We start from the raw sequence: 115,343 nt of genomic DNA, 5'->3' as shown, positions 1-115,343 counted from the left end.
TTCCTGTGGCGGTGAATTTGTCGTCCCAGCAGTTCCACCAGTACAATTTGCTTGGGGAGATTATGGGGATTCTGGAGGAGAGCGGGCTTGCTCCGCAGTATCTTGAACTGGAGATTACGGAAAGTATGATGATGAACGCTTCTGCATCTGCCGGAATTCTGAACAATCTGACCCGGAACGGAATTCGTATCAGCCTTGACGACTTTGGAACAGGCTACAGCTCCTTCAGTTATTTGAAATTATATCCCATTCATAAAGTGAAGATTGACCGTTCCTTCATCAAGGATATTGTCGCAAGCAGCGATGACCGGGCCATAGTGTCCACCATCATTACTATGGCAAGGCATCTGAATATGCAGGTCATTGCCGAAGGTATAGAAACCAAAGAGCAGCTGGATATTGTGGTGGAGTGCGGCTGCAGAAAGGTGCAGGGCTATTATTACAGCCGCCCGCTGCCGCCGGAGGAGCTGGAGGCGAAATTTCTGCTGGCGACGCAAAGCTTGTAAATACAGTTTTAAGCAAACATGGACCTTCCGGGGTTCATGTTTTTTTGTTGTGGTCAATTTTTCCAGTAAAAGGATGTCGCTAACAGCTTTTATCGTTTATGCTCAGAAAATGAACCTTTTGATGAGCCGGATTGTTAAATAGACAGATCACACAAGAAAGGAGGGGGACATGTGCAGAGCAATCGGGAGTTATTTGAAACCTACAATAAGGATGTGTACCGGACCTGCTACTACATGGTGCATGATGCCGCCGATGCCGAGGACCTGTGCCAGGAGGTGTTCATCACCGTATTCCGCAGCAAATGGGAGGATGTTAAATATCCCCGGGCATGGATTATGAAAATTGCGGTCAATACCTGCCTGAATTACTTGAAACGCCGGCGCAGTCTGCAGCAGAAGGTAGCTGAGCATATGCTTCTGCTGAAAGGCCGTGCCGAAACTCCGGTAGAGCTCTTAATTGAAGAAAAAGAAACGGCGCTGGAATGGAGCAGTTACATGACCAGGCTTCCTGTGAAGATTCGCGTGGTGCTTACGTTAAGGTATATGCATGATTTCAGTCTGGCTGAAATAGCGGAGGCGTTGTCCATCCCGGTCGGGACGGCCAAATCCAGACAGCATAAAGGATTGAAAATGATGAAAAAGATGCTGCAGGAAGCAGGAGAGCATGCAGAGGCAGGGGAGGAGGTTTTGTATGAAATCGGTGGAAGATGCGCTGAAACTGCGCTTAAATAATGATCACGGAATGGAGTATCCCGATTTTGCAAGCATGTGGGAACGGATGGAGCAAGCTGGACATACTGGTGATTCGGACAGCAAACGGGCACGGGGGAGATCGGTCCAGCGCCAGGGACGGAACTTACGGAAATCAGTTGTCGCGCTCTCTCTTGCAGCCCTTCTGGCTGCAGCTCCCGTATATGCAGCGATTCAGGTGGACTGGAACGGGCTGCTTCATGGCAAAAGCGGGATTCAAGCCGCACTCTCCGAGCACCTCGGCCAGGAGCTTGAACAGTCGGTGACAAGAGATGGGGTCACGCTGACCTTGCATACGGCGGTTGTGGATGAGAACCGCACGGTGATTCTGTACAGCCTGAACCCCGGTGAACATAACCGGGCTGAATTCATGAAGTTCAAAGGAATCTCTCTGAGGGATGAACAGGGAAACCTTAGCGAAGGGATTCTTAGAGATATGGTGTGGGATGCCGGCAGCGGCAGATACACCGGCTATGTAGAGAGCAACTGGACACCGGAGGGGGATACGGCAAAGGTAGAATTTATAGCAAGGGATCTGCAAAGCTTCACCCGGCAGGAGCAGGAGCTGGAGGTGGACAATACGACAGGGGAAACGCAGAGCTTCAATATTGCGCAGGACGATCTGCAGGCGCTTCATGTGCAGATGTTTCCCCGGGAGGATAATAGGCTGCTGGTCTACAGTGAGATTACCTTTGAACAAGAGGAGGCTGCAGCATGGGCCAAGCCGCAGGTTGTTGCTTACCGGGATGGAGCTGTCGTAAAGGAACTTACTGGCAGCCTGCAAGTGCGGAGGGGTGATAACGGTGAATATATCAGCCAGCAATTCTATCGACATAGCGACGTTTCGGATGAGAGCACAGCCTATCGGCTGCAATATATGAAAGAAGAAGAGCGACTGGACGGGAAATGGTCATTCGATCTGAACCTGAGCAAGAAGCAGATGAACACAGGGACAGCGAAATATGCTTTGAATAAGCCGCTGGAGACTGGCAGCGACGATATTACCCTGGAACAAATGGTAGTTACTCCGACCCAGATCCGGATCAGCTACCGGACCAGAGAAGCCTATGCTCATCTGCCTTATGAGAAGCTAACTCTTGAAGTACAAGGTATGAGCCTGCAGGGTGAATTATGGTCGACAGCTGAACGGGATCCGAATAAGGGAGCGATTCGCTTCGAACGGCCTTCGGGTCTCGTAATGAACGGGAAAACCCCTGTAACTCTAACAGGCAAATACAAGATTACCAATCATAAGGGGGAGCGGACTCCCATCCGTTTGACAGCTATCAGCGGGAAGCGGCAATCGGTAACATCGCAGGTAGGCGGTTATCCGGTAGTATGGATATACTACACTCTCGATGGGGATTTATATGTGGAGACCGGGAGCCAGACCCCAGGCTTTGGCGGAATCGTTTCGTTCGAAACGACCCGGAACAACTCCTATTTTGCAGGCGAAACGCTGATAGCCAATTACTCCGGGGATGATGACAACACGGCTATAAAGAGGTATGAGGGGGTTGAGCAGACGAAAGCATCCATGTATGTCAGCCGTTATATTACAGTTGAACCGGATCAGATGATACAGGTGCAGCTGCTGCCTTAACCGGCAGGGTGATGAAGCGGAAACAATAGATTGAAAGAGAAACCTTTAATATAAGAGGTTGTCCGGCCCTTGTGGGAAACGGAGGCCTCTTTTATTTGTGTATACAGGGTAATGGCGCTTAGAATATAAAGAGACGCTATATAATTTGAACTGAAGAACTACCTAGAGGCAAAAGCAGCGGAGGGGAATTTTGGAACTGTAGGAGCGATAGCGATCGCCTTTGTCTCCGGATTTCAACCGCAATAGCGGTATAAATCAAGAAATCGGGAGACAACAGCGGCCGGAAGTCCAAACATTCACTGCAGTTGCGTTCTATGCCGGCTCGGTAAATCTAAAGTTCAACTTATTATAGAAACAGCCTATGAATAATGTTCTTCGGACATAAAAAGGAGAGAAGGAGACAGGTGAACGAGATCCGCTGTGACTGGGTGAATGAAGATCCACTATATATTGCTTATCATGATGAAGAATGGGGCAAACCGCTGTACGATGACCGGAAGCTGTTCGAGCTGTTGATGCTGGAGGGGATGCAGGCCGGACTAAGCTGGTACACCGTCTTGAAGAAGCGGGAGCATTTCCGCAAAGTATTCGACGAATTTGATCCGGTGAAAATCGCGGAATATGATGAAGTCAAAATAACCGCACTGCTGGGCGATCCGGGCATTATCCGCAACCGCCTCAAGATTAACGCGATCATCCGGAATGCGGCCGTGTATTTGCAGATCGTCCAGGAGGAGGGCGGCTTTGCAGACTATCTCTGGAGCTTTACCGGGGGTGTGCCGGTAATCAATAACTGGAAGAGCAGAGCGGAAGTGCCGATTACAACCTCCCAGTCAGACCAAATGAGCAAAGCGCTGCGTAAAAAAGGCATGAAGTTTGTCGGCTCAACCATTTGCTACGCGTTTATGCAAGCTTCCGGAATGGTGGACGATCATACACAGGAATGCTTTTGCCGCAGCAAAAGTCAGCTTTCCGGAAGCTGATCCGCAGTTTGGCGCTACCCGGGGAAGAAATGGTATACTGTTAAGCAGCGCTCACAAAACCTTTAGGAGGATCCACAAAGATGTTATGGCATGAACTGACAGTACATACAACAGAAGAGGCGCAGGAGATGATTTCCAATCTGCTGTATGAGGCCGGGGCAGGCGGTGTTTCCATCGAGGAATCCGGAACCCTGAATAAGGTACGGGATACACGTTATGGTGAATTATACGACGAGCCGCTGAATGATATCCCTGAAGGGGAAGCGGTGATTAAAGGGTATTATGCCGAAACCGTCCCGATGGATGCCATTATCGAAGAGCTGGCTCCACGGATCGAAGAGCTGAGAGAGTTCGGGATTGATCCCGGCAAAGCACTGATTTCGTGGAAAACTGTGGATGAAAATGATTGGGCGCATGCCTGGAAGCAGTATTTCAAGCCGCTTCGCGTATCGGACCGGCTGACGATTAAGCCCACCTGGGAGGAATATACCCCTGCCGGCCCGGAAGAAAAAATTATTGAGCTTGATCCCGGCATGGCATTTGGAACCGGAACGCATCCAACGACAGCACTGTGCCTGCGGGCACTGGAGAAACATATCAGCGGCGATGAGGAAGTGATTGACGTTGGAACGGGCTCCGGCATTCTTGCTGTAGGCGCGGTGCTGTTAGGTGCCAAGTCTGTGCTGGCGCTGGATCTGGATCCGGTGGCTGTGGAAAGTGCCCGCGAGAATGTGGCGCTGAACCGGCTGCAGGAATCCATTACGGTAAAAGAAAGCGACCTGCTGTCACTGCTCGGCGGCGAAGGCGCGGCAGATACGGCGGCGGGAGATATGTGGCCATCGGCAAGATCCGGCCATACGGACACGCAGCAGGCTGTTCCAGCGAAGCCAAAAGCTGAAGACAGTCTTGGTGTCACACTGCCGGTGAAGGTTGTGGTCGCCAATATTTTGGCAGAGATCATCGTGTTGTTCACCGATGATGTCTACCGTGCCCTGCAGCCGGGTGGCCTCTATATCACCTCCGGTATTTATAAAGATAAGGAAGGGCTCGTGGTGCAGGCGCTGGAGTCGTCCGGGTTTGAGATTAAGGAAGTATCCCGTGAAGAAGATTGGGTGGCCTTTACAGCCGGAAAGAGGTAGAAATGGATTTTTTGGATGAAATTTTAGTAGTACCCCTGCAGCAACTTCCGTTTTTCCTGATTACACTGGTGATTGCATTTACCGTGCATGAATTCGCCCACGCCTATTTTGCCAACAAATTTGGTGACCCAACCGCAAGGCTGCTGGGCCGCATGACGCTGAATCCCGCAGTGCATTTCGATTTATTCGGTATCATCCTGCTGCTCATTGCCGGCTTCGGCTGGGCACGTCCGGTTCCGGTGAACCGCGACAACTTCAGACGCCCCCGCCTGATGGGGGTTATCGTGTCTGCAGCCGGTCCGATCAGCAATCTGCTGCTCGGTATTCTCGGTACTCTAGTATATGCCGCCCTGCATGCCAGCGGCGCCATTGAGTCCATTACGAATGAACAGCTGCTGCGGGCGGTGTACTGGTTCTTTGGCATGTTCATTCAATTTAATTTCTTCCTATTCCTGTTTAACTTAATTCCGCTGCCTCCGCTGGACGGCTACCGGATCGTAGAGGATGTGGCACCGCGCCCGATCCGTGCAAAATTACAGCAGTATGAGCAGTGGACGGTCTTTATCTTTTTGCTTATCATCTTTATCCCCGGCCTGCGTGCCTACACGATCGAACCGCTGAACAGCTGGGCACTGCAAATCGGGAACGACTTTTTCCGGTTGTTCTTCAATCTGTTTGGAGGGTAAAGCCTGAACAGGGGCTGTTCACAGGCAGGCAAACGTTGTATGATGTAATGTGAATTTTTAGACGGTTTACAAGTGAGTAGAGCGGCGGCTGGAGACCTGAACAGCAGGATCGCCGCCGCTTTTACGCTGAATAATGGATAGGATGAGGATGAAGATGCAGCGTTATTTCGTAGCACCGGAGCAGTTCGGCCCGGAACAGGTAACCATTGACGGCGAGGATGCCCGCCATATTGCCAAAGTGATGCGCGGCAAAGCCGGAGACAAGCTAATAGTCAGCGACGGCGTTTCCCGCGAGGCGTTGGCGGAGATCTCTTCGATTGAGATCGGCGAGATTATAGTAGACATACTGGAATCTCTGGAGATGGCGCATGAGCCGCGGATCAAGATTACGGTGGCCCAGAGTCTGCCGAAGGGAGACAAGCTGGAAACCGTCATTCAGAAGTGCACCGAAATCGGTGCGGTGGCTTTTGCCCCGTTCCTCTCAGAGCGCACGATAGTGCAGTATGACGAGCGCAAGGAGAATAAGAGGCTGGAACGCTGGCGCAAGATTTGCAAGGAGGCAGCGGAGCAGGCACACCGTAATATAGTGCCGGCCGTGCATGCGCCTTTGAGCTGGAAACTGCTGCTGCAAAGCTTCCGCGACTATGATGCCGTTTACTTTTGTTATGAGAAGGAAGAAGGACTGCAGCTGCGGAGCGCCGCCGCACCATGGTTGTCTGCGTTGGCGCCGGAATCGCCGGGCCGGGTAATGATCGTTGTCGGTCCTGAAGGCGGCTTCAGCCCGGAGGAATGCCATGCGGCCGAAGAGGCCGGAGCGGTACCGGTAGGCCTTGGGCGGCGTATTCTGCGCTGCGAGACGGCCGGCATGGTCGCTGCAGCCTGCATCCTGTATGAATCCGGAGAAATGGGGGGAGCTTGAACAATGCCATCCGTAGCATTTTATACTTTAGGTTGTAAAGTGAATTTCTATGACACTGAAGCCATCTGGCAGCTATTCAAAAATGAAGGTTACGAGCAGGTTGATTTCGAAGGGCCCGCCGACGTATATCTAATCAACACCTGTACGGTAACCAATACCGGCGACAAGAAAAGCCGCCAAATGATCCGCCGCGCCGTGCGCCGCAACCCGGAGGCTATCGTTGCCGTAACGGGCTGCTATGCGCAGACCTCACCCGGCGAGATCCTTGATATTCCCGGGGTCGATCTCGTGATCGGCAACCAGGACCGTGAACAGATTATGACTCACGTTAAAAATATCCAGGGGTCCCGCCAGCCGGTGAATGCTGTCCGCAACATTATGAAGACGCGTGAATTCGAAGAGCTGGATGTGCCGGGTTTTGCCGACCGGACGCGGGCGTTTATGAAAATCCAGGATGGCTGCAACAACTTCTGCACCTTCTGTATCATTCCGTGGTCGCGCGGGCTGTCGCGCAGCCGCGATCCGAAATCGATTGTCGCCCAGGCGCATCAGCTGGTGGAGGCCGGCTATAAGGAGTTTGTTCTTACCGGAATTCATACCGGAGGTTATGGCGACGATCTGGAGAATTACCGTCTCGCCGATTTGCTGTGGGAGCTGGATAAGGTGGACGGGCTGGAGCGGGTACGTATCAGTTCGATTGAAGCCAGCCAGATTGACGATAAATTGCTTGAGGTGCTGAACCGCAGCTCCAAGATGTGCCGTCATCTGCATATTCCGCTGCAAGCCGGACATAACGAGGTGCTCAAAGCGATGCGCCGCAAATACACCACCGAAGAGTATTATGCCAAGATGGAGCTGATCCGCCAGGCGATGCCGGATGTCGGGATCACCACCGACGTTATTGTCGGATTCCCCGGCGAGACCGAGGAAATGTTCCGCGCCGGCTATGATTTCATGAAGGCCGTGAACTACTCCGAGATGCATGTCTTCCCGTATTCGAAGCGCACAGGCACTCCGGCGGCACGAATGCTGAACCAGGTTGACGAGGAAATTAAGAACGTCCGCGTACAGGAACTGATCGACCTATCCGAGGAGATGCAGCTTGCCTATGCGCGCAGGTTCGTCGGCAAGACATTGTCTGTTATTCCTGAACGGTCGGCCAAAGGGGCCCCGGGCCGCAGCACACAGCACGGCTTCAGCGACAATTACCTGCAGGTTTTCTTCAGCGGCGATGATTCGCTGCAGGGACAGCTGTGTGAGGTGAAGATTACGGAAGCTGGCGTCAACGAGTGCAGAGGCGAACTGGTCCGAGTAAGCCAAAGTGAACGGCGTGAGTCCGTTCTTGTAGTTGATTAGTTAAAGGAACAGAGAAGAAACGATGGCTGCCTTTATTTAAAGGAAAGCTTGCCGTTTCTTCTTTTTTTATGCATGGTCGTTTATATCAGCCCGGCCCTTGAGATTCTATAGTCGAAAAGTCCTGAATTCAGTGGAAACTGAAAATAAATAGGAAATAGGGTAAACAGTGAGGGTGTAATTGTCGATATAGTGGAAGAGTGTGGAAATATCCACCGATAAACTTAATGCCTAAGGAGAGAACAGATGACTGTGTACAGGAAAATGACAAAGATGCTACTAGTTATGATATTGCTCGCTGCCGTGGCTTTTCCGGTAAACGTCTTTGCAGCTACAGGTGATATCAACTCGATTGATTTCGAAAGTTCGGCAAAAGTGGAACTGACCGTCGGGCAGACGCCCAGGCAGCTCAAAGTATATGCAAGCGTAGAAGGTTCTTCCTCCAAGAGAGATGTTACCGGTGCAACCGTATGGAGCTCCTCCAAGACCGATGTAGTCAAAGTAATTAACGGATTGTTGACGCCGGTCAACACCGGTTCGGCAATGATCACGGCTACATACAATAATGCGATAGCTACCCTTGAGGTATCTGTTACCCATCCCTTTAAGGAATTAACATTGGAGCGCAGCTCAGATGGAAACTATAAATTGGGCGACAGCGAGGAAACGCTGCTCGTTAAAGCAAAAGCCGTTGGCGGAGAGTCGGCAACATCTGTTAAAGATGTGACAACCGATGCCGATTGGAGCAGCTCGAATACAAGCGTAATCACTATTACTGGCGGAAAGATCACGCTGGTTGGCGAAGGCAAGACAACAATTACAGCTAAATATAAAGGCTTGACCGCCACCTTCAAAGCAGTAGTGCAGCTGCCTTATTCGGCAATCGTGCTGAAAGAGAAGGACGTAGCCCTCCAGGAGCTTGAAATGCTGGTTGGAGACGCTGCGGTTAAGTTAACAGCGGCAACTAAGGCGACTGAAACCAGCCCCGAAAAAAATGTTGCCGATCTGGCAACATGGACAAGCTCCAATGAGAGCGTTGCAACGGTAAAAGCCGGGGAAATCACAGTGCTGGCCACCGGTAAGGCTGTTATTACAGCAAGTTACCTCGGTGTTTCCAAATCGTTAGATGTGTATGTGCGCTCGCCTTACGAGGCGCTGCTGCTGGACCCTTCAGGCGATCAGTCCCTGTTCATGGGAGAGAGTTTGAAGGTTAAGGCTGAAATGAGAAATGCTGTGAATTCGACTAGAAATGAATCTGCAAACGCAGTATGGACCTCTGACAATCAGCTGACCGCAACGGTAACTAAAGACACTTCGACCGCGGAGAATGCGGCTGCGATCGTTTCGGCCAAAGCGGTTGGAAGTACGGTCATCAAAGCGGAAAACCTCGGAGTCAGCAAATCGTTCAAATTGACTGTATATCCGACACTCACCGAACTCAGCATCGATAAGGCCGAGCAGGAGATCTACACAGCGGATTCCGTAAGCCTGCCAAAGGTGAACGGAACGAAGCTTGACGGCACAAAGATGGATTTCAGTGATGAGATCGAGTGGACCTCGGCCGATGAAGAGATCGCCTTAATTAAGGATGGCAAGCTTGTAGCAGGCAAGGCGGGCACTGTAACCATCACTGGTAAGATCAAAGAAGGTAACATAATTTCATCTGCTGCTGCTGTGCGGGGCAAAACCGTTGTACAAAAAGTAACAGTTCAGAATAAAGTGCTTGTTCTAATTGGACCTGAAGGTGCATTGGGTCTGGTCATCGGCGAAGAGAAGCCGTTGCCTGAGATTCAGGCCGTGCTGGAAAATGGCGACGAGCTCGATGTCTCCAAGACGATTGAATGGGAAGTTAGCGGAACCAACGCCATCATTAAGCAGACGGCAAACGGCAAGACTGCTAAAGGATTGGTCAAGGGCAATGCCACTCTCAAAGGAACTTATGCTAACAAGAGCATCAGCATTCCGGTAACGATTGAGCAAAAGGTTGTGAAGCTGGTTGTGGAGCCAAGCACACTTGATATGAACATCAAAGGCTCCAAAACAATTAAAGTAACCGGATATTACTCCAACGGGAAAACGGCGAATTTCTCCAGCGGAATGGATTGGGAGTCCTCTAATCCGGCGGTAGCTACAGTGAAAGGGACATCCGTCAAGGCTGTTACTGAAGGATCAACAACGCTGACAGGCTCCTATCAAGGAATTGCCGCCACTGTCAAAATCACCGTCATTCCCAAACTCACGAAGTTGTTTGTTAATGAGAAAAAACTAGCTCTGGCAGCAGGAGTAACTCAGAGCGTAGTGGTGACGGCAGAGTATGATACCGGCAAAACGGCAATTGTTACTGGAAACGTGGTATGGACAAGCTCTAAGCCAGCCGTGGCTAAAGTGAATGCTAACGGCGTCATTACAGCATTAAGCAAAGGAACGACATCAATTAAGGGCAAGCTGAACAATAAAACCATAACGGTGTCCGTTACGGTGAAATAGATTGCCCCTGCAACCCATATGAAATGAAAAAGATCTGCAGGACCGCCATAACAGCGGTTCTGCAGATCTTTTTGTATAGGCTGAATGGAGATTGCATTAGTACTGCGGGGCCGATTGAAGTATAATAATACAGCGATTGAATACGTCCTGAAGCCATAGCTGAAGCTGATCCCCATGAGGCGCTTTATGTTTGGAGCCGCTGCTCCAGCCTGGACCATAGCGGCAGGTAGCATAGCGGCAATGCCCCAAGCGAGCAGGCCACATTGAAGATCGTCTGGGCATGGGCGAGCTGTGCGGCGGGACCGCCGCCGATCCAGGCGGCGAGGCTCTGCAGCGGCCCTATAAAGGGCAGGAACAGCAGTGCGCCGCCGACGTTGAGCGCCACATGCGACCAGGCGACGAATACCCCGGAAGGCGAGCCGCCGATTGCGGCAATTACGGCGGTGACACAGGTGCCGACATTTGCGCCAAGCACGATGGCGATGCCCAGCTCCGGCGGCATCACGCCGGTGGAAGCCAGGCCCATCGCCATCCCGATGACCGCCGCGCTGCTGTGCAGCATTGCGGTCAGACAGGCTCCGGCGGCAAGCCCCCAGAGAGCGCTTGTGGCAGCATGGCCAAGGAACCAGCGGAACAGTCCGCTGGCTTGCAGCGCGGGGCTGATCGACTGCATGACGGCGATGCCCCACAGGACAAGCGCGAAGCCGGCCACCGCGAGGCTGATGAACTGGAGCGGCCCGGAGAATTTACGGCAGGCTCCCGCTGCCCGCCATGAGTAGGGCGGCAGTTCGCCGATCATGACTGCCGCGGCCCAGACGCAGAGCGAGGCAGCCAGCAGCGGCGTGGCCATCGTGCTGATCTGCAGTCCAATCAGCTCGGTGGTTAAGCAGGTGCCAATGTTGCTGCCGAGAATGATGCCCAGGGTCCGGGCATACGTAAGCAGGCCGGCATTAACCATGCCGATGGTCAGCACCGTGACGGCAGTACTGCTCTGCAGCAGTGCCGACAGCAGGCTGCTGGCTATGAGGCCTTTTACTGGCGTAGATGTGGCCTTATGCAGGCCTCGGGATAGCAGGGGTCCAGCAAGCCGCGACAGCGCGGCTTCCATAAGCTTCATGCCGGCAAGAAAGATAACTAGACCATATATAATAGGGAACAGCAGGTCACGGATCATAAGGACAGGCTCCTTTGAACGGGGGTTGTACACCAATATATGAAAGCATTGCAGTGGACATGTATGAAATCATTAACACGAACAGGGAGTTGAAGTCATTGGCATCGGTTATTCTGGAACGAAACCGCAAGAAAAGACTGGAGCAGGGTCATCCGTGGGTCTACGCCAGCGAGGTGGCCTCGGTGGATGGAGATCCGCAGGCAGGCGGATTGGTGGATGTGCTTAATCACCAGGGGCGTTTTTTGGGTGCAGGTTATTATAATCCGGCTTCGCAAATCCGGGTGAGAATTCTCTCCCAGAGTTTTCTGGCCGTCATGGATACGGCCTTTTTCGCAGAGCGGTTCTCAAGCTGCCTGCAGCATCGGGAACGTTTTCTGCCGGAAGCAGACGCGTACCGGCTTGTGTACGGCGAAGCTGATTTTCTGCCCGGCCTGATTGTTGACCGTTTCGGCGAGATTCTTGTCGTTCAGCTCTTGACGCTGGGCATGGATCTGCGCCGCGCCGAGATCGTGGAAGCACTAGTACAGGTGATGAATCCACGCGGGATTTATGAGCGGAGTGATGTTAGTGTACGGGAGCTGGAAGGCTTGGAGCAAAGAACCGGAGTGCTCTACGGGGAATGTCCGCGCCACATTACTGTAAGCGAGAACGGTCTGAAGGTAATCGTGGATATCGAGGAAGGCCAGAAGACGGGCTATTTCTTCGACCAGCGGGAGAATAGAGCTTCCATCGCTCCGCTGATTAAAGGCTGGGGCGGCCGCAGCGGAATTACGCTGCAGGAGATCGAGACGGAAGAAGGTCTGGTCCAGACCCTGCCGGTGAACAAAAGCGGCAAGCCGGTCACCTTCCCGTATTGGGACGGTGCGACAGTGCTGGAATGCTTCGCGCATACGGGCAGCTTCACACTGCATGCCTGTAAATACGGAGCCAAAAAGGTTACCTGCCTCGACGTATCCGCCCACGCGATCGAAAGCGCCAAGGCCAATGTGGAACTGAACGGATTCACGGACCGTGTGGAATTTGTGGTGGATGATGCTTTTGCTTTTCTGCGCAATCAGGTCAAAGGGCTGGAAGAGCGGACGGAGCGGGCAACAGGTGCAGGAGAAGCTAAGTCGGTAGCCAAGCCGGCGGCTAAGGCCGATACGGCGAAGCCGATGACTGCTGGCGGCGGACGCACATGGGATGTCGTCATTCTGGATCCTCCGGCGTTTGCCAAAACCAAAAGTGCTGTTGCCGGTGCCTGCCGTGGTTACAAGGATATTAACCTGCACGGCATGAAGCTGGTCAATGAGGGCGGTTATTTGGTGACGGCAAGCTGCTCCTATCACATGCAGCCGCAACTGTTTCTGGATACCATTGCCGAAGCGGCGAAGGATGCTGGGAAGGTCCTGAGACTGATTGAATGGCGGGCCGCAGGGAAAGACCATCCGCAAATTCTCGGTGTCGACGAAGGGCATTATCTGAAATTTGCCATATTCGAAGTGCGCAGCAAGAAATAACGACCCCGGCCCCTAGGCCAGCTCTGCGGGAGTCTCTGTAAAGAGGCTCTTTTTTTCTTTTTTTTCATTGATAATCATTCTCAATAAAAGCTATAATAACTATAGCAGGGGGCGAGGATCATAATGGGAAATAACATTTCGAATAAAGATGCAGAAAGAATTGATGCCTGCAAAACGCTGGAATGTGACGGGTATCAATATACATATCAACTGGATGGAAGCCATTTCGAGATCAGGCCGCCGGAAGAGCTTGGCAAGGGCAGCTGCCGGAGCCTGCTGTCACAGGGCCGGATTCAGATGACCGACTTCAACCTCACCTTCCACCGGAACATTGAAGCCAGTGGAGAATTCAGAGTTCCGCGGACAGAGCTGATTTTTTGCCTTGGCGAAGGGATTGAATGGGGGACCTCGCTTAAAGGCAGTACCTTTGGAATTGAAACGGGTGAGATCGCGCTGTTGCATGGGGGTGGAAGAGCGGAGAACTGCCGGTATATCGAGAACGCCGCTTACCGCTTCCTGAGCATAGATATGAGCCCTGAACAATTCGGGCGGATGACCGAAGGGATGAGCGGGGCTGACCGGCAGCGGTGCGGAATAGGAGTAGAGGCATTTTTTACTAAGCATAAGCTTACCGCATCGATACGAATGATCCTTGCGCAAATTTCCGAATGCTCGTACGGGCAGGGAATGCGGGAGCTTTATTTGGAAGGGAAAATGCTGGAGCTGTTCGCGGTCTATCTCAACGAGGTATTTTATGAAGCCGATAAGGTGCCGTTAACAGTAAAGCTGTCCAAGGATGATATGCGGAGTCTCCATCTGGCAAAAGAAATGTTGCAGCGGGATTATGCGTATCCGCCAACACTGGCCGGACTGTCACGCAGTATCTGTCTCAATGAATTCAAACTGAAAAAGGGCTTTAAAGATATGTTCGGGACCACGGTTCATGCCTATGTGATTGAGCAGCGGCTGCAGCGGGCGTATCATTTGCTGTGCCACGACAGGCTAAGTGTCAGTGAAGCGGCTTCGCAGGTGGGCTATGGAAATGTCAGCCATTTTGCAGCAGCCTTCCGCAAGAAATACGGCGTCCGCCCCGGGGAATATGCCATGAACAGCAGGAGAAGCTCAGCGGAGCAGTTGTAGCTGCGTTTGCGGGTGGATCGAAGCACGGTAGCGATACGATCCTTTTTTGAGCATAAATAATCCCGGAAGCAGTAGAGAAGGGCTTGGTTTTTCTTCTACACTTGTGCACAGAGAATCATTCTCAGTGCACTTTTTTTGTGCGTCCATTTATAGAACGGAGGAAAGAGCTATGGGTAAGAGCAAGACGGGTATACCTAGATTACTGGAAATTGCCGGAGAGAAAAAAGGGCTTCTGCTCCTGTCAGGGTTGCTGTCATCCACCAGCGCCGTGCTGATGCTCGTTCCCTTCATTTCGGTTTATTTTATTCTCGCTGAGCTGTTGCGCCATGCAGCTTCCCCCGGAGGGATAGACAGACAGGCTGTTATTTTCTGGGGACTTGCTGCACTTGGCGGGCTGATTCTTGGGTTGATCACTTCCTATTGCGGGATCATGTGCTCGCATGTGGCCGCTTTCCGCATTCAGTATCAGCTGCGGATCACTATGACGGAACATCTCGGCAGGCTTCCGCTGGGTTACTTGAACGGGACATCGACCGGCGCTGTCAAAAAAACGCTGGAGCAAAATGTAGATAAGGTGGAGAACTTCATCGCCCATCAGCTTCCCGATATTGTCAGCGCAATGGCAACTACAATACTGATGCTTGGGGTGATGTTCTGGCTCAGCCCGCCGCTGGCGGCCGCTTGTCTGCTTCCGGTTCTGCTCGGGATCATTCTGCAGGCGGTTCTGATGACCAGCAGCAGGGGGCAGGCCAGTGTGAAGCAGTATCATCAGTCGCTGGAGAACATCAATGCATCTGCTGTGCAATATGTGCGGGGGATGCCTGCTGTCAAGGTGTTCGGCCAGACGGTCCACTCCTTCCGCAAATTTTACCGCGATATGGTCAGCTACCGGGATTACTGCCTGGAGTACACAGACCGTTTCCAGAACGGTTACATCACCTTCAAAACATTGCTGGCTTCCTTGTTTCTCTTCATCCTGCCCGTTGGCGTCTACCTGCTGAGCCGGGAGCCGGACAATAGGTCGACAGCCGCGGTGCTGCTGTTCTTTCTGATTATGGCGCCGGGCATTTCAGCCCCGCTGTACAAGCTGCTCGCGCTGGCCTCCAGCACCCGTGATATCGGCGAAGGCGTGCGGAGAATGGACGAGCTGCTGGCACAGCAGCCGGTACCGGAACCTCTGTCGCCGGAGTCTCCAGGCAGTTTTGAGATCGAGTTTTCCAATGTGAGCTTTACGTATGATGAGAGCGGGGAAGCTGCTGCTGCGCTGAGTCATATTTCCTTTCGGGCAGAGCAGGGGCAGGTAACGGCACTGGTCGGACCATCCGGTTCGGGCAAATCCACGGTGGCGAGTCTGGTGCCGCGGTTCTGGGACCCGCAGGAAGGGAATATTCGCATCGGCGGCGTGGACATCCGGCATATGGCAGTTCGTGAACTGATGGACACAGTGGCTTTTGTGTTCCAGGAATCCTTCCTGTTCTACGACACGCTATACGAGAACATTGCCGTCGGCAAACCGGGAGCTTCAAGGCATGAGGTCGAAGCTGCAGCTAGAGCGGCCCAGTGCGACGATTTTATTACACGCCTGCCGCAGGGCTACGATACGCTGATCGGCGAAGGCGGGGTATACCTCTCAGGTGGAGAAGAACAGCGAATTGCGGTGGCGCGGGCCATTCTTAAAAATTCGCCGGTGCTGGTGCTTGATGAAGCGACTGCTTTTGCCGATCCGGAGAATGAGCATCAGATGCAGCTTGCGCTTACTGAGCTGATGCGCGGCAAGACGGTCATTGTCATTGCCCATAGACTATCCTCGATCCGTGAAGCCGGGCAGATTCTGGTGCTGCGGGACGGACAGATTGCTGAGCAGGGCAAGCATGAGGGGCTGCTCTCGCAGAACGGCCTCTATGCGGACATGTGGCGGGCTTATACCGGTGCAGGAGAATGGGTGATGGAAAAGGGAGGCTTGGAACATGAAGGTACTGCATAATATTACTGCGGGTAATCCGCGCCAGTTGCTAAAACCAGTGCTGTATTCGCTGCTCAGTAATTTGGCTGCCGTTTTTCCGTTTGCGCTTATTATTGAAGCGGTCCGGCTTATTTTCGAGCCGTACATTTCTCCCGGGATGGTGCTGCAGACAGAGCGGCTATGGTGGATTTGCGGCGGACTTGCGGCCACGGCAGTGCTGATGTTCCTCAGTGAGATTCCCGCTTACCGCTCGGCATACCGGGGAGCCTACAACGTGGCTGCACAGGGCCGGGCAGAACTGGCCGAACATCTGCGCAAGCTTCCGCTTGGCTATCTGACACGCCGGGACCCCGGCGATCTCGCCAATATGATCATGGGCGACTTTACGCTGGTGGAGACCGGCATCTCCCATCTGCTGCCGCAGCTCGCCGGTGCCTTTGTACTGCCGCTATTCGCCCTGTCCGGCATGCTTATGCTGGACTTTCGCATGGCTCTGGCCATGTTCGCCGCACTTCCGTTCGCCCTTCTGATGATGATTCTGTCTTCTCGCCTAAGACGCAGGCTTGGAGCCTCGCATATGCGGGCCAAGCTGAACGCCGCCAACCGGCTGCAGGAATATTTGAACGGCATCCGCGTGATGAAGGCTTATAATCTGACAGGCCAGCGTTTTGTCCGTCTGGAGCACTCCTTCAAGACTCTAATGAAAGAAAGCATCAGGCTTGAGGGAATCTTCGGGCCGGTGATCTTGACTGCCATGGGCCTTCTAAGAGCCGGACTGCCGCTGATGGTCTATATCGGTGTACATCTGCTGCTCGGCGGCGAGCTTGGCGTGCTGCAATTTGCCGTGTTCCTGGTCGTCGGCACCCGAATCTATGATCCGTTGACGAACGCACTGGCGAACTATGCGGAATTCCGCTACAACGAACAGGCAGGCGGCCGTATCGTTGATCTGCTGAACGAACCGTTCATGACTGGAGAATCCGCACCGCTGCCGCAGAACGGCGACATAACCTTCCGGAATGTAACCTTTGGCTATGGCGGTGAACCGGTGCTGAAGGATTTGAGCATTGTGCTGCCCCAGGGATCGCTGACAGCTATTGTCGGGCCCTCAGGCAGCGGCAAAAGCACTGTGCTTCGCCTAATCTCGCGGTTCTATGATCCGAATGAGGGCCATATCACGCTTGGAGGACGAAAGCTCAGTGAGATAGAGCCGGAGCATTTACTGAAGGCGGTATCTGTGGTCTTCCAGGATGTGTATCTGTTCCAGGATACGATTGGCAATAACATTGCCTTCGGCCGGCCAGAGGCTTCTCATGAAGAGATCCGGCGGGCGGCGGAAACGGCGCGCTGCCATGATTTCATCATGAAGCTGCCCATGGGTTATGACACCCCGGTAGGTGAAGGCGGGAGTACGCTGTCCGGTGGGGAGAAGCAGCGGATCTCGATTGCCCGCGCCATTCTCAAGGATGCTCCGCTTGTACTGCTGGATGAAGCGACTGCCTCACTGGACCCGCAGAACGAAGCCGAAATCCAGCAGGCCATTGATGCCTTGATCCAGGGGCGGACGGTCGTCGTTATTGCCCACCGGCTCAAAACGGTCCGCGGCGCGGATAACATTATCGTACTTGAAGAAGGAAGACTGGCTGAGCAGGGACGCCATGAGGCATTGCTGGCCTCGGAGGGGCTGTATGCCCGTCTATGGAAGCTGCAGCAGCAATCAGGCGGGTTCCGCATATCATCGTAACAGGGGGAAGGGAAATGAGCCTATCGATAGATGAGTCTGGTTGGCCGCTTGTAAGCATTAATCTTGGGAGTGATTTTGGCCGGGAGACGGTGGAGGAGTATATCCTTTATTGGGAGAAGCTGCTGGAGCGAAAAGTGCCTTTCGGGCTGCTGATGCAGCAGCAGGGAGAACGCAGTGAACGTCCTCCGCGTGACTCGGCGAAGCTGTACATGGACTGGTGCAAGGCCCATAAGGACGAAATCTCCCGCCTGTGCGTAGGTATTGCCATAGTAATGGGAAATGCCATGCTGCTTGCCTTGTATAAGCCGGTGACCGCATTGTCCACCAAAAGAATGTATGGCTGTCCGGGAGGGGCGTTCTCCTCCCAAGAAGAGGCGGCCCGGTGGCTGGAACCGCTGCTGATGAAGAAAGGGGAGGGCAGCAGGAAGTGAAGCTGGACCATGCTTATTTGTGAATATTACTGTGAATGATCAAGAGACTGCCGCAGCTTAAAAACGCGGCAGTCTCTTTGTGCTGTACATGCGGATATCCATCCGCTGAAACTTGAAAACAATGGCAAACGTATGTTCCGTTTGGAAGAGATATGCTATAATGTTGGGACGGATTCATCAACTGGGTTTAGAAAATTGATACCGGTTGTATTCATAGATTTGGCCACGGAAGGAGTCTACTGCAATGACGGTAAACTTTTTGATAGGCCGCTCGGGCAGCGGCAAGACAACAAGAATATGGGAAACGGTATCCTCAAAGCTGGAGTCTGAGCCGCTGGGCGCACCGATCATTGTACTTGTTCCGGAGCAGGGCTCGTTCGGGGCGGAGAGAGGCCTGCTGGCAGCAGGCAGCGTGAAGGGCAGCATCCGGGCCCAGACCTTGAGCTTCTCGCGGCTTGCATTCCGGGTGAAGCAGGAGACCGGGGGCAGCGCCAGTCTGCCCATCAGCGAAGAAGGCAAAAAAATGCTGATATACAAGATCGTCAACCGCCGCAAGGAAGAACTGAAGCTGTTCGGCGCTTCAAGCGAGAGACCGGGCTTTGTGGAACGGCTCAGTGCACTGCATACCGAGCTGAAGCGCTGCTGCCTGGGTGCTTCCGATCTGGAAGAACAGCTGGCAAGAATGCGTGAGGCCATAGGAAGCAGTCCGATTCTGGCCGGCAAGCTGGATGATCTGCATATCGTATTCAGCGAGTTGGAGCAGGAAATGTCACAGCTGTATATAGATCAGGAAGACCGGCTGGCTGAACTGGCGGAGCATATTGCGGATTCCTCTTACATAAGAGAAGCCGAGATCTGGGTAGACGGGTTCCATGGTTTTACCCCGCAGGAATTTATGGTGCTGCGCGAACTGATGCAGCATGCATCAAGGGTGACAGTGGCCCTTACGCTTGACCGGATTTATCCAACGGGGCTGCAGCCGCATGAACTGGAGTTGTTTCACCCCTCCGCAGTTACGTATATCAAGCTGCGCGGGATGGCCGAAGAGCTGGGCCTTGCGGTCTGGGACGAGCTGCTGGCGCCGCCTGTGCTTCCGCGTTTCGCCGGAAGTCCGGCCTTGGCCCACCTGGAGCGCGGATTTCACCGCCGCAGCCGCTGGAGCGGCGATACCGGGCAGGCTGCGGAAGCCATCACGATCAGCGCTGCAGTTTCGCATAGAACAGAGGTCGAGGGCGCGCTGCGTGAAATGATCAGGCTGGCCCGGGATGAAGGGGCGGAGTACGGCGAGATGGCTGTATTCATGCGCAACATTTCAGATTATGAGCAGCTGATTACCCCGTTGTTTCAAGACTATGGCGTCCCGTTCTTCCTGGACCAGAAGGTGAATGAGCTGCATCATCCGCTGGTGGAATTTGTACGGTCCGCACTTGATGTGGTGCGTCGCCGCTGGCGGTATGAGGATGTGTTCCGCTGTGTGAAGACCGAGCTTCTGCTTCCGCTTGACGGCAGTATTACCCGCGAGGATATGGACGCGCTGGAGAATTATGTGCTGGCCTGCGGCATCCATGGATACCGCTGGACCGACGGACGTTCCTGGAAAGGAATCCCCAGTCTTTCGCTGGAAGGCAGCCGGATTGTGGATGAGGAGCTGCTTCTGAAAATGGAGCGGTGCCGGGAGTGCATTACCGGTCCGCTGTATGCTTTTGAGAAAAGAGTCAAGAAGAGCCGCAGTGGTCTGGAGCTATGTACAGCGGTGTACCTGCTGCTCCGGGAGTCGGATACCGCCCGGAAGCTGGAGAAGCTGAGCAGAGAGGCACTTGAGCTGGGACAGCCGGAACGTGCGCGGGAACACAGCCAGCTATGGGATGCAGTGCTCGATTTGCTGGATCAGATCGCGGAAATGATGGGATCGGAGAGAATGGAATTTGAGCTGTTTGCCGGGGTGCTGGAGACCGGACTCAGCGAGCTTAAGATGGGTTTGGTTCCGCCTGCCCTGGATCAGGTGCTGGTCGGAAGCATGGACCGGACGAGGGTTTCAGGTGTAAAATATGCTTTCCTGCTGGGATTCAACGAAGGGGTTGTCCCTGCACAGTTCAAAGAGGATGGCATCCTGTCCGAGGGAGAACGGCTGCTGCTGGAGAACAGCGGAATGGAGCTGGCTCCGGGATCCTCGCGCAAGCTGCTCGATGAGCGCTTCCTGATCTATGGCGCGCTGACAACGGCAAGCACCAGACTGTGGATCAGCTATGCCACAGCCGATGATGAGGGCAAAGCGCTGCTGCCTTCGGAAATCATCCGCCAGCTGCATGGCATGTTCCCGGATGCTTTGCAAGAACGGTCCCTTTCCGGGTTCCCCGCAGCGGTATCTCCTGACGAAGCCGATGCAGGTGAAGCTTTGCATCTGGGCTTTGTGGGGCATCCCGGACAAAGCCTGCGCATGCTGATCATGCAGCTGCGCCAGTGGCGGCAGGGAGTGGAAATCCCCGGACTGTGGTGGGATGTCTATAACTGGTTCGCGGAGGATGAGCATTGGAGTCCGAAGCTGCAGCAGCTGCTGGGTTCGCTGTTCTACCGCAATGACGGCATTCCGCTTAAGCGGGAGACCAGCCTCCGTCTATACGGAGGCAGAACACTGCGCGGCAGCGTGTCGCGTATGGAGAAATTCGTTGCCTGCTCCTTCTCCCATTTTGCTTCATACGGCTTAAGGCTGAAAGAACGCCAGCTCTATAAGCTGCAGGCGCCGGACATTGGACAGCTCTTCCATGCCGCGCTAAGCGATATGGCCAAGCGGCTGCAGGAGCAGGGCCGCGGCTGGGGGAGCTTGACGGCTGAGGAATGCCGCCGGGAAGCCGGAGAGACAGTAGACAAGCTGTCACCGCTCCTGCAGGGCGAAATTCTGATGAGCAGCAAACGCTACGGATACATTTCCCGCAAACTGAAGAATATTGTCGGCCGCGCTTCCGTGATCCTCGGCGAGCATGCCCGCCGGGGCAGCTTCGAGCCGGTGGGGCTGGAGCTGGACTTTGGCCCGGGTAAAGATCTCCCGCCGCTGAGAATTACATTGCCTAACGGCTGTGTAATGGAGGTGGTGGGCCGGATTGACCGTGTCGATATGGCCGAAGGAGAGCATGGAGTTCTGTTGCGGGTTATTGACTATAAATCAAGCCAGAAGGATCTTAAGCTGCATGAGGTGTACTATGGGCTGTCGCTGCAGATGCTGACTTATCTCGATGTGCTGCTCACCTATTCCGAGCAGTGGCTGGGCAAGGCTGCGCTTCCGGCAGGAACCCTGTATTTCCATGTGCATGATCCGCTGCTTTCGTCGCCAAACGGGTTGAACCGTGAGCAGGCGGAGCAGGAGCTTCTGAAACGGTTCAAAATGAAGGGTCTGCTGACTGCGGACCGTGAGGTCGTTTCACTAATGGATACTACGCTCGATAAAGGGCATTCCTCAATTGTGCCGGTAGCGCTGAAGAGCGACGGCAGCTTTTACAGCAGCGCCTCTGTAGCCACGCCTGAGCAGTGGGGGCATTTGCTGTCCTCGGTGCGGAGCAATATTTCCGATATCGGGACGCGGATTACGGAAGGCGATGTGGCGATCCAGCCATACCGGATTCAGCAGGAAACAGCCTGCACGTTCTGTTCCTTCCGGCCGGTATGCCAGTTTGACGAGGCTGTGGAGGGCAATGGCTATAACAATCTTGCAAAGCCGGGCAAAGACGTGATTTGGGATCTGCTGTCCCATAAAGGAGGAGAGAAGCCGTGAGTATTAGAGCTGAAATAGAGGCCAAGCCGGAAGGCAGCCTGTGGAGCGATGATCAATGGCGCGCTATTGCCGAGAGCGGCGATGATATTCTGGTTGCGGCAGCGGCAGGCTCCGGCAAAACAGCCGTACTGGTCGAGCGGATTATCCGCAAGATCAGTAATGAGGAGAACGGCTTCAGCGTGGACCGGCTGCTGGTGGCCACCTTCACGAAGGCAGCAGCCTCTGAGATGCGGCAGCGGATCCGCGAGGCACTGGAGCGGAAGCTAGAGGAGCAAGAGGGGGCGGAAGAGGGCGGTGCAGCGGACAATGACTACTTGCGCCGCCAGCTTGCCTTGCTGGGGAGAGCGTCGATCACGACCCTGCATTCCTTTTGTCTGGAAGTCATCCGGCGTTATTATCAGCAGATCCCCATTGACCCCGGATTTCGGATTCTGAATGAGCACGAGGCGGAGATGATGCGCCAAGAGCTGCTGGAGGAGCTGCTGGAAGAGAAATACGGCGAGGTCTCTGAAGACGGAGAAGATGGCATTTTCGTAAAGCTTGCAGACTGGTTCAGCGGCGAGCGTACCGATGATGCGGTGCATGCGCTGGTCCAGCGGCTGCATGATTTTGCCCGCAGCCATCCCTGGCCGGCACAGTGGCTGAGGGATACTGCGGCTGATTTCTCGCTGCCGGACACGGAAGCTCTGAGCCGTACGGCTTGGGTGCAGAGCATTCTTGCCGAGGCGAAGCTTACGCTGGACGGCGCGGCCAGCCAGCTTATTCAGGGGCATGAAATCGCCTTGCAGCCCGGCGGACCGGCTCCCTATGCGGAGAATCTGACTGCGGATCTGGAAATGGTCCGGGCGCTGCAGGATGATCTGTTAAATAAACCCTGGGCAGAGCTCTATAATATATTCATAGAGATTTCCTTTGGCAAGCTTAAGGCTTGCAAGAAGGATGCAACTGACCCAGGACTCCAGGAGACGGTCAAGGAGCTGCGGGACAATGTGAAGAAGAGCCTGCTGGAGCTGCAAAAATCACTGTTTGGGCGTCCAGCCGAGGTTTTTCTGGCGGAGCTGCATGAGGCGGCTCCGCTGATGCAGGAGCTCGCTGAGACGGTCATCGAGTTCGGTGAACGTTACCGGATTGAGAAAGCAGGCCGCGGTCTGGTCGATTTCAGCGATCTGGAGCATTACTGCCTGCAGATTCTGCGCCATCCTGATTCTGCACCGGGCCATTCGCTGCCATCGGATGCGGCAATGGAATACCGCGGGCAGTTCGATGAGGTACTGCTGGATGAATACCAGGATACGAACAGCGTACAGGAAGAGATCGTGCGGCTTATCTCCCGCGAATCGCCGGGCAACCGGTTTATGGTCGGCGACATGAAGCAGAGTATTTACCGCTTCCGCCTGGCGGAGCCGGGGTTGTTTCTGGACAAGTATCTCAGCTTTGGTGCGTCAAATAACGGGGCTGGCCGAGAGGGGATTCTCGGAGATGAGAAAGAGCAGGGCGGAGCAGCTGCTGCCCGGGGCTCGGTGATCGATCTGGCGCGTAATTTCCGCAGCCGGATGGAAGTTGTGAATGCCGTCAATATGATTTTCCGCCAGATCATGAACAGGACCGTTGCAGAGATCAGCTACGATGAGCGTGCCGAACTGGTCTACGGGGCGAATTTCCCGGGAGCGGAGGAGAACCGGCCGGATACTTATTTCGCGCCGGAGCTGCTGCTGATTGACCGGGGGACTGCACCGGCGGGCCGCATGGAGGAAGCCGCTGAAGACGGGGAGCTTCCTCCCCAGGAGAGCGAAGCCATCGAGAGCGAGACGGCGCAGCTGGAAGCGCGGGCCATTGCCCGGCGCATCTCGCAGATGACCGGGATGACCGGTGGCGCGCCGCTGCTTATCTATGACAAGTCCTTGCGTAGCATGCGTCCTGTAGTGTACGGCGACATCGTTATTTTGCTGCGTTCTGCGCGGATATGGACACCGCTGATGATTGAGGAGCTCCGCCTGGAAGGCATTCCGGCCTACGGCGATCAGAACAAGGGGTATTTCCAGGCAACGGAAGTGGAAATTGCCTTGTCGCTGCTGCAAGTAGTGGATAATCCCCGTCAGGATATTCCGCTGGCGGGGGTGCTGCGCTCACCTGTAGTCAATTTAAGTGAGGAAGAGCTGGCAATGGTTCGTCTATGCAGCCAGGGTTCTTTCTATGATGCCCTGATGGCGGCTGCAGGTGACTCGGCTGCGGGCAGTACCGGTGAAGTCATTATGGCCGAACAGGAGCTTACTGCTGCGGCTGAGGTTGCTGCGGCTGTATCCCCCCTTAATAACGTTTCTGCAGCTTCCGCAGAAGAATTTGAATCCGGTGGTGCAACCGGTGCGCTGCAATTAGGCGGCGCCGGATGGGGAGCCGATGAAGCAGCGGTATCACAGATTCCGCCTGCACTGCGGAAGAAGCTGCAAGCTTTCACAGCATTATTGGAGGGTTGGAGAAATGCAGCCCGTCAGGGCAGTCTCAGTGCGTTGATCTGGCGCATCTACGGCGAGAGCGGCTATCTGGAATGGGTGGGCGGACTACCCGGTGGATTTCAACGCCAGAACAATCTCAAAGCACTGTACGACCGGGCGGTGCAGTTCGAGAAGGATACCTCCGCGCGCGGATTGTTCCGCTTCCTGGTGTTTATCTCCCGGCTGAGGGAGAACGGCGGCGATCTGGGTGTTGCCGGGGGAAGCGGCGAGGAAGCCGGTGGCGTCAGAATCATGACAATTCATAAATCCAAGGGCCTGGAATTCCCGGTTGTCTTTCTGGCCGGGATGGCTAAGCCCTTCAACCGGCAGGATCTGTATTCCCCGTTTCTGATGCACAAGGAGCTGGGCTTCGGCCCGCGGTTTGTGGAGCGGGAGACGCGTGTCAGCTATCCGACTCTCCCCTATCTGGCTATTAACCGCCGCTCGCGGCTGGAACTGCTGGCGGAGGAAATGCGGGTGCTCTACGTCGGGTTAACCCGCCCGAGAGACAAAATGATCCTCGTCGGCACTGTAAGAGATTTGCCGCGTGCCGTTTCAGGCTGGACGGGTATGCAGGGGCGCGAGGAACTGCTGCTGGCCGACCATCTGCTGGCCCGGGGCCGCAGTTATCTGGATTGGGTAGGTCCCGCTTTGATCCGTCATCCCGGCGCAGCTATTCTGCGCAAGCTGGCGGGAGCGGAAGGCACAGTCTCATCGGTGCTGCATGGCGATGCATCCAATTGGAGCATCTCTGTGCTGGCTGCTTCCGGACTTGGGTCAGGTTCTTTTGCCGGCACGGCGGATGCTGCAAAAGGTGAAGAACGGCAGCTTATTCAGGATGCGCTTCGCACGGGCAGTGCACTGCGTTCACTAGGAACACCGGATGAAACAGAAATCTCCGGAAGACTGAAATGGGAGTATCCATACGCGGCAGCATCCGGCATTCCGGCCAAAACATCGGTGACGGAGCTGAAGGCCATGTTGTCTATGGAGGAACAGCCTTCCTATGACCTGCTCGAAGAAGGGTATTCAGCAAGCCGGGGTAACGGGTCTGGCCGCAGTACTGCACTGGCGGAGAGTCTCCATTTGCGGCGTCCAAAGTTTATGGAGAAGCGGGGCTTATCAAAGGCAGAGCGTGGAACGGTGTACCATACGGTGATGCAGCATGTCCCGCTGGACGGGCCTGTGGACCGTGCTGTTCTGGAAGCTGTGATGGCGCACCTGACCCGGGTCGCTATTCTGAACGGGGAGCAGGCGGAGGCGGTTGACCTTGCCGAAGTGGAGGCTTTTTACGCCGGTGAGCTTGGGCAAAGACTGCTGGGAGCATCATGGAAGCGCAGAGAGCAGCCGTTCAGTTATATGGTTCCGGCAGGCGAAGCCTACCGGGGACTTGATTATTTTGATAGAGAGCTGTCTAATCTTTCGATGGAAAACGGCCGCCGGACGCTTGACGAAGCAGTGCTGATTCAAGGGGTGGTCGACTGTCTGTTCCGCGAGGAGGGACGGCTGATTCTGCTGGATTATAAAAGTGATGCCGTGCTGGAGCATGAAGGCGGACTGGACGGGCTGAAGGAAAAGTACCGGTTTCAGCTGGAGCTGTACAGCAAGGCGCTGAATGATATTTTAGGCGAACCGGTCAGCGAGATTTGGCTGTACTTTTTTGACGGCGGACATGCTGTGAAACTATAAATCTACTATAGAAGATAAACTGAAAAAACTAACCCAAAAGGTGAGATTGACGGAAGTTGATCTTATATCACCTATATGATGGCCGCGTGAGGGCGGGGAAAAGAGGGCGAAAATGCGCATATTGCATACGGGCGACTGGCATCTGGGCCGTACGCTGGAAGGACGGAGCCGGCAGAAGGAGCAGGAGCAGTTCATGGATGAGCTGGTGGAGATTGCCGATGACTCCAAGGCCGATCTTATTCTAATGGCGGGGGATGTTTATGATTCAGTCAACCCTCCGGCTGCTGCGGAGCAGTTGTTCTATGATGCAGCAGCCAGACTGACGGCGAACGGCAGGCCGCTTGTTGTCATCTCCGGCAATCATGACCAGCCGGAGCGGGTAGCTTCCGTGTCTCCGCTTGTGCGCAGACAGGGTATCACCCTGGTGGGGCTGCCTACCTCGGAGCCGGTGACGGTACATGCCGTCCGGACCGGTGAAATTGCCAAAATCGCTGCACTTCCCTATCCCTCCGAAGCCCGCCTCGGGGAGCTGCTCGCCGGGGACAGCGGTGAGGATGAACTCCGGCTGGCCTACAGTGCGCGGGTAGGTAAGCTGATGAAGCTGCTCGGCCGGGAGTTTACACCGCAGACGGTGAATCTGGCCATGAGCCATATCTATGTGCTCGGAGGCGTGGAAAGCGATTCGGAGCGGCCCATTCAGGTAGGTGGAGCGTATACCGTAGATCCTTCGGCTCTGTCCTGCGGTGCGCAGTATACGGCGCTCGGACATCTTCACCGCGCCCAGCGGGTCAAAGGTGAGGGCATGATCCGTTACAGCGGCTCACCGCTTGCCTACAGCTTCTCCGAAGCGGGCCAGGCCAAATCGGTGACGATGATTGATGTGGCACCGGGCGGGGAGCCATCCCTTGAGGAAATCTATCTCCGCTGCGGCCGTCCGCTGGTGAACTGGAAATCTTCCGGCGGACTGCAGGAGGTGTATGGCTGGCTTGATGAAGGCAGGGATGCCTCCGCCTTTATCGATCTGGAGCTGCGCCTGAGCGAAGCGATGTCGATGAATGATATTCAGCGGCTCCGCAAATCACGGGAAGGGATTATACATATCCGCCCGATCTATCCGCAGATGGAGCTTGAGCTGGAGGAAATCTCCCGTTCGCGGATGCCGGTCCAGGAGCTGTTCCGCAAGTTCTACCAGCGGCAGACCGGCGGTGCGGAGCCGGAGGACAGCCTGATCGAGCTGTTCCTTGAACTGACGGAAGAAGAACGGCGCCAGCCGGAGGAAGGGGAGGAAAACTAGGTGAAGCCGATTCTATTAAAAGTATCCGGGCTGCAAAGCTATCGGGAGCAGCAGGAGATTGATTTTGCGAGTCTGACGGAAACCGGGCTGTTCGGGATCTTCGGACCGACCGGCAGCGGGAAATCCAGTCTGCTGGATGCTATTACATTAGCGATGTACGGCAAGGTGGAACGGGCAGTGAACGGAACGCAGGGAATTATGAACCATTCCGAGGATCAGCTCAGTGTGGCTTTCACCTTCGAGCTCACTTCCTCCGCCGGTGCCCGGCGTTACCGGGTGGAGCGGAAATTCAAACGGACCGGGGAGCAGTCCATCAGCAATACAATCAGCCGGTTCATCGAGGTCACGGAAGACGGAGACCAGGTTATGGCTGACAAGCTGGCGGATGTTACCCGCTGTGTAGAAGAGCATATCGGGCTGAAAATGGATGATTTCACCCGTGCGGTGGTTCTGCCGCAAGGCAAATTTGCCGAGTTCCTGTCGCTGCGGGGTGTGGACCGCAGGCAAATGCTTCAGCGGCTCTTTCACCTGGAGCAGTATGGCGACCAGCTTGCCCTCAAGCTTAGCCGCCGGGTCAAGGAGAACGAGGCGGCGCTGCGGGCGCTTGAAGCGGAGCAGCAGGGCCTTGGCAGTGCAGGGAAGGCGGATGTAGAGGCCGCAGCGGAGCGGCTGCAGGAAGCGGTCCGCCATGCGGAGGAATGCCGCAAGAAGCTGGAGGCGGCTATGCAGCTTGCCGAGCGCTTCGCGAAGATCCGCGAGCTGCAGGAGGACCGTACCCGCCGTGAGCGGCGGCGGCAGGAATTGCTGTCGCAGGAGGAGAACGTCCTCCTGCTGGAGCAGAAGCTCGTCAAGGCTGACGAAGCCGAGAAGCGGCTGCCTGTGCTGAAGGCGTGGCGAAGCGCCGAGGACGCCTGGCGGAGCCGGCTCGCTGTTGCCGAGAGCCGGGAGACCTTGGCAACCGCCGCCGAGCATGAGGCGGCGGGGCTTGCAGCGGCCGAGGCTGCGGCGCAGGCTGCGCTGGCCGCCGAGGAGCCGGCCCTCCGGCAGGGGGCCGATACCTACCGCCGCGCGCTGGAGCTCGAAGCCGAGCTCAGCGAACTGCGGCGTGAGCGCGCTGCGGTGCAGGCGCGCCAAGGCGAAGCCTCCCGCGGGCTGGCTGCCCGGCGGGAGAGCATGGCCCGGGAGCGTGAGCTTTTGGCCAAGGGCCAAAAGCGCCAGCAGGAGCTGCAGCAAAGCCTGCAGCCGCTTGCGGTCCGCTCCCAGGAACGGCAGTCTCTGCAGGAAGCGATGCAGAGACTGCAGGAACTGCGCTCCGCCGAGTCCCAGTGGGAGACGGCGGAGCGGGAGCGCCGCGAGCGCGCGGCGGTGCTCGCGGCGGCAGAGGCGCGGCTGGCCGCCGCCGAGGCCCGGCGGCAGTCGCTGGCCGCAGCCCGCGGGGAGCACATTGCTGCGGCTGCGCTGCACCAGGAGGAGCTGCGGGCTGCGGAAGCCGCTGCAAGAAATGCCGCCGAGCGCCTGGAGCTGCACGGCAGCTCGCTGGAGGCTGCGCTGAAGGAGCAGGAGCTGCACAGGCTCTCGCTTACCCTAGCCCGTGAGCTGCAGGACGGGCAGCCTTGCCCGGTCTGCGGCAGCGGGCATCATCCCTCGCCTGCGTTGTCCCAGGACAGCGGCGGGGGGGAAGGGCTGGAAACCCAGCTCCAGCATATCCGTGCGCTTGAGCGGCGCGCGCTGGAAATCCGCCATCTGTTCCGCAGCCTGCTGGAGCAGGATGGCGCATGGCTGGAACAGATTTATGGTGAAGGGGTTATAGGCGACGCTCTGAAAACACCTGCGGCTGCAGGACTGGAGCAGGACGGCACGGATGCCTCAATGCATTCAGCTTCCACCGGGACCATCCCGGATGAAAGGTCCTTATCCGGGGTGGAGGCACAGCACGTGGCCCTGAAAGCCCGCTCCGGCGAGCTGCGCCGGGAAGCGGCGGAATGGCAGCGGGGGATGCAGGAACAGCAGCAGCTGTGCCACCAGGAAGCGGCTGCGGCCACTGCCGAGACGGCCTGGGTGGAAGGGCTTGCCGCCAAGGCTGGCGATCTGGCCGCCCGGTTGGGCACCTTGCGCCAGGAATGGGCGCGGCTGTTCCCTGAACTGGCCGCGGGTGAGGCCGAGAACGCCTATCGCGGAATGCTGGCAAAGGACGAACAGGCCGAGGAAATCAGAGGCCGGCTCGACATCAGCGTGAAGTTTCTTGAGGAGAAGGGCAATGCTGTACAAGTTCTGCAGGAAGAGATTGCCGTGCTGGATAAGGAGCTGGCCCAGTGGAATGCCCAACTGGAAGGCAAAGAAGCGCTCGAACGCGAGAAGGAGCAGCGTCTGCTCCAGTGGACAGGCGGCCGTTCTGCCGCCGCCTTGCTGGAGGAATGCGAGCGGCGTCTTCAGGAGCTGCAGGCGGCGCTGGACAATAATAAGCAAAGGCACCGGCAGGCAGCGGACAAGGCGCAGCATGAGGTGAAGGAGGCGGCCATTGCCCGCCAGGCGGCGGAATCAGCGCGTGAGCATAGTGCTGCGGCCGCGGCCCACTGGGAAGAGAGCCTGAACTCTTCTCCGTTTGCTTCCGCCTCTGAGGTTGAAGGGGCGGCGCTCATGCCGGAAGAACGCAGCGGAGCCGCTGCCCGTATTCGGGCTCACCGGGAGGAAGAAGCGGAAGTGACGCTGCAGCTGCGGAGCATTGAGGAGAAGCTGTCCGGAGCCTCCTTAAGCACTGAGGAATGGCAGGAGAGCCAGTCTGCCCTGCAGACATGCAAGGAAGACGATGAACGCTCGCTGCAGAGCCGTGCGCGCGCAGAGCGTGATCTTGAGGATCTGCAGCACCGCCATATCCGCTGGATGGTGCTCGAAGGTCAGCGTAAGGAGCATGCGGCGCAGCAGGAACGGCTGTCCAAGCTGCAGGCTGTGCTGCGCGGCAATGCCTTTGTGGAATATATCGCCGAAGAACAGCTGATGCAGGTATGCCAGGCCGCTTCACAGCGGCTGCGGTTCCTGAGCAAGCAGCGTTACGCACTGGAAGTTGACTCCGGAGGCGGCTTTGTTATCCGCGATGATGGCAATGGAGGAGTCAGACGTCCGGTCTCGACGCTGTCTGGCGGAGAAACCTTCCTGACCTCCCTCTCACTGGCGTTGGCCTTATCGGCACAGATTCAGCTGCGGGGTCAGTATCCGCTGCAATTCTTTTTCCTTGATGAAGGCTTTGGTACTCTTGATCCGGATTTGCTGGACACCGTCATTACTTCACTCGAAAGATTGCATAATGACCAGCTGTCCGTCGGGATCATCAGCCACGTTCCTGAACTCCGGGCGCGATTGCCGCGCAAGCTGATAGTCGTGCCTGCAGAGCAGGGCGGGGGCGGTTCGCGTATTCTTTTGGAAAAAATGTGAAAGCGGGTTGAAGGTGTGATGACAATCACAGATACACCTTCAACCCCCTGTTATAATACAGCTAAGCCGACATCATTTTGAAACACCTCGGCGGACGTATGACCGGGAAACGCTCCTTTTCATACGTCCGCCGCCGAATCAGCTTTTTAAGCTGGTAGGGTGTTTCTTTTTTTTTGCTTTTTTTTATGAGTCTAATGGGTCCCGAAGTTCGAGATCCCTGTCAGATATGGGATTAGATTAAGCTATCATTACCTTGTTCCCCTGTACCGAACCCGCAACTACACATAGAGAAGCGCCTCAGCAGTGCCTTTTTGACAACGATTACTTTGTATGACGATCACCCTGAATGTTGGATGCGGATGATGTGGGACAAACAGAATACACTTTTCCTGTATCTGATACAGATAAGCGGGATATAAAGCTCCACATAAATATATATGGGCTGATAGAACACAGTCCGTGCGTAAAAAGTCCGAAGTCTGAAGTGCGTCGTGGGTAACAAAGGAACCGGGCAGATAGATGCCTCCGGGAGTCAGGCCACAAGGGAAATAAATAAAACAATGCCATCCCGTTTGCCAGCAGCTAACACTGTCTATAATACAGCCATGGTGATAAGCAGAGTTCTGTATTATCCCTAGTACACATTTTCACTAAGCAATGTCCCAATACATGTTTGACCTATCCTCCTGCTTGCGTGTGTATTCATTTCATTTGACTCATGATATGATCTTTCCGGCTTCCCTGCGTTGTATTATTCTTGTGCCGCTTTCGTAATCCATGATTATCCTGTATGATTAGAGAACATAAAAACTAATTGTGGCGAAGAAGGCCGGTCTGAAGAATTACTACGGAAGTATCGCTCCACAAACTTTTAGGAGGAAGCGTTGTATGGAAACTGTCTTTAGCAAGATTATTGAAGGCTCAATCCCTTCCAAAAAAGTGTTCGAGAACGAGCGGATACTGGCATTCTACGATATTGAGCCTGCCGCACCGGTGCATGTGCTGATTATCCCTAAGAAGTTCATCGCTTCGATGAATGATGTCACGGCTGAAGATCTGCCGCTGATCGGTGAGATTCACGCTGTAGCGCAGCAAATTGCTATTCAGTTGGGAATTGCGGAGACAGGCTACCGTCTGATCAACAATTGCGGTCCGGACAGCGGACAAGCCGTGCCTCACCTTCATTATCATTTGCTTGGCGGTGCCAAACTGGGCGCACTTGTCGGCAATTCCGCATCACATGCTTAGCAGATATTTCAAATTCTGATAACCTGCCTAAAAAAAGAATAACACGAAGGTTGACACCTTATTTCGGTTTGACCTATAATGAAATATGATGAACCGTGTTATGCTCTTGGACGGTCTGGTCGGAGGGAGGGAAAACTGGTGTCTGAAACGAAAGTTCGTAAAAACGAGACAATTGATGCTGCACTTCGTCGCTTTAAACGTTCCATCGCTAAAGATGGTGTCTTGGCTGAGGTGAAGAAACGTAAGCATTATGAGAAGCCAAGCGTAAAGCGCAAGAAGAAGTCTGAGGCTGCTCGTAAGAGAAAGTTTTAGGAGGATTACCCACGCATGAATCTTAGCGAACGATTAAACGAAGATATGAAGCAAGCGATGAAGAGTAAGGACAAGTTCACACTCTCCACCATTCGAATGGTTCGTTCTACAATAAAGTATCTTGAAATAGATTTGAAGAGAACATTAGACGACAACGAAGTGCTTGATATCCTTAGTCGTGAAATCAAACAGCGCAAAGATGCCCTCCAAGAATTTGAATCAGCGGGTCGCGACGAGCTTGCCGCGAGTACGAAGGCAGAAATCGAGATTATCATTAAGTATCTTCCCGAGCAGCTTTCCGAAGAAGAAATTAAAGTAATTGTACAGCAGACCATCCAGGAAACCGGTGCTTCTTCGAAAAGTGAAATGGGTAAGGTCATGAGCGCACTGATGCCTAAGGTCAAAGGTCGCGCCGATGGTAAACTCGTGAACCAGGCGGTTCTGCAATTTCTGCAATAATATAACGCTAGCACCCCTTGAATAAAGGGGTGTTTTTCATTATCGGTGGATAAAATGAAGGGAGAAAGTAAAGCGCAGCTTACTTCCTCCCTTTTTTTGTTGCTCCGCCCTGTTTCCGGTAATGTGTTCCTGAACAGACCGAACGATTGTTTGAAACATATTTCCGGGAATGGCGTACTAAGGATTATGTGCTGGAGTTATTTTTAGAGAAAGGAGGTTTACAAGTGAAAAAAATCCGTAAAATTGCCTTTTCGGGCATAGTCACCGTCCTGCTGCTGATGCTCTTGACGCCGTTTGCAGCTTACACGCAAGCAAAGGGGACCTCTTCGGCTGCAGGAGGAACGGCTGCGGAAAAGCTGAAGGGCGGGCCGGTGTTCATTATCCCGGTTGACCAAGAGATTGAACGCGGACTGCAAAGCTTTTTGGAGCGGGGATTTGAGGAGGCGGCAAAATACGGGGCGGTTCTGATTGTACTGGAGATTGATACACCAGGGGGACTTGTCGACTCTGCGGAACAAATCGGGCAGATGGTCAGGGACAGTGAAATTCCTACAGCTGCTTATGTTAAGGGAGATGCTGCGTCTGCCGGCAGTTATATTGCCCTGAACGCCAACTCAATTATTATGAAGCCCGGAAGTATGATCGGCGCTGCATCGCTGGTGGATATGAACGGAAAAAGCGTGGACGACGCAAAGATGGTATCCTACTGGAAATCCAAGATGGTTGGCGCCGCTTCACTGAATGGACGTGATCCGGAGATTGCTGCAGGAATGATGGATGTGAACCTTGTCGTGAACAAGCCTGAACTCGGGGTGAACAAAGCGCAAGGCCAAATTATTGCTTTGACCAGCGATGAAGCGCTGAAAGCCGGATATGCCGATCATCTTGCCGATACGCCGGAAGAGGCCATTACTTTGCTTGGTTATTCCACGGACGACATTTTTCGAGTGGAACATACCGGAGCAGAAAAAATGTCGCATTTTCTGACAAATCCGATTATTATGACGATATTGCTCTTCATCGGCATCGCCGGAATTGTCATTGAGCTGCTGGTGCCGGGCTTTGGCGCTCCGGGAATTATCGGCACTCTCGCATTTGCCCTTTATTTCTTCGGCAACTATGTGGCGGGCTTCGCTGGAGCGGAGACCTGGCTGTTGTTCATTCTGGGACTTGTCATGCTTGTGCTGGAGCTGTTTGTCCCAAGCTTCGGGATTCTGGGTTTGCTGGGCTCTGTAAGCCTTGTGGCAGGCGTTGTTCGGGCTGCGTTCAGCTTAGAGCATGCATTCTTGAATCTGGGAATAGCCTTTGCGGCAGCCACGGTAGTTATCGCCATCGTAGCTGTGGTCTTCAAGGAACGGGGCATCTGGAACCGGTTTATTCTGCGTGACAGTCTAACCAAAGAGCAAGGATTTGTTCCGGTGCTGGAGAAACTGAGTCTGATTGGTGCCTCGGGCGTCAGCATTACACCGCTTCGTCCGGCCGGAACGGCCTTGGTCGGCAATGAACGTGTGGATGTGGTAACCGAAGGGAGCTTCATCAGTTCGGGGGTTCCAGTTTCCGTGGTGAAGGTCGAGGGAGGCCGTGTGGTTGTGAAGGAATCCGAGAAATAAGCGGAGCCTGCAGCCAGTATGTTTATGAATTTTAAAAATGTAACGGAGGTTGACAAAAAGTATGGGCGAAGCGTCTTTAATTCCGATTTTGCTGATCGCGGTTGTTGTGATCATTGTACTGAGCGTGTTCTTCAGTTTCTTCCCGGTGATGCTGTGGGTTTCCGCATGGGCATCCGGAGTAAGAATCAGCATTATTACCCTGGTGGCTATGAGACTCCGCCGGGTTACTCCGAGCCGGATTGTTAATCCGCTCATTAAAGCCACCAAAGCAGGGCTTGGCCTGAATATCAATCAACTGGAAAGCCATTACTTGGCAGGCGGTAACGTCGACCGGGTTGTCAATGCCTTGATTGCCGCCCAGCGGGCGGATATTCCGCTTGAATTCACACGCGCCGCTGCCATTGATCTTGCCGGACGCGACGTGCTGCTGGCCGTACAGATGAGCGTTAATCCACGGGTGATTGAGACCCCGATTGTCGCTGCTGTTGCCAAGAACGGGATTGAAGTCAAGGTTAAAGCGCGGGTTACAGTCCGGGCGAATATCGACCGGCTCGTCGGCGGTGCGGGGGAAGAAACAATCATTGCCCGCGTCGGCGAGGGGATTGTTACGACAGTAGGTTCCAGTAATTCGCATAAAGACGTATTGGAGAACCCGGATTCGATCTCGCGGACTGTTCTGTCCAAGGGTCTGGACTCCGGCACGGCCTTTGAGATTCTCTCGATCGATATTGCGGACGTGGATGTCGGCAAGAATATCGGAGCCTATCTGCAAACCGAGCAGGCTGAAGCGGATAAACGCATTGCACAGGCCAAAGCGGAGGAACGCAGAGCGATGGCCGTTGCCCATGAGCAGGAAATGAAAGCCCGTGTCGTTGAAATGAAGGCGCTGGTCGTCGAAGCTGAATCCCAGGTACCGCTGGCTATGGCTGAAGCGCTGCGTGCCGGTCAACTCGGGGTGATGGATTACATGAACCTCAAAAACATTGAAGCCGACACGCAAATGCGCGGCTCGCTCGGCAAATTAAATGATGGCGATGATTCGAGCCGTCCGACCAATAAATAAGGGGATGTGAGATCCCATGAGCAGTTTGATTTATATCGCCGTAGTCATTGTGATTGCGATCTTTTCCAACATGAACAAAGCGGGGAAGAATAAACAGAAAAATGCTCCGCGCGGCGGTATGCCGACTTTTGGCGGCGGAGGGGACGCCAGTCCTCTCCGCCGTGCACGGCAGCAGGAACGGAACCCTGAGGAAGAAAGCCCGGCCCGTCAGGGCAGCGGGTTTCCTGTTCCGGGCGAGTCTTCTTATCCGGGCCAGCCTTCCGTGTCCTATGAAGAGCGTGAGTACGATTCTTCTCCTGTCTGGAAGGAGTCTCCTGAGCGGCCTTCTCCCGACTATGATACAGGTGAAGGAATGTCCCTTGAGCAATCGGGAGAAGACAGCGTACAGGCGCGTACAGAACGGATGCAGCGGGAGCTGGAACGCCTGCAGGCGTCGTTTGACGGCATGGCAGGCGCTTCAGAGGCAGGGGACGCAGGGACTGCTAGTAAGAGCGGTGCTGTCTCCGCGCGATCTGCTGCCCGTCATGGTTTGGCAGATAATCGTGAATCGCTACGGAACGGGCTGGTATGGGCTGAAATCCTTGCTCCTCCCCGCTCACGCAAACCGCATTCTTCGCGGCGTTAAGTATAGTTATGAAGTATTAAGCGGCAATCAGCCGCCGGTATTCCACCGGTGCTGATTGCTGCTTTTTTTTATGAAGTCCTTCTTGGGGTTGCGGGGAGGATATGCGTTTACGGAGTCAGAGCGGGAATTGTGGTCAGTTGAGTGTAGGGATACTGCTGGTTGTCAACTATTTTGCCGCCAGCGTCCGCGCATATGGTGGTTACGACTACTTCAATATCAGGGTTAGGCGTAGCTGCCATAGTAAATTTCTCCGTTCCTGTTAGATAGATTATTATATTTTGAGATTTTCATTTTGGATTGTATTTTCAACCAATTTCAAATGGAACGGGGATGCCGGATTCTGTGCTGATATTGAAATTACAGTAGGCAGGGTGAGTTCTTCTCATAAAAAACAGCATTGCCGCATAAGGTGTACAGAAGGCAGGAAGGGGGAGAAGTCTACATATGACCCGTATCGGCCGCAGGCTGCGGGGATGGACAAACGGGGTATTGGATCTTCCGCAGGATGTGCTGCAGGAGATGCCCCGAATCACCCTGATCGGCAATAAGGAGCTGTATATTGAGAACCATCGCGGCGTGCTGCATTTTTCCTCCGGGCAGCTTAAGCTTGCGTTAGTCAATGGTTATCTGGAGATTTCCGGAGAGGGATTAGTGATCCGGAATATTCTTGGCCAGGAACTGGCTGTAGAGGGTTTAATCGGGGAGATCAGATATAAGGGAAGCGAGGAGAAACCATGAAAGAACCGCCTCTGGCATCTCTGCGGGGGTTCGTTACACTGCATGTGACGGGACCGCAGGTGGAAAGGTTTATCAATGCAGTGAACGAACAAGGCATCGTCATATGGGATGTGAGGCCTGCGGGGGATGGCGCTTCCCTGAACCTGCTGCTGAATGACTTTTTTGTCCTTCGGCCGCTGTTAAAAAAGACAGGCTGCCGCATGCATGTGACAGGCAGGAACGGTTTGCCCTTCCGGCTCGCGCGGTTGTGGAAACGGAAGTTTTTTGCTGCCGGTTTATTGCTGTTTGGCATTGGCCTTCTGCTGCTTTCTTCAATGGTGTGGAGCATCAAAGTCGAAGGGAATCAATTCATTGCCTCCGAAGATATTCTGGACGCTGCTCGTCAAGAAGGCATCTATCCATTCCAGTGGATTTGGCGTATGGAGGAGCCGGACAAGCTCTCCAGGCAGATGACCTCGCGGATGCCGGGGCTTTCCTGGGTAGGGGTGCAGCGGACGGGGACGAGCATTACCATCCAGGTTGTCGAGGCTGACAAGCCTGAGAACAAGCCGCTGCTCAGCCAGCGTCATCTGATCAGCAGAACCGATGCGGTGGTTACCGAGATATACGCAGAGCAGGGCAGACCGGTTGTAGCGCGCAATTCGCGGGTCAAAAAAGGGGATATTCTGATCTCCGGCACCCTGGGTGATGAAAACAATATGCAGACGGTGGTTGCCAAAGGCGAGGTAAAGGGTCTAGTATGGCATGAATACAACATCGAGGTGCCGCTCAAAACAACCGGCAGTTCATATACAGGGGACCGGAAAGACCGCACATATCTGGTGATCGGCAATTGGGCGGTTCAACTTTGGGGATACGGGAAATCCGGATTTGAGAAATCACGGACGCTTACGGAGCATGATCTGCTGTCCTGGCGTTCTTTGCAGGTGCCGCTTGGACTGATGACTGAGAAGGAAATGGAGGTCAAATATACTTCCGGCACCAAAACTCCGGAGGCTGCCCGGCAGGAAGGGATTACCCGGGCAACTAATGATATTTTGGCCCGTTACGGCACTGACAGCGTTATTAAAAGTCAAAAAATTTTGCATGAGAAGAAAGAGAATGGTAAAGTTTATATGAAAGTGCTGTTTGAAGTGGAAGAGAGAATCGCGGAAGAACTTCCGATAGTAAACAACCGAGGAGAATGAGGCTACTTGTCAGAACAGACTGCAAGCATTCGTATATCTTTGCAAAATGCGGGAGAAGCGCAATCCCTGTTCGGCCCGCAGGATGGTTTTCTGAAAATTATCGAGAGTGAAATACCGGCGGTTATCGACTCGCGTGAAGCTGAAGTTACAATACGCGGGGCGGAGCGGGAAGTGGACATGCTGGGACAGCTGTTCAATGTGCTGCTGTCTCTGATCCGCAGCGGTTACATACTTAGTGAACGTGATGTGCAGTATGCGGTGGAGCTGGCAAAGGATTTCCGCGCCGACCAACTGCTTGATTTGTTCAAAGGTGAAATTACGACAACCTTCCGCGGCAAGCCGATCCGTGTCAAAACGATTGGCCAGAAGCACTATGTGACTTCGATCAAGAAGCGCGATATCGTCTTTGGCATCGGACCTGCGGGAACAGGGAAAACCTATCTCGCCGTTGTGCTTGCCGTCACCGCACTAAAGGAAGGTTCCGTGAAGCGCATCGTGCTTACGCGTCCTGCAGTTGAAGCAGGAGAAAGCCTGGGCTTCCTTCCCGGCGATTTGCAGGAAAAGGTTGACCCATATCTCCGTCCACTCTACGACGCCTTATACGACGTTATGGGCCCCGATCAGGTTGCCAAGGCACTGGAACGGGGATTGATCGAAATTGCACCGCTCGCTTATATGCGCGGACGTACGCTGGATGATTCCTTTATCATCCTGGATGAAGCCCAGAATACGACTCCTGAACAGATGAAAATGTTCCTTACCCGGCTTGGCTTTGGCTCCAAGATGGTTATTACGGGTGACGTTACCCAGATTGACCTGCCGCGCGGCAAAAAATCCGGGTTGATCGAAGCGAAGGCGATTCTGTCAAGCATCGAGGAGCTTGGGTTTGTTTATTTTGCGGAACAGGATGTCGTACGGCATTCCCTGGTGCAAAAAATTATCGTCGCCTATGACCGCTCTGCCGAAAACCAGGAATAACAAAGGGGACTGTCTCCATGGCCTCAAAGCAACCATCGAAATTAAGCGGATTTGTATATAGCAACAACGGCTGGAAGTATAGCGCGGCGACGCGCTATGCTCTTTTCCTGTTATTGGGGATTGTTTTCTACTTCAGCCTCTCGTCTGATTTGCTGCCTAAACGCTATGACATTAAAGAAAACACCAAAAGCGCCAAGGAAATTACTGCACCGAAGCAAATACTCGACAGCAAGGCTACGCTGAAGGCTCAGGAAGCAGCTGCTGAGACTGTGCAGAACAGGTATGAGATTATTCCGATGAGGCTCGATAATCTGGTAACCTTGCTGCTAGACCGGATAGACCGGCTCAATCAGGATGATCTGATTTCACAAAGTGAGAAGACCGACATTTACAAGGATGTCATTCCGCAGCGGGCCAATGATTTTATCGTGAACTTTGTGAATTCGAGCCGTAACTCCGGCACGTATTCCACTACACTGCTTGATGAGATGCAGTCCGTCATCAAAGAGCAGACCTACGTCATCCCGGAAGAGACTTATATCAAAATTCCGCGGCTGACCTCCCAGGACATCATCGAGATGAAGCCGGTTGCCCGGGATATTGTCACCAAGCTGATGAACGACCAGATTGTGGATGCCCAGACTGCGCGCGCGAAGGTAGCGGAGCAGGTCAGCGTCAGCTCGCTAAGCCAGCGCACAGCCCGTGAGGTGGTGCAGGAGCTGGTGCGGCTGGTGATCACGAGCAATAAGTTTTACGATGAGGAAGCTACCAAGGAAGCTAAGGTGCAGGCCCGCGAGAACACGCCGGATGTGTTCATTGAGCAGGGGGATGTGCTTGTTGCTAAAGGGGATTATATTACACCCGAGCTGTACGCACTGCTGGATGAGAGCGGCCTGCTGAGCAATGAGGTCAATTATTGGCCGCAGTTGGGCCTGTTCCTGCTGTCAGCTATGCTCTCCGCCGGCCTGTTGATGTTCATCCGTTATACCGGGGGGACCTCCGGCTTCAAGTACAATAATTCCCAGCTGCTTATGCTGGTGCTTGTGTTTATTATTACGATCATCTCGATGCGGCTTGCCGCGTTTTTACAGACCGATGTACGGTCTTATGTCGGGTTCCTGGCTCCGGTAGCCATTGGCGCTATGCTGATCGCAATGCTGCTGGATATGACGCTGGCTTATTTCTGTTCCATTCTGTTCAGTATTCTATCCAGTATTATATTGAATGTGCAGCAGAATACGGTATTTGATTTCAACTTCGGCTTTTTTGCGCTTATTGTTTCCTATGTGGCAATTTTCGCCACCCACCGCGCCGGGCAGCGCTCCACGCTGCTGAAAGGCGGGATCATGGTGTCCCTGTTCGGTTGTGTGGCTGTGTTTATGCTGACGCTGCTGAGCGGCGGAGACTGGAATCAGACGCAGACACTGTACGCTATCGGCTTTGCCTTTGCCAGCGGTCTGCTGACCGCGGTGCTGGTAATCGGCCTGATGCCTTTCTTCGAGGCTACCTTTGGCATTCTATCGGCACTCAAGCTGGTAGAGCTGTCGAATCCGAATCATCCTTTGCTGCGCAAGCTGCTTACAGAAACGCCCGGAACCTATCATCACAGTGTAATGGTCGGCAATCTGTCAGAAGCTGCAGCGGAGGCGATCGGGGCGGACGGGCTGCTCTGCCGCGTAGGCTCCTATTATCATGATATCGGCAAGACGAAGCGGCCGTTTTATTTTATCGAGAACCAGAACAACATGGAGAATCCGCATGATTCGATTGAACCGAAGCTGAGTAAATCAATCATCGTGGCCCATGCCCGCGACGGGGTGGAAATGCAGAAGGAGTACAAGCTGCCCAAACCGATCCGCGACATTGCCGAACAGCATCACGGCACGACATTTCTGCACTATTTTTATCATAAAGCATTGAAGCTGGCCGAAGAGAAGGGTGTGGAGCCTGATTTCACGGAAGAGGATTTCCGTTATCCGGGGCCGAAGGCGCAGTCAAAGGAATCTGCAGTTGTCGGAATCGCCGACAGCGTGGAGGCTGCTGTCCGTTCGCTTCGCAAGCCGACGGTTGTGCAGGTGGAGACGATGATCGAGAAGATTATCAAAAGCCGGCTGGATGACCATCAATTCGATGAGTGTGATCTGACGATTAAGGAATTGGATATTATCGCACGGACGCTGAAAGAAACGGTTATGGGGATTTTTCATTCCCGGATCGAATATCCGGAGGAAGTGAAGAAACCTAAAAAAGAGGAAGGAGCCGTAAATACATGAGTCTTGCAATCGTTTGGAACAATGAACAGGAAGAACACGAGATTAATGACGAGCTAATATCCCTGCTGGAGCGTATTCTGCAAAAGGCGGGTGAAGCCGAAGGTATTGAGGGCGGCGAGGTGGATCTTACTTTCGTCAACAATGAACGGATCCATGAGCTCAATCGGGAATACCGGGGAATTGACCGTCCGACGGATGTGCTTTCCTTTGCCATGAACGAAACCGGCGAAGATGAACTGGAAATTATATACGGACAAGATGAGAATGAAGAGCTTGAAGATGTGCCGAATGTGCTTGGAGATATCATTATCTCTGTCACCCGCGCGCAGGAGCAGGCTTTGGAATATGGCCATTCCCTGGAGCGTGAGCTAGGTTTCCTGTTTGTGCACGGATTCTTGCATCTGCTGGGCTACGATCATCAGGATGCTGCTTCTGAGGCTGAAATGATGTCCAAGCAGGAGCATGTGCTGGCTCAGGTCGGGTTAACACGCTAATGGTCAAAAATACGGCGGTAGGCCACAAAAAGTTCTGGCATTCGTTTCGATTTGCGGCGCAGGGCATTGCCGGAGCGTTCAAATCCGAATTGAATATGAAGGTACATAGCGGCTTGGCTGTTCTTGTGCTTGCTGCTGCCGCCGTATTCAGGCTTCCTGCGGCAAGCTGGATGCTGTTGTTGCTGGCAATTACGCTCGTTTTGACCGCTGAACTGCTGAATACGGCTATTGAAGCGACGGTTGATCTGGTCTCCCCGGAGATTCATCCCCTGGCCAAGACTGCCAAAGATACCGCCGCAGGTGCTGTGCTGCTTACGGCGGTGTTTGCTGTGATTACGGGAATCTATGTTTTTTATCATCCGGTGATGGACTGTATCACTGGACTTATGTCATAATCAGTTTACAACTTCAGCTCGGGGAGAGGCGGATCGGCGTTTTGCGCTCCGCCATCTTTGGTTAGATCCATACTTCTCGTAGTAAGAATCCTGCAGGTTGAACAAATTTAATGGTGTGTTGGCGAAACGATTTTGCCCGAATCAACTCAATGAAATCTATGTTCACAAAACTTAGGGTTATGCTTCCGAAGCGAGTTTTGTCCGAAGTTACTCGATGAAGTCTATGCTTACAAAACTTAGGGTTATGCTTTCGAAGCGAGTTTTGTCCGAAGTTACTCGATGAAGTCTATGCTTACAAAACTTTTAGGAGGATCACTATGGATTCTGCGCTACTTCTTCAAGAAGCGATAAAGGCACGAACGAGTGCCTATATACCTTATTCCCGCTTTGGCGTCGGTGCTGCGCTGCTGGATCAGGACGGCCATGTCCATCATGGCTGCAATATTGAGAATGCTGCTTACGGGCCGACCAACTGTGCGGAGCGGACTGCGATGTTCCGCGCCATCGCGGACGGCCATAAAGCCCGCAGCTTCCAGGCCATCGCAGTTGTTGCAGATACTGACGGCCCCGTATCGCCCTGCGGTGTCTGCCGGCAGGTGATGGTGGAACTATGCGGTCCCGACATGAAGGTCATCCTCGGGAACATGAAAGGCGATATCGTGGAGACTACCGTGCGTGACCTGCTCCCGGGTGCTTTCGGTCCAGACGATCTGGAGCAGGGCCAGGCTCCTGAGTAAAAGGGTAAAAGCCTGCATTTAGAAAACAGCGGTTAGCTGTTTCGATGTTAACTGTATTCTACTGCACTATGTGCAGTAGAATTAGCTGATGTTTCTTTGAAATGGAAATCTGTTGCACTATGTGCAGCAGGATGAGGTAGTTCGCCTGTTTTTCACCTGTTCTGAGCAAATCAATTGCACAAAATGCAGCAGATGCAGAAAACAGCCTTATTTATGTGAATTCTGCTGCACTAAATGCAACAGAATATCAAGTGAGACTATTTCAAATTGTTTAACGTAACTATCCGCGCGAAAATGTTCAAAACGTGCTAAGCAACTCCTGATCTTCAGAGTAACTTGGCTAAGGGGAGCGCGAACAAGGTTTTGAGTAATATCCCCTGCGCCAGCGTCCAAGCGTGTTCCCGCAGGGAACGAAAGCGCTCTAAGCACCATCCGTCTCACTCAAGCGCCGAACCTAACTGTGCCATCCCATTCCGGGTGTCCAGAGGGCAGGGGCCCTTGGGGTCCCCCTTGGCTAAGGGGGATTTAGGGGGATCGAAAAAAGCTTTTGAAACAGTTTTTAACGTTTTTGAAAAAGGAAGGAAGATTATATTGAAATTCAAATCAGGGTTTGTCGCCATTATCGGCAGACCGAACGTAGGCAAATCGACACTCATGAACCAGGTGATTGGCCAAAAAATAGCCATCATGTCGGACAAGCCGCAGACAACCAGAAACAAAATCCACGGGGTTTACACTGCCAACAACTCGCAGATCGTATTTCTGGACACGCCGGGTATCCATAAAAGACAATCCAAGCTGGGCGACTACATGAACCAGACGGCGATGAGCACGCTGCATGAAGTGGAGGCTGTGCTGTTTCTGGTGGACGCATCCGAAGGACTCGGCGGCGGAGACCGCTTTATCGCCGAGCAATTACACAGTATCAAGACACCGGTTATTCTGGTGATGAACAAAATTGACAAGATCGAGCCGGAGGCGCTGCTGCCGCTGATTACACAGTACAACAAGCTGCATGAGTTTGCCGAAATCGTGCCGATCTCCGCCAAGCTGGGCAACAATGTGAATACCCTGCTGGATCAGGTGGCGAAATATTTGCCGGAAGGTCCGCAGTATTATCCCGACGATCAGATTACCGATCATCCGGAGCAGTTCGTCTGCGCGGAGCTGATCCGCGAGAAGATTCTCCATATGACCCGCGAAGAGGTGCCGCATTCTATCGCGGTGGCCATCGAGGATATGAGTGTAGAGCCCAATGGAGTTGTGCATATTTCCGCCGTTATTTTTGTGGAGCGCGATTCCCAGAAGGGGATCATTATCGGCAAGCAGGGTGCGCTGCTGAAAGAAGTGGGCCGGCGGGCCCGTACGGATATCGAGAACCTGCTGGGATCGAAGATTTTTCTGGAGCTATGGGTAAAAGTGAAAAAAGACTGGCGCAATCAGGACCGCGTACTGCGGGATTTGGGCTTCCATAAAGACCTTTAATCTTGGGCTCCGCAGCTTCTTGGCAGGAATTGCAAGGATAGAACCTGGCACATCGCACATCCTATTTCTGAAGAGACATCGTGTTTCCGAAGAAAGGATGAATACGAATGCGAGACTTTTCGTGGAAGTATTTTGCAATGACTGGAGATGTCGATGCTTATCTGCTGTACAGGGAAGCCGTAGATCCGCTGGATGAAGGCGGACTGCTGCTTGCAGAGGAAGAGAAGGCCCTTGATGAAGAAGCGCAATAAGGACTGGTTGCTTGCCGAATGGTTGGGGGAAGAGGCATGCTACACAGGGTGGAAGGGATCGTCATCCGCAGCATGGACTACGGCGAGGGGAACGCGATTATTACGCTTTGCACCGAGAACGCCGGCAAAGTAGGCGTTCTGGTGCGCGGCGCCAAGAAGGTCAAAAGCCGCCATGCTGCCCTGATCCAGCTGTTCACTGTAGGGGAATTTGTGTTTTTTCGCAACAATGGGGGACTGGGTACATTAAATGCCGGGGAAATTACACAGTCTCACCATCCGCTGCGCGGGGATTTGTTCAAAGCGGCATATGCTTCATATGCCTGCGAGCTGCTTGATCGTGTGCTGCATGATGAGGAGACGGGAAGCTTTTGGTTCCGCCAGCTTTCAGCCTGCTTGAATGCGCTTGAGGACGGCAAGGAACCCGGCGTCATTATAAATGTTTTTGAGATGAAAATACTGCAGGCGGCAGGATATGGTCCAGAACTGGATGCCTGTGTCGTATGCGGGTTGGACAAACCTGATGAAGAACTCAGAATAAGCCCCCGTCTCGGCGGGGTGCTCTGCCGCAGCTGCAGGCATAATGATCCTCCAGCCATGGAGATTTCTCCGCGGGCGCTGAAGCTGCTGCGTTTATTCGCTGCACTTGATTTAACCCGGCTTGGAAATGTCGACGTGAAGGAAGGCACCCGCGCAGAACTTAAAAAGATCATGCGTGCCTTTATGGACATGCAGCTTGGGCTGAAGCTGAAGTCGCAAGGGTTTCTTGATCAGCTTGATAAATACGATATTTGACGAAATCCAAATTTTCCGGTACTATGGTGACAGTTTCTTTTTGTATATAGCCGTTGTTGCTCTTACATTTGGAGACGTACAGTGATCGGGAAAGTAGTGGACAGATTTGTCGCTTAAGCGAGCCGGGGATAGTGGAAGCCTGGCGGGACAAGGTTCATGAACAGGGCACCCGGGAGTACGGTAACGGCAGAATGAAAAGTGGATTGCGCTCATCGGATTAGGCCCTGCTTTATAGGCCAGATACCGGATTCGTAATCAAGTAGGGTGGAACCGCGGGAGAATAAGTTAAGCTCTCGTCCCTATGTCTGTATATCAGGCATGGGGGCGGGAGCTTTTTTGCCTTGTGGCGAGGATCTTAACCAAGGATCCTGCACCGCCGCAAGTATAAAAGAGTGCCGCCTCCATCGCGCAGGAGCAAGATGCCTCAAGGCACAGTGTGCCAAAAACTTGTAAGCGAAGGAGTCGGTAGTATGAATTTTCAGCAGATGATTTTGACACTGCAGCAGTTCTGGGCAGCAGAGAATTGTATTCTCGTCCAGCCGTATGATACGGAAAAAGGGGCGGGCACGATGAACCCCATGACGTTTTTGCGTTCGCTTGGACCGGAGCCATGGAAAGTAGCTTATGTTGAGCCTTCCCGCCGTCCATCGGATGGACGTTATGGCGAGAACCCGAACCGCCTGTACCAGCATCACCAGTTCCAGGTGATCATCAAGCCTTCACCGGACAATATCCAGGAGCTTTATCTGGAAAGCCTGAAGGCGCTTGGCGTAGACCCGCTGCAGAATGATATCCGGTTTGTCGAAGATAATTGGGAGAATCCGTCGCTGGGCTGCGCAGGCCTTGGCTGGGAAGTATGGCTGAACGGGGAAGAGGTTACTCAGTTTACTTACTTCCAGCAGGTCGGAGGAATTGAGACCAAACCGGTTGCTGTTGAGATCACATACGGATTGGAACGGCTGGCCTCCAACATCATGAAGAAAGAAAATGTGTTTGATCTGGAATGGGTGGACGGCATGACCTATGGTGATGTATTCCATCAGCCGGAGGTTGAGCACTCGACCTATACATTTGAAGTCTCCGATGTCAAAATGCTGTTCACACTCTTTAATACCTACGAAGAGGAAGCACGCAGAGCTATGGAGCACCATCTGGTGTTTCCGGCTTACGATTATGTGCTGAAATGCTCGCATACCTTCAATCTTCTGGATGCACGCGGAGCGATCAGCGTTACCGAACGCACGGGCTTTATTACGCGGGTGCGGAATCTGGCCCGTACCGTTGCGGCGACATATCTTGAGGAACGCGAGAAGCTTGGCTTCCCGCTGCTGAAGAAAGAAGGTGCTGACCTTGTCTAAAGATATATTGTTCGAGATCGGTTTGGAAGAGGTGCCTGCACGCTTCATCCGCGCTGCGATGGAGCAGTTGAAAGACAGAACAATTAAATGGCTGGAAGCTTCGCGTATTTCCCATGGCGGAATCAACGCATATGCTACACCGCGCCGTCTTACGGTTCTGGTGAAGGATGCTGCCGAAAGGCAAGAGGATATCAGCGAAGAGGTGAAGGGCCCTTCTCGCAAAATCGCGTTGGACGCAAGCGGCGAGTGGAGCAAGGCCGCACTCGGCTTTGCCCGCAGCCAAGGGGTGTCGACGGAGCAGTTTACCTTTAAAGAATTGGCCGGAGTGGAGTATATCTACGCCACCAAAAACAGTGAAGGTGTAAATACTTCCTCGCTACTGTCCGAAGGACTCAGCGGCATTGTCAGCTCGATGACCTTTCCGAAAAATATGCGCTGGGGAGCGTATGATTTTAAATTTGTCCGTCCGATCCGCTGGCTGGTTGCCTTGTTCGGGCAAGAGATCATTGATCTGGAAATTACAGGGGTTAAAGCAGGCAATACCAGCCGCGGCCACCGTTTCCTTGGAACGAATGTTGTTATTGCTGAACCTGCGGATTATGTGGAAGCTATGCGTGCGCAGCATGTGCTGGTAGATGTGAAGGAACGCGAAGAGCTGATTCTGAACCAGATCAACAAGCTGGCAGCAGAGAAAAGCTGGACAATTGCCATCAAAGAAGATCTGCTGGAGGAAGTGCTGTTCCTGGTAGAGACACCGACTGTGCTGTTTGGCACTTTCGATCCTTCGTTCCTCAATATCCCGCAAGAGGTTCTGATCACCTCGATGCGGGAGCATCAGCGTTACTTCCCGGTCTTAGATAGCGCAGGCACGCTCCTGCCGTTCTTCGTTACCGTGCGTAACGGAAATGCAGAATCGCTGGACGTCATTGCCAAGGGAAATGAAAAGGTGCTGCGTGCCCGCCTATCGGATGCGAAGTTCTTTTATGGAGAGGATCAGAAACTGCAGATCAGCGATGCGCTGGCTAAGCTGGAATCAATCGTGTATCACGAAGAGCTGGGCAGCGTTGGCGATAAGGTCCGCCGCATCCGTGCCATTTCTGACAAGCTCGCTGCGAAGCTGGGGCTGTCCGCAGATACCGCGGCTGAAGTCAGCCGTACGGCCGATATTTGCAAATTCGATCTGGTGACGCAGATGGTCTATGAGTTCCCTGAGCTTCAGGGCACAATGGGTGAAGATTATGCCCGCAAAGCGGGAGAAGCGGAAAATGTGGCAAAAGGTATTTTTGAGCATTACCAGCCGCGTTTTGCCGGAGATGCAGTTCCTTCTACGCAAGCTGGTCTTGTAGTCAGTCTGGCCGATAAAATCGATACGATTGTGGGCTGCTTCTCCATCGGCATTATTCCGACCGGTTCACAGGACCCTTATGCACTGCGCCGCCAGGCAGCAGGCATCGTGCAGATGGTGCTGGAGCATCAATTGCCGATCTCTTTGCAGGAAATTTTCGCTGCGGCTTTGGAAATTCATGAAAATTTGCGCACAGAGAAACATTTTGCCCCTGAGCTGCGTATAAACCTTTACGAGTTCTTCGGTCTGCGCGTAAAACGACTCTTGTCCGACGACAATATCCGCTACGATGTGGTGGATGCCGTGACTGCCGCTGGTTTTGATGACATTGTCGCTGTTGTAGGCAGAAGCCGTGCGCTTACCGATGCTGTGAATGACGTCGCTGATTTCAAGATTACTGTGGATTCGCTGACTCGTATCAGCAATCTGGCAGCAAAGGCGGCAGAAGGTATTGTGGTTGAGCCTTCATTGCTGAAAGAAGAGGCTGAGCTTAAGCTGTACGAAACATGGCAGGGAATTCACACGCCGTATCATGAAGCGCTCACTGCCCGGAATGCTGCTGAAGCGCTGCGGATTCTTTCCGGCCTTAAGGAGGCCGTTACCGGATTCTTCGATTCTGTAATGGTTATGGCTGAAGATGAGGGAATACGCGCGAACCGTCTTGCACTGCTGGCCGGCATTGATGCCGACTCCAAATCTTTTGCCGATTTCGGTAAGCTGGTTTGGTAAAACCCGGCAGCATTCAAGTAATGTTTGTGATTTTTATGGTATAGATCGATGGTTTAGGGTATAAATATACGGAACGGTGCCAATGCGTAAGTTGACATTCGTTCCGTATTTATGCTTTATCAAAGAAGGATTTTTCGTTTGGCAAAGCGTATATATATTACACGGGAATTTGGTGATGTCATGTTGAGATCCCAAGCAAGAACAATTGTAGTCGACGGGGACGCGTGCCCGGTTAAGAAGGAAATCGTTGCTGTAGCCCGTTCTTTCGGCATTCCGGTATTGATGGTTTCTTCTTTTGACCATGTGCTGCAGGCTGAAGAAGGTGTTACTGTGGTGCAGGTGGACCGCGGTGCTGACAGTGCAGACCTGTATATTGCCAATCATGTTTCTGCTGGAGATGTAGTCATTACCCAGGATTACGGCCTGGCGGCACTTGCGCTCGGCAAACGCTGCAAGGTGCTCTCTAACCGGGGACAGGAATATGACAATTCCAACATGGATTTCATGCTGGAGAGCAGGCATGCCAGTGCGGTGGAACGCAGGCGTGGGCACTATTCCAAGGGTCCAAAAGCCATCACCGCAGAGGAAAAAATGAATTTTCAACATAAACTGACAAAACTTTTAACACTTTTGCAGGAGAATGTGGAGCTATAGCGAATTATATTTATTTGTTAAGAGATGAAGGTGGTTGAACTGGCTAGCGGACACGGTAATATTCCAGAAGAAGTTATCGAGAGCGTGCTGGCGCGGCATGACATTGTCGATACCGTCGGTAAGGTTGTCCATTTGTCCAAGCAGGGGAAATATTTATGGGGCCTCTGCCCGTTCCATTCGGAGAAATCCCCTTCCTTCACCGTAACCCCGGACCGGGGAGTTTTTCATTGCTTTGGCTGTGGTATGGGCGGAAATGCCATCAAATTCAGGATGGAAATCGAAGGGTTATCCTTCCCCGAAGCAGTCAGAATAATGGCGGAAGAAAGCGATATTGCTATTCCCGAAGGCAAAGGAGGCACATTATCTCCTCCCGACCCTGAGCGGGACCGGCTGATACAGGCTTATGAGTTGTCGGCCAAATTTTATCATTTTTTGCTGAAGAACACGGAATACGGCACTGCCGCAATGAATTATTTAAGATCCCGGAACTTCAGTGATAAAATGATCGACCAGTTTCAAATCGGCTATGCTCCAGACCGATGGGACACCCTGCTGCAGTTTCTGGAGAAACGGAATTTTGATCTTGCAGAAATGGAAAAGGGCGGGCTGTTGTCTGCCAGGGGCGAGGGCAAAGGGTATCTCGACCGTTTTCGCGGGCGCGTTATTTTTCCGATTGCGAACCGCACAGGCAAGACCATCGCTTTTGCCGGAAGAATTCTTGGGGAAGGTCAGCCGAAATATTTGAATTCCCCGGAGAGCAGACTATTTAACAAAAGCCGGATTCTGTACAATTTGCACCAGTCCAAAGCATCCATCCGCAAAACGCGGCAAATCGTCCTCTTCGAAGGATACGGCGATGTCATTTCGGCCTGGGAAGCAGGTGTGCATAACGGCGTGGCTACCATGGGAACCTCGCTGACCGAGGGACATGTAGCCCTGATGAAAAGCCTGGCTGACGAGATTGTTCTTGCCTACGACGGCGACCGGGCGGGACAAGCTGCAGCGATGAAGGCGATCCCGATGCTGGAAAGCAATGATCTGCGGGTGAAGGTTGCCGTGCTGCCGAGCGGTCTGGATCCGGATGAATTTATCTCCCGTCACGGCGGGGACAGATTCAAGGAACAGGTGATGGATTCGGTGGTATCATCCATAAAATTTAAGCTTATATATCTGAAAAAAAACCATATACTCCTAGAGGAAGACGGCAAAATCGCCTATGTCAAGGAGGCATTGGAGATTATTGCATCACTGCAATCTTCGACCGAGCGTGAAGTTTATCTGCGGGAAATATCCTCAGAGCTGGAGCTGTCATATGATAGCTTAAAACAGGATTGCAACTTGCTGCGGGCGTCGATGCAAAAAAACATCCCCGAAGGGGATAATAACGATAAAAGGTGGAATAATGGTAGGCATAAAAAAGGGCAAGTGCAGACACCTACTTTACTGCCCGCTTATCATGTTGCGGAACGGCGCCTGCTTTCCTTTATGATTCAGGACCCGGAAGCTGCTACTTATGTAGGCGAACGCCTCGGAGAAGAGTTCAACATCGATGATCATGCGGCAATCGCCGCTTATCTATATGCCTATTATGCGCAAGGCAAGCCACCCGGCATCAGCCGTTTTTTATCATCACTACAGGATGATCGTCTGGAGAAGACTGCAACAGCGATATCCATAATGGACACACCGCCGGATTGGAACACGCAGGTTTTGGACGATTGCATCCGTGAAGTACGGAAGTACCCCCTGCAGCGCAGGATGGAACAAAAACGCGAAGAAATGATTCAAGCGGAGAAATCCGGTGACTTTTTGCGTGCGGCACAAATTGCAAGTGAGATTATAACCCTAGAGAGACAATAAGGAATTGACAGGATGTACCTAGGGAGGAGGGAGTCGAATTATGGCGAACGATCAGCACACTGAACTGGAAGCTGAATTTACTCTGGATCAGGTTAAGGACCAGCTTATTGAGCACGGCAAGAAAAGATCATCATTGAACTACAAAGATATTATGGAGAAATTGTCGCCGTTTGATCAAGACCCCGAGCAGATGGAGGAATTCTACGAGCAGCTCAGCGACCTCGGCATCGAGGTTGTAAATGAGAATGACGAGGAAGGTTCGCCGCTCCGCCAGAGCGAGGACAACGAGAATAGCGACTCTGACGACTTCAGCTTTGACGACGATTTGTCGCTGCCGCCGGGAATCAAAATTAACGACCCCGTCCGGATGTATCTGAAGGAAATCGGACGTGTGCCGTTGCTCTCGGCTGACGATGAAGTCGAACTGGCCATGAGAATCAAAAATGGTGATGAAGAAGCGAAACGCCGGCTGGCCGAAGCGAATCTGCGGCTTGTTGTCAGTATCGCCAAGCGTTATGTTGGACGCGGCATGCTGTTCCTGGATTTGATCCAGGAGGGCAATATGGGTCTGATCAAAGCGGTTGAGAAATTTGACCACAATAAAGGGTTCAAATTCAGTACCTATGCCACTTGGTGGATTCGCCAGGCCATTACGCGGGCTATCGCTGACCAGGCGCGGACAATCCGTATTCCAGTGCATATGGTGGAGACCATCAACAAGCTGATTCGTGTCTCCCGTCAGCTGCTGCAAGAGCTTGGACGCGAGCCTTCGCCGGAAGAAATTGCGGCTGAAATGGAATTGACGGTTGAGAAAGTCAGAGAAATCATGAAGATTGCCCAAGAGCCGGTTTCCCTGGAAACACCAATCGGTGAAGAGGATGATTCGCATCTGGGCGATTTCATTGAGGATCAGGAGGCGCTTGCTCCTGCGGATGCAGCAGCCTATGAACTGCTGAAGGAACAGCTGGAGGATGTGCTGGACACGCTCACCGAGCGTGAAGAGAACGTGCTTCGTCTTCGTTTCGGTCTGGATGACGGACGGACGAGAACGCTTGAGGAAGTGGGTAAAGTATTCGGCGTAACCCGTGAGCGGATCCGCCAGATTGAAGCAAAAGCGCTGCGTAAGCTGCGCCACCCAAGCCGCAGCAAACGGCTTAAAGATTTCCTCGAATAGGTTTTATAAACCGGACCTTCTGCTGCACGGTGGCAGGAGGTCCTTTTATCTTGAGATACACCTAAGTAAAGGTGTGAAAAGAGGGATTAGCCGTTGAATTTGGAAAAACGAGAAATTATATTAAGAGAAATTCATTACTGGAGAAGGAGCAAGCTACTGCCTGAGCAGTATTGCGACTTCTTGACCAACCTTTACGATGATGAGAAGGAGATCAAAGACAGCAATCCGATCTCGCTGAAAAATCTTCAGCAGGGCAGCATCAAAATATGGTTGTTTGGTTTTGGAATTATTTCCTTGATTTTCTTGATTAGTCTTTATTTTAGCGTTTTTCCTTGGCCTTTGCAACTTGCCACAGCTCTATGTGTACTAATTGTTTGTTACGGCTACTCGGCTATTTACCGGGACCGGAACCACATGATCAGTCTTGTTTTGGCAGGGTTTGGCAGTGTACTGACGATAGGATTTGGCCTCTGGCTCATTGCTCTGCATGATCTGAACGCGGACTTTTGGCGGCCGCTGCTGATCGCAGGATGCGGCCTATTGTGGGTGATACTCGGCTTCACATTGCGTATAGGCTTGCTGCACTATTGCGGGTTTGCCTTCTGGGCCCTGCTCTATGCCGGGTTCTCCGGCCAAATGCGCCCTGATGCTTCGGTCCTGGAGCTTGAACTGCTCTGGCTGCCGCTCTGTATACTGATGGTCTGGCTGAGCTGGCTGTTGTACCACAGGATCAAAGGGGTTTCAGGGGTGTATTTGGGTGTCGGAGTGTCGCTGTGGCTGATGCCGGAGATTGATGCGCTGTGGCTCAGACCGGATTATCCGGAATGGGTGTCGCTGGTGTTAATATTCAAGATTGCAGCCGGCCTTGCGCTGCTGTTTATTTTCCGAAAAAAATGGATAACGTGGGTGGCCTCATGAACAACGTAAAATTATCAAACCGGCTCCAGCTTGTGCTGGAGCAGATTCCAACAGGCAGCAAACTTGCCGATATCGGCTCGGATCATGCCCTGCTTCCGGTAGCAGCCTTGAGAAGCGGGAAAGCGGTCTCTGCAATAGCAGGTGAAGTCAATCCAGGACCTTATGAAGCAGCACGTAGAGGTGTGGCGGAGGCGGGCCTGGGCAAACAGATTGAGGTGCGGCGCGGAGACGGTCTCGAAGTGCTGGAGCCGGGTGAAGCTGACTGCATCTCCATCGCCGGAATGGGCGGCGCATTGATTGCCGCTATCCTGGACCGCGGCAAAAGCCTCGGCAAGCTTGCAGGTGTAAAGCTGCTTGCGCTGCAGCCAAATGTGGGCGAGGATATTCTGCGCCGCTGGCTGCTGAACAACCACTGGGTGCTTACAGCAGAGCATATCCTGGAAGAAGACGGGAAAATATATGAAATACTGACGGCGGTCCCTGAGGGTGAAGCTGCAGGGATCACAAATGAGCAGCTTTATCATGAACGGCAGCTTGCTGGTGGCAACCTGGTATGCAGCAAGGAGCTGCTTCTGCAAATGGGGCCTTGGCTGCTGCAAGCGCCAAACGCCGTATTTACTGCCAAATGGCAGAGTGAGATTGCAAAATTGGAAGGGATTCTGGCTTCACTATCCCGCTCGGAGCTTGAATCTGCGGAAGAAAAGCGCAGCAGGATCACGGCACAGATCACAACAATCTCGGAGGTGCTGGAATGTACGCCAAAGGACAAACTGTAATCGGGTATATGGAGCAGCTTGCCCCGAAACATCTGGCTGAGGAATGGGACAACATCGGCCTTCAGCTGGGCAGCCTGCAGAAAGAAATTACCGGCGTGCTGGTTGCACTGGACGTCAACGACAACATTGTGGACGAAGCGATTGCTCAGGGCTGTAACCTGATCATCGCCCATCATGCGATTATCTTTCGTCCGCTTAAGGGGATACAGACCGAAACACCGATGGGCAAGCTCTATGAGAAGCTGATCAAAAATGATATTGCCGTATACATCAGCCATACCAACCTGGATGTTGCCGAAGGCGGGATGAACGACTGGATGGCGGAAGCGCTTGGCATCGAGAACGGTGCGCCGATCAAGGACATTCATACCGAGCAGCTGTCCAAGCTGGTTGTATTCGTGCCGAAGGATCATCACCAGAAGGTGCTGGACGCCATCCTGAATGCCGGTGCAGGCTGGATCGGCAACTACAGCCATTGCAGCTTCAATATCGAAGGTTACGGCACCTTTATTCCGCGTGAAGGCTCGGAACCTTATATTGGAGAAGCGGGTAAAATGGAACGCGCCGAGGAAGTCCGCATCGAAACGATCGTGCCGCTGTCTATCCGCAATAAAGTAGTTCAGGCGATGCTTAAAGCGCATCCTTACGAAGAGGTGGCGTATGATCTTTATTCCATGGACCTTAAAGGCCGCAGCCTTGGACTCGGTAGAGTAGGCAAGCTTAAGGAGCCAACAACGCTTGGCGAATTTATCGAGACAGTCAAAACCGGCCTGAAGGTCGATCACGTTCGTGTTGTGGGCGATTTGAACCGCCCCATCCGCAAAGCGGCTGTGATGGGCGGCTCGGGGGCGAAGTATTATAACAGCGCCATCTTCAAAGGAGCCGATGTACTGGTGACTGGCGATGTCGATTATCATACGGCTCAAGATGCTTACTTGGCCGGCATCTCATTAATTGATCCGGGACATAATGCGGAGAAGATTATGAAGGAGAAAGTGGCCGGGTGGATTCAGGGCAAGCTGGCTGAGCATAAGTACGGCACAGCGGTGTATGCTTCGCAGATTGATACAGAGCCTTTCAAATTCCTGTAGATTCCCTTTATTTACACTTGTGCAGGTTGCGGCAAATCTGTATAATATACAATGTTGATCGGGAAGTTTGACAGACAATCGCCGGTGTGCGTGAAGACGCCGCGGGAGGAAAGTCCGGGCTCCACAAGGCAGGGTGCTGGATAACATCCAGTCGGCGCGAGCCGAAGGATAGTGCCACAGAAATGGACCGCCGATGGCCGCTTTCGGGCGGCACAGGCAAGGATGGAACCGAGGTGTAAGAGACCCCGAGGAACGCTGGTGACTTCGTTCCTGGTAAACCCCATCTGGAGCAAGACCTAATGAGACGCAGCGCTTCCTTAACCGGAAGAGCAGCCTTCGCCTGAGGCGTGTCTAGGTTGGTCGCTGGAGCTGTGCAGTAATGTATGGCCTAGATAGATGATTGTCGCTTATGGTGGGAGGGTAGTTCCCGTTTGAACCACGACGAGCACAGAACCCGGCTTACGGCAAACTTTCCTAACTGACAACTCTTATGAATTGTTATTCTGTGAAGCTTATATACGACAGACAGCGGCTGTCTCAAAAGTAGATTTTCTATGAGCGGAGACAGGCCACCTTCAATTTTAAAAGCATAAAAGTCAATAGAGCAGCGCTCCTCCTGTTATTGGAGGAGCGCTGCTCTATGTTTTTGGTCCATGGCTGCTCGCTTCAGTAGATTGTGGGCAAGCGAAAGCCAACCGACCTCTAGCGTCACTTTTTCTATCCCGCGAAGCAGAAAACGCCGGAAGCCCCGGTTATTTTTTAGTTGTCCAAATACACTTTCTGGCTCCGTCATTCGACGTACAGCTAAGGCGTAGCCCTCTTCACTCCGCAATCATTCCCGCGCTTGGTTCTGGTATCGCAGCCGTTCCAGACTGACGACCACCTCCCGATTTCCTGCCGCTTTCGTGCAACGCTCCTTTAGGGGGCAGCCGTCACAGGAGCTGCTTCGGTAATGACGTCTACGAATTTCATAGCCGTTCTCTAAGGTCTCCTTGCTTTCCCTGTGGAAATGCAGCATTTTCCCGGCTGGGCACGTCCAGTTATCCTCGGCTGCATCGTATGTCCAGTTCTCGATTTTACCAACATTCGTTTTCCAGGCCTTGCTCTTTTCCTTGTGGTAGCTGCCGTACTTCACCACCGCCTGAATCTCTTTCTTTTCCAGATAGGCGTAGTTTTCTTCGCTGCCGTAGCCTGCATCCGCAATGACTGTCTTTGGCAGTTTTCCGAGGATCTGCTGCGCTTTTTCCATATGCGGCTCTAAACAGCGGGTGTCGGTCGGTCTTTGGTGTAAACTGTAGGCTAAAATAAATTGGTTTTCGGTCCCGATTTGCACATTGTATCCCGGTTTCAGCTGGCCATTTCGCATGTGGTCTTCTTTCATCCGCATAAACGTTGCATCTGGATCTGTCTTGCTGAAACTGTTCCGGTCACCAAGCAGCTTTTGGTATTGTTCGTACTTCAGCAGTCGGGGAAGCCAATCCTTGCGCAGCTTCCGAACAGCCTTTTTCAAGGGCTTGTCTTTCGGTTTTTTGGCCAGCTGAGCTTCGAGCTTTTGCACCACCTGTTCAAGTTTCACGCTGCTCACTTCGGAATCTGTGCCGAGTTCAGCCAGATCTTTACCTGGATTCCCTTGTTCTTCCTGCTCTTCTGCCGTTTCAATGTCAGCGAACAGGGCATGTACCTTATCCTGCAGTGTGGCTTTGTGTTTACTGACGGCTTTCCCCCAAACAAACGTGTAGCGATTGGCGTTCGCCTCGATTTTGGTTCCGTCCACAAAGTAATGCTCGAGGGAAACGTATTTTTCGTCAGCCAGAAACTGAAGCACGGCGGTAAATACGGTTTCGAGAACGTTCTTCATCCGCTGGGAACGAAATCGATTCAACGTCCGAAAGTCTGGCCGCTGCCGACCGGCGAGCCACATGAAGGGGATGTTCTCCCGAATGGATTTGGCGATTTGGCGAGAGGAATAGATGCGCTGCGTGTAGGCGTAAATAATGACTTTGGTCAGCATTTTAGGATGGTAGCTGTCACGGCCACCACCCGGGTAGGCCACGTCAAAAATGCCGTCGTCCAGCCGGTTAACGGCGGCGTTGACGATACGAACGAGGTGATGTTCTGGAATATCTTCCTCCAGATCCATTGGCAAGCAAAGTTGGTCCATGGTATATTGAATGTACAAAAGAAACCTCTCCTTTGAAATGGTTGTGTGGTAACTCCATTTTACCAAAGGATGGTTTCTTTTTTTGCGTTTTTTAAAGATTGTAGATCCAATTCCCGCTTAAACAGCGGAGAGGACGGAACGATTGTGGAGAAGCGGCAGCGGTCGCCTTTGTCCCCGGATTTTCACCGCTAAGGAGAATAAATAAAATCTGGGGACAACAGCGATTGGAACAACGGTCCGTTCGCGGAGCGTCCACCCAAAAAGCTTACGTATCTCCTACGTTAAAAAAGGGCTGACACAAGCAGCCATTTCATGGCTTTTGGGTCAGCCCCTTTTTTAACGCCTTAGTTCAAAGATGAAAAAGACCGCATCGCTCCCTGTTTGCACGAGGACGGTACGATCTTTTTGTTGTTTTAGATGATCACTCTGGCGGACCTCAGTGACGTTATTTACGCGATAATACTCTTTTTGTCGTAGAAGCGGACTCAGGCGGCGTTATTTACTAAAATAGTGAGGTTAATAGCGGTTCTATTGCTAAATAACTGCACTGGAGTCCGCACCAGGCATTATTGAGCTGATTTTTGACAAATTAGGTCTCTGGAGTCCGTGCCAAAAGCAGACCATGTAGAGTCTTAGGGCAAGAGCAGTGTTTTTTGCGAAATTCTACCTTCAGACTAAGCATGAACGTGCCGGAGTATTCCTGGCTGGCTGGTCAAGCAGAAGCAACAATATCTGACAGGCAACGCAGCGGGGGCTCTGTTATTCCAGCGTCGGCATGAGCGTTGTCTCCAGGCTCTGGGAGTACTGGCTGATGGCCTGTTCCAGCCGCCCTACAGCGAGCGGAACCAGCTCCGGCGGAGTATGGGTGAAGTTAAGCCGCATTGCATTTTTCACCGGCTTGGCGGAATAGAACACTTCACCGGGTACAAAGGCTACACCTTGCTCCACGGCGAATGGAAGCAGCCCGGTAGTGTTAATAGCGGTGGATAGCTTCAGCCACAGGAACATACCGCCCCGGGGTTCTTCGAACTTTGCGTCTTCCCAGCCGCGCGACGACAGCTCGGCTGAGAGCTGCTTCATCCGTGAATGGTATTCCCGGGAGATAAGACGGATATGTCCCTCAAGGTCAAAGACCCGAAGCAGTTCATAGAGGGCACGCTGGTCTATGGTGCTGGAATGCAGGTCGGCTGCCTGCTTCGCTTTGGCAACTACCCGGATCAGCTCAGCCGGGCCGATAATCCAGCCGGTACGCAGGGCAGGTGCGACTATCTTGGAGAATGTTCCCGTGTAGACGACACAGGAATCCTCTCCGCAGCTTCTGTCGATCGCTGCCAGTGATGGAGGATAAGCATCAGCGGAGTCGTCGAACTTAATTTCACCGTAAGGGTTGTCTTCAAGAATCAGCACGCCATATCGTCGGCACAGGGAGACCACTTGTTCACGGCGTTCCTTGCTCCAGGTTGCCCCGGAGGGGTTGTTGAAGGTAGGAACGGCATAGAGCAGCTTGGGGCGGTGTGTGCGAAGCTGCTCCTCCAGATGGTCCGGCAGCATGCCGGATTCATCGCTCTGAACAATGTGAATGTCCGCCCGGTAGGAGTTCATCACCTGCAAGGCTGCCATATAAGTTGGAGCTTCCACGAGGACAGCATCTCCGGGATCAAGCAATATTTTGCACAGCAGGTCGATGGCTTGCTGGGAGCCTGTGGTGAGGAGCATTTCCGAGATATCGGTGGGGATACCCTGACGGGTCAGCCTGGCCGCAACCTGCTCACGCAGCGGAATATAGCCTTCGGTCAGACCATATTGCAGTGCCGATGTCTCGCCGGCAAGAGCGCGGCTGTAAGCCTCACGAACAGCCTCCACCGGGAAGAAGTCTTCGGCGGGCAGCCCGCCTGCCAGCGAAATGATGTCTTTGCCTTGGGTAATCTTCAGAATCTCGCGCACTGCCGAGGATCCCAGATGTTCCGTCATCGTAGAGTAATTGATCTTCATAAAAATGCTCCCCGCTTTACAATTTTGTTGTATCATAACGGCATAGCGGTATAACAGTAAAGCGTTGAATATAACAGTGGGGGGAAGCGCAGATGCATATTGATTTACTCCGCAGCGGCAGTAAATCTCTGCCGCAGCAAATCAGCGAAACGATGGCCCAGCGGATCACTTCGGGATTGCTGCAGCCGGGAGCCCGCCTGCCTTCCGTGAGAAATCTGGCATCTTCCCTGAAGGTAAGCCAGGTAACGGTAAGCAAAGCTTATGCTGAACTGGAAAGTCACGGGCATATCAGCTGCAGCCAGGGAAAGGGCTGCTTTGTAGCCGAGAGAGCGCGAATGTCCCTGGATGCTGGAACGGGGTGGCAGGACGGGTATGACGACTTTTTGCCGCGGGCCCAGCTATGGCGTAATTTTGATTATTCGAAGGTGGAATATCCTTTCCATATGGCGGCGATTCATGGCGATCTGCTTCCGCTGGATTCTATCGGCGCGACTATGTCAACGCTTGTGACCGAACAGCCGGAGCTAATGGCTTCGTACGGCAATTTCCAGGGGGATCTGGAGCTGCGGGAAGTGATGTGCAGACATCTGCAAGGTCATGGAATCCATCTGCGCTCATCTGATTTAATGATCACGAGCGGAACCCAGCAGGGTATTGATCTGGTGGCCCGGACGTTTGTCGGACCCGGGGATACCGTGTATCTGGAAGCGCCCAGCTATACGGGGGCTATAGATGTTTTTGCCGGCCGGGGGGCGGAGATGATCTTTGTGCCCATGGACAACGAAGGGATGAAAGTGGATGTGCTCACTAAACTATGCGACCGGAGACCGCCGAAGCTAATCTATACCAATCCTACGTTCCAGAATCCGAGCGGCGTCACGATGAGCATCTCAAGAAGACAGCGGCTGCTGGAACTCGCCAGAAGCTACCGCTGTCTCATTGTGGAGGATGATCCCTTCAGTGATCTGTATTTCCGCAAGCCGCCTCCGCCTTCGATCAAATCGATGGATGCAGAAGGGCATGTTGTGTACATGAAAAGCTTCAGCAAAGTCATTGCCCCAGGCTGCAGAATTGCCTGCGTTGCCGCCGGAGGCAACATTCTCTCCCGGCTGATTGCCGCCAAATCGGCGAGTGACCTCGGCAGTCCGCTGCTGAACCAGAAGGCGGTGCTTCCGTTGATCGCGCGTAAATATGAGGCTTATGCTGAGCAGCTACGGACCGCGCTGCGGGGACGCATGGAGAAAGCGGCAAAACTGCTGAAACAGCATGCCCCTCAGGGAGTGTCCTGGAATCTGCCTGAGGGCGGGCTGAATTTGTGGCTGCAGCTGCCCACGGCCAGCGGCATCAGCAGGCTGCATGAGCTGGCAGAGCAGGAGGGCATCTCTTTCCTTCCTGGAGATGTCTGCTACTCCGGAGAGGTCCCGTCCCGGCATATCCGGCTATGTTACTCGCAGATGAAGGAAGCGGATATGGAACGCGGGCTGCGGCTGTTCCTGAGGCTCTTGGACAAGCATCTCAGCTCTGTCCGTTAATTGCTGCTCTCCAGACTGTGCTGCATGGATTTCAATTGACGATCGACATGCTGCGGGAATAGCTGCAGCGGAACTACACTTCCTCCGGCTGCCCGGAGTGTTCTATAGATATCGACCTGCCCCCAGCCATAATATTTATCATGGCCGGTATCGCCGAGGTCGACGGCATTCGAAATCATCAGCTCCATGACCTCCTTATTGGTCAGCGCCGGGTTCAGCGAACGTACAAGTCCCGCGAGCGCAGCAACATGGGGGCTGGCCATGGAGGTGCCGGACAAAGCTGCATACTGGTTGTCGGGATAGGTGCTGGCGATGCTTTCCCCGGGTGCGGTGACATCGATGTAATCCCCGTAGTTGGAGAAAGAAGCTTTTTCTCCATTAGCGTTAGTCGCGGCAACCGCCAGAACTTCCTCATAAGCAGCGGGAAATCCCGGACGTTCAGTGTTATCGTTGCCCGCTGCGGAAACGATAACGACATCGCGGTCATAGGCATACTTAATCGCATCATGCAGAAACTGCGAATCGGCATAGTTGCCGAGGCTGAGATTGATCACCTTGGCTCCGTTGTCGGCTGCCCAAATAATACCCTCAGCGACGGAATACGTGGTGCCCGCACCGGAGTTGTCCAGCGCTTTGACTGGAAGGATTTTATTGTACCAGCTGATGCCGGCCACTCCCTCCTCGTTGTTGATCACCGCGCCGATAATGCCGGCTACATGGGTTCCATGCCCCACATCGTCATCCGGTGTCGAACCTTTTGCGATCGCGTTATATCCAGCCAGGAGCTGGCCCTGGAGGTCTGGATGGCTTGCCTGTACGCCGGTATCGACCACAGCCACAACCACTTCCTTGCTGCCTTTGGACAAATTCCAGCCTTGCTCTGTTTCAATAGCCGGCAAATTCCATTGGTAGGTAGAGAACAACAGATCATTGGGTGTAATTACACTTGCTCCTGTATTTTCGACTGCGGTCTCATTGGTTAAATACATATAGTGAGGCTCTGTATATTCAGGCTGCCATTTAGAGGTGAAGTAGGTTTTAAGCTCGGCATAGTTCATTTTATCCGAACGGAAAATATAGGCATATCCCAATTTGCGCGGCTCCTTGCAGCGGATGTCCGCAGTTATAGTCTGGATCTGTCCTGCAGTGAGATGACCGTTCTTAAAGCGTACGACGATTTCATTCTCGTAGAAATGGCTGGCGTTCTCGTTATCATGGCCGGTCTTGACGGTGATATCCTTCAAAGTATCAGCATGAACCGATTCCACCCGGTATTTACCTTCCTTCGGATAAGGAATCAGGCGCAGATTTTTGAGCTGATGATCGGCGACACGGTCAAGGATCTTCTGATTAATCAGGGCAATGACACCAATTTTTCTATCCTGATCACGCTGAGCCATGAAATAATATTTCTTCTGACCGATGATGAAGGAAGGGGATTCATAAGATTGATGGCCTCTGATCGCTGATTTTGCCGTGTTCAGGTACTTTAGCAGCTGTTTATTCTCCTGATCGCTGCCCTCCGGCAGTGAGGATTTGAAGGTATGTGTTTGCTGGGTAACGAAATCGATCCAGATGAGCATGGTGATATGCCCGTGTCCTTGCTGCAGACGTTTGGCATATGCTGAAATATCTCGGGGCGCTGCGCCATGCGTATCAGCAAGCATTGTTCTTAGGTGTTTGCCGACGTCGGTCCGGTTCAGCTGGTCTGTTGCCTTAACATCCTGAACCAGGGAAGTTTTCTTGACTGTTTTTTCCTGTGAGGGATTAGGCACGGCTGCTTGTTTCAGCTTTCCGTCTCCTTCAGGCCGCAACGCAAACGTCAGTAGAACTACCGTGAACGCAGCGGTGACTAAACCGGCGACGGTTAAATTTTTACGGGACATATTTTCCGCTCCTTCATGGCATCGTAATAGCTATAGGTTTAGAAGAGAGCGCCCGTTTTATGCATCACAGAAAAGGATACCGCGTCCCAAGGTTTTATGTTAATATCAAAAAGTAATAGGACAATTAAGTTGCAAGGAAATAAGCAATACCTATTGAGAATGACTACAAGAAGTTGAAAATGACTACAAGAAGCAAGGACTAATAAGGGGGAGCACTCGCCATGTCAGCAGCCAATGTGCAGAAATTGTGTGAAACGACGAGAGAAAAACTTAAATCCGTGATCGGTAAAATGGAATTATTCCTCAACAACCATGCCCTGCCTCAGCTAGTAACCGAAGAAGATGAAGAAACGGTAACTTTCTATCAAGGTTTCCTGTCCGATCTCCGCCACCTGCTGGTATTCTCGGAAATGTCTTATGAGAAGCTGGGAGTTGCCCTGCGCCGCGCCACATTTGACGAAGCTTTCGCGCAAAAAGCGCTATATAATGTATATCATTATGGAGTCAACAATTTCTTTTATCCAAAGAATGAGAGTTACTCCGAGGACGGCCGTTACGCTTATACAGGCCAGGATGCCATCCGTTTCCGCAAAAAGCCTGTTCGTCCGGCCCGTGATATTATTATGGAGATTACCAAAGTCTATGAAGAGCTGCGTGATGACCTCAATTATTATGAGAATGATTATTTAACTGAAAAGCGTATGCAAAACCAGGTTTAACATCTTATGTCATATTTCACGAAATTCAAAGGATCGTTTCAGTCATGTACACATGGCGGAACGGTCTTTTTTTGTAAATATAAGCATTTATATGTTTGACACGATAACTTATCCTTCTATTTCTCGCTGAAACGGTACCGTCCTTTTGAGGACGGCAAAGCCGTTTCCACTTGATTGATTAAGTTTTCTGCAAAGCGTTGGGATACAGTGTTTTTTGTGGGTTTTGTGGAGGGGACTGGCACCTTATCAACCGCATAGAGAGGAAATTCCACGGACATAATGAACCTGAGGTGATCACATGACAACCGCAAAACCGCTTGTAAGATGCAGTGTGAGCAACTGTCATTATTGGGGTGAACAGAACTTATGCCGGGCCGAGGAGATCGTTATTGAAATCGACAAGCATGCAGGCAGCGGGTTCAAGGAAGAATATGCCGAAGAGCTGATGGCTAACAATCATCATGATCTTGCCGGAACTTCGTCCGCGACCTGCTGTCTGACCTTCAAGCCTAACAACTAGGAGGCCTGAAAATGGACAAACACAGTGATAAATCCAAACTTGATCCGTCCGAAAGGAAAAAAATTATCCTGCGTCCGCGGAGAGTAGATTATCCCCGGCGGGACCGGGCCCACAATGAAGAGTATGCCGCGGAGCTAAGCCCGCTTCCGGCACATATTCACAGCACAGGCGGCAAAACAGCCGAGACCAAAGAGCAGGGTGAGACAGAGACCGGCAGCAAGGGTATGGGGAGGGTCGGTCTGGGCTTTGGGATTGCCTCCTTGTTCATCTGGTCGGTCATTCTTGGTCCCGTAGCTGCCATACTTGGGTACTATGCTTACGCCAAAGGGCAAAAAACTACGGGTGCATGGGCAATGGGACTGGGGATTGTATCCACACTCAGCTATTTTGTCATGATACCATTTGCCCGCTAACGTAAGAAGAAACCAGAAGCAATAAATTCAAAACAGGCTTTTAGACCTAACTATGAGGGTCTGAAGTCTGTTTTTTCATGTCAGCATATAGCAATTATTATGATTCGACTGTAAAATAAAGTCGTATTTTAAATTTAAATTGAGTTTCTTTAAGGCTAGGAATTTTATATAGAGGATCAGCAGAAGGAAAGGAAAGTGCAATATGGCGATCAATCCGGCTTCAGGGAGCGGAGTTGGGCAACTAAGATGGGTGAACTTAAGAAGTTCAAGCCTCAAAAGTGAAACAGGAAAAAATTCCAGTGAAGTATCGGGTTCAACGTCAGCGGAGTTTTCCGCTTTGCTGCAGGAGCGGACGTTGCAGTCGGGGGATAAGGACAGCGCCACTGCACTGAATCCCCTTGGAGACAGCTCCTCCCTAAGCGTTCTGCTGTGGCAGCAGCTTGGAGGGACAAGCGATTCCTATAACGCAATTTCCGGGGAAATAACGGAAACCAAGCCCACCGATTATGAAGAGCTGATTCAGACGGCCAGTACGAAGTATGGTGTTCCGGTTGACTTGATCAAGGCAGTAATCGATACGGAATCCTCGTTCAACCCCAATGTCGTTTCTTCGGCAGGAGCGAAGGGATTGATGCAGCTGATGGATGGCACGGCGAATGGCCTCGGCGTTTCCGACCCCTTTGATCCGGCTCAGAGCATTGACGGCGGGGTACGTTATTTATCGTATCAGCTGAAGCGTTTTGACGGGCAGGAGAAGATGGCACTGGCCGCTTATAATGCCGGTCCCGGACGGGTAAACAAGCTCGGAGTCAACAGTGACCAGGAGCTGATGGAGAAGCTTTCCCAGCTTCCGGAGGAAACCCAGGCCTATATTCTCAAAATAGAACGCGCCCGAGCTGAGTACGGGGTATAATAAAAAGGATCAAATGGTGTCGTCTGGACCACTCTGGTGGCGGGACCCGTTTGATCCTTTTTTCCGGATATAAGAAAGTACAGGCACCAAGACTTTATAAGTTCAGCCGGATCAGTTATTCTATATTCTCGCGCATGAGCTTATCAGCACAGAAGCAAGCAAAGGAGAGACCGATATATGCTGTACTGGGATTATGCCGCTGCCGCACCCCCATATGAAGAAGTAGTGCAGACGATGGAGCAGATTATGAAGCAGCATTATGCCAATCCCTCGTCGCTGCACCGTGCAGGTACGGAAGCCGACCGGCTTATCAAACGTTCACGCGAAGTCTGCGCAGCCGCGCTCGGAGTGAATCCGCAGGAGATTCTGTTCACCTCTGGCGCTACCGAAAGCAACAACCTTGCGGTAAAAGGCGCAGCTCTGCAGTATCAGAGCAGAGGACGCCATATCGTGACTACGGAAATAGAGCATCCTTCGGTCTATGAGAGCTGCCTGCAGCTGCAAAACATGGGCTGGGAGGTCACCTTTGTAGCACCGGATAGCTCAGGAATGGTTGAGCCCTCCCGTATTGCCGCTGCGGTGCGCCGGGATACTGTACTTGTCAGCGTGATGCATGTCAATAATGAGGTTGGAACAGTGCAGCCGCTGCTGGAGATTGGACGGCTGGTGAAGGCTGCCAACCACCGGACACTGTTTCATGTGGACGGAGTGCAGGGCTATAGCGGGTTTGAGCCAAGACTGGGTGAGTGGCAGGCTGACCTGTACAGCTTGTCCCCCCACAAAATCCGCGGGCCGCGCGGGGTAGGGCTGCTGTATGTAAGAGAAGGGGTTACACTATTCCCGTTGCTGACTGGCGGCTCCCAGGAGAACGGACTCCGCGCCGGTACGGAAAATGTGCCGGCGGTTGTGGCTTCTGCCAAAGCCGTCCGCATGAGCGGCGAGCGGAGGGAACAGTTTAACAACGTGATGATTCCGCTGCGCAACCGGCTGTTGAAGTTTGTGGCCGGCATCCCGGAATTGAAGGTCAACAGCAGGGAGGACGGAGCTCCGCATATTGTCCATTTCTCTTATCCCGGCATGAAGGGGGAGGTGCTGGCCCGTAAGCTGGAGGAACTGGGGATGGTCGTATCTACCCGTTCGGCCTGCTCCTCGCGGCTGGCCGAGCCGAGCCGGATTCTGCTGTCCATGGGCAGGGATGTTTCCACGGCACTCGGCGGAATCCGCATTAGCCTTGGCGACAGCCATACGGAAGCTGATATTGCCCTGCTGGAGCAGGCGCTGCTTAAGGCTGTACAGGCTTTGAAGATTGTTGAAGGAGGCATGAGATAACCGATGAAAGAGCAGGAAACTGGAACTGCCATAAGCGGCGGAAGCAGTATTGAATATGCAGATATGCTTATACTGAGGTTTGGGGAATTTACACTGAAGGGCAAGAACCGGGCCCGGTTCGAGAAGACGGTGCTGCGCCATGTGAAGGAGATGGTCAAGCCTTATCCCAATGTGGTGCTGAGCAAGGAATTCGGACGGATTTATGTGCAGTTGAACGGTGCGCCGGCCGGCGAGCTGGCGGCGTCGCTGAAGAATGTCTTCGGCATCGCCTCTATTAGTCCGGTCAAGGTCGCTTTATCGGAGTTTGACGATATCCTGTCCGCCAGCCGGACATTCCTGGAGATTATCGCCCCAGCTCCGGGTACTACCTTTAAGGTCAACGCGCGCCGGGTATGGAAGGAGTTCCCGCATGGCTCCATCGAGATGAATAAGCTGATCTCGACTCCTCTGCTGCAAGGCTATCCCGGCCTGATCGTGGATGTGAAATCACCACAGATGGAGCTCAAGATCGAAATCCGCGAGGGGCACACTTATATTTTCTGTGAGAATATCCCCGGGGTCGGAGGGTTTCCGCTGGGAACCAACGGAAAGGCTATGCTCCTCCTGTCCGGCGGTATTGATAGTCCTGTGGCAGGCTGGTCTTCGATGCGCCGCGGTTTGGAAGTGGAGTGTGTCCACTTCTACAGTTATCCTTATACGAGTGAGCTTGCCCGCCAGAAGGTTGTGGATCTTGCGCGGGTGCTGTCGCGTTATGCCGGGGTGATTAAGCTGCATCTCGTTCCGTTTACGGAGGTGCAGACCGCTTTTACGGGGATTGGCCAGGATAACCTGATTATTACGCTGATGAGGCGGGCGATGCTGAAGATTACCACCCGGCTGGCTGAACGGGAAGGGGCGCTTGCGCTTGTTACCGGGGAGAGTCTAGGGCAGGTGGCCAGCCAGACGTTATCCAGCATGAATGTCATCGGACGCGCTACAACGCTGCCACTGCTGCGGCCGCTGGTCATGATGGACAAAAGCGAGATTGTCGAGCTTTCCCAAATGATCGGCACGTATGATCTATCTATCCTGCCTTACGAGGATTGCTGCACGCTATTTGTGCCTAAATCGCCTACGACCAACCCGAATCTGCGGATTGTGGACAAGATTGAAGCGACATTGCCCGGATATGCCGCACGGCTGGATGCAGCTGTCGCGGGGACAGAGACGATTTCCATTACGCCTTACGGGGATGAGAAACCAAGCGATGTAGTTCCGGTGCAAGCCGGGCTGCAGGAAGAGTGGTTCTAACACAATAACAGGGGGCCCGAAACCGTTGACGGATTTTGGGACCCCCGTTTTTGTTGATGAAACGGTATGTCTTAGCCCGAGGTTCCGCTATGCGGGATCTTTTTGTGCTCCAGCCGCCGTTTCCAGTGCCCTGCAGCAAGTATGCCTGCAATCACAAGGATGATGAAGAGTACATGCAGCAGAGGGTGCTGCTCAAAAAAAGGCTGGAGCTTCTGTTCACCGGTAATCATGGTGGAGGCGGTGTACCCCAGCACTGCGGAACCAATGTAAATAATCCAGGGATACCGGTTAATCAGCTTAATAAAAAGCGTACTGCCCCAGACTACAATGGGTACACTGATAAGCAGTCCTACCACAACCAGCGTGATATTGTGATTGGCTGCTCCGGCAATGGCGATGACATTGTCCAGACCCATGGCCGCGTCGGCAACAATAATTGTCCGCACAGCCGCCCACAGTGTGCCTCCGGCCTTGATATCCGCATCGTTATTTTCCCCGCTGAGCAGCTTGTATGCAATCAGGATCAGCAGCAGCCCGCCGAACAGCAGCAGCCAAGGGACTTTCAGCAGCCAGACAACCAGTATGGTAGCGATGATCCGCAGCACAACGGCTCCGCCCGTTCCAAGCAAAATGGCTTTTTTCTGGGTGTCTGCTGGTAAATTCCGTGCAGCTAGCCCGATGACAATAGCGTTGTCCCCCGCCAGAATCAAATCAAGAAAGACGATATTCAGCAATGGCAATATAAAATCGGTAACGGTTGTATTCAAGCCGGGTCACTCCCATAGTTTGTTGGTCAGAGCATTAGATAGGTATAGTTTTGTATACGCAAAAAAGGGGCCGGACATGCATCAGCCGGTAAAAAAGCTGGACAGGAAGCATAGCTTGTCGCCAATCCACATACATGTAATTACATGTAGTCCGGGGAGGTAAAAGCTAATGGATTCCTTGTTGCTGCTTGGGGAAATATTGATGATCAATCTTGTGCTGAGCGGAGATAACGCGATGGTCATAGCGATGGCCAGCAAAAATCTCCCGGAGAAGAACCGCAAAACTGCTGTCTGGTGGGGGGCTGCGGGCGCTGTCATTCTTCGGTGTGTGCTGACGTTTGCGGCAGTGCTGCTGCTGAAAATCCCTTATATTGAAGCGGGCGGAGGCATTCTGCTGCTATGGATTGCCTTCAAGCTGCTGCTGGAGGAGGAAGAGGAGGTTAGGGTGGAGGAAAGCTCTACCGTGTGGAGGTCCATCCGCACCATTCTGTTGGCTGACTTTATCATGAGTCTCGACAATGTGCTGGCGATTGCGGGAGTAGCCAAGGGTGATTTGGCCCTGATCGTCATCGGGATCGCGTTAAGCATTCCGATCGTCGTCTGGGGAAGCGGTATTATCGTCGGCTGGCTGCACCGGTTTCCTGTGCTTGTCTTCATCGGCGCCTACATACTCGCCCATACTGCTGGAGAAATGCTGCTGCAGGATGCCAAGTTTGGTGCGGTGCTCTCCTTTATGCTGCCGTCTTTACACTCGGTTTTGCCGCTTGCACTTGGTGTTCTCGTTGTCCTGTCCGGTTTGATTAAGCGGAGGACCGTATCCGCAGGTTAAGAAGCGGCAATACTAGAGGCTGTGCCAAAAGCTGGATAAGCTGGGGCGCAGCCTCTTTAGACTGAGCAGCTTTTTCAAAATATAAAAATTTATATGCTTCACGTTATAAATTATCCTTTTATTTCTCGCTGAAACGGATACCGTCCTTTTGAGGACCGTGAAGCCGTTTCCACTTGTCATCTCCTAAAATATGAAGAATGATGGTGTTTTATTTATTTTTCAGATAAAATATAAAGGGAATCCTGTCGCAGGAAATTGAACTTTCGAAGTGACGAGGCAAGGAATAGACGTGAATTTGAAGGGATGGGTGATTGATGTCTTCCAAAAACGACATGAAACTGGGTATTTTTATTGCCGCCGCCGGCATTGTGATTCTATTCGGAAAGCTGGGGGTGTTCGGGTTTCTCGGGCGGGCCTTATGGCCACTCGTGATACTGGTTCCAGGCCTGTTCCTGCATGTGCTCTTCTTCAGCCGCCGCGCTTCGGCAACCGTGTTGATTCCGGCCGGAATATTGACTGTGTATGGATTGCTGCTCGGGTTATGCAATACCTGGGGCTGGGGGCTTATGACTCATCTGTGGCCGTTGCTGCTGTTCGGCATCGCTGTCGGGCTGTATGAATATTCGCTGTATTCTTCGGCGCGGACCGGTGGTCTGATGACTACGTCTGTCATACTTGGAGCACTGAGTCTGGTGCTGTTTATCTTCAGTCTGCTGGGCACAGGAGCGTTGTATTTGTTAGGTGCGGTACTGATTGCTGCCGGGATTTGGCTGATGGCCGGGCGCGGAAAACCGGGAAGCCGCAAGAAGTGGAACGGGGGCTGGTGAGTGAACCGGCTGCTGTGAAATTTGCGGATCTTCTCAAGGAAAAAATGGCCTGACGCGGAATTAGAAAAATTAAACGAAGTTGGAAATCGTTTTTTCAGAAAAAGACTTGCTTTTCATAGTGCTTTCACTATAATATTAAGGAATGTTGGAGCGTCGGCTTTCTGCCAGGCGCTTCTTTTGTGAGACTGCCGTGACATGCTATAAATTTAAACATTTTTAATTTGATAAATGAGAGGATTTGGATACAAATCATGCATTCAAGAAAAGATATTCGCAACATTGCGATCATTGCCCACGTTGACCATGGTAAAACAACACTTGTCGATCAGCTTTTGCAGCAATCAGGAATTTTTAGCGCGCATGAGCACCTGCAAGAACGTGCTATGGACTCGAACGACCTGGAGCGGGAACGCGGAATCACCATCCTAGCCAAAAATACAGCAATTACCTATAAAGAGTTCTTGATCAACATTGTAGATACCCCGGGCCATGCTGACTTCGGCGGCGAAGTGGAACGGATCATGAAGATGGTTGATGGTGTACTGCTTGTTGTTGACGCCTATGAAGGCTGCATGCCGCAAACGAAGTTCGTTCTGCGCAAAGCGCTGGAACAGCACCTGACACCAATCGTTGTAGTGAACAAGATTGACCGTCCGGCTGCACGTCCGAAGGAAGTTATTGATGAAGTGCTGGATCTGTTCATTGAGCTTGAAGCCAGTGACGATCAGCTGGAATTCCCAGTAGTTTATGCATCCGCACTAAACGGCACATCGAGCATGGATACTGAGAAACAGGATGACAACATGCTTGCTCTGTATGAAACCATTGTTGAGCATATCCCGGCTCCGACTGAAAAAGTTGAAGAACCTCTGCAGTTCCTTGTTACGCTGATGGATTACAATGAATACCTTGGCCGTATTGCCATCGGACGTGTAAACCGCGGTGTTATCAAGCAAGGCCAATCCGTAACTGTTATTATGCGTGACGGTAAGAGCAAGACGGCACGGATCGAGAAGCTGTTCGGCTTCCAGGGCCTCAAGCGCGTAGAAACCGAAGAAGCGGGCGCAGGTGACATCGTTGCTATCGCCGGCATCAAGGATATCAACATCGGTGAGACGATTGCCGATCCGCAGCATCCTGAAGCTCTTCCGGTTCTGAAGATCGATGAGCCTACGATGCAAATGACGTTCCTCGTGAACAACAGTCCGTTTGCCGGTAAAGAAGGCAAATGGGTAACTTCTCGTAAGCTGCGCGAGCGTCTGTTCAAAGAGCTCGAAACAGATGTCAGCTTGCGTGTGGATGAAACGGATTCTCCTGACGCCTTTATCGTATCCGGACGCGGTGAGCTTCACCTCGGTATCCTGATCGAGAATATGCGCCGTGAAGGTTATGAAATGCAGGTTTCTAAGCCTGAGGTTATCGTCAAAGAAATCGACGGAGCCAAGATGGAGCCGCTTGAACGTCTGATGATTGACGTTCCGGAAGAAAGCATGGGCGCCGTAATGGAGAGCCTGGGCAGCCGCAAAGCCGAAATGGTCAACATGATCAACCACGGTACTGGTCAAGTTCGTCTGGAATTCCTGATTCCTGCACGCGGCCTGATTGGCTACAATACACACTTCCTGACGCTGACACGCGGCTATGGTGTAATGAACCATGCCTTTGACAGCTATGCTCCACTGATCGGCGGCCAGGTTGGCGGACGTCATCAGGGCGTGCTGGTGTCCAGTGAGACCGGAAGTACAACGTTCTACGGTATGATGGGCGTAGAAGACCGCGGTATTCTGTTCCTGGAGCCAGGAACAGAAATCTACGAAGGTATGATCGTCGGTGAGCATACCCGTGATAACGATATTATCGTTAACATTTGTAAGGAAAAAGCACTGACCAACGTGCGTTCTGCTACGAAGGATGAAACGGTAAAAATGAAGACCCCACGGATGTTCTCTCTGGAAGGTGCGCTTGAGTATCTGAACGATGACGAATATTGTGAAATCACCCCGAAATCTGTTCGTCTTCGTAAGAAGATCCTGAACAAGGGCGAGCGTGAACGTGTAGAAAAGCAGCGTAAGTCAGCACAAGCCAGCCAGGCCTAAGCTGATATAGAACAAGCCGCCGGATGTTGAATCCGGCGGCTTGTATTTGTTTAAATATAAAAATTTATATGCTTCACACTATAAATTATCTTTCTATTTCTCGCTGAAACGGATACCGCCCTTTTGAGGACGGCGAAGCCGTTTCCACTTGTGAGGCGATCTTTTAAATTGCAGGGATTATTTGCGGATTAAAGCTCCCGGGGATGATATAATGTAAGCGATACATACCTTGGGAGGAGTGGTGAGCTGTGCAGAGATGGTTTGCGGAGCATCCTATTGTGGCCTATATTGTCATTTTTATATTGCTGACTTATGTGTATAACCGTGTATTCCGCGTGAATCAGAAGCTCCCCATTGGTAAAGAAATCGTGCTCTATCTGATGATGGCACTCGGCTCAGGCATGCTGCTGATTTTTCAGCATGACAAACTGCCGATCATTCAGTGCCTGCTGGTGGCTGTAGGACTTATGCTGCTCGTGCGGGTCCGTTATTTTGTGGAGGCCCGGCAGAAGCGCAAGGCTGCTGCAGCAGCCAAAAGACAATAACCGCAACTTTTACCGTTTGAAATCGTCTATAGTAAGTATAAATCAACCTAATCTATGCGAAATGAAAAGGACCTTATTCTATTATGAGTACAAGCAAGGGAAGTTTACCTCCAAGAAGACCCGCTGGACCCCAACAAACGGGCAGAGGGCAGCAGGTTAAGGCTGCTCCTGGAAAACAGGGCAAGAAAAAAGCAAAGAAACGGGGATTTGCAGCCCGTTTGGGAAAAATGCTATTAATTATCCTTCTGGTTGCGATCCTGGCTGTGCTGGGTTACGTAGGGTTTCTGTACTATAAGTTCGAGCAGGGAGGATTTGGAGTGGACCAGCCCGTCCAGGACAGCCAGCTTGCTTCGTCTAAGCCGCTGACTATGCTGCTGCTGGGAACCGACAACCGCCCGAAGCATCCGTCCAATCTCACGGATGTTATTATGGTTGCTGCACTGAATCCTAAGACGCATTCGGCGACGATTGTCTCGCTTCCGCGGGATACTTACGTCGAGCTGAGCGGTTATAAGAAGACCAAGATCAATGCGTTTTACCCCCGCTTCAAGAGCAAGGAGAAAACCTCAGGCATTCTAGCTGAGGATGAGATGAAGACGATGATGAGCAAATATCTGGACATTGATGTCGATTATGTCACCGTGCTCGATTTTCAAGGCTTCCGTGATATTGTGGACGAATTTGATGGAGTAGATGTCAACATCAGCGCCGACATGTGCTATACGGACAGTGTGGACGGAACAGATATTAATCTGAAGAAGGGTCCGGCCAAGCTGGATGGGGATGAGGCGCTCGATTATGTGCGTTACCGCAAGTCCAACTGTAGTCCAAGGACCCAGGCTTCCGATGACTTTGACCGCAATAAACGCCAGAACGAGGTATTGAACGGACTGGTTGGACAAATGCAGTCCCTTGGAGGGGTGCTCAAAATAGGCAAGGTTTTTGACGCTGTGGGCGACAACATGCAAAGTGATATTGAGAATGCACAGATCAAAAGCTTGATTTCTACTTATTGGAAAATATCTAAAGAGAATATTGAATTTGTGCCGGTGACCGGAACCTGGCGCAGCCCGTATGTATATATTAACGATAAAGAGCTTGAAGCGGCAAAGAAAAGCCTGCAGGACCGGATTTCCGGGGTTTCCTCCGCTGCCTCAGAGTCTACTGCTCCTTAACGAAGGTCTGGAAGCAACTCTAAATTGAATGCAAGTTTGGGCGTGTGCTATAATATAATAAAGTGAACGCACATTTGCCGCATAGGGGGCCTGTACTTATGTCCGAAGCCGTTGCTCAGCTCAATGAAACCTTGCTATCGATGCTGCAGTCGGAAACGTTTGTCCTACTTAACACTGTTGATGCGGAATCCGGAGGCCCTACGTCTACGGCAATTTCCTGGATTTATGCAGTGAGCCCTTCTATCGTGCGTCTGGCGGTAGACCACCGCTCCAGACTTGTGAACAACATGAAGGTGAATCCAATGGTAACCGTAACAGTTTTTGGCGAGGGCACCGTTCATGCCATTAATGGGCGTGCTGTTGTGAGGCAGGATCCGCTGCAGGATGTTCCCTTCAAGATGTGCTGTTTTGATGTAGAAATTGAAGCGGTACGCAACGCGCTGTTCTATGGCGCGCAGCTGGAGTCCGCTCCAAAATATGCTAAGGTATACGATGCGCGTGCGGCTGAGAAGCTGGACGGCCAAGTATTTGCCGCCATGCAAAAAGCCCAGTGAGGATCTCACTAGGCTTTTTTTGTCCAAAGAATCAAGTTATTGATTGTTGCCTTTCGGCTTGGTATCCTCTGGCAGCTGCGGTATGATGCGGCCGATGATATCCGCCATTTCTGCAGCGAAGCCGGACACCGGATTTCCCTTAGAGATATGACGGCCCATTTCGTTCAGTCTGTTGGAGATATCCATATCGGCAGTGACGAAGGCATTGACGCCACGCGGATCTTTACGGATGGCTTCAGCCACTGAATATTTGATGCTTCCGACACGCGAACGTTCCAGCTTCCCGTCAACATCAATGCCAACCACGGCGACATTGTTCATTACGACACAGTGGGCACCGTTGACGCCTGGAACTCTTTGGGCCAGCTGTTCAAAATGATCCTTGAGTGCAACATCGCTTTCCCCCTTGCCGTCAGAAGCTTGTCCGGCTTCCGCGTAAGGGGCCATATTATCGTCATTAGACAATGACCGTACCTCGCGGTTTCCCTGGCTGCTTAAAGCCTTGGCCGATTGTTTATCCTGAGGAGAGGGTGATGTCTCTTTATTAGCGATACCGCAGCTTGTCAGCAGCAGCAGTACCAGCAACAGACACATTGATTTTCTCATATGTGCTTACTCCTTTCAGTCAGAAATCAGTTCTTTACTTTATCTTGCCCTTGCTGAAAAGAGTTATGTATGATCAATCAAACCAGGCGCTGTGGAGGGGATAGCATGAAAAAGATATTTGTACTAGACACCAACGTGCTTTTGCACGACCCCAATTCGATCTTTGCTTTCAAGGAGCATGAAGTAGTCATTCCGGCCGTGGTTCTGGAAGAGATCGACTCCAAGAAGCGTAATGCCGATGAAATCGGCCGCAACGCCCGCACCGTGTCACGATTGTTAGACGGACTCCGGGAACTGGGCCACCTGCATAGCGGTGTGGTTCTGGAACATGGAGGCATGCTGAAGGTGGAGCTTAACCACCGCAGCTTCGTAAAGGTACAGGAAATGTTCGGTGAGGTATCCAACGACAACCGGATATTGGCTGTAGCGCTCAATTATTTTCATGAGGAGAACGAGAAAGCTGAACCACGCCCTGTGGTACTCGTAAGTAAAGATGTACTTGTCCGCATCAAAGCGGATGTGCTTGGCATTACACCGGAGGATTATTTATCTGACCGTACAGGTGATCTGAACGAGCTGTATACCGGCTACCAGTCACTGATGGTCCATCCTTCGCTGATTGATGAATATTACAGCCACCGTTTCCTGTCCGTCAAACAACTGCCCCTGTCCTATGCGCTCTACCCGCATGAATTTGTAATTCTGAAGGATGAGATCGGCAGCGGCAAATCTGCTCTGCTCAAAGTGAACAGCGACGCCACACGCCTTGAACCGCTCTATTTGGGCAATGATGCGGTGTGGGGTATCAGTGCCCGTAATGCCCAGCAGCGGATGGCGCTGGAGCTGCTGTTGAACGATGACATCCCGCTGGTAACTATTACCGGCAAGGCAGGAACGGGCAAAACGCTGCTGGCGCTTGCTGCCGGATTGTTCAAGGTGGAGGATGAGCACCGCTACAAGAAGCTGCTCATCGCCCGGCCGGTTGTGCCGATGGGTAAAGATATCGGATATTTGCCCGGGGAGAAGGATGAGAAGCTGCGTCCGTGGATGCAGCCGATTTATGATAATTTGGAATTTCTGTTTGATACGAAGAAGTCCGGGGATATTGATAAAATACTTATGGGCCTCGGCAGCATCCAGGTGGAGGCACTCACCTATATCCGCGGACGTTCCATTCCTTCGCAGTTTATCATTATTGATGAAGCCCAGAACCTTTCCCGCCACGAGGTGAAGACCATCGTCTCCAGAGCCGGGGAAGGCAGCAAGGTTATTCTTATGGGCGACCCAGAGCAGATCGACCATCCGTATCTCGACGCAGCGAGCAACGGGCTCAGCTATATTGTCGAGAAGTTTAAGCAGGAAGGGATCAGCGGTCATATCACACTGGAAAAAGGTGAGCGTTCCCGCCTGGCCCAGCTGGCCGCCGATTTACTGTAATCGCCGGCATTTGTCAGCCGGCTGCTGTAGTGACAAAATAAAGTAGCTGCGAGACATACCGGCACCGCGCAGCCAAATCATGATAAGCAACGCCGCAAAGCCGGGAGATCAATGTCTCCCGGCTTTTTGCCTGCCCCCTGAACGGCGGAGGTTTCAGAGCTTATACGCGATAATGGAATGGAGAGAAAGTTTGGAACTGGAGAAGCGCTAGCGTTCGCCTTTATCCTCGGATTTCTTCCGCTGCAGGCGGAATTATATAAGTTAAAGAACTACCTAGAGGCAAAAGCAGCGGAGGGGAAGTTTGGAACTGTAGGAGCGATAGCGACCGCCTTTGTCTACGGATTTCAACCGCTAAGAGCGGTATAAATCAAGAAATCTGTAGACAACAGCGGCCGGAAGTCCAAACATTCACCGCAGTTGCGTTCTATGCCGGATCGGTAAATTTAATGTTCAACTTATATAGAATCAGGAAATCTGAGGATAACAGCGATCGGAAGTCCAAATCTTTCTTGTAATGCAACATTATATCGCAAGTGTCTTGAGGCCTCCACCGTTCACACCTATATAATAGAAAGAGAACGTTTTCAGCTAACACAGACAATCAAAGAATCATCTGGTAAAATAGGGGGACAAGTGTTTAGACCGGAGGGGAAAAGAAATGCTGAGACGCAAAAACTATTGGCTGCTGTTTGCGATACTGCTGCTTGCGCTGACAAGCTTGTCACCCAGCATGGAGCTGGACACCAGTGAACGCACCCGTCCGCAGAAGTTGCCGCTCGATCAATCAGAGCGCCCGGATTCGGGAGAGACAGGAAATGTGCAAAGCCTGCGGATTCGCGTTTCGCTGAGCAGCGAAGAGCTGCGTGAGCTGGAACGGATCAGCAGGAACTATACGTTGTCGAGCGGGATTGAAGTCGTACTGAGCAATGTGGACAGCGAGGAATCGGCTGAAGTGCTGAAGCAGGACCTGACTACAGGCGACAGTCCGGATATTGTGATGACCGATGGCCGCAATATTTCCGATCTGGCTACCCGGGGATATTTACTACCGGTGGATGTCTACCAGAGCGTTCCCGGCAGCGCCCCGCTGACCCTGCTGATTCCGCAAATGCAGTGGAATGGATATGATTGGGGAGTTCCGCTCGATATTGATCCTTACGTACTGGTGTATTCTCCGGCGCGCCTTGCCGAATTGGGCCTTTCGGAAGCGCCGAAAAGTCTGGAGCAGTGGAGCGGGCTGCTGAAGCATCTCCGAGAAAAACAGGATCAGGAACAATATATCCTGGCTATGGATACCCGTAATCCCTATGGTTACTCTGCGGTCCTGGAAAGTATGGGGGCCAGCCTGACTTCAGAGAATGCGGCAATGTTGGAGTGGACCCAGAACGCCCGCAGCTCCTTCTACCTGACTAGCCGGTATAATAAAGAGATCTGGAATATGCTACAGGAGGGAAAGGTCGCCGTTGCTGCGCTTCCGCTCTCTGAATTCCAGAAGCACGGGAACTCATCGCTGGCTGTGGAAGTGCTGCTGCCTGGCGGGAGCAGTAAAGGCTATGAGGCAATGTACAGCCGTTTCTTCGCTCTTCCTGCAGAGTCGAGCAACCCGGAGGCGGCGGTGAAATGGCTCGCCTATATTACCTCAAGCTCCGCGCAGCTGGAATGGCTGGAGAACACGGGGCGTCTGCCTGCGCTGGATGAGCTTTACCGTTCGGGACTTCCGGAGATGGATAGGCTTCCTTTTGACTCCGGGGTGCTGCTGACAGACGAAGCCATCACCGAGGAAAGACCGGTTGGCAGCTGGAGTGAGCTCTCCACGGCGGTGGCAATGCTGCTCACCGGTAAGCTGGATGCCGCAGGATACCAGGAAGCGCTGGCAGCAACCTCAAAATGAGATGGAGAGCTTTACATAAAGCACGCCTTCTTTGCTCTCTACTTCAGTCGCATGCAAAAGTGAGACGATTTTCTCCGGATAAAACCCTAGATCGAATTCTTCCTCCAGTGACTGGCGGGTGGAATCAGGCAGCTCCAGGCCATTAAATACTACATTGTCGACATGGAACATGAGCCCGTTAACCGGCTCGTTTTCAATCGTGTAATGACCGGTCAGGGTAAGCGTCAAGCCGCCGCTGGTTCCCGAAGCAGTCACCTGCCCCTTGTTGAAATGAAAAGCGAAATCCTTAAACAGCTCATTTTGTGAGATCAGAAAGGTATTAAGATCCTCTTCCTTCAGCGCAAGGGTATAGGTCATTCCTTTACGGGTCAGCATCCCGCTTTTGCTCTGGACAAATTGCGGCAGATGATTCATAGCCGATGACAAAGCCTTGAAATAGGTTTTCACTTCATGGATACCAATGTTCTCCCAATACCTCGTAAATTCGTTCAGCAGCGCGCTCATGCTCTCCGGATCGCTGCTGGCACTGATTCCTCCTTCAATCTCCTCATTTAACGCGGCAACCCGCGTTTTTTGTTCGGTAAGAGCCGTTTTAAGCTCCTCAAGCTCCTTGCTGCTGCGCAGCGAAGCTGTTATCGTGGATTTCATATCTTTGTACTGCTCTTCATACTGATCAAGGATATCGCGGTCCTGCCCAATAATAATCTCGTAATAATCGTACAGGGCAAGCATCCGGCTGATACTTTTAGCGGAGAGCAGAGCAGCCAGCAGACTATCTCTGTCCCCCATATAATAAGAACGAATGACAGCTCCGGCACGTTCTTGTTGATCCGCGATAGCTGCTTCTTTTTCTGCTGCTTGTTTACTGAGGAGCGAAACCTTCTTCTCGAGAACCTTTTGCTCCGCGGTAATTCTAAGGATCTCACGTTCGATTTCAGCAGAGGACAACGTCTGCTCCAGCAGCCTGCGGGTCTCTTCGTTATCGGGAAAATCAGGAGGAGAGGAGACGGCGGCAGCACTAGAGCCCATGGAAAGCGAGGCCGCGGAGGTCAGCGGCAGCATCGTGCAGAGAAGCAGAATGAGCAGGAAGGCGAACCTTCGGCTTAAAATATTGCGGGAAAGCACTACACCACCACCTTTGGCAAAATAGAATAGGTATGTACTATTAATATGTTTTGTCCTGCTAAAATATCATACCCTGTTTTCCACCTCCCGGCCTACAAAAAGACAAACAAAAAACGGAAGTCGTCCTTATTTCTAAGGATTTGACTTCCGTTTGATTGGCCAATAGCCATTATAGCGGCAACCCCATCTGAAAGATCGTCCAGTAGCTGAAGCCGGTAAATGTAACAATCATGTATCCCCAGAACAACATGATGTAGGTCTTTTCTGTAAACTTCAGATAGCCAAGTATTACAAAAAAGGCGGTTTGCAAGAAGAAGAGTAAGGCCATCTCGGTGAAATCCCCGGCAAAAGCCATCAGCCCGATTACGAGCGTGAAAAACCCCAATACGCGAAACATGCGGTCCAAGAGAGTGTCCCCCTTCTTAGAATGATTCCCGAATATGACTTCTTTGGATTAATTATACCTCCTGGACAAAAGACTGTAAACGAATTCATTGAAAAAAACCTTTGTTTTTTAAATTAATATAATTTTTGACATTGACATATGTGTTTAGCAAGAGAAATTAGAAATTATAGCAATGTGCGTATGATGTTTAAGCAAAATGGAAATACAATTTAGTATCAAATAGATTCTATGAACTCTATCAGAGGCATAGAAATGGAGTAAGCAGCTTTTATCCTATTCACTACCCGGCGGAGCTGCCGGTTATGAAGATGGTTATTTCATGATGTTGTTAGGAGGGTTAGGCTTTATGACAGCCGTTAGACAAGATGCTTGGAGTGCTGAAGATGATTTGATTTTGGCAGAAATAACGCTGCGTCATATCCGGGAAGGCAGTACGCAACTCGCTGCTTTTGAAGAGGTGGGAGAAAAAATCGGCAGGACCTCGGCGGCATGCGGATTTCGCTGGAACAGTTGTGTCCGCAAAAGCTATGAGGATGCAATTGGCATCGCCAAAGGCCAGCGCCAGAAGCGGAGCTATTTGAAAAAACAGCCGATGAACAGGGGAGCACAGGTAGCAGGATTGATTCTCGGGGACATTGAAGAAGAATATGGACGAAGCGAAGGCTTGAACGAAAATTCGTTATCCATTGATGCGGTTATCCGTTTCCTCAGACAGTGGAAAGGAACCTTTCAGGAGGCGGGACGCCAGCTGAAGATGCTGGAAAGAGATCTGCGGGAGAAGGAAGATGAATTATCCGAGCTCAGGGTGGAAAATGAGCGGTTATCAAAGGAAGTTAACCTCGCCCAAAGTGATTACCGTGTGGTAAACGATGATTACAAGGCACTGATTCAGATTATGGACCGTGCCCGCAGACTTGCCTTCCTTAATGAAGAAGAAGAGGAAATGAAGACTCGGTTCAAAATGGATGCCAATGGCAATCTCGAACGTATGGAATAAAGGTTAAGCAACGGTATGACCCGCAAACAAAGCTGCCTTCGGGCACAGTGTTTGCGGTTTTTTGTTTTTTGCATTTGCGGGAGCCTGCGGATATAATGAGGGAAATTATTGGAAGGGTGCGGAGGCGCGGCGTGAAAATTGATATTATTGGCGCGGGATCACTTGGTTTGCTGCTGGCAGGAAAACTTATCGGCGCCGGAGCCGAGGTCAGACTCTGGTGCCGAAGTGAAGAACAGAGCAGGGCGCTGGAGGAGAGCGGTATTACAATAAGCTATGAGGATGGCCAACCCCCGGTTTTTCTTCCGCCCGACAAGTTTAAGTCAGCATCTGTGAACACATTTGCCGAAGTTTATCTGCACGATCCGGGGGATTGGATGGCAATCATGGTCAAACAGAACGCACTCCATAATGAATTCCCGCAGATACTGCTTCCACTTAAGCAGAGCAAGATTCAGGCGGTGTGTTTTCAGAATGGTTATGGCCATTTGGAGCTGCTGCAGGAGCTGCTGCCACAAGCAGCAGTTTGGGCAGCGGTAACCACTGAGGCAGCCAAAAGAAAAACATTAACCGAGGTTGTTCATGCAGGGAGAGGAGAAATATGTATAGGGAAGGTTGGCGACAGCAATACTACTCATGGTCCATCCTCGCTAATTAGTTTCATTGAAACGCTCACAGCAGCAGGATTCTCCGCCTCTATGTCGAAAGAAGTGGATACCATGATTTACCGGAAGCTTCTAATCAATGCTGTGATCAATCCTCTTACAGCGATCTGGCGCGTACCGAACGGTGAATTGCTCGCTGCCGAGCAGCGCATACATTTGATGAAGGAGCTGTATGAGGAAGCGATTGCCGTATATGAAGCCTGCGGTATTGCTCTTGAGAGTAACGCCTGGGAAGGCATAATGGAGGTTTGCCGGGCAACAGCCGGCAATATTTCATCGATGCTTGCCGATGTGTTGTCCTCAAGAGCAACGGAAATACGCTGGATTAATGGGAGCATTGTGGATATGGCGGAGCGGAGTGGCATCGATGCTCCACAACACCGCTGGATTTGCCGGATGGTAGAAGGCATGCTTGTGAGGGAGAGGTGAGGCTGTTTGGAATTTCTGCGGAATTCGTTCATTACTATAAGCGTTATTCCGATTGTTCCTTTTTTAATCGTCTATTTTGCGGGAATAGGCCTCAAAAAAGAAAAGAAAAGCACTTTTTTGCTGGCAATGGACGTGACTACATTATTTTTATTACTTTCCGTATCGGCCTTATTTAATATTATATTTGATTCGGGTTGGGGCTTCTATCTTATACTACTTATTGTATTAATATCCACCGGATTGATTGGAGGGGCTCAAAATCGCTTAAAAGGAAAAGTGGATGGAAAACGGTTACTTCGGGCAGTATGGCGGCTTACTTTCTTTTTTATGACCGTTAGTTACATTCTGTTTTTGGTCGTAGGCCTCATTCAATACATATCACAAGCGATGTAACGTTCCACTGCTTCGGTGAAGCGTCAATGTCACAAATCTTTTAAGTTTTAAAAAAAAACGGTTTTTCAGAAAACATTGCTCTAGATTTTTTTGACCACTGGTTGTATAATCATAAACCATATACCACATTCTATTTAGGGGGAACTGCTAGATGAAGAAGAGTAAAAGTCTATTGCTCATGATTGCATTAGTTTTAGTCATCGGCACAGTGCTTGCTGGCTGCGGCGGAAACAATGCAAACAATGGCAAAAATGCCAGCCCGACCAATGCGCCGGCTGACAACGCAGGTAACAAGAACACAGGAAACGCAACTGGCGATGAGAAGTTAGCTGCTGACCAAACGCTTAAGATCAACCTGAGCTCCGAGCCTCCTACATTTGACCCGCAACAAGCTCAAGACAGCACATCCAATGCTATCCTGAAATTGTTGTATGAAGGACTTACCCGTCAAAATGCAGAAACTGGGCAAGCTGAAGAAGGTATTGCTGAGTCCTGGGAAATCTCCCCTGACGGCCTGGTGTATACTTTCAAACTTCGTGATGCAAAATGGAGCAACGGCGACCCTGTAACAGCTAAAGACTTCGCCTTTGCTTGGCAGCGCGTCCTGGATCCAAATGCTACAGACGCTGCTCCATATGCATACCAATTGTTCTACATCAAAGGTGCTGAAGATTATTTCGGTGGCAAAATCACTGACTTCAGTCAAGTTGGCATTAAAGTAGTTGACGATAAAACACTTGAAGTGACATTGAACAACCCTACACCATATTTCTTGGGTCTGTTGTCTTTCTATACGTACTACCCAGTGCATAGTTCCGTTGCAAATGATCCAAAATGGGCAACTAAGGTTGAAAGCCAAATTACTAACGGACCTTTCACTTTGACTGAGTGGACAACTGGCCAATCTTTGGCTGTAACTAAGAACCCATCGTACTATGCTGCAGATCAAATTAAAGCAGCAGGCATCAACTTCTCCATCGTAAACAGTGGTGCAACTGAACTCTTGAGTTACAAAAACGGCGAACTTGACCGTGCTGGCGGTCCAATTGGTGAAATTCCAACCGAGCAACTGCCAATCGTTGAAAAAGAATTCCCTAAAGAATTTGCAAGAAAAGGTATTTCCAGCGTTTACTACTACCAGTTCAATGTAACTGAAAAACCTTTCACAAATGCTAAAATCCGTAAAGCCTTGGCTATGAGTATCAACCGTCAGCCAATCATCGATAACATCACACTGGGTGGACAACTGCCAGCATTTGGTTTCGTACCTCCTGGTATCCAAAGCAATGAGCAAGAATTCCGTACACAAGTAGCTGATTCCCAGTATTTCGGCGAAGATATTGAAGGCGCAAAAGCATTGCTTGCTGAAGGTCTGAAAGAAGAAGGCTTGGATAAACTGAGCTTCACTCTTACTTACAACACAAGTGAAGGCCACCAAAAGATCGCTGTAGCCGTAGCTGATATGTGGAAAAAGAACCTCGGCGTTGATGTTAAGCTTGCAAACAAAGAGTGGGGCGTCTTCATCGAAGACAAACACAACCTGAACTATCAAGTAGCACGTGCCGGCTGGTCCGCGGACTTCAATGATCCAATGACTTACCTTGATATGTGGGTAACTGGCGGCGGTAACAATGATACTGGTTACTCCAACCCAGCGTATGACAAACTGATCAACGAAGCTAAAAAATCTTCAGACAATGCTGTTCGTCAAGAGAAGTTTGCTGCTGCAGAAAAAATGATTATGGATGATATGATTCTGATTCCGATCTATTACTACACAAACAACTCGTTGACTAAAGAGTACCTTAAAGGTGTAACTCTTGACTTCAGCGGTGCAGTCGACCTGAGCCGCGCTTACTTGCTCGAACACTAAGAGTAATGCTTGCAACAAAATATAGTAATATAATATCTGAAGGTTTTTATATTACTTCGGGATATATATGTGGAACTCCATATATATCCCTTTTTTTTGTATGGGATAGTAAATGAGATTATTTGGAAAAAATAACAATTTGATTAAATGGACAAATGAGTATTTTTTCCTTAGAATAGGTAAGTAAAAATATTGTCGAAGGAGGTGATGGCGGGCATGGTTCGTTATATTTTCAACAGATTTCTCCACATGATTATTTCCCTGTTTGTATTGATATCTGCGACCTTTTTCCTAATGAAGGCGATTCCCGGAGATCCATTCACAGCAGAAAAGAAAATTCCTGAACAAATTTTGCAGCGTCTATACGCGCAGTATAATTTGGACAAGCCCGTCTTTGAGCAGTACGTAATTTATTTGAAGAATATTATTAAAGGTGACCTGGGCATTTCAATGAAAATGCTTAACCAGGAAGTAACAGATATTATTTCACAAACCTTCTCTTCATCACTGAAGCTTGGGGTTGTGGCTATTATTGTAGCGATTATTATAGGTGTAGGGCTAGGGATGCTTGCGGCTCTGCATCACCGGAAATTGATCGATAATGTCGCAATGATATTGGCTGTTCTCGGTATTGCGGTACCGAGCTTTGTTGTGGCTTCATTGCTGCAATATTTGCTGGCCTATCACTGGAAAATTTTCCCTGTCATGGGCTTTAAAGGACCGATGAATTATTTCCTCCCGGTTATGGCACTGACGGCGTCGCCGATTGCAGTCATTGCACGTCTTACCCGTTCCAGCATGCTTGAAGTGCTTCATGCCGATTACATCAAGACAGCAAAGGCGAAGGGTCTCAGCTGGATGTCGATTTTATCCCGCCACGTGTTGCGCAACGGTATTATGCCGGTAATTACTTATGTGGGACCGATGACCGCGAACATTATCACCGGTTCTGTTGTCATTGAACAAATCTTCGGTATCGGCGGTATCGGTAAACAGTTCGTTCAAGCGATTAACACACGTGACTATCCGATTATTATGGGTATCACCATATTCTATGGTGTAATCTTGATGGTCGCACGTTTCCTTACGGATGTCGCTTATGTTGCTGTTGACCCACGTATTAAACTTGCTGGAGGAAAGGAGGATTAACGTTGGCTGCAAATAATAATACTGTTGCTCCACATGTGGACCTGAAGCCCGAAGATTTCCGTAAAATCGGCATTGATGAGAAGGAAGCGGAAGTGATTCAGCGCGAAAGCCTTTCCGCTTGGCAGGATGCATGGCAGCGTCTGCGCCAGAACAAAATAGCTATGGTTGCGCTGGTTATTATGATCTTGATTGTCATTATGGCCATTGTTGCTCCGCATTTGGTTCCTTATACTTATGATTCGAATGATTTGATGAGTACAAACAAGAAACCATCCTTGGATCACTTGTTTGGAACGGATGATTTTGGACGCGATGTATTTGTCCGCACCTGGATGGGTGCCCGGATCTCGCTGATTGTCGGCCTTGCCGCTGCGATGATCGACTTAATCTTTGGTGTAATTTACGGTGGGATCATGGGATTCTTCGGTGGACGCATCGATACAGTAATGAATAAGTTCTCCGAAATTTTATATTCGATTCCTTATCTGCTCGTAGTAATCATGCTGCTTGTGGTATTTGAACCGAGTCTGTGGACGATTATACTTGCCTTGACCATTACCGGGTGGATCAATATGTCCTGGATTGTGCGCGGCGAAATTATGCAGCTCAAAAACCGCGAATTCATCTTGGCCTCCCGCTCTATGGGTGCTGACTGGAAACGCCTGCTGTTCAAGCATTTGCTTCCAAATGCAATGGGACCTATTATTGTTACCGTAACGTTGTCCGTACCGAGCGCGATCTTCTCCGAAGCGTTCCTCAGCTTCCTCGGACTTGGCGTACAGGCACCGGTAGCTTCACTCGGTTCCATGATCAATGACTCCCTTACAGGCTGGATGTACTATCCTTGGCGGATGATCTTCCCTGCGCTTGTTATCAGCTTGACCATGCTGTCCTTTAATATTTTTGGTGACGGACTCCGTGATGCACTGGATCCTAAGCTGAAGAAATAGGAGGTGAACATTGATGGAACCCATTCTGCAAGTCAAAGATCTGCATGTTTCCTTTTTTGTAAAAGGTGGAGAAGTACAAGCTGTCCGCGGTATGAATTTTGAAGTAGGCAAAGGTGAAACGGTAGCCATTGTCGGTGAGTCCGGCAGTGGTAAGAGCGTTACGGCGCAGTCGATTATGCGGCTCATCCCTACACCGCCCTCCAAAGTGAAACAGGGCGAGATTATTTTTCAAGGACAGAATCTGCTGAACAAAAGCATGAAACAAATGGAAAGTATTCGCGGCAAAGATATTGGCATGATATTTCAAGACCCGATGACTTCTTTGAACCCAACTATCAAAGTGGGCAAACAGATAACCGAAGTTTTGATCAAACATCAGAATATGTCAGCGGCCGAAGCGAAAAAGCAAGGTATTGAGATGCTGAAATTAGTTGGCATCAAAAATGCGGAGGCTCGCTTTAACCAATATCCCCACGAATTCTCCGGCGGGATGCGCCAACGTGTAATGATCGCCATTGCACTGGCCTGCCGCCCGGCTCTGCTGATTGCAGATGAGCCGACAACGGCGCTTGACGTTACGATTCAAGCGCAAATCATGGATGTTATGAAAGAGATGCAGCAAAAACTGGGGACCTCCATCATCCTGATCACTCATGATCTCGGCGTAGTTGCAGGCATGTGTGACCGGGTCATCGTTATGTATGCTGGTGAAGTGGTGGAAACAGGTACCAGATGGGAAATCTTTAAGAATCCACAGCATCCGTATACCCGAGGGTTGCTGCGGTCGATGCCGCGTCTGGACCAAAAGAAGGGTGAGCCTTTGATTCCGATCATCGGGACTCCCCCGGATCTGATTAAGCCGCCGATCGGCTGTCCGTTCACAGCGCGTTGCAGTGAAGCAATGCATGTCTGCGAACAAATCGATCCCGGTGCAACAGAGTTCAGCGAAACGCATATGGCGCGTTGCTGGAATCTGCATTCGATGGCCAAGGAGGTGCAGTTCGTTTGAGTAAGAACCTGATTGAAGTTGAAGGTCTTAAGAAATATTTTAATGTAGGCAAAGGTAAAGTTCTTAAGGCTGTTGATAATATTAATTTCTCGATCCGCGAGGGTGAAACCCTGGGTATGGTTGGGGAATCCGGATGCGGAAAGACTACTGCCGGCCGTACGGTTCTTCGTTTGTATGAACCGACTGCAGGAAGCGTAAAGTATAATGGCACTGATATTTATAAATTATCCGCGGGCAAAATGAAGGCGCTGCGCCGTGACATGCAGATGATTTTTCAGGATCCGTATGCTTCACTTAACCCGCGTCTAACGGTGTCCGATATTATCGGGGAAGCACTGGACATCCATGGGATGGCCGGAAGCCGTGCAGAACGCAAGAAACGGATTGAAGAGCTGCTGGATATGGTTGGACTTAACCATGACCATGCTACCCGCTATCCGCATGAATTCTCCGGCGGCCAACGCCAGCGTATCGGGATTGCCCGCTCACTTGCGGTAAACCCTAAGTTTATCGTCTGCGACGAGCCGATTTCCGCACTTGACGTGTCCATTCAGGCACAGGTTGTCAACCTGCTCAAAGAACTGCAGGACCGTCTTGGACTTACTTATCTCTTTATCGCGCATGATTTGTCCATGGTTAAGCACATCAGTGACCGTGTGGCGGTAATGTACCTGGGTAAAATGGTTGAGCTTGCAGAAAGCGAAGAGCTTTATGCGAACCCGCTTCACCCGTACACGAAATCGCTGTTGTCGGCGATTCCAGTTCCCGATCCGGAAATTGAAGTCAACAAGAAACGTATTCATCTGCATGATGAGCTTGGCAGCCCGATTTACTCGGCTAACGAGAAGAGCAATGACGCCGATTTTGAGCTTGTAGAAGTATCCAAGGGGCATTTTGTTGCTAAAGCATTCGCTTAAGGCAAGCAAAGCTCTCTTTTATAACTGAAACAGAGGGGGTTGTGGCACAAGTCATACAATGGCTTATGGCACGGCCCCCTTTTGTATAGGGAACTTTATTTGTAATAAGAATCTTAAGTTATTTTTTGACGCCAACACTTACATTGGATACAATCATAAAGAGTTTACGAACTTGTGATTACATATAGCAGGCATAGCTGAACAGGAGGCATTAGTACATGGAAGTAGTACCGGAACCGATCCCGGGCGGATCTGCGCTCGCACGCGACTATATAGACCGTTATGAAACGGTAGAGCATTTGTACGGCGGGGATTTCAGAAATGAAGACAGCCGAGAGAAACGGGCGGCGTGGCTGGATGCAAATGAACATCAGCGTGCCGACCGTACTAAGATTGCTTCAGCCTTACGGCTCTATAACGAACAGCATAATCCCCATTCTGCGGTAACGAATGCTCTGGCGCTGCTGGAACAGCCAGGGACGCTGGTGGTGACCGGGGGGCAGCAAAGCGGCCTGTTTACAGGTCCCCTGTTTGTCGTATATAAGGCGATCACTACCATCCAGGCGGCAAAAGAAGCTGCAGCCCAGCTTGGACGGCCGGTTGTGCCGCTCTTTTGGATTGCCGGTGAAGATCATGACTGGGACGAGGTTAATCATACATTTGTCTTAAACCGCACCGGGGAGATCACCAGAATCAAGCTGGACAAAGCTGATGGCCCCCGTTCGTCTGTCAGTGATATTAAGGTAGAAGAATCGGGATGGGAGCAGGTCATTGCCGAGCTGGCTGGCTTGCTTCAAGAAAGTGAATTCAAACCGCAAATCATGGAGTTTATCCGTGAATCGTCACGAATGGCGGGCAGCATGAGCGATGCTTTTGCCAAACTGATCGGTTCGCTATTCGGCAAATTCGGCCTGATTCTGCTGGATTCTGCCGATCCGGAACTGCGCAAGCTGGAGAAGCCGTTTTTTGCCAAACTGATTGAACGCAATGGTGAGCTGGAAGCAGCCTACAAACAATCGGCAATGCGTATAGTTGACGGAGGATATGAGCTGCAGGCAGATGTGACCTCCGGCAATGCGAATCTTTTCTATATACATGAAGGTGCGCGGCTGCTGCTGCATAAGGCGGATGGGCGATATACTGACCGCAAGGGTGCCGTCTCCTTCTCACCGGAGGAATTGCTGGCAGTGCTTGAAGACCATCCTGAACGGTTCAGCAACAATGTGCTGACACGCCCGCTTATGCAGGATTATGTCCTGCCGGTTCTGGCCACGGTATTGGGACAAGGGGAACTGGCCTATTGGGCCATTCCACGCAATGCCTTTGAAGTTGTCGGCGGACAGATGCCGCTGATCCTTCCGCGCATGTCTTTTACTGTCATAGAAGGAACACTGCATAAGCATATGAATAAATACAGCCTCTCCTTCGAGGATGTGAGACAAGGGCTTGAACAGAAACGGAAAGAATGGATCACCGCCCAGGATGAACTCGAGCTTGGCCGCCGGTTCGAGGAAACGAAGGAAGCCTTCTCCGCCATGTATGAGCCGTTGATCGAACAGCTCGGAACGATTCAGGCCGGTCTGCTTAAATTAGGCAATAACAATAAAGAGAAGATCCTGGATCAGATTGCATTTTTACAGGGAAAAGCCCAGGATGCCATGGAGAAACAAAATGAAGCTGCGCTCCGCCAATGGGAACGGATTGAGCTGTCACTCATGCCGCTGGGAAAGCCGCAGGAAAGAGTATACAATATGATGTATTACTTGAATCGCTACGGCCCGGCTTGGCTGGATGAACTGATGACCATACCCGCCGACTTCAGCGGAACGCACCGTATTATTTATATGTAGGGAAAAAGAAGTAAGCTTACGAAGGAATTTTTGTTCGAAGCTATATAAGTTGAACTAAAGAACTAGCTAGAGGCTAAAGCAGCGGAGGGGAAGTTTGGAACTGTAGGAGCGATAGCGACCGCCTTTGTCTACGGATTTCTACCGCTAAGAGCGGTATTAATCAAGAAATCTGTAGACAACAGCGGCCGGAAGTCCAAACATTCACCGCAGTTGCGTTCTAATGCCGGATCAGTAAATCTAAAGTTCAACTTATATAGTTCAAGGAAGTCTATGTTTACAAAACTTTTAGGAGGTTTCATAAATGAGTTCAATGTCGAAAGAAAATAGTATTGTCGCGGACATGTCGCTAGCGCATGAAGGGCATCTGAAAATCGACTGGGTCCGCCAGCATATGCCGGTGCTGAACCGCATCCGCGAGCAGTTCGAAGCTGAACAGCCTTTCAAAGGGCTGAAGGTGTCGATTACGCTGCATCTGGAAGCAAAGACGGCTTATCTTGCGAAGGTAGTCAAGGCGGGCGGTGCTGAAGTTACAATAACCGGATCAAATCCGCTGTCGACCCAGGACGATGTCTGCGCGGCGCTTGTCGAAGACGGCATTACAGTGTTCGCCAAATATAATCCCTCACCGGAGGAGTTTAAGGCACTGAATATCAAGGCTCTGGAGAGTAAGCCGGATCTGATCATCGATGACGGAGGAGATTTTGCGACCCTGCTGCATTCGGAACGTCCCGACCTGATGGAGAATATCCGCGGCGGTGCTGAGGAAACCACTACAGGGATCATTCGGCTGAAGGCACTGCAGAAGCAGGGCATCCTGAAGTTCCCGATGGTTGCCGTCAATGATGCGTATTGCAAATATTTGTTTGATAACCGTTATGGTACGGGCCAGTCGGCATGGGACGGGATCGTCCGTACAACCAACCTGATTGTAGCAGGCAAAACCGTGGTTGTAGTCGGTTACGGCTGGTGCGGCAAAGGGGTAGCCATGAGGGCTAAAGGCTTGGGCGCTAACGTAATCGTCACTGAAGTGGATGCAATCAAGGCAGTGGAAGCGCATATGGACGGATTTCATGTGATGCCGATGCTGGAAGCGGCCAAACGCGGTGATTTCTTCGTTACGGTTACCGGCAACCGGTATGTCATCCGCGGCGAGCATTATGATGTTATGAAGGACGGCGCAATTATGTGCAATGCCGGACATTTTGATGTGGAAGTGAATAAACCGGAACTTGCGGAACGATCGGTATCCCAGCGCACTGTGCGTAAAAATATCGAGGAATACCAGTTGAAGGACGGACGCAAGCTGTATCTGCTGGCTGAAGGCCGGCTGGTCAATCTGGGTGCGGCCGATGGGCATCCGGCGGAAATAATGGATACAACTTTCGCTTTGCAGGCGTTGTCGCTTAAATATGTGAATGATAATTACAAGAGCATCGGTGTCAAAGTGGAGAATGTTCCTTATGACCTGGATGAGCAGGTGGCACGCTACAAGCTCGAAAGTCTGGGAATTGCTATCGACAGCCTGACTCCAGCGCAGGTGGAATATCTGGACAGCTGGAATTTGAACGACTAAGCGGTATTTTATCCTTTATCGATAGGCCCGTTGCCATGTATATGGTGCGGGCTTCTTTTTTTGATCCGGATGGATGAATGCATGGAGTCAGGTGCCTGTGGAGGGGATGACTTGACAAACAAGAAAAAATTACCTTGCTGCGGAAAAAGGTTTTTGATTTTTAATGGCGAATCTATTATGCTTAGGTGGTGTAAAGTGGGGTAAAGTGGGGAATCGGTAGCAAGGGGTGGGTAAAACTATGTTTATGGGGGAATTCCAGCATAGCATTGACGACAAGGGCCGTATCATTATTCCGGCCAAGTTCCGTGAATTGCTCGGAACCTCTTTCGTAGCGACCCGCGGCCTCGACTCCTGCCTGTTTGTTTATCCCATGGAAGAATGGGGAATCATGGAGCAAAAGCTCAAAAGCCTTTCACTGATGAAATCGGATGCCCGTGCCTTCAGCCGCTTTTTTTTCTCAGGAGCGACAGAATGTGTATGGGACAAGCAAGGCAGGGTGAATCTGCCGGGGAATCTGCGGCAATATGCCAAGCTGGACAAGGACTGTGTTATTCTGGGCGTTTCGAACCGGGTGGAGATCTGGAACAAGGAGCTATGGGAGCAGTACTTCGAACAGTCAGAGGAATCGTTCAACGAGATTGCCGAAAAATTGGTGGATTTCAATTTTGATCTATAACATACACAAACACAATTCGAATACTGCCCTGGAGGGATGCAGCTTGTTTCACCACATCACGGTGCTTAAGGAAGAAGCGACAGAAGGGCTGCACATCAAGAAGGATGGGATTTACGTTGACTGTACGCTCGGAGGAGCCGGACACAGTTCTCTTATCGCATCCAAGCTTAGCGGCGAAGGCCGGCTGATCTGTCTGGATCAGGATGAGTGGGCTTTGAACAATGCGAGGGAGAAGATGGCTGAATACGGGGAGAAGGTTGTTCTGGTTAAGACCAACTTCCGCGATCTTGAGCAGGTGCTGAAGGAGCTTCCTTTTGTGCCGCAAAAAGATGGCGTTCCCCAGGTCGACGGAATCCTGTTTGATCTTGGCGTATCCTCACCCCAGTTCGATGAAGGGGAACGGGGGTTCAGCTATAATCACGATGCTCCGCTTGATATGCGGATGGACCAGTCCGCAGAGCTGACTGCAGCCGAAATCGTCAATACATGGAGCGAGCAGGAAATCGCCCGCGTGCTTTTCCAATACGGAGAAGAGAAGTTCTCGCGGCGGATCGCCCGCAAAATTGTGGAGCGAAGAGAGGAACGGCCGGTAGAAAGTACAGGCGAATTGGCTGAGCTGATTAAGGAAGGCATCCCTGCAGCTGCGCGCAGGACGGGTGGACATCCCGCCAAACGCAGTTTTCAGGGTCTGAGAATCGCCGTGAACGACGAGCTTGGCGCTTTCGAGGAAGGACTTCATGGAGCAGTGCGCTGCCTGGCACCCGGAGGAAGGGTATCAGTAATTACCTTCCATTCTCTGGAGGACCGGATTTGCAAGCAAATCTTCAGCAGCTATTTAAGCAGATGCACTTGCCCGCCTGACTTTCCTTTTTGCGTATGCGGCGCTGAAGGCACTCTCAAGTTAATTAACCGCAAGCCGCTCGTTCCTTCCGAGGAAGAGCTGGAGCTTAACCCGCGCGCCCGTTCAGCGAAACTGCGTATTGCAGAGAAATTGTAAAAAGACGATAAAGGAGAGTCAGAGATGGCCTATACCCGCGGCAATTTAGCAGTTCAACCCAAGAGAAAAGAAGAGGTAAACCCGCTTTACCGCGAGAAGACAAAAGTTGTCACTAGGCGGATGGTGATTCCACTGCAGGAGAAGCTGATGTATATGCTGACACTGGGAGCATTCGTGCTGGTGGCTGTCGCCCTGATTTGGCGTTACGTCCACATTTATGATTTGAATTTGCAGGCTCAGAAGCTGGACAGCGAAATTGCAAACAACAAAAAGCAGATTGCCACCTATCAGATGGAGAAGCAGAATTTAGAGCAGCTGGTAATCGAGAAGGCAAAAAAGCTGGGATACGTGCAGCCGCCTGAGGATACCACTATTTATGTGCCGGTGGGCAGTACTTCAACTGACGGAGATAACCAATAGCGATTGGCAGAAGTCGCAATAATAGAGTTTGTGAGGTTTCCTTATGTTAAAAAGAATAAAACTTCGCACGCTGTTTATAGGAGGGTGTATTACCCTCTTTTTTCTTGTTTTAGTCGCCAGGGTGTTCTGGATACAGGTTCTGCAAAGCGAGTCCTGGCAGGAAAAGGCGGCCAAGCAGTGGGCCCATGAATCGGTTATTAAAGCGGTGCGGGGAACGATTGAGGACCGCAACGGCATTGTTCTGGCAAGTGATGTCCCGGCGTATACCGTTGTGGTGGACCCTGCAGTCATTGCTGAGCTGAAGATCGGGGAAGAAGTTATTCAGGGTCTGCATGACCTGCTGAACAAGCCGGTGGATCAGTTGAAGATACTGGTTGAGGCCAAGGATGATAAAGGCAATCTTCTCAAGAATCGCGAGGTCCGCACCGAAGGCTGGAAAATCGATCAGGAAATGAAGGACAAAGTGGACGCTTTTATCAAAAAGCTCCGCAAGGAGCATGATATTCTTGAAACCGGCGTCGGCACGGTCAGGGAGCAGAGGCGTTATTATCCCAAGAAAACACTTGCCGCGCATATTTTGGGTTATACCGACAGAGACGGCATTGCCATAGCGGGGCTGGAGAAATATTTCGACAAGCAGCTTAAAGGCGTCGACGGCAAGCTCAATTACCAGAGTGACGGCAAAGGATTTAAGCTGCCTGACTCACAGGATACTTTTCAGCCTGTCGTGAACGGCAGTGATTTCAAGCTGACCATCGACAGCACAATTCAGTATTACATCGAAGAAGCGATGAAAAAGGCTTATGAGCTGTACAAACCAAAGTCCATAAGTGTGATTGCCGCCGACCCGAACACGATGGAGATTCTGGGCCTGGCCAATTTGCCTACCTTCAATCCCAATGAATTCTGGAATTCGGAAACGAAACCGGGGGACTTCTATAACCACGCCATCATGTCGAGATTTGAGCCGGGCTCGACGTTCAAGGTTGTAACGCTGGCCGGTGCGGTGGAGGAAAACCTCTTTGATCCGAATGCCTATTTCATGTCCGGCCAAATCAAACTCAAGGGTTTGCGCAAGCCTATTCCTGATATCAACAGAGTAGGATGGGGTGAAATCACTTACCTTGAAGGGGTTAAACGTTCCAGCAACGTAGCTTTTGTTAAGCTAGGCTATGAAATGCTTGGAAAGGAAAGGCTGCTGCAATATATCACTGATTTTGGTTTCAAAGATAAAACAGGTATCGACCTTCCGGGAGAAATCATCGGGCGTGTTAACCCCGACCCGAATAATGTGTCGGAAAATGCTACACTTTCTTACGGTCACGGGAAATTGGAAGTTACTCCGATCCAACAGCTTACGGCGGTGGCAGCGATTGCGAACGGCGGCAAGCTGATGGTACCGCATGTCGTCAAGGAAATTACCGATCCGAATACCGGGAAGACAACGGTCACCCAGCCTGAGGTTGTGCGTCAGGTCATCTCGAAGGAAAGCGCACGCGAGACCGGAAGCTATCTGGAGCAGGTTGTTGCGGATTTGCAGCATGGGACCGGGAGATATGCCTACATTGAGGGCTACCGTGTGGCGGGCAAGACCGGGACGGCGATCAAGCCAGACGGCAAGGGTGGTTATGACCGGGACAAGGTGCGCTCTTCCTTTCTCGGATACGCACCGGTCAATGATCCGAAGATCGCGGTCTATGTCATCATTGACGAGCCTGCTGACGCTGCCGGCGGCGGTGTCGCGGCGGGCCCGGTGTTCAAGGAGATCGTATCCCAGGCTCTGCCCTATATGGGCGTGCCCAAAACGGGTGACGCGAGCGATACGGACAGCGGCAAGAAAACGGTCAAGGCGCAAGCCTCTGTACAGCGCAAGGCACCTGATCTGACCAGCAAAACCGTGAAGGCAGCCAGAGAGCTGCTTATCAATGGGGGATATGATTTTGAAACGGTGGGTCAAGGAGCTACTGTGGTCAGCCAGTACCCAGAGAAAGGAACTGTGCTTGCAACAGGACAGCGCATTTACCTGTTAACTCAGCAGGGGGAGAAACAGACCATTCCGGATTTGCGCGGGCAATCCCTGCGGGATGCATTGGAAATTCTCAATCTTCTGAAGATTGGCATTGCAGTGGATGGCGAAGGGTATGTCTCCGAGCAAACGGAAGGCATCAAAAATGGCAAGCCGCTGGTTACTCTGAAGCTCAATCCGATCAATGAATACGGTGAGGATATCCCGGTTACGGTACCTGCGGAGGATGCAGCGGAAGAGTAGCCGGGAATCTCAGGCTATTTAAAGAAGTGAACCGAAGCCGTTCCGGCAGCGGTAAAACCGTGTTAGCCCGATTAGCTTACGAGCGGCAATCGTACAGGCTGTTCTAAGCCCTGTTTGTCCCGAATAGTCATGTGATAAGAGATCATGTCTATACGAGCGAAAGCGGGGAGAACGGAATGAAGGTTTCGAAAGTCGTAACTCGGCAGAGAATGCTGTGGACGCTGCTGGGATTGGCCGTATTGTTCGGCTCTCTGGCCGTGCGTCTTGCCTATGTGCAGTTGTCCAAAGGCGAAGAACTCAGCGCCAAGGCGGAAAATTTGCTGCGCCGTGACATACCTTTTACTGCAAAACGCGGTGAAATATTGGACCGTGAAGGGACGTCACTGGCCTATAATGTCAGCTCGCCTACGATTTATGCGGTTCCTGTGCAGGTGAAGGATAAGCAAGGAACAGCACAACAGCTGGCTCCACTACTCGGCATGACTGAGGTGAAGCTAGTGACGCTGCTGTCTAAAGGGAAGTCTTCGGTGAAGTTACAGCCCGGCGGCCGCAAAATTACGATGGAGCTTGCCGCAAGCATCCGTGATTTGCAGCTGCCGGGCATCGTTGTCGCTGAGGACAACAAACGTTATTATCCTTACGGGGATTTGGCGGCCCATATTCTTGGGTTTACGGGAATTGATAATCAAGGCATCACCGGCGTTGAGAATATTTACGATAAACTGCTGCGGGGAATTGACGGGAAAATATCCTATTTGTCTGATGCAGGCGGCCGGTTAATGCCTGGCTCCTCTGAGAAGTATTTCGAACCCCAGGAGGGACTGAGTCTGCAGTTGACCATTGACAAGCAGATCCAGTCCATTATGGAACGTGAGCTGGATCAGGCAATGGTGAAATATCAAGCTCAGGGCAGCTGGGCTATTGCCATGAATCCGAAGAATGGCGAGATTCTGGCAATGGCGAGCCGGCCGGGTTATGAGCCGGGCGCTTACAAGGAATACGATGCGGCAGTGTATAACCGTAATCTGCCGATATGGATGACGTATGAACCGGGTTCGACATTCAAGATTATTACCCTGGCTGCGGCGCTGCAGGAGGGGAAGGTGGATTTGCAGCATGAGCATTTTTTTGACCCCGGTTTTATTGAGGTCGGCGGGGCGAAGCTGCGCTGCTGGAAAAAAGGCGGCCATGGCAGCCAAACCTTTCTGGAAGTGGTGGAGAATTCCTGCAACCCGGGTTTTGTCGTGATGGGCCAGCGTCTTGGCAAAGATACCTTGTTCAAATATATCCGTGATTTCGGCTTTGGCACGAAGACGGGGATCGATTTGAACGGGGAGGCAAGCGGCATCCTGTTCAAGCCTTCGCAGGTGGGGCCGGTGGAACTCGCTACAACAGCCTTTGGCCAAGGGGTGTCGGTTACACCGATTCAGCAGATTGCGGCAGTGTCTGCGGCAATAAACGGCGGTAAGCTGTACACGCCTCATGTTGCCAAGGCATGGATTAATCCGGATACAGGTGAGACGGTATCGGAAGTGAAGCCGCAAGAAGTGCGGCAGGTTATTTCCGAGGAAACCTCGAAGAAGGTGCGGGCTGCCCTTGAGAGCGTAGTTGCCAAAGGCACCGGGAGGCCGGCATTTATTGACGGCTACCGTGTGGGGGGCAAGACAGGGACGGCACAGAAAGTAATCAATGGCCGATATTCTCCTACGGAGCATATCGTATCTTTTGTAGGCTTTGCGCCTGCGGATGACCCGCAGATTGTTGTGTACACTGCGGTGGATAATCCACAGGGCATACAGTTTGGGGGCGTGGTGGCGGCTCCGATCGTACAGAACATTCTTGAGGACTCTCTGCGTTATTTGAAGGTGCCGGAGCGTAAAGACCAGCTTCCCAAAACCTATAAGTACGGGGAGACTCCGATTGTGACGGTTCCCGATCTGACAGGCGCCACAGTTCAAGATATTTATGAAGATCTCAATATGAATTTTACGCTCGTGCGTTCAGGCTCAGGCAATACCGTAGTCAATCAGGCCCCCAAAGCGGGAGCTAGAGTCGAACAAGGCTCGACAATCAGGATTTATATGGGGTCTTCCGGTGAATGATAAGAATGACAAAGCAGAGTGAGGGATTGCTATGAACATTAATGAACTATCTTCTTGTCTTGCAGCTTCGCGCCTATACGGCGATGGTGACACAGAGATTTCCGATCTTCAGACGGATTCCCGCCAGGTGAAACCGGGTGATTTATTTATTTGTTTGCCGGGACATACTGTGGATGGGCATAAATTTGCCCCGCAGGCTGCCGCGAGTGGAGCCGCTGCCATCGTCTGCGAGCGGCGGCTGGATATTGATCTGCCCCAGCTCGTAGTGGATGACAGCAGGTTTGCTATGTCCGTGCTGGCAAATGTCTTCTTCGGATCGCCTAGCAGCCGCATGAGAATGATAGGGATCACTGGCACCAACGGCAAAACTACCACCACTTATCTGATTGAACGGATCATGCAGGACCATGGTGTAAAAACGGGACTGATCGGAACCATTCAAATGCGGTATGACGGACAAAGTTATCCGATGTCAGGCACCACGCAGGAGTCGCTTGAACTGCAGCGTACGCTTCAAGATATGGTGCTTAAAGGTGTACATTGCTGCGTGATGGAGGTATCCTCCCATGCGCTGCAGCAAGGACGCGTGAAGGGGACGGATTACCGCACAGCAATATTTACGAATTTAACCCAGGATCATCTCGATTATCATCATACAATGGAAGAGTATCGCGCCGTTAAAGGCCTGTTCTTCTCCCGTCTCGGCAACGCTATTTCTCCCTGGAAAGAAGAGCGCAAATATGCCGTACTTAACGCGGACGATGAGGCGAGCGCTTATTTTTCTGCCCAGACTGCAGCGGAAGTGATTACATATGGCATCGACAGCAAGGCAAATGTCCGAGCCTCACAAATTTCGATCACATCCAAAGGAACATTTTTCCATGTGGATACGTTTAAGGGTGAGGCAGACATTTCTCTGCGCATGGTCGGCAAGTTTAACGTATATAATGCACTTGCCGCTATCACTGCCGCTCTTCTAGAAGATGTGCCGCTTCAAGAGATCAAAGCCAGCTTAGAGTCTGTGCCAGGTGTGGACGGACGGGTGGAGTCGGTGGATGAGGGGCAGGACTTTGCGGTTATCGTTGACTATGCCCATACACCGGATGGCCTTGAAAATGTGTTGAAGGCAGTCAGCGAATTTGCAACCGGCAAAGTGCTTACCGTCTTTGGCTGCGGCGGCGATAGAGATACCACTAAACGGCCGTTGATGGGGAAGATCGCAGCCAAATACAGCGACAACGTATTTGTGACCTCTGACAACCCACGGACTGAAGATCCGCTGCTGATTCTGCGGGATATTGAAGCGGGACTGAAAGAGGATGGGGTAGCGCAGGAACGTTATGAAATGGTTCCCGACCGGCGGGAAGCGATCAGAAAAGCTATTGAAATGGCAAGCCCCGGCGATGTAGTATTGATTGCGGGGAAAGGTCATGAGACCTACCAGTTGATCGGCGGAGTGGTTCATGATTTCGATGACCGCATTGTCGCCAAAGAAGTGATAAGGGGCCGAAGCTATTGATTACAAGAACGCTGCGAAATATCGCTGACATGTGCGGGGGAGAAGTGTTTTCCGCTGAAGATATGAATGTGAAGATTGCCGGAGTAGTTACCGATTCCCGCAAAATTACGTCTGACTGTCTGTTCGTTCCGCTTGCCGGAGACAACTTTGACGGACATCATTATGGTGCCGCAGCTTTGGCTGCGGGAGCGGCCGCAACGCTATGGCAGAAGGATAAGGGGACTGCGCCTGAAGGCGGCGGGGTTATTCTGGTAGAAGACACGCTGTCTGCACTGCAGAAGCTGGCTGCTGCTTATTTGAGCGAAATTGCTCCGCAGGTTGTTGCGGTTACAGGCAGCAACGGCAAAACGACTACCAAGGATATGATTACAGCCTTGCTTGAAGGACAATTTAAGGTTCATAAAACTCAAGGCAATTTCAATAACCATATCGGACTGCCGCTTACGGTCCTTTCTATGCGCGAGGATGTGGAGATCGCCGTGTTGGAGATGGGGATGAGCTCAAGGGGCGAAATCGCCCTGCTCGCTTCGCTCGCTGCGCCTGATGTGGCCGTCATCACGAATGTAGGTGAATCCCATTTGCTGCAGCTCGGTTCCCGCAAGGAGATTGCCCGGGCCAAGCTGGAGATTGCCGAAGGACTGAAGCCGGGAGGTCTGCTGATCTATAACGGGGATGAGCCGCTGCTAGCTGAGGTTATGGCTGAAGCCTCCTTCCATGCGCCCGAGGGAATGCAAACCTTGCGTTTCGGCATCTCTACGGATAACGATGATTATCCGACCGGGATGATGACGCACAGCGGAGGTATGACCTTTACGAGTTACCTCCACAAGGAGCGTGCCTATACGCTCCCGCTGCCGGGCAGGCATAATGTAGTCAACGCATTGGCCGCGCTTGCGGTTGCACGTCATTTCGGCGTAACTGATGACCGCATAGAGGATGGACTGAAGAGGCTTAAGCTGACCGGCATGCGGATTGAAGTGATGCTGACCTCTTCGGGGCTTACCTTGCTGAATGATGCTTATAACGCCAGTCCTACCTCGATGAAAGCAGCGATTGATGTGCTGCAGTCTATGAAATGCACTGGCAGCCGAATCGCTGTGCTGGGGGACATGCTGGAACTTGGGCCGGATGAAGTTCGGTTCCACCAGGAGATCGGGACTTATCTCGATCCTGAGGAAACGGATCTGGTCTTTGCGTATGGACCACTCTCCGCCCACATTGCTGAGACGGCAAGGGACAAATTCGGAGCAGAACGCGTCTTTTCTTTTACCGACAAAGCGGAGCTGACTTCCGTCTTGATCGGGAAATGCAGTCCTGACGATGTTGTGCTGTTCAAGGCTTCCAGAGGGATGCGCTTGGAAGAAGTACTGCAGAGCCTAAACAAACATTTTGAGCAAACTTAACATATTGGAGGGGGTGTACCCATGGATTATCAACTGCTGCTGCTGACGATTGCTGTGTCCTTTATCCTTGCGGTCATTGCCGCTCCGCTGATCATTCCGCTGCTGAGACGGATGAAATTCGGACAGCAGGTTCGTGATGACGGACCGCAAACTCATTTGAAAAAAGCTGGAACGCCTACCATGGGCGGTATCATTATTATGGTGGCCTTCACTTTATCTTTTCTGAAATTTTCCGTGGTGAATTCGGACTTTTATGTCCTTTTGGTAGCAACGCTCGGTTACGGGCTGATTGGTTTCCTTGATGATTATATTAAAATTGCTTTCAAGCGTTCGCTGGGACTTACAGCCCGACAAAAGCTGGCAGGTCAACTGCTGATCGGGGTGGTGTTATGCGTTCTGTTGATTAACTCCGGCCATAACACAGGCATCAGCATACCGGGAACCTCCATCAGCTTCGATTGGGGCGCATGGTTCTACTATCCATTTATTATCCTCATGATGATGGCGGTCACGAATGCAGTAAACTTTACTGACGGAGTAGACGGATTGTTGTCGGGTGTCAGCGCGATCGCGCTTGCCGCCTTTGCCGTAGTGGCCATGCAGGCTACCTCGATTGCTGCCGGTGTCTGCGCAGCAGCGATGATCGGGGCGGTATTAGGTTTTCTGGTATTTAATGCCCATCCGGCAAAAGTATTTATGGGAGATTTCGGTTCCTTCGGAATTGGCGGTGCGATCGGGGCGATTGCGATTGTGACCAAAACCGAGCTGCTGTTTGTTGTGATTGGCGGAGTTTTTGTGGTTGAGATGCTGTCTGTTATTTTGCAGGTAGCCTCCTTTAAAACGCGCGGCAAGCGCATTTTCAGAATGAGCCCGATCCACCATCACTTTGAGCTCGGCGGCTGGTCGGAATGGCGGGTTGTTGTCTCCTTCTGGGCGGTTAGCCTTGTGCTGGCGGCAGTAGGACTATATATCAGCAAGGGGTTGTAAAGAATGAAACATCCGGATATGTACCGAGGGGAAGAGGTGGTCGTCCTGGGGCTGGCTAAAAGCGGGGTCCAGGTGGCCAAAGTGCTGCATGAGCGCGGTGCGGTAGTTACGGTCAACGATAAAAAGGAAAGAGATCAAAGTCCCGAAGCTTCCGAACTGGAATCTTTGGGAATTTCTGTTATATGCGGCGGACATCCGGAAGGACTGATTCATCCAGGTGTCAGCCTGGTGGTCAAAAATCCGGGCATCCCCTACACTGTTCCTCCAGTGCAGCAGGCGCTGCAGCTAGGCATCGAGGTTGTGACCGAGGTGGAGGTGGCTTACCGGCTCTGTGCCGCCCCCATGATCGGTATAACCGGCTCCAACGGAAAGACAACGACTACGACCTGGGTAGGCCGCATGCTGGAGGCCGCAGGGATGAAGCCGATTGTTGCCGGCAACATCGGTACGCCGCTCTCTCAGGCCGCTCTGGAGGCGGATGAGGACAACTGGATGGTTGTCGAACTAAGCAGCTTCCAGCTTAAGGGGACGGAGACCTTCCGTCCCAAGGTGGGTGCTCTGCTGAATGTAGCCGAAACCCATCTGGATTATCATGGCGACATGGACGATTATGTGGCTTCCAAAGCGAAGCTGTTTGCTAACCAGGGACCTTCTGACACGGCTGTGCTGAACTGGGATGATCCGGTTTGCCGGGGCCTGGTTCCTTACATCAAAGGCAGCCTATTGCCTTTCTCCATGACGGAGGAGCTGGTTCAGGGCATCTTTGTCCGTCCCTCTTTTGTGCCGGATACCGAAGATGACCACAATCGGGTAATCATTTATCGTGATTATTCGGAGAGCGAGACGGAGATTGCCACGGTGGATTCCATTGGCCTGCCGGGGCGGTTCAACGTTGAGAATGCCTTGGCTGCCTGCGGAATCGCCATCGCTGCCGGAGCAGCTCCGGAGGGTCTTGGTGCTGTGCTGGCTTCTTTCCGCGGGGTGGAGCACCGTCTGGAATATGTGGCGGATAAGGCTGGAGCCTCTTACTACAACAACTCCAAAGCAACAAACTCCAAAGCCACCTCCATGGCATTGGCTTCGTTCCGCGAGCCGATTGTATTGATCGCCGGGGGACTCGACCGCGGGTCCGATTATATGGAGCTTCTGCCTGTCCTCAGCGGCAATGTGAAGGGGCTGGTGGTCCTGGGGCAAACAAAGGACAAGCTGGCCAGTGTGGCGCAAATGGCAGGAGTAAAGCACATCATCTCCGTCGATAATGGGGAGAGCGCCGCCGCCGTGCTGCAGCAGGCTGTCCGGGAGGCTTCCGCCCTTGCGGAAGAAGGAGATGTTGTTCTCCTGTCTCCTGCCTGTGCAAGTTGGGATATGTTTACCTCGTATGAGGAGCGCGGGCGTATTTTTAAAGAGGCGGTGCATAACCTTTAAGTAGGGGGGTGGATAAGCCCCTACTACGGATGCAAGAGGTGTGCTCCTGATGAAGAAATCCCGTCATGCGCCTGATATCTGGCTGCTGATTCCGATTCTGGCTCTACTGGCAATCGGCATGGTGATGGTGTACAGCGCCGGGTCCGTTTTGGGCTTCCGCAATTATGGCGATTCGTTTTATTTTGTTAAAAGACAGCTGCTGTTTGCCGGACTGGGTCTCGGGGCAATGTTTGTTACTGCCAACACGGACTATCTGGTGCTCAAAAAATTTGCGAAGCCTGCTCTGATCATCTGCTTCGTTCTGCTCGTGATGGTGCTCATTCCCGGAATCGGGGTTGTGCGCGGCGGTGCGCGGAGCTGGCTGGGCATCAGTTCCTTCGGAATTCAACCCTCCGAGTTTATGAAGATGGGGATGATTCTTTTTCTGGCAAAATGGCTGGGACAGGATGACTATGATATCTCCGTCTTCACTCGCGGGCTGCTTCCTCCCCTGGCGCTGATTGGTTCTGCTTTTGGGCTGATTATGCTGCAGCCGGATCTGGGCACTGGCACTGTAATGTTCGGTGCGGCTCTGATGATGGTGTTCACGGCAGGAGCCCGGATGAAGCATCTGCTGTCACTCGGTGTGGCCGGCATCGCCGGGTTCGCCGGATTGGTTGCTGCCGCGCCATACCGCCTGCAGCGCATTACAGCATTCCTGGATCCCTGGTCGGATCCGCTCGGCGCCGGTTACCAGATTATCCAGTCGCTGTATGCGATTGGACCAGGCGGCCTTGGCGGTCTTGGACTGGGCATGAGCCGGCAAAAGTACAGCTACGTGCCGGAGCCGCAGACTGATTTTATTTTTTCTATATTGGCCGAGGAGCTCGGATTTATCGGGGGGCTGGCGGTACTGCTGCTGTTTCTGATTCTGATCTGGCGCGGGATGAAGGTAGCGATGAGCCTGCCTGACCGTTTCGGCAGTTATCTGGCCGTAGGCATCGTCTGTATGGTGGCTGTCCAGGTCATCATCAACATCGGTGTTGTCATCGGCATGATGCCGGTAACGGGCATTACGCTCCCGCTGATCAGTTATGGAGGCTCGTCGCTGACCCTGATGCTTACATCACTCGGTATTTTACTGAATTTATCCCGTTATGCGAGGTGAGAGACATGCGTATCGTATTAAGCGGCGGGGGTACGGGGGGACATATTTATCCCGCCGTCGCCGTCGCCAGACAGCTGGAAGAGGAAGACAAGGGCTCTGCCTTTTTGTATATCGGAGGCAAGCGTGGTCTGGAGAGCAAAATCGTTCCCCAGGAGAAAATTCCATTCAAGGCGATTGATATTACGGGCTTCCGCCGGAAGCTCTCCATGGACAATGTAAAGACAGTCATGCGTTTCCTCAAGGGGGTTAAAGCCTCCAAAGAAATGCTCAGGGAATTTAAACCGGATGTCGTAATCGGCACTGGAGGCTATGTCTGCGGACCGGTCGTTTATGCGGCCTCCCGTCTTGGAATTCCGACCTTGATTCATGAGCAGAATGCCATTCCCGGGCTTACGAACCGCTTCCTCAGCCGGTATGCCGACACGGTTGCCGTTAGCTTTGAGGGGACTGAATCGGCTTTTCCGGGAGGCAAAAACGTTATTTATACAGGCAATCCCCGGGCAACAACCGTAACGACTGCCAGCGCTCAAAGAGGTTTCGCATCACTGGGCATTCCTGAAGGCAGTACAGTGGTGCTGGTTGTCGGAGGCAGCGGGGGGGCTAAGGCCATCAATCAGGCGATGATTGAGATGGCCCCGTATGTGGGTAAGGGTAATGGTGTTCATTATGTGTATGTTACCGGCGAGTCCTATTTCGAAGAGACCCGGAAAGCCCTGCGTCAAAAGCTGGGAAGTGAGCCAAGCTGGCTGCATATCCTTCCCTATATTCACAATATGCCTGAGGTTCTGGCTTGTCTTTCTCTGATTGTGAACCGGGCAGGCGCATCATTTCTTGCAGAAATTACAGCACTGGGTATCCCCTCTGTCCTTATTCCGTCTCCCAACGTGACGAATAATCATCAGGAAGCAAATGCTAGACAATTGGAACGTGAAGGTGCGGCGGTTGTGTTGCTGGAGAAGGATCTGAACGGCCAGACCCTGCTGGCGGCTGTACAGAAGATTATTGGCGCAGAAGATGTGCAGAGAAGCATGTCGGAAGCCTCAAGACGTCTGGGCAAAAGAGATTCCGCCTCGCTGGTCGTGGCCGAGCTGCGCAGGCTCGTGGCCAACCGTAAAGCCTAGTTCTTCTGCAGGTTGTTGGGTAATGTATAACTGAAGACGATGTTGTTTCCCGCTTGCGTGAACAGGCAATTAGGCGGGGAAGCGCGCACTTTTTCTCTAGTTAAGAGGTTGTGAGTTTCTTGGTGAACAGCAAAGCAATTCTCCGTGCCGAACCTGTACTTAGTAGGTTAATCTTCTTGTTATCCTCCACTGTCACACACCCGGGGTTATGAACATAGGATAATCCTATAATCGTGACAATCACCCAGGGCACTTCCGGTTTATGAGATGACAAAGCGGGAGGGCCATCCTGCACATTTCATTGCTCCTTGTACGGGAAGTGCTTGTGGTGGGTGAGCGGTAATCTCGGAGGTGATACATTGGACAAATTGGTGATTGAGGGTGGAAACCCCCTGTCAGGCACCATACGTATCCATGGAGCAAAAAATGCGGCGCTGCCGATCCTGGCGGCAAGCCTGCTGGCCGAAGGAGTTCACTCACTGCATAATGTGCCGAAGCTGCTGGACATCGAAACAATGCTGAATATTTTGGAACGGCTGGGCTGCAGGGGCGTGCATGAAGACGAGACGGTGACTATCGACACGTCAATGCTGGGCACTTCCCATGTTCCTGAGGATTTAATGCGGCAGATGAGATCGTCTATTTTTCTGATGGGACCGTTATTATCCAGATTTGGAGAGGTGACGATTTATCAGCCGGGAGGCTGTGCGATCGGGGAGCGCAAGATTGATCTTCATCTGCAGGGGTTGAAGCAGCTGGGGGCGGAAATTGAAGAGAGCAATGGACGGATTTCCTGCCGGGCCGCAAGACTTAAGGGAAGCGATATACATCTTGATTATCCTAGTGTCGGAGCCACGGAGAACATTATGATGGCTGCTTCCATGGCAGAAGGAACGACAACGATATCGGGTGCGGCCAGAGAGCCGGAGATTCAGGATCTGCAGAATTTCCTGAATCAGATGGGTGCCCAGATTATCGGTGCCGGTACCGATACCATTACGATTCAAGGTGTAAAGAAGCTGTATCCCTGTACGTACGAGGTTATTCCCGACAGGATTGTCGCCGGAACGGTCATGATTGCCGCTGCCGCTACGCGGGGCAACGTTACATTGACCCATACCAATGCCGGGCATCTAACCTCCCTGATCCATGTGCTGAGGAGGGCTGGTGTTCAAATCACCGTATGCAATGATATAATTAATATCAGTTGCATGGGACGTCCCCGTGCGGTGGAACGAATCGTTACTTCTCCCTACCCTTCCTTTCCCACAGATCTCCAATCTCAGGTAATGGTGCTGCTGTCGCTGGCCGACGGATTCAGCGTCATCAAAGAGACGGTGTTCGAGGGACGCTTCAAGCATGTGGAGGAGATGGCCAGGATGGGCGCCGATATTTCCATTGATCTGAACCGTGCGTTTATCCGCGGGGTGCAGAGACTGTATGGAGCAACGGTGGAAGCTACCGACCTGCGGGCGGGAGCTGCCCTGGTGATTGCCGGACTCGCTGCTCATGGGACCACGGTCGTTGAGCAGGCGCATCATATTGACCGCGGATATGACGGCATTGAGCAGCTCTTTCAGAAGCTGGGTGCACGCATCAGCCGCAAAGTACCTGTGCCGGGTCCGTTTGATTTGGCCAATTAAAGCTCCCTGTCTCCTTCAGCTTCATGCGTGGGAAGGAGACAGGGCCTTATTACGGAGATATGAGATGCCAAAAACCCGTTTACCTCTTCTTAAAGAGGACAAGCCTACCAAAAAAATGAGCCGAAAGATTACTTTCATTCTGCTGCTGCTGTTTATTGCGCTGCTGGCCGTGATTTTCTTCCGCTCGTCAATGAGCCGGATTACAGAGATTCAATTTCAGGGAAACAAATATTCCACCCGTGAGGAGCTGCTTGAAAAAAGCGGACTTGCCCTCGGAGGACAGTATTTTGTCGTCTCGAATGACGCAGTGGCCGATCGCCTTAAGGAGCTCAAGACGGTTCAGGAGGCCAGTGTGGAAAAGAAATTTCCCGGTCTAGTCACCATCAGTATTAAGGAGTACTCTGCAGTTGCCTATGAATTGGATCAAGATGGCGTACTGGAGGCGATTCTATCCAGCGGTGCTGCTGTTTCCGTGAATGAAACGGGCATTGCGGTGGAGAAGCCGATCTTGACAAGCTGGGGGGAAGATGATCCCCATAAAGCCAAATTGTGCCAGGCTCTCGCCAGTATCCCGAATGAACTGACCAGTGACATTTCCGAGATTGTGCCATCACCAACATTATCCTTTCCGGACCGCATCAAGCTATATACCCGTTCGCATTTTGAAGTCATTACGGCAATTTCTTTGCTTAAGGATAAAGTAGAGTATTTAAATCAAGTGATAGAGACAGAGGAGCCCGGACTGATCAAGATGCTTGAAGCGGATTCCTATGTTCCTTTTGCACCTGTAAAAGAGGAGAATGTGAAAGAGGACACGCAAGAGTAAATAGGCCCTACTAATAGTAAGAAAAAAATGCTACAATCGGTTTTACGGGCAATAGGCAACGTCCCTCTTTTTTCTTCGGATTTTTTGAAATGAAGTATCAAATATGGATGACATTTCTTTATTACACTTATATTTCATGTAATAAATGCCTGTTTTCAGGTTTCTAGCAGCAACTGTCTTCATGCGAGATGCTTGTAATATTATCCCACTCAAAAAATTTGTAGAAAAAAGAGGGAAAGGATTAGAGATGTTGAATATGTACAGAGAAGTTTTTCTTCAATGGAAATCAAAAACTAAATCAGCTTTACATTTCATTTTGATAATAACAGGAGGTGCCATAGGGCTTGAGCAACAATGACATCATTGTTAGTTTGGACATCGGTACATCCAAAGTTCGGGCAATTATTGGGGAAGTTACTAATGGAACCTTTAATATTATTGGCGTTGGATCTGCTGATTCGGAAGGAATACGAAAAGGTGCGATTGTAGATATCGACCAGACTGTGCAATCGATCAAGAGTGCTGTAGATCATGCGGAGCAAATGGTCGGTATACAAATATCCGAGGTCTATGTCGGCATTTCCGGCAATCATATCGGGCTTCAATCCAGTCATGGTGTCGTGGCCGTTCAGAATGAGGATCGTGAAATCGGCGAAGATGATATCGATCGTGTAATCAAGGCAGCAGAAGTTATTGCACTGCCTCCTGAACGCGAGGTAATTGATGTTGTCGCCAAGCAATATATCGTCGATGGCCTTGAAGGAATCCAGGATCCCCGCGGGATGATCGGAGTTCGTCTGGAAGTGGAAGCGACGATTATTACCGGGGCCAAAACGCCAATACATAATCTGCTTCGCTGCGTAGAGAAATCAGGACTTAAAGTCAAAGATCTTGTACTGATGTCTCTTGGAGCCGGCGGATTGGCGCTTTCCAAAGATGAGAAATCAATGGGTGCTGTGCTGGTTGACATCGGTGCGGGCTCAACGACGATAGCCGTATATGAAGAAGGTTCCCTTTGTGCCACCTCCACGATCCCGATCGGCGGAGAATTTGTAACCAATGATATCGCATACGGACTCCGTACACTTACTGATCAGGCGGAGAAGGTAAAGCTGAAGTATGGCTGCGCCTGGATTGACGACGCCGCTTCTGACGTGGTGTTCAAGGTGCTCCGGATCGGCAGCAATGTGGAAAAAGAATTTAATCAGGAAGATCTTGCGGCGATCATTGAACCGAGAGTGCAGGAAATCTTCCATTTGATTCGTCAGGAAGTGAAGCGGCTTGGTTACAATGAGCTTCCCGGAGGTTATATACTAACGGGTGGCACTGTATCTATGCCGGGGGTATTAAAAGCAGCCCAGACTGAACTATCAGCCTCTGTGCGCGTTGCGGTGCCGGATTATATCGGAGTCCGCGATCCCGGATTTACCGGAGGGGTAGGCATCCTGCATAACGTTGTCCGCAGATTCCGCGGACGCGGAAACAGCAGCAGCGGGAATAAAAAGACGGTCAACCGGAACAAGCAGAATGCAGCTCCGAATCAGGAAGCCGTTTCGAAGCCGGGTTTGGTGGAACGTCTAAAGAATATGTTCAGCGAGTTCATATAAGTGTAAGTCCAGATATACTTGGACTGGCCATCCAAGCACATTGAGGGGGAGATGGAACAATATGTTGGAATTTGATTTTGAAATGGAGAGCTTGGCGCAAATAAAGGTCATCGGCGTGGGCGGCGGCGGTAGCAATGCTGTCAACCGGATGATTGAAAATGGCGTTCAGGGTGTGGAATTCATCACAGTTAATACAGATGCCCAAGCGCTGCATATGGCCAAATCGGAGCATAAACTGCAAATTGGGGACAAGCTGACCCGGGGTCTTGGCGCGGGTGCCAATCCTGAGGTGGGCAAGAAAGCGGCCGAGGAGTCCCGTGATCTGATTTCAAATACCCTTAAAGGCGCGGACATGGTATTTGTTACCGCTGGTATGGGCGGCGGCACCGGTACAGGCGCAGCGCCTGTGATTGCTGAAATCGCCAGAGAATGCGGAGCGCTGACGGTGGGTGTTGTAACCCGTCCGTTTACTTTTGAAGGAAGAAAACGTTCCAACCAGGCAGAACTGGGTATCGAAGCACTGAAAGAAAAAGTAGATACCCTAATCGTTATTCCGAATGATCGCCTGCTGGAAATTGTTGATAAGAAAACACCGATGCTGGAAGCTTTCCGCGAAGCGGACAACGTGCTCCGTCAAGCGGTACAGGGCATTTCCGACCTGATTGCTGTTCCGGGTCTGATTAACCTTGACTTTGCCGATGTGAAGACCATTATGACAGAACGCGGATCCGCTCTTATGGGTATCGGTATTGCCACCGGCGAGAACCGTGCTTCGGAGGCGGCCCGCAAAGCGATCATGAGTCCGCTCCTGGAGACCTCCATTGAAGGTGCCCGCGGCGTGATCATGAACATTACAGGTGGTTCAAACCTTTCCCTGTATGAGGTGAATGAAGCAGCCGAGATCGTTACCTCTGCTTCAGATCCTGAAGTGAATATGATCTTTGGTGCCATCATTGAGGAAAGCATGAAGGATGAAATCAAAGTTACGGTAATCGCTACCGGCTTTGAACACAAACCTTCACCTGTTGCTCCAGCCCGCCGTCCATCGGCGAGCAGCGAACCTGCTGCGCCGGATAAGAATGCCAATCTGCGTCCGTTTGGCAATCAGACGGCCTCAGACCAGCTAGACATTCCAACATTCCTGCGCAACCGTACACGCGGCAATAACGACTAATAAAATAGTATAGTGTAATAGATTTACGGAAGCACCGTATCTCCCTAGCGATCAGCTATGGGTGGATACGGTGTTTTTTGGTTTATCGGCTGTTATAATACTAGTAGCGGGAGAGGATACAATGAAACTGCTTGATCCCCGGGTTGATTTTGTATTTAAACGTATTTTTGCAAGTGAGGGCAATAAGGATGTGCTGTTGGCTTTTCTTAACGGGATTTTTTCGGATGCAGGGGAACCTCCGCTGAATGAAGTGGTGCTGTTGAATCCATACACGGATAAGGATGATCCGCTGGATAAGCAATCGATATTCGACATATGGGCCAAGACCGAGGAAGGCAAGTTGATCAATATTGAAATGCAGCTGTTTAATAAATACGATATTGAGAAGCGCACGCTCTATTACTGGAGCAAACGATATTCGGGCCAACTGCAGGAGACGGGCAAGTATAAGGATCTCAAAAAGTGTGTGACCATCAATATATTAAATTATAAAGTTTTGCCCAATGAGCATACTCATAGTGTGTTTCATCTGCGGGAAGATAGGAATGGAACTCCGCTCGCAGACGATATTGAAATTCATTTCTTGGAGCTGCCGAAGCTGGAGCATACGCCTGTTCCCGGTGAAGGCGGTTTGGTCAATTGGCTGCTGTTTCTGAAAGGAATAGACGATTCGAATTGGGAGGTGCTTAGCATGAATGAGCCTGTCTTGAAAAAGGCAATGGATACGCTGCAATTCCTGAGCCAGGATGAGGAGGCCCGCATGAAGTATGAAGCCCGCCAGAAGTTTTTGCTGGATGAGGCTTCGCAAAGAGACGGGGCGCTTACAGAGGGCTTTGCCAAAGGATTGGCTGAGGGAAGAGCGGTAGGAAGAGCTGCGGGTATAGAGGAAGGTAAGGCGGAAGGCAAGCTGGAAGGGAAGTTAGAAGGAAAGTTAGAAGGGAAATTAGAAGGGAAATTAGAGGGGAAATTAGAAGCCAGATTGGAAGTGGCAAGAAATCTGCTTGCGATGGGACTGGACTATCATGCGATCCGAACGGCAACGGGTCTTACAGATGAAGAATTAGAGTCTATGAAGTGAATTTAAGAATAGGAATTGTGAAGTCAGCCTTTAGATTTAGAGGCTGGCTTTTTTGAAAATAAAAGAATTTATATGCTTCACGCTATAACTCGACAAAAAAACCTCAAGAACGCCCCCCAAGTTTAGACAGACTTTGAATGCGAGAGTTCCTATACTAATCTTATCGTCCAAAAAGAGAGCCTGATCCCCGGCCTTGAGGATAGATAGCAGCCCTTAGGCAGGTGAATGCATTGGTAGTTTATATTGACTTGATTTTCGCTGCCAATCTGCTGATCGATGGCATTCTTCTATGGCTGACAGGCTGGCTGGTCAAACTTAAGGTCTCCTGGTGGAGACTGGCGCTCTCCGCGCTGGTTGGCGCGCTTTATGTAGTGATGATGTTCGTACCGGAGCTGTCTTTTCTCTATACCTTCCTCATTAAGTTCGGATTGTCGGTAGTCATGCTGTGGATTGCCTTTGGATTCAGGAGTCTGCAAAGCTACCTCCGCGTGTTGGGGGCCTTTTATATTATTAATTTTGCAGCAGCCGGCGGCATTGTAGGTATTCACTATTTGTTGCAGAGCTCAGGCGACATCTGGAACGGTATTCTGTTTACCTCTTCAGGAGGCCAAGCATACCGGATGAAGATCGGTTTCTGGTTTGTGCTTGCGGTCTTACCGCTGGTACTGCTCCTCTTTAAGCTCTTCCATTCTTCACGGGTCCGCAGGGAGCAGCTCGAATCGTACATTGGTGAGGTAACTGTGGAAATTGACGGCGTAACTGTGGTCTGTCCAGGGCTGCTGGATACAGGGAACCGGCTCAGTGATCCGTTGACGCGGATTCCGGTAATGGTGATGGAAGCGTCGCTCTGGGAAGGCCATCTGCCTGCTTCATGGAAAGGGAGGCTGACACAGACGAGCGCAGACACCCTTCTGCTGGAAACGGACGGGCAGTCTTTTGCCTGGCAGGACAGGATGCGGCTTGTCCCTTATAGGGGCATCAACCGTGGTTCATCCTTTATGCTTGCGCTGAAGCCGGATCTTGTGAAGATACAGCTGGGTGAGGAGACCTTTTACAGCAAAAGAGTGCTCATCGGGCTGGATGGCGGGACACTGTCGGGAGACGGCGCGTACCGGGCGGTCATACATCCTGACCTCGCCCAAAGAGAACAGGCTGCTGACGCGGCGCTGCCATGCTGATAACGCAGAAGCATTTGGCATTTCAATCCTAAAATCGGACAAAGGGAATTGGGGCAGGGCAGCAGGAAAATGGATGGGATAAGAAATATCACAGGGTTACTGTGTACTTCTTGGAGGAGGAACAAGAATGGTCAAATGGAAGTTAGCGCTGCAACTGCAATATTACCGCATGCTGTTTCTGCTGGGGCTGAAAAGCCAGGAAATTTATTATATCGGTGGAAGCGAGGCGCTGCCTCCTCCCTTGACGAGGGAAGAGGAGGAGTATTTGCTGCAGCGGCTGTCCAGCGGCGATGCGGCAGTCCGGGCTATGCTGATTGAGCGCAACCTGCGGCTCGTTGTGTACATTGCCCGGAAATTTGAGAACACCGGCATCAACATTGAAGATCTTGTCTCTATCGGGGCCATTGGACTAATCAAGGCGGTCAATACGTTTGATCCAGAGAAAAAAATCAAATTGGCTACCTATGCCTCACGCTGCATCGAAAATGAGATACTGATGTATTTGCGGCGCAACAGCAAGACACGGAGTGAGGTGTCCTTTGATGAACCGCTAAATATTGACTGGGACGGCAACGAACTGCTTCTCTCCGATGTGCTTGGCACCGAGAACGACACCATTTACCGGAACATCGAAGAGCAAGTGGACCGGAAGCTGCTGCAGAAGGCGCTGGAGAAGCTGAGTGAGCGGGAACGCCTGATTATGGAGCTAAGATTTGGACTGCGTGGGGGAGAAGAAAAAACGCAAAAGGATGTGGCCGACCTGCTGGGTATTTCCCAATCCTATATTTCGCGTCTGGAAAAAAGAATTATCAAGCGGCTGCGCAAGGAGTTTAACAAGATGGTGTAAGCATAAATCAGCAAGGAATAAAATGCCGGACCGGGGAGATAATGTACAGTAATGTTTCTCCTTGGGAGGTAAATCATCATGACCCGAAATAAAGTCGAGATTTGCGGTGTGGACACCAGCAAGCTGCCCGTTCTAACAAACGTGGAAATGCGGGAGCTGTTCACTTCGCTGCAGCAGCAGGGCGAGCGATCCGCCAGAGAGAAATTGGTAAATGGTAACCTTAGACTCGTTCTTAGTGTTATTCAAAGGTTCAATAATCGGGGAGAGTTCGTTGACGATCTGTTCCAGGTAGGCTGCATCGGATTGATGAAAGCCATCGATAATTTTGATTTATCGCAAAATGTGAAGTTCTCCACCTATGCGGTGCCGATGATTATCGGTGAAATCCGCCGGTATCTGCGCGATAATAACCCGATTCGGGTATCACGCTCGCTCAGGGATATCGCATATAAGGCGCTTCAGGTGCGTGACAGTCTGACGAACCAGAATTCCCGGGAGCCGACGATTTTT

General features: G+C 51.7%; 94 protein-coding genes, 1 other RNA gene and 1 pseudogene (2 of these 96 only partly in view). 87 read left to right on the top strand and 9 right to left on the bottom strand.

The genetic code is table 11. From position 1 onward, the window contains the following. From MHI45_RS10695 to MHI45_RS10655, 9 genes are all read left to right on the top strand, one after another. Positions 1–506 carry the 3' portion of an EAL domain-containing protein gene (locus MHI45_RS10695; protein WP_341119057.1) on the top strand. 1,927 nt of this gene lie to the left of the window's left edge, so the window shows 506 of its 2,433 coding nt (coding positions 1,928–2,433); its start codon lies beyond the left edge, outside the window; the stop codon is at positions 504–506. A 171-nt stretch (positions 507–677) separates the two neighbouring features. After that, positions 678–1,238, top strand: a complete 561-nt coding sequence (locus tag MHI45_RS10690) for an RNA polymerase sigma factor (RefSeq protein ID WP_340896926.1) — start codon at positions 678–680, stop codon at positions 1,236–1,238. Continuing rightward, entirely contained in the window at positions 1,198–2,859 is a 1,662-nt protein-coding gene (locus MHI45_RS10685) for a DUF4179 domain-containing protein (protein WP_340896927.1), read from the top strand. Before MHI45_RS10690 ends, MHI45_RS10685 begins: the two co-directional genes overlap by 41 nt. Positions 2,860–3,263: 404 nt before the next feature. Beyond that, entirely contained in the window at positions 3,264–3,842 is a 579-nt protein-coding gene (locus MHI45_RS10680; protein ID WP_340896928.1) for a DNA-3-methyladenine glycosylase I, read from the top strand. 80 nt (positions 3,843–3,922) lie between these two features. Continuing rightward, on the top strand, positions 3,923–4,981 hold the full coding sequence (prmA, locus tag MHI45_RS10675; RefSeq protein ID WP_076109108.1) for a 50S ribosomal protein L11 methyltransferase: 1,059 nt from the start codon (positions 3,923–3,925) through the stop codon (positions 4,979–4,981). A 2-nt stretch (positions 4,982–4,983) separates the two neighbouring features. Then, complete coding sequence (locus tag MHI45_RS10670) at positions 4,984–5,667, top strand: site-2 protease family protein (protein ID WP_076109107.1); 684 nt, start codon at positions 4,984–4,986, stop codon at positions 5,665–5,667. A gap of 154 nt (positions 5,668–5,821) precedes the next feature. Beyond that, on the top strand, positions 5,822–6,586 hold the full coding sequence (locus MHI45_RS10665; RefSeq protein WP_076109106.1) for an RsmE family RNA methyltransferase: 765 nt from the start codon (positions 5,822–5,824) through the stop codon (positions 6,584–6,586). Positions 6,587–6,589: 3 nt separating this feature from the next. Then, positions 6,590–7,942 (top strand): tRNA (N(6)-L-threonylcarbamoyladenosine(37)-C(2))-methylthiotransferase MtaB, encoded by a 1,353-nt coding sequence (mtaB, locus tag MHI45_RS10660; RefSeq protein WP_076109105.1) that lies wholly within the window; start codon positions 6,590–6,592, stop codon positions 7,940–7,942. Between the two features lie 270 nt (positions 7,943–8,212). Next, positions 8,213–10,426, top strand: coding sequence for an Ig-like domain-containing protein (locus tag MHI45_RS10655; protein WP_256718015.1), 2,214 nt, complete (start codon positions 8,213–8,215; stop codon positions 10,424–10,426). Between the two features lie 184 nt (positions 10,427–10,610). Here the strand turns inward: MHI45_RS10655 and MHI45_RS10650 are convergent, their stop codons facing one another. After that, a complete protein-coding gene (locus MHI45_RS10650) occupies positions 10,611–11,600 on the bottom strand; it encodes a Na/Pi cotransporter family protein (RefSeq protein WP_076109103.1) in 990 nt (329 codons plus the stop codon). A 98-nt stretch (positions 11,601–11,698) separates the two neighbouring features. Between MHI45_RS10650 and MHI45_RS10645 the strand changes: the two genes are divergently transcribed. The 15 genes from MHI45_RS10645 to MHI45_RS10575 all read left to right on the top strand — a co-directional run bounded on the left by MHI45_RS10645 (position 11,699) and on the right by MHI45_RS10575 (position 36,364). Next, complete coding sequence (locus MHI45_RS10645) at positions 11,699–13,099, top strand: class I SAM-dependent rRNA methyltransferase (protein WP_076109102.1); 1,401 nt, start codon at positions 11,699–11,701, stop codon at positions 13,097–13,099. Between the two features lie 123 nt (positions 13,100–13,222). Next, entirely contained in the window at positions 13,223–14,239 is a 1,017-nt protein-coding gene (locus MHI45_RS10640) for a helix-turn-helix domain-containing protein (RefSeq protein WP_076109101.1), read from the top strand. Between the two features lie 169 nt (positions 14,240–14,408). Continuing rightward, positions 14,409–16,223: an ABC transporter ATP-binding protein gene (locus tag MHI45_RS10635; protein WP_076109100.1), complete on the top strand. Its 1,815-nt coding sequence runs from the start codon at positions 14,409–14,411 to the stop codon at positions 16,221–16,223. Beyond that, positions 16,207–17,946 carry an ABC transporter ATP-binding protein gene (locus tag MHI45_RS10630; RefSeq protein WP_076109099.1) on the top strand — a complete coding sequence of 580 codons (1,740 nt, stop codon included), beginning with the start codon at positions 16,207–16,209 and terminating at the stop codon, positions 17,944–17,946. The genes MHI45_RS10635 and MHI45_RS10630 overlap by 17 nt, the downstream gene beginning before the upstream one ends. A 14-nt stretch (positions 17,947–17,960) precedes the next feature. Next, positions 17,961–18,377, top strand: coding sequence for a hypothetical protein (locus MHI45_RS10625; protein WP_076109098.1), 417 nt, complete (start codon positions 17,961–17,963; stop codon positions 18,375–18,377). 244 nt (positions 18,378–18,621) lie between these two features. After that, positions 18,622–22,143 carry a helicase-exonuclease AddAB subunit AddB gene (gene addB, locus MHI45_RS10620; RefSeq protein WP_076109097.1) on the top strand — a complete coding sequence of 1,174 codons (3,522 nt, stop codon included), beginning with the start codon at positions 18,622–18,624 and terminating at the stop codon, positions 22,141–22,143. Beyond that, positions 22,140–26,324, top strand: a complete 4,185-nt coding sequence (locus MHI45_RS10615; RefSeq protein WP_341119056.1) for a UvrD-helicase domain-containing protein — start codon at positions 22,140–22,142, stop codon at positions 26,322–26,324. Before addB ends, MHI45_RS10615 begins: the two co-directional genes overlap by 4 nt. A 112-nt stretch (positions 26,325–26,436) precedes the next feature. Then, on the top strand, positions 26,437–27,618 hold the full coding sequence (locus MHI45_RS10610; RefSeq protein WP_341119055.1) for an exonuclease SbcCD subunit D: 1,182 nt from the start codon (positions 26,437–26,439) through the stop codon (positions 27,616–27,618). Further along, positions 27,619–31,047, top strand: a complete 3,429-nt coding sequence (locus MHI45_RS10605; RefSeq protein WP_341119054.1) for an AAA family ATPase — start codon at positions 27,619–27,621, stop codon at positions 31,045–31,047. Positions 31,048–31,935: 888 nt separating this feature from the next. After that, positions 31,936–32,295, top strand: a complete 360-nt coding sequence (locus MHI45_RS10600; RefSeq protein WP_038595438.1) for a histidine triad nucleotide-binding protein — start codon at positions 31,936–31,938, stop codon at positions 32,293–32,295. Between the two features lie 138 nt (positions 32,296–32,433). After that, positions 32,434–32,607: a 30S ribosomal protein S21 gene (gene rpsU, locus MHI45_RS10595; RefSeq protein ID WP_005547957.1), complete on the top strand. Its 174-nt coding sequence runs from the start codon at positions 32,434–32,436 to the stop codon at positions 32,605–32,607. Positions 32,608–32,622: 15 nt separating this feature from the next. Next, on the top strand, positions 32,623–33,066 hold the full coding sequence (locus MHI45_RS10590) for a GatB/YqeY domain-containing protein (RefSeq protein WP_036683862.1): 444 nt from the start codon (positions 32,623–32,625) through the stop codon (positions 33,064–33,066). Between the two features lie 278 nt (positions 33,067–33,344). After that, on the top strand, positions 33,345–34,676 hold the full coding sequence (locus MHI45_RS10585) for an NfeD family protein (protein ID WP_341119153.1): 1,332 nt from the start codon (positions 33,345–33,347) through the stop codon (positions 34,674–34,676). A 61-nt stretch (positions 34,677–34,737) separates the two neighbouring features. Next, entirely contained in the window at positions 34,738–35,739 is a 1,002-nt protein-coding gene (gene floA, locus MHI45_RS10580; protein WP_076109091.1) for a flotillin-like protein FloA, read from the top strand. A 16-nt stretch (positions 35,740–35,755) separates the two neighbouring features. Further along, a complete protein-coding gene (locus tag MHI45_RS10575; RefSeq protein WP_341119053.1) occupies positions 35,756–36,364 on the top strand; it encodes a hypothetical protein in 609 nt (202 codons plus the stop codon). 107 nt (positions 36,365–36,471) lie between these two features. Here MHI45_RS10575 and MHI45_RS10570 read toward each other — a convergent pair whose 3' ends face one another. Further along, positions 36,472–36,603, bottom strand: a complete 132-nt coding sequence (locus MHI45_RS10570; RefSeq protein WP_341119052.1) for a hypothetical protein — start codon at positions 36,601–36,603, stop codon at positions 36,472–36,474. Between the two features lie 205 nt (positions 36,604–36,808). Here MHI45_RS10570 and yqfC point away from each other — a divergent pair, with 205 nt between their 5' ends. From yqfC to rnpB, 19 genes are all read left to right on the top strand, one after another. Further along, complete coding sequence (gene yqfC, locus MHI45_RS10565; RefSeq protein ID WP_038595431.1) at positions 36,809–37,102, top strand: sporulation protein YqfC; 294 nt, start codon at positions 36,809–36,811, stop codon at positions 37,100–37,102. Then, positions 37,099–38,289, top strand: coding sequence for a sporulation protein YqfD (gene yqfD, locus MHI45_RS10560; RefSeq protein ID WP_341119051.1), 1,191 nt, complete (start codon positions 37,099–37,101; stop codon positions 38,287–38,289). The genes yqfC and yqfD overlap by 4 nt, the downstream gene beginning before the upstream one ends. Before the next feature lie 6 nt (positions 38,290–38,295). Beyond that, positions 38,296–39,267 (top strand): PhoH family protein, encoded by a 972-nt coding sequence (locus tag MHI45_RS10555; protein WP_341119050.1) that lies wholly within the window; start codon positions 38,296–38,298, stop codon positions 39,265–39,267. A 17-nt stretch (positions 39,268–39,284) separates the two neighbouring features. Continuing rightward, complete coding sequence (locus tag MHI45_RS10550; protein WP_076109088.1) at positions 39,285–41,540, top strand: HD family phosphohydrolase; 2,256 nt, start codon at positions 39,285–39,287, stop codon at positions 41,538–41,540. Then, complete coding sequence (gene ybeY / locus MHI45_RS10545) at positions 41,537–42,034, top strand: rRNA maturation RNase YbeY (RefSeq protein WP_076109087.1); 498 nt, start codon at positions 41,537–41,539, stop codon at positions 42,032–42,034. The genes MHI45_RS10550 and ybeY overlap by 4 nt, the downstream gene beginning before the upstream one ends. Continuing rightward, positions 42,034–42,429 carry a diacylglycerol kinase family protein gene (locus tag MHI45_RS10540; RefSeq protein ID WP_341119049.1) on the top strand — a complete coding sequence of 132 codons (396 nt, stop codon included), beginning with the start codon at positions 42,034–42,036 and terminating at the stop codon, positions 42,427–42,429. The genes ybeY and MHI45_RS10540 overlap by 1 nt, the downstream gene beginning before the upstream one ends. Positions 42,430–42,746: 317 nt before the next feature. Beyond that, positions 42,747–43,166, top strand: a complete 420-nt coding sequence (locus MHI45_RS10535; protein WP_038595422.1) for a cytidine deaminase — start codon at positions 42,747–42,749, stop codon at positions 43,164–43,166. 654 nt (positions 43,167–43,820) lie between these two features. Further along, positions 43,821–44,651, top strand: a complete 831-nt coding sequence (gene era / locus MHI45_RS10530; protein ID WP_231578510.1) for a GTPase Era — start codon at positions 43,821–43,823, stop codon at positions 44,649–44,651. A 107-nt stretch (positions 44,652–44,758) separates the two neighbouring features. After that, positions 44,759–44,902 carry a YqzL family protein gene (locus MHI45_RS10525; protein WP_076109086.1) on the top strand — a complete coding sequence of 48 codons (144 nt, stop codon included), beginning with the start codon at positions 44,759–44,761 and terminating at the stop codon, positions 44,900–44,902. Between the two features lie 36 nt (positions 44,903–44,938). Then, on the top strand, positions 44,939–45,694 hold the full coding sequence (gene recO, locus MHI45_RS10520) for a DNA repair protein RecO (RefSeq protein ID WP_038595420.1): 756 nt from the start codon (positions 44,939–44,941) through the stop codon (positions 45,692–45,694). Between the two features lie 470 nt (positions 45,695–46,164). Beyond that, positions 46,165–47,052: a glycine--tRNA ligase subunit alpha gene (gene glyQ, locus MHI45_RS10515; RefSeq protein ID WP_076109085.1), complete on the top strand. Its 888-nt coding sequence runs from the start codon at positions 46,165–46,167 to the stop codon at positions 47,050–47,052. Continuing rightward, positions 47,045–49,126 carry a glycine--tRNA ligase subunit beta gene (glyS, locus tag MHI45_RS10510; protein WP_076109084.1) on the top strand — a complete coding sequence of 694 codons (2,082 nt, stop codon included), beginning with the start codon at positions 47,045–47,047 and terminating at the stop codon, positions 49,124–49,126. The genes glyQ and glyS overlap by 8 nt, the downstream gene beginning before the upstream one ends. A 180-nt stretch (positions 49,127–49,306) precedes the next feature. Then, positions 49,307–49,780: a YaiI/YqxD family protein gene (locus tag MHI45_RS10505; RefSeq protein ID WP_076109190.1), complete on the top strand. Its 474-nt coding sequence runs from the start codon at positions 49,307–49,309 to the stop codon at positions 49,778–49,780. Positions 49,781–49,804: 24 nt separating this feature from the next. Further along, positions 49,805–51,640 carry a DNA primase gene (dnaG, locus tag MHI45_RS10500; RefSeq protein ID WP_256718014.1) on the top strand — a complete coding sequence of 612 codons (1,836 nt, stop codon included), beginning with the start codon at positions 49,805–49,807 and terminating at the stop codon, positions 51,638–51,640. Positions 51,641–51,680: 40 nt separating this feature from the next. After that, on the top strand, positions 51,681–52,814 hold the full coding sequence (gene rpoD, locus MHI45_RS10495; protein ID WP_038595416.1) for an RNA polymerase sigma factor RpoD: 1,134 nt from the start codon (positions 51,681–51,683) through the stop codon (positions 52,812–52,814). 93 nt (positions 52,815–52,907) lie between these two features. Beyond that, entirely contained in the window at positions 52,908–53,732 is an 825-nt protein-coding gene (locus tag MHI45_RS10490) for a hypothetical protein (protein WP_076109083.1), read from the top strand. Continuing rightward, positions 53,729–54,508 (top strand): tRNA (adenine(22)-N(1))-methyltransferase, encoded by a 780-nt coding sequence (locus tag MHI45_RS10485; RefSeq protein ID WP_076109082.1) that lies wholly within the window; start codon positions 53,729–53,731, stop codon positions 54,506–54,508. Before MHI45_RS10490 ends, MHI45_RS10485 begins: the two co-directional genes overlap by 4 nt. Beyond that, entirely contained in the window at positions 54,484–55,599 is a 1,116-nt protein-coding gene (locus tag MHI45_RS10480; RefSeq protein ID WP_076109081.1) for a Nif3-like dinuclear metal center hexameric protein, read from the top strand. Before MHI45_RS10485 ends, MHI45_RS10480 begins: the two co-directional genes overlap by 25 nt. 62 nt (positions 55,600–55,661) lie before the next feature. Continuing rightward, positions 55,662–56,076: RNase P RNA component class A (rnpB, locus tag MHI45_RS10475), an RNA gene on the top strand. Positions 56,077–56,218: 142 nt separating this feature from the next. On the opposite strand, the pseudogene MHI45_RS10470 reads toward rnpB, so the two are convergent. Both MHI45_RS10470 and MHI45_RS10465 read right to left on the bottom strand, forming a co-directional pair. After that, positions 56,219–57,778: pseudogene (locus MHI45_RS10470) on the bottom strand (IS1182 family transposase). 741 nt (positions 57,779–58,519) lie between these two features. Beyond that, positions 58,520–59,752: an aminotransferase-like domain-containing protein gene (locus MHI45_RS10465; protein WP_341119048.1), complete on the bottom strand. Its 1,233-nt coding sequence runs from the start codon at positions 59,750–59,752 to the stop codon at positions 58,520–58,522. Positions 59,753–59,844: 92 nt separating this feature from the next. Here MHI45_RS10465 and pdxR point away from each other — a divergent pair, with 92 nt between their 5' ends. Then, positions 59,845–61,284: a MocR-like pyridoxine biosynthesis transcription factor PdxR gene (gene pdxR / locus MHI45_RS10460; protein ID WP_341119047.1), complete on the top strand. Its 1,440-nt coding sequence runs from the start codon at positions 59,845–59,847 to the stop codon at positions 61,282–61,284. On the opposite strand, the gene MHI45_RS10455 is transcribed toward pdxR, so the two are convergent. After that, on the bottom strand, positions 61,281–63,170 hold the full coding sequence (locus MHI45_RS10455; RefSeq protein ID WP_076109018.1) for a S8 family peptidase: 1,890 nt from the start codon (positions 63,168–63,170) through the stop codon (positions 61,281–61,283). The genes pdxR and MHI45_RS10455 overlap by 4 nt on opposite strands. A 221-nt stretch (positions 63,171–63,391) precedes the next feature. Between MHI45_RS10455 and MHI45_RS10450 the strand changes: the two genes are divergently transcribed. The 6 genes from MHI45_RS10450 to thiI all read left to right on the top strand — a co-directional run bounded on the left by MHI45_RS10450 (position 63,392) and on the right by thiI (position 68,354). Then, the gene (locus MHI45_RS10450) at positions 63,392–63,889 is read left to right on the top strand and encodes a YpuI family protein (RefSeq protein ID WP_076109019.1); all 498 of its coding nucleotides are present in this window, start codon (positions 63,392–63,394) and stop codon (positions 63,887–63,889) included. A 298-nt stretch (positions 63,890–64,187) separates the two neighbouring features. Further along, complete coding sequence (locus tag MHI45_RS10445; protein WP_076109020.1) at positions 64,188–64,409, top strand: DUF1540 domain-containing protein; 222 nt, start codon at positions 64,188–64,190, stop codon at positions 64,407–64,409. 11 nt (positions 64,410–64,420) lie between these two features. Next, positions 64,421–64,822, top strand: a complete 402-nt coding sequence (locus MHI45_RS10440; protein ID WP_076109021.1) for a hypothetical protein — start codon at positions 64,421–64,423, stop codon at positions 64,820–64,822. Positions 64,823–65,024: 202 nt separating this feature from the next. Next, a complete protein-coding gene (locus MHI45_RS10435) occupies positions 65,025–65,735 on the top strand; it encodes a lytic transglycosylase domain-containing protein (RefSeq protein ID WP_076109022.1) in 711 nt (236 codons plus the stop codon). Positions 65,736–65,912: 177 nt separating this feature from the next. After that, complete coding sequence (locus MHI45_RS10430) at positions 65,913–67,064, top strand: cysteine desulfurase family protein (protein ID WP_076109023.1); 1,152 nt, start codon at positions 65,913–65,915, stop codon at positions 67,062–67,064. A gap of 3 nt (positions 67,065–67,067) precedes the next feature. Further along, positions 67,068–68,354 (top strand): tRNA uracil 4-sulfurtransferase ThiI, encoded by a 1,287-nt coding sequence (gene thiI, locus MHI45_RS10425; protein ID WP_076109024.1) that lies wholly within the window; start codon positions 67,068–67,070, stop codon positions 68,352–68,354. A gap of 71 nt (positions 68,355–68,425) precedes the next feature. Here thiI and MHI45_RS10420 read toward each other — a convergent pair whose 3' ends face one another. Next, a complete protein-coding gene (locus tag MHI45_RS10420) occupies positions 68,426–69,121 on the bottom strand; it encodes a TerC family protein (RefSeq protein WP_340896949.1) in 696 nt (231 codons plus the stop codon). Positions 69,122–69,290: 169 nt separating this feature from the next. On the opposite strand from MHI45_RS10420, the gene MHI45_RS10415 reads away from it, so the two are divergent. From MHI45_RS10415 to MHI45_RS10390, 6 genes are all read left to right on the top strand, one after another. Then, positions 69,291–69,950 carry a TerC family protein gene (locus MHI45_RS10415; RefSeq protein WP_340896950.1) on the top strand — a complete coding sequence of 220 codons (660 nt, stop codon included), beginning with the start codon at positions 69,291–69,293 and terminating at the stop codon, positions 69,948–69,950. A gap of 314 nt (positions 69,951–70,264) precedes the next feature. Continuing rightward, entirely contained in the window at positions 70,265–70,777 is a 513-nt protein-coding gene (locus tag MHI45_RS10410) for a hypothetical protein (RefSeq protein ID WP_076109027.1), read from the top strand. A gap of 251 nt (positions 70,778–71,028) precedes the next feature. Continuing rightward, a complete protein-coding gene (gene typA / locus MHI45_RS10405) occupies positions 71,029–72,873 on the top strand; it encodes a translational GTPase TypA (protein WP_038595399.1) in 1,845 nt (614 codons plus the stop codon). A 248-nt stretch (positions 72,874–73,121) separates the two neighbouring features. Then, the gene (locus MHI45_RS10400; protein WP_038595398.1) at positions 73,122–73,418 is read left to right on the top strand and encodes a YlaH-like family protein; all 297 of its coding nucleotides are present in this window, start codon (positions 73,122–73,124) and stop codon (positions 73,416–73,418) included. 83 nt (positions 73,419–73,501) lie between these two features. After that, on the top strand, positions 73,502–74,593 hold the full coding sequence (locus MHI45_RS10395; protein WP_341119046.1) for an LCP family protein: 1,092 nt from the start codon (positions 73,502–73,504) through the stop codon (positions 74,591–74,593). A gap of 98 nt (positions 74,594–74,691) precedes the next feature. Further along, positions 74,692–75,147, top strand: coding sequence for a pyridoxamine 5'-phosphate oxidase family protein (locus tag MHI45_RS10390; protein ID WP_341119045.1), 456 nt, complete (start codon positions 74,692–74,694; stop codon positions 75,145–75,147). Between the two features lie 36 nt (positions 75,148–75,183). Here MHI45_RS10390 and MHI45_RS10385 read toward each other — a convergent pair whose 3' ends face one another. Continuing rightward, positions 75,184–75,753, bottom strand: coding sequence for a YhcN/YlaJ family sporulation lipoprotein (locus MHI45_RS10385; RefSeq protein ID WP_341119044.1), 570 nt, complete (start codon positions 75,751–75,753; stop codon positions 75,184–75,186). Between the two features lie 105 nt (positions 75,754–75,858). Here MHI45_RS10385 and MHI45_RS10380 point away from each other — a divergent pair, with 105 nt between their 5' ends. After that, entirely contained in the window at positions 75,859–77,190 is a 1,332-nt protein-coding gene (locus MHI45_RS10380; protein WP_341119043.1) for a PhoH family protein, read from the top strand. 658 nt (positions 77,191–77,848) lie between these two features. Then, positions 77,849–79,081, top strand: a complete 1,233-nt coding sequence (locus MHI45_RS10375; protein ID WP_340896955.1) for a sugar ABC transporter substrate-binding protein — start codon at positions 77,849–77,851, stop codon at positions 79,079–79,081. Here MHI45_RS10375 and MHI45_RS10370 read toward each other — a convergent pair. After that, entirely contained in the window at positions 79,073–80,206 is a 1,134-nt protein-coding gene (locus MHI45_RS10370) for a coiled-coil domain-containing protein (protein ID WP_340896956.1), read from the bottom strand. The genes MHI45_RS10375 and MHI45_RS10370 overlap by 9 nt on opposite strands. 169 nt (positions 80,207–80,375) lie before the next feature. Next, a complete protein-coding gene (locus MHI45_RS10365; RefSeq protein WP_340896957.1) occupies positions 80,376–80,612 on the bottom strand; it encodes a DUF2626 family protein in 237 nt (78 codons plus the stop codon). A 346-nt stretch (positions 80,613–80,958) separates the two neighbouring features. On the opposite strand from MHI45_RS10365, the gene MHI45_RS10360 reads away from it, so the two are divergent. From MHI45_RS10360 to sigG, 29 genes are all read left to right on the top strand, one after another. Further along, on the top strand, positions 80,959–81,609 hold the full coding sequence (locus tag MHI45_RS10360; RefSeq protein ID WP_038595388.1) for an RsfA family transcriptional regulator: 651 nt from the start codon (positions 80,959–80,961) through the stop codon (positions 81,607–81,609). Positions 81,610–81,740: 131 nt separating this feature from the next. Beyond that, the gene (locus MHI45_RS10355; RefSeq protein ID WP_340896958.1) at positions 81,741–82,700 is read left to right on the top strand and encodes a ketopantoate reductase family protein; all 960 of its coding nucleotides are present in this window, start codon (positions 81,741–81,743) and stop codon (positions 82,698–82,700) included. A gap of 6 nt (positions 82,701–82,706) precedes the next feature. After that, positions 82,707–83,093, top strand: a complete 387-nt coding sequence (locus MHI45_RS10350) for a DUF3397 domain-containing protein (protein WP_076109036.1) — start codon at positions 82,707–82,709, stop codon at positions 83,091–83,093. Positions 83,094–83,244: 151 nt separating this feature from the next. Further along, positions 83,245–84,966 carry a peptide ABC transporter substrate-binding protein gene (locus tag MHI45_RS10345; RefSeq protein WP_340896959.1) on the top strand — a complete coding sequence of 574 codons (1,722 nt, stop codon included), beginning with the start codon at positions 83,245–83,247 and terminating at the stop codon, positions 84,964–84,966. 216 nt (positions 84,967–85,182) lie between these two features. Beyond that, positions 85,183–86,115, top strand: coding sequence for an ABC transporter permease (locus tag MHI45_RS10340; protein WP_038595383.1), 933 nt, complete (start codon positions 85,183–85,185; stop codon positions 86,113–86,115). Positions 86,116–86,117: 2 nt separating this feature from the next. Further along, a complete protein-coding gene (locus tag MHI45_RS10335) occupies positions 86,118–87,065 on the top strand; it encodes an ABC transporter permease (protein WP_076109038.1) in 948 nt (315 codons plus the stop codon). Positions 87,066–87,078: 13 nt separating this feature from the next. Next, positions 87,079–88,074 carry an ABC transporter ATP-binding protein gene (locus MHI45_RS10330; protein ID WP_038595381.1) on the top strand — a complete coding sequence of 332 codons (996 nt, stop codon included), beginning with the start codon at positions 87,079–87,081 and terminating at the stop codon, positions 88,072–88,074. Continuing rightward, complete coding sequence (locus MHI45_RS10325) at positions 88,071–88,991, top strand: ABC transporter ATP-binding protein (RefSeq protein WP_340896960.1); 921 nt, start codon at positions 88,071–88,073, stop codon at positions 88,989–88,991. Before MHI45_RS10330 ends, MHI45_RS10325 begins: the two co-directional genes overlap by 4 nt. 218 nt (positions 88,992–89,209) lie before the next feature. After that, positions 89,210–90,841 carry a bacillithiol biosynthesis cysteine-adding enzyme BshC gene (bshC, locus tag MHI45_RS10320; protein WP_341119042.1) on the top strand — a complete coding sequence of 544 codons (1,632 nt, stop codon included), beginning with the start codon at positions 89,210–89,212 and terminating at the stop codon, positions 90,839–90,841. A gap of 301 nt (positions 90,842–91,142) precedes the next feature. Then, positions 91,143–92,414, top strand: coding sequence for an adenosylhomocysteinase (locus MHI45_RS10315; protein ID WP_076109040.1), 1,272 nt, complete (start codon positions 91,143–91,145; stop codon positions 92,412–92,414). A gap of 238 nt (positions 92,415–92,652) precedes the next feature. Continuing rightward, positions 92,653–93,090, top strand: a complete 438-nt coding sequence (gene mraZ, locus MHI45_RS10310; RefSeq protein ID WP_038595376.1) for a division/cell wall cluster transcriptional repressor MraZ — start codon at positions 92,653–92,655, stop codon at positions 93,088–93,090. Between the two features lie 43 nt (positions 93,091–93,133). Further along, positions 93,134–94,087 (top strand): 16S rRNA (cytosine(1402)-N(4))-methyltransferase RsmH, encoded by a 954-nt coding sequence (rsmH, locus tag MHI45_RS10305; protein ID WP_340896962.1) that lies wholly within the window; start codon positions 93,134–93,136, stop codon positions 94,085–94,087. 24 nt (positions 94,088–94,111) lie between these two features. Further along, positions 94,112–94,507 carry a hypothetical protein gene (locus MHI45_RS10300; protein WP_038595373.1) on the top strand — a complete coding sequence of 132 codons (396 nt, stop codon included), beginning with the start codon at positions 94,112–94,114 and terminating at the stop codon, positions 94,505–94,507. Between the two features lie 43 nt (positions 94,508–94,550). After that, on the top strand, positions 94,551–96,776 hold the full coding sequence (locus tag MHI45_RS10295) for a penicillin-binding transpeptidase domain-containing protein (RefSeq protein ID WP_340896963.1): 2,226 nt from the start codon (positions 94,551–94,553) through the stop codon (positions 96,774–96,776). Between the two features lie 176 nt (positions 96,777–96,952). Next, positions 96,953–98,878 (top strand): stage V sporulation protein D, encoded by a 1,926-nt coding sequence (locus MHI45_RS10290; RefSeq protein WP_340896964.1) that lies wholly within the window; start codon positions 96,953–96,955, stop codon positions 98,876–98,878. 31 nt (positions 98,879–98,909) lie between these two features. Then, positions 98,910–100,397: a UDP-N-acetylmuramoyl-L-alanyl-D-glutamate--2,6-diaminopimelate ligase gene (locus MHI45_RS10285; RefSeq protein ID WP_340896965.1), complete on the top strand. Its 1,488-nt coding sequence runs from the start codon at positions 98,910–98,912 to the stop codon at positions 100,395–100,397. Next, positions 100,394–101,800: a UDP-N-acetylmuramoyl-tripeptide--D-alanyl-D-alanine ligase gene (locus tag MHI45_RS10280; RefSeq protein ID WP_340896966.1), complete on the top strand. Its 1,407-nt coding sequence runs from the start codon at positions 100,394–100,396 to the stop codon at positions 101,798–101,800. Before MHI45_RS10285 ends, MHI45_RS10280 begins: the two co-directional genes overlap by 4 nt. A gap of 21 nt (positions 101,801–101,821) precedes the next feature. Continuing rightward, positions 101,822–102,787: a phospho-N-acetylmuramoyl-pentapeptide-transferase gene (gene mraY, locus MHI45_RS10275; RefSeq protein WP_340896967.1), complete on the top strand. Its 966-nt coding sequence runs from the start codon at positions 101,822–101,824 to the stop codon at positions 102,785–102,787. 3 nt (positions 102,788–102,790) lie between these two features. Further along, entirely contained in the window at positions 102,791–104,212 is a 1,422-nt protein-coding gene (gene murD / locus MHI45_RS10270; protein WP_340896968.1) for a UDP-N-acetylmuramoyl-L-alanine--D-glutamate ligase, read from the top strand. 49 nt (positions 104,213–104,261) lie between these two features. Next, a complete protein-coding gene (spoVE, locus tag MHI45_RS10265; RefSeq protein ID WP_341119041.1) occupies positions 104,262–105,359 on the top strand; it encodes a stage V sporulation protein E in 1,098 nt (365 codons plus the stop codon). A gap of 5 nt (positions 105,360–105,364) precedes the next feature. After that, positions 105,365–106,480: an undecaprenyldiphospho-muramoylpentapeptide beta-N-acetylglucosaminyltransferase gene (gene murG / locus MHI45_RS10260; protein WP_038595362.1), complete on the top strand. Its 1,116-nt coding sequence runs from the start codon at positions 105,365–105,367 to the stop codon at positions 106,478–106,480. 359 nt (positions 106,481–106,839) lie between these two features. Beyond that, complete coding sequence (murA, locus tag MHI45_RS10255; RefSeq protein ID WP_038595361.1) at positions 106,840–108,123, top strand: UDP-N-acetylglucosamine 1-carboxyvinyltransferase; 1,284 nt, start codon at positions 106,840–106,842, stop codon at positions 108,121–108,123. A gap of 64 nt (positions 108,124–108,187) precedes the next feature. Beyond that, positions 108,188–108,949 carry a cell division protein FtsQ/DivIB gene (locus MHI45_RS10250; protein ID WP_340896971.1) on the top strand — a complete coding sequence of 254 codons (762 nt, stop codon included), beginning with the start codon at positions 108,188–108,190 and terminating at the stop codon, positions 108,947–108,949. A 344-nt stretch (positions 108,950–109,293) separates the two neighbouring features. Continuing rightward, positions 109,294–110,556 (top strand): cell division protein FtsA, encoded by a 1,263-nt coding sequence (gene ftsA, locus MHI45_RS10245; protein ID WP_038595357.1) that lies wholly within the window; start codon positions 109,294–109,296, stop codon positions 110,554–110,556. Between the two features lie 61 nt (positions 110,557–110,617). Then, positions 110,618–111,730 carry a cell division protein FtsZ gene (gene ftsZ, locus MHI45_RS10240; RefSeq protein WP_340896972.1) on the top strand — a complete coding sequence of 371 codons (1,113 nt, stop codon included), beginning with the start codon at positions 110,618–110,620 and terminating at the stop codon, positions 111,728–111,730. A gap of 121 nt (positions 111,731–111,851) precedes the next feature. After that, positions 111,852–112,808, top strand: a complete 957-nt coding sequence (locus MHI45_RS10235) for an Rpn family recombination-promoting nuclease/putative transposase (RefSeq protein ID WP_341119040.1) — start codon at positions 111,852–111,854, stop codon at positions 112,806–112,808. 230 nt (positions 112,809–113,038) lie between these two features. Then, on the top strand, positions 113,039–113,986 hold the full coding sequence (spoIIGA, locus tag MHI45_RS10230) for a sigma-E processing peptidase SpoIIGA (protein ID WP_340896974.1): 948 nt from the start codon (positions 113,039–113,041) through the stop codon (positions 113,984–113,986). A 127-nt stretch (positions 113,987–114,113) separates the two neighbouring features. Continuing rightward, positions 114,114–114,833, top strand: a complete 720-nt coding sequence (gene sigE / locus MHI45_RS10225; RefSeq protein ID WP_038595351.1) for an RNA polymerase sporulation sigma factor SigE — start codon at positions 114,114–114,116, stop codon at positions 114,831–114,833. Positions 114,834–114,911: 78 nt separating this feature from the next. After that, positions 114,912–115,343, top strand: the 5' portion of a protein-coding gene (gene sigG / locus MHI45_RS10220) for an RNA polymerase sporulation sigma factor SigG (protein ID WP_038595349.1). It continues 351 nt past the right edge of the window; 432 of the gene's 783 nt are visible here — the first part of the coding sequence; the start codon lies at positions 114,912–114,914; its stop codon lies off the right edge, out of view.

Source organism: Paenibacillus sp. FSL H3-0321 (genome assembly GCF_038002865.1).
Lineage (GTDB): Bacteria > Bacillota > Bacilli > Paenibacillales > Paenibacillaceae > Paenibacillus_AQ.
The sequence above is the reverse complement of the archived record's forward strand: the minus strand, read 5'-3'. Positions and strand labels throughout refer to the sequence as shown.

Bases quoted from the DNA above. Each gene is read 5' to 3' on its own strand.
- MHI45_RS10685 (WP_340896927.1), top strand. From the start codon at position 1,198: ATGAAATCGGTGGAAGATGCGCTGAAACTGCGCTTAAATAATGATCAC.
- prmA (WP_076109108.1), top strand. From the start codon at position 3,923: ATGTTATGGCATGAACTGACAGTACATACAACAGAAGAGGCGCAGGAG.
- MHI45_RS10670 (WP_076109107.1), top strand. From the start codon at position 4,984: ATGGATTTTTTGGATGAAATTTTAGTAGTACCCCTGCAGCAACTTCCG.
- MHI45_RS10665 (WP_076109106.1), top strand. From the start codon at position 5,822: ATGCAGCGTTATTTCGTAGCACCGGAGCAGTTCGGCCCGGAACAGGTA.
- mtaB (WP_076109105.1), top strand. From the start codon at position 6,590: ATGCCATCCGTAGCATTTTATACTTTAGGTTGTAAAGTGAATTTCTAT.
- MHI45_RS10655 (WP_256718015.1), top strand. From the start codon at position 8,213: ATGCTACTAGTTATGATATTGCTCGCTGCCGTGGCTTTTCCGGTAAAC.
- MHI45_RS10650 (WP_076109103.1), bottom strand. From the start codon at position 11,600: ATGATCCGTGACCTGCTGTTCCCTATTATATATGGTCTAGTTATCTTT.
- MHI45_RS10640 (WP_076109101.1), top strand. From the start codon at position 13,223: ATGGGAAATAACATTTCGAATAAAGATGCAGAAAGAATTGATGCCTGC.
- MHI45_RS10635 (WP_076109100.1), top strand. From the start codon at position 14,409: ATGGGTAAGAGCAAGACGGGTATACCTAGATTACTGGAAATTGCCGGA.
- MHI45_RS10630 (WP_076109099.1), top strand. From the start codon at position 16,207: ATGAAGGTACTGCATAATATTACTGCGGGTAATCCGCGCCAGTTGCTA.
- MHI45_RS10625 (WP_076109098.1), top strand. From the start codon at position 17,961: ATGAGCCTATCGATAGATGAGTCTGGTTGGCCGCTTGTAAGCATTAAT.
- addB (WP_076109097.1), top strand. From the start codon at position 18,622: ATGACGGTAAACTTTTTGATAGGCCGCTCGGGCAGCGGCAAGACAACA.
- MHI45_RS10610 (WP_341119055.1), top strand. From the start codon at position 26,437: ATGCGCATATTGCATACGGGCGACTGGCATCTGGGCCGTACGCTGGAA.
- MHI45_RS10600 (WP_038595438.1), top strand. From the start codon at position 31,936: ATGGAAACTGTCTTTAGCAAGATTATTGAAGGCTCAATCCCTTCCAAA.
- MHI45_RS10590 (WP_036683862.1), top strand. From the start codon at position 32,623: ATGAATCTTAGCGAACGATTAAACGAAGATATGAAGCAAGCGATGAAG.
- MHI45_RS10585 (WP_341119153.1), top strand. From the start codon at position 33,345: ATGCTCTTGACGCCGTTTGCAGCTTACACGCAAGCAAAGGGGACCTCT.
- floA (WP_076109091.1), top strand. From the start codon at position 34,738: ATGGGCGAAGCGTCTTTAATTCCGATTTTGCTGATCGCGGTTGTTGTG.
- MHI45_RS10575 (WP_341119053.1), top strand. From the start codon at position 35,756: ATGAGCAGTTTGATTTATATCGCCGTAGTCATTGTGATTGCGATCTTT.
- MHI45_RS10570 (WP_341119052.1), bottom strand. From the start codon at position 36,603: ATGGCAGCTACGCCTAACCCTGATATTGAAGTAGTCGTAACCACCATA.
- yqfC (WP_038595431.1), top strand. From the start codon at position 36,809: ATGACCCGTATCGGCCGCAGGCTGCGGGGATGGACAAACGGGGTATTG.
- yqfD (WP_341119051.1), top strand. From the start codon at position 37,099: ATGAAAGAACCGCCTCTGGCATCTCTGCGGGGGTTCGTTACACTGCAT.
- MHI45_RS10550 (WP_076109088.1), top strand. From the start codon at position 39,285: ATGGCCTCAAAGCAACCATCGAAATTAAGCGGATTTGTATATAGCAAC.
- ybeY (WP_076109087.1), top strand. From the start codon at position 41,537: ATGAGTCTTGCAATCGTTTGGAACAATGAACAGGAAGAACACGAGATT.
- MHI45_RS10540 (WP_341119049.1), top strand. From the start codon at position 42,034: ATGGTCAAAAATACGGCGGTAGGCCACAAAAAGTTCTGGCATTCGTTT.
- MHI45_RS10535 (WP_038595422.1), top strand. From the start codon at position 42,747: ATGGATTCTGCGCTACTTCTTCAAGAAGCGATAAAGGCACGAACGAGT.
- era (WP_231578510.1), top strand. From the start codon at position 43,821: ATGAACCAGGTGATTGGCCAAAAAATAGCCATCATGTCGGACAAGCCG.
- MHI45_RS10525 (WP_076109086.1), top strand. From the start codon at position 44,759: ATGCGAGACTTTTCGTGGAAGTATTTTGCAATGACTGGAGATGTCGAT.
- recO (WP_038595420.1), top strand. From the start codon at position 44,939: ATGCTACACAGGGTGGAAGGGATCGTCATCCGCAGCATGGACTACGGC.
- glyQ (WP_076109085.1), top strand. From the start codon at position 46,165: ATGAATTTTCAGCAGATGATTTTGACACTGCAGCAGTTCTGGGCAGCA.
- MHI45_RS10505 (WP_076109190.1), top strand. From the start codon at position 49,307: ATGTTGAGATCCCAAGCAAGAACAATTGTAGTCGACGGGGACGCGTGC.
- dnaG (WP_256718014.1), top strand. From the start codon at position 49,805: ATGAAGGTGGTTGAACTGGCTAGCGGACACGGTAATATTCCAGAAGAA.
- rpoD (WP_038595416.1), top strand. From the start codon at position 51,681: ATGGCGAACGATCAGCACACTGAACTGGAAGCTGAATTTACTCTGGAT.
- MHI45_RS10485 (WP_076109082.1), top strand. From the start codon at position 53,729: ATGAACAACGTAAAATTATCAAACCGGCTCCAGCTTGTGCTGGAGCAG.
- MHI45_RS10480 (WP_076109081.1), top strand. From the start codon at position 54,484: ATGTACGCCAAAGGACAAACTGTAATCGGGTATATGGAGCAGCTTGCC.
- MHI45_RS10465 (WP_341119048.1), bottom strand. From the start codon at position 59,752: ATGAAGATCAATTACTCTACGATGACGGAACATCTGGGATCCTCGGCA.
- pdxR (WP_341119047.1), top strand. From the start codon at position 59,845: ATGCATATTGATTTACTCCGCAGCGGCAGTAAATCTCTGCCGCAGCAA.
- MHI45_RS10455 (WP_076109018.1), bottom strand. From the start codon at position 63,170: ATGTCCCGTAAAAATTTAACCGTCGCCGGTTTAGTCACCGCTGCGTTC.
- MHI45_RS10450 (WP_076109019.1), top strand. From the start codon at position 63,392: ATGTCAGCAGCCAATGTGCAGAAATTGTGTGAAACGACGAGAGAAAAA.
- MHI45_RS10445 (WP_076109020.1), top strand. From the start codon at position 64,188: ATGACAACCGCAAAACCGCTTGTAAGATGCAGTGTGAGCAACTGTCAT.
- MHI45_RS10440 (WP_076109021.1), top strand. From the start codon at position 64,421: ATGGACAAACACAGTGATAAATCCAAACTTGATCCGTCCGAAAGGAAA.
- MHI45_RS10435 (WP_076109022.1), top strand. From the start codon at position 65,025: ATGGCGATCAATCCGGCTTCAGGGAGCGGAGTTGGGCAACTAAGATGG.
- MHI45_RS10430 (WP_076109023.1), top strand. From the start codon at position 65,913: ATGCTGTACTGGGATTATGCCGCTGCCGCACCCCCATATGAAGAAGTA.
- thiI (WP_076109024.1), top strand. From the start codon at position 67,068: ATGAAAGAGCAGGAAACTGGAACTGCCATAAGCGGCGGAAGCAGTATT.
- MHI45_RS10415 (WP_340896950.1), top strand. From the start codon at position 69,291: ATGGATTCCTTGTTGCTGCTTGGGGAAATATTGATGATCAATCTTGTG.
- MHI45_RS10410 (WP_076109027.1), top strand. From the start codon at position 70,265: ATGTCTTCCAAAAACGACATGAAACTGGGTATTTTTATTGCCGCCGCC.
- typA (WP_038595399.1), top strand. From the start codon at position 71,029: ATGCATTCAAGAAAAGATATTCGCAACATTGCGATCATTGCCCACGTT.
- MHI45_RS10395 (WP_341119046.1), top strand. From the start codon at position 73,502: ATGAGTACAAGCAAGGGAAGTTTACCTCCAAGAAGACCCGCTGGACCC.
- MHI45_RS10390 (WP_341119045.1), top strand. From the start codon at position 74,692: ATGTCCGAAGCCGTTGCTCAGCTCAATGAAACCTTGCTATCGATGCTG.
- MHI45_RS10385 (WP_341119044.1), bottom strand. From the start codon at position 75,753: ATGAGAAAATCAATGTGTCTGTTGCTGGTACTGCTGCTGCTGACAAGC.
- MHI45_RS10380 (WP_341119043.1), top strand. From the start codon at position 75,859: ATGAAAAAGATATTTGTACTAGACACCAACGTGCTTTTGCACGACCCC.
- MHI45_RS10375 (WP_340896955.1), top strand. From the start codon at position 77,849: ATGCTGAGACGCAAAAACTATTGGCTGCTGTTTGCGATACTGCTGCTT.
- MHI45_RS10360 (WP_038595388.1), top strand. From the start codon at position 80,959: ATGACAGCCGTTAGACAAGATGCTTGGAGTGCTGAAGATGATTTGATT.
- MHI45_RS10345 (WP_340896959.1), top strand. From the start codon at position 83,245: ATGAAGAAGAGTAAAAGTCTATTGCTCATGATTGCATTAGTTTTAGTC.
- MHI45_RS10340 (WP_038595383.1), top strand. From the start codon at position 85,183: ATGGTTCGTTATATTTTCAACAGATTTCTCCACATGATTATTTCCCTG.
- MHI45_RS10330 (WP_038595381.1), top strand. From the start codon at position 87,079: ATGGAACCCATTCTGCAAGTCAAAGATCTGCATGTTTCCTTTTTTGTA.
- bshC (WP_341119042.1), top strand. From the start codon at position 89,210: ATGGAAGTAGTACCGGAACCGATCCCGGGCGGATCTGCGCTCGCACGC.
- MHI45_RS10315 (WP_076109040.1), top strand. From the start codon at position 91,143: ATGAGTTCAATGTCGAAAGAAAATAGTATTGTCGCGGACATGTCGCTA.
- mraZ (WP_038595376.1), top strand. From the start codon at position 92,653: ATGTTTATGGGGGAATTCCAGCATAGCATTGACGACAAGGGCCGTATC.
- MHI45_RS10300 (WP_038595373.1), top strand. From the start codon at position 94,112: ATGGCCTATACCCGCGGCAATTTAGCAGTTCAACCCAAGAGAAAAGAA.
- MHI45_RS10295 (WP_340896963.1), top strand. From the start codon at position 94,551: ATGTTAAAAAGAATAAAACTTCGCACGCTGTTTATAGGAGGGTGTATT.
- MHI45_RS10290 (WP_340896964.1), top strand. From the start codon at position 96,953: ATGAAGGTTTCGAAAGTCGTAACTCGGCAGAGAATGCTGTGGACGCTG.
- MHI45_RS10285 (WP_340896965.1), top strand. From the start codon at position 98,910: ATGAACATTAATGAACTATCTTCTTGTCTTGCAGCTTCGCGCCTATAC.
- mraY (WP_340896967.1), top strand. From the start codon at position 101,822: ATGGATTATCAACTGCTGCTGCTGACGATTGCTGTGTCCTTTATCCTT.
- murD (WP_340896968.1), top strand. From the start codon at position 102,791: ATGAAACATCCGGATATGTACCGAGGGGAAGAGGTGGTCGTCCTGGGG.
- spoVE (WP_341119041.1), top strand. From the start codon at position 104,262: ATGAAGAAATCCCGTCATGCGCCTGATATCTGGCTGCTGATTCCGATT.
- murG (WP_038595362.1), top strand. From the start codon at position 105,365: ATGCGTATCGTATTAAGCGGCGGGGGTACGGGGGGACATATTTATCCC.
- MHI45_RS10250 (WP_340896971.1), top strand. From the start codon at position 108,188: ATGCCAAAAACCCGTTTACCTCTTCTTAAAGAGGACAAGCCTACCAAA.
- ftsZ (WP_340896972.1), top strand. From the start codon at position 110,618: ATGTTGGAATTTGATTTTGAAATGGAGAGCTTGGCGCAAATAAAGGTC.
- MHI45_RS10235 (WP_341119040.1), top strand. From the start codon at position 111,852: ATGAAACTGCTTGATCCCCGGGTTGATTTTGTATTTAAACGTATTTTT.
- sigE (WP_038595351.1), top strand. From the start codon at position 114,114: ATGGTCAAATGGAAGTTAGCGCTGCAACTGCAATATTACCGCATGCTG.